This is a genomic window from Stenotrophomonas maltophilia, assembly GCF_002799155.1.
GTDB classification, from domain to species: Bacteria; Pseudomonadota; Gammaproteobacteria; order Xanthomonadales; family Xanthomonadaceae; genus Stenotrophomonas; species Stenotrophomonas maltophilia_R.
Genome location: NZ_NERD01000002.1, coordinates 2,319,571 through 2,431,462, shown reverse-complemented (window position 1 = coordinate 2,431,462; position 111,892 = coordinate 2,319,571). Strand labels below are relative to the sequence as shown.

Annotated in this window: 104 protein-coding genes and 2 tRNA genes (2 of these 106 running past the window's edge); 48 read left to right on the top strand and 58 right to left on the bottom strand. The window is 66.8% G+C overall.

The window, feature by feature from the left end:
• The 9 genes from pgaC to B9Y82_RS11865 all read right to left on the bottom strand — a co-directional run.
• On the bottom strand, window positions 1–567 hold the start of the coding sequence (pgaC, locus tag B9Y82_RS11905) for a poly-beta-1,6-N-acetyl-D-glucosamine synthase (RefSeq protein ID WP_100473387.1). It extends 690 nt beyond the left edge of the window; 567 of the gene's 1,257 nt are visible here — the first part of the coding sequence; it begins with the start codon at window positions 565–567; the stop codon falls past the left edge of the window.
• Between the two features lies 1 nt (window position 568).
• A complete protein-coding gene (gene pgaB / locus B9Y82_RS11900; protein WP_100473386.1) occupies window positions 569–2,455 on the bottom strand; it encodes a poly-beta-1,6-N-acetyl-D-glucosamine N-deacetylase PgaB in 1,887 nt (628 codons plus the stop codon).
• 1 nt (window position 2,456) lies between these two features.
• Complete coding sequence (gene pgaA, locus B9Y82_RS11895; RefSeq protein WP_100473385.1) at window positions 2,457–4,484, bottom strand: poly-beta-1,6 N-acetyl-D-glucosamine export porin PgaA; 2,028 nt, start codon at window positions 4,482–4,484, stop codon at window positions 2,457–2,459.
• A gap of 341 nt (window positions 4,485–4,825) precedes the next feature.
• A complete protein-coding gene (locus B9Y82_RS11890) occupies window positions 4,826–6,031 on the bottom strand; it encodes a CynX/NimT family MFS transporter (protein WP_100473384.1) in 1,206 nt (401 codons plus the stop codon).
• 222 nt (window positions 6,032–6,253) lie between these two features.
• Window positions 6,254–6,330, bottom strand: a tRNA-Pro gene (locus tag B9Y82_RS11885).
• Window positions 6,331–6,469: 139 nt separating this feature from the next.
• Window positions 6,470–6,546: transfer RNA gene (locus B9Y82_RS11880), tRNA-Pro, on the bottom strand.
• A 55-nt stretch (window positions 6,547–6,601) separates the two neighbouring features.
• Window positions 6,602–6,718 carry a cytochrome bd-I oxidase subunit CydX gene (gene cydX, locus B9Y82_RS11875; RefSeq protein ID WP_005410354.1) on the bottom strand — a complete coding sequence of 39 codons (117 nt, stop codon included), beginning with the start codon at window positions 6,716–6,718 and terminating at the stop codon, window positions 6,602–6,604.
• A gap of 58 nt (window positions 6,719–6,776) precedes the next feature.
• Window positions 6,777–7,928 (bottom strand): cytochrome d ubiquinol oxidase subunit II, encoded by a 1,152-nt coding sequence (cydB, locus tag B9Y82_RS11870; protein ID WP_100473383.1) that lies wholly within the window; start codon window positions 7,926–7,928, stop codon window positions 6,777–6,779.
• A gap of 15 nt (window positions 7,929–7,943) precedes the next feature.
• A complete protein-coding gene (locus tag B9Y82_RS11865; protein WP_049423960.1) occupies window positions 7,944–9,533 on the bottom strand; it encodes a cytochrome ubiquinol oxidase subunit I in 1,590 nt (529 codons plus the stop codon).
• A 227-nt stretch (window positions 9,534–9,760) separates the two neighbouring features.
• On the opposite strand from B9Y82_RS11865, the gene cydD reads away from it, so the two are divergent.
• Both cydD and cydC read left to right on the top strand, forming a co-directional pair.
• Window positions 9,761–11,506: a thiol reductant ABC exporter subunit CydD gene (cydD, locus tag B9Y82_RS11860; RefSeq protein WP_100473382.1), complete on the top strand. Its 1,746-nt coding sequence runs from the start codon at window positions 9,761–9,763 to the stop codon at window positions 11,504–11,506.
• Window positions 11,503–13,182 (top strand): thiol reductant ABC exporter subunit CydC, encoded by a 1,680-nt coding sequence (gene cydC, locus B9Y82_RS11855; protein WP_100473381.1) that lies wholly within the window; start codon window positions 11,503–11,505, stop codon window positions 13,180–13,182. The genes cydD and cydC overlap by 4 nt, the downstream gene beginning before the upstream one ends.
• A gap of 55 nt (window positions 13,183–13,237) precedes the next feature.
• Here cydC and B9Y82_RS11850 read toward each other — a convergent pair whose 3' ends face one another.
• From B9Y82_RS11850 to ccmA, 11 genes are all read right to left on the bottom strand, one after another.
• Window positions 13,238–13,582, bottom strand: coding sequence for a DUF1294 domain-containing protein (locus tag B9Y82_RS11850; protein WP_100473380.1), 345 nt, complete (start codon window positions 13,580–13,582; stop codon window positions 13,238–13,240).
• Window positions 13,583–14,695 (bottom strand): homoserine O-acetyltransferase MetX, encoded by a 1,113-nt coding sequence (gene metX / locus B9Y82_RS11845; RefSeq protein ID WP_100473379.1) that lies wholly within the window; start codon window positions 14,693–14,695, stop codon window positions 13,583–13,585.
• An 84-nt stretch (window positions 14,696–14,779) separates the two neighbouring features.
• Window positions 14,780–15,769, bottom strand: coding sequence for a tetratricopeptide repeat protein (locus tag B9Y82_RS11840; protein WP_100473378.1), 990 nt, complete (start codon window positions 15,767–15,769; stop codon window positions 14,780–14,782).
• Window positions 15,763–16,212 (bottom strand): cytochrome c-type biogenesis protein, encoded by a 450-nt coding sequence (locus B9Y82_RS11835; protein WP_100473377.1) that lies wholly within the window; start codon window positions 16,210–16,212, stop codon window positions 15,763–15,765. Before B9Y82_RS11835 ends, B9Y82_RS11840 begins: the two co-directional genes overlap by 7 nt.
• A 4-nt stretch (window positions 16,213–16,216) precedes the next feature.
• A complete protein-coding gene (locus B9Y82_RS11830; RefSeq protein ID WP_100473376.1) occupies window positions 16,217–16,834 on the bottom strand; it encodes a DsbE family thiol:disulfide interchange protein in 618 nt (205 codons plus the stop codon).
• An 8-nt stretch (window positions 16,835–16,842) separates the two neighbouring features.
• Window positions 16,843–18,762, bottom strand: coding sequence for a heme lyase CcmF/NrfE family subunit (locus tag B9Y82_RS11825; protein WP_100473375.1), 1,920 nt, complete (start codon window positions 18,760–18,762; stop codon window positions 16,843–16,845).
• On the bottom strand, window positions 18,763–19,224 hold the full coding sequence (gene ccmE / locus B9Y82_RS11820; protein ID WP_100473374.1) for a cytochrome c maturation protein CcmE: 462 nt from the start codon (window positions 19,222–19,224) through the stop codon (window positions 18,763–18,765).
• On the bottom strand, window positions 19,221–19,409 hold the full coding sequence (ccmD, locus tag B9Y82_RS11815; protein WP_005410342.1) for a heme exporter protein CcmD: 189 nt from the start codon (window positions 19,407–19,409) through the stop codon (window positions 19,221–19,223). Before ccmD ends, ccmE begins: the two co-directional genes overlap by 4 nt.
• On the bottom strand, window positions 19,406–20,176 hold the full coding sequence (gene ccmC, locus B9Y82_RS11810; RefSeq protein ID WP_100473373.1) for a heme ABC transporter permease CcmC: 771 nt from the start codon (window positions 20,174–20,176) through the stop codon (window positions 19,406–19,408). Before ccmC ends, ccmD begins: the two co-directional genes overlap by 4 nt.
• 43 nt (window positions 20,177–20,219) lie before the next feature.
• Window positions 20,220–20,915, bottom strand: coding sequence for a heme exporter protein CcmB (ccmB, locus tag B9Y82_RS11805; protein ID WP_006456616.1), 696 nt, complete (start codon window positions 20,913–20,915; stop codon window positions 20,220–20,222).
• Window positions 20,912–21,769, bottom strand: coding sequence for a heme ABC exporter ATP-binding protein CcmA (gene ccmA / locus B9Y82_RS11800; RefSeq protein ID WP_428993185.1), 858 nt, complete (start codon window positions 21,767–21,769; stop codon window positions 20,912–20,914). The genes ccmB and ccmA overlap by 4 nt, the downstream gene beginning before the upstream one ends.
• Between ccmA and B9Y82_RS11795 the strand changes: the two genes are divergently transcribed.
• The 3 genes from B9Y82_RS11795 to B9Y82_RS11785 all read left to right on the top strand — a co-directional run bounded on the left by B9Y82_RS11795 (window position 21,729) and on the right by B9Y82_RS11785 (window position 24,236).
• Window positions 21,729–22,877 carry a pyridoxal phosphate-dependent aminotransferase gene (locus B9Y82_RS11795; RefSeq protein WP_100473372.1) on the top strand — a complete coding sequence of 383 codons (1,149 nt, stop codon included), beginning with the start codon at window positions 21,729–21,731 and terminating at the stop codon, window positions 22,875–22,877. The genes ccmA and B9Y82_RS11795 overlap by 41 nt on opposite strands.
• Window positions 22,878–22,891: 14 nt before the next feature.
• Entirely contained in the window at window positions 22,892–23,698 is an 807-nt protein-coding gene (locus B9Y82_RS11790; protein WP_100475220.1) for an amidohydrolase, read from the top strand.
• Window positions 23,699–23,801: 103 nt separating this feature from the next.
• On the top strand, window positions 23,802–24,236 hold the full coding sequence (locus B9Y82_RS11785) for a hypothetical protein (protein ID WP_100473371.1): 435 nt from the start codon (window positions 23,802–23,804) through the stop codon (window positions 24,234–24,236).
• Here the strand turns inward: B9Y82_RS11785 and B9Y82_RS11780 are convergent.
• On the bottom strand, window positions 24,223–25,353 hold the full coding sequence (locus B9Y82_RS11780; protein WP_100473370.1) for an MFS transporter: 1,131 nt from the start codon (window positions 25,351–25,353) through the stop codon (window positions 24,223–24,225). The two genes, B9Y82_RS11785 and B9Y82_RS11780, sit on opposite strands and share 14 nt — an antisense overlap.
• A 90-nt stretch (window positions 25,354–25,443) precedes the next feature.
• Between B9Y82_RS11780 and B9Y82_RS11775 the strand changes: the two genes are divergently transcribed.
• Complete coding sequence (locus B9Y82_RS11775; protein ID WP_100473369.1) at window positions 25,444–26,232, top strand: AraC family transcriptional regulator; 789 nt, start codon at window positions 25,444–25,446, stop codon at window positions 26,230–26,232.
• A gap of 116 nt (window positions 26,233–26,348) precedes the next feature.
• Here the strand turns inward: B9Y82_RS11775 and B9Y82_RS11770 are convergent, their stop codons facing one another.
• From B9Y82_RS11770 to B9Y82_RS11760, 3 genes are read right to left on the bottom strand one after another with little or no spacing between them, the layout of a single operon-like run.
• Entirely contained in the window at window positions 26,349–27,980 is a 1,632-nt protein-coding gene (locus B9Y82_RS11770) for a pseudouridine synthase (RefSeq protein ID WP_100473368.1), read from the bottom strand.
• A complete protein-coding gene (gene scpB, locus B9Y82_RS11765) occupies window positions 27,973–28,848 on the bottom strand; it encodes an SMC-Scp complex subunit ScpB (RefSeq protein ID WP_100473367.1) in 876 nt (291 codons plus the stop codon). The genes B9Y82_RS11770 and scpB overlap by 8 nt, the downstream gene beginning before the upstream one ends.
• Before the next feature lie 13 nt (window positions 28,849–28,861).
• On the bottom strand, window positions 28,862–29,770 hold the full coding sequence (locus tag B9Y82_RS11760) for a segregation and condensation protein A (RefSeq protein WP_100473366.1): 909 nt from the start codon (window positions 29,768–29,770) through the stop codon (window positions 28,862–28,864).
• A gap of 375 nt (window positions 29,771–30,145) precedes the next feature.
• On the opposite strand from B9Y82_RS11760, the gene B9Y82_RS11755 reads away from it, so the two are divergent.
• The 10 genes from B9Y82_RS11755 (at window position 30,146) to B9Y82_RS11710 (ending at window position 43,999) form a co-directional block, all read left to right on the top strand.
• Window positions 30,146–30,445: a YciI family protein gene (locus B9Y82_RS11755; protein WP_032129789.1), complete on the top strand. Its 300-nt coding sequence runs from the start codon at window positions 30,146–30,148 to the stop codon at window positions 30,443–30,445.
• Window positions 30,442–30,717: a BolA family protein gene (locus B9Y82_RS11750; RefSeq protein WP_100473365.1), complete on the top strand. Its 276-nt coding sequence runs from the start codon at window positions 30,442–30,444 to the stop codon at window positions 30,715–30,717. The genes B9Y82_RS11755 and B9Y82_RS11750 overlap by 4 nt, the downstream gene beginning before the upstream one ends.
• 149 nt (window positions 30,718–30,866) lie before the next feature.
• Entirely contained in the window at window positions 30,867–31,904 is a 1,038-nt protein-coding gene (locus B9Y82_RS11745) for a LacI family DNA-binding transcriptional regulator (RefSeq protein WP_042358849.1), read from the top strand.
• A gap of 76 nt (window positions 31,905–31,980) precedes the next feature.
• On the top strand, window positions 31,981–35,037 hold the full coding sequence (locus B9Y82_RS11740) for a TonB-dependent receptor (RefSeq protein ID WP_100473364.1): 3,057 nt from the start codon (window positions 31,981–31,983) through the stop codon (window positions 35,035–35,037).
• 250 nt (window positions 35,038–35,287) lie between these two features.
• Window positions 35,288–36,892 (top strand): glucoamylase family protein, encoded by a 1,605-nt coding sequence (locus B9Y82_RS11735; protein WP_100473363.1) that lies wholly within the window; start codon window positions 35,288–35,290, stop codon window positions 36,890–36,892.
• 4 nt (window positions 36,893–36,896) lie between these two features.
• Window positions 36,897–38,234: a sugar ABC transporter substrate-binding protein gene (locus B9Y82_RS11730; protein ID WP_100473362.1), complete on the top strand. Its 1,338-nt coding sequence runs from the start codon at window positions 36,897–36,899 to the stop codon at window positions 38,232–38,234.
• Window positions 38,231–39,112, top strand: a complete 882-nt coding sequence (locus tag B9Y82_RS11725; RefSeq protein ID WP_005410323.1) for a carbohydrate ABC transporter permease — start codon at window positions 38,231–38,233, stop codon at window positions 39,110–39,112. Before B9Y82_RS11730 ends, B9Y82_RS11725 begins: the two co-directional genes overlap by 4 nt.
• The gene (locus tag B9Y82_RS11720) at window positions 39,109–39,945 is read left to right on the top strand and encodes a carbohydrate ABC transporter permease (protein ID WP_006456347.1); all 837 of its coding nucleotides are present in this window, start codon (window positions 39,109–39,111) and stop codon (window positions 39,943–39,945) included. Before B9Y82_RS11725 ends, B9Y82_RS11720 begins: the two co-directional genes overlap by 4 nt.
• Window positions 39,942–43,109 (top strand): discoidin domain-containing protein, encoded by a 3,168-nt coding sequence (locus B9Y82_RS11715; RefSeq protein WP_100473361.1) that lies wholly within the window; start codon window positions 39,942–39,944, stop codon window positions 43,107–43,109. The genes B9Y82_RS11720 and B9Y82_RS11715 overlap by 4 nt, the downstream gene beginning before the upstream one ends.
• Window positions 43,110–43,111: 2 nt before the next feature.
• On the top strand, window positions 43,112–43,999 hold the full coding sequence (locus B9Y82_RS11710) for an endonuclease/exonuclease/phosphatase family protein (RefSeq protein ID WP_100473360.1): 888 nt from the start codon (window positions 43,112–43,114) through the stop codon (window positions 43,997–43,999).
• A 171-nt stretch (window positions 44,000–44,170) separates the two neighbouring features.
• On the opposite strand, the gene B9Y82_RS11705 is transcribed toward B9Y82_RS11710, so the two are convergent.
• Window positions 44,171–47,428 carry an Rne/Rng family ribonuclease gene (locus B9Y82_RS11705; RefSeq protein WP_100473359.1) on the bottom strand — a complete coding sequence of 1,086 codons (3,258 nt, stop codon included), beginning with the start codon at window positions 47,426–47,428 and terminating at the stop codon, window positions 44,171–44,173.
• 407 nt (window positions 47,429–47,835) lie between these two features.
• Here B9Y82_RS11705 and B9Y82_RS11700 point away from each other — a divergent pair, with 407 nt between their 5' ends.
• A complete protein-coding gene (locus B9Y82_RS11700; RefSeq protein ID WP_049401092.1) occupies window positions 47,836–48,810 on the top strand; it encodes an RluA family pseudouridine synthase in 975 nt (324 codons plus the stop codon).
• Between the two features lie 54 nt (window positions 48,811–48,864).
• On the opposite strand, the gene zupT is transcribed toward B9Y82_RS11700, so the two are convergent.
• From zupT to B9Y82_RS11685, 3 genes are all read right to left on the bottom strand, one after another.
• Window positions 48,865–49,674, bottom strand: a complete 810-nt coding sequence (gene zupT / locus B9Y82_RS11695; RefSeq protein WP_100473358.1) for a zinc transporter ZupT — start codon at window positions 49,672–49,674, stop codon at window positions 48,865–48,867.
• 99 nt (window positions 49,675–49,773) lie between these two features.
• Window positions 49,774–50,190 carry an energy transducer TonB gene (locus B9Y82_RS11690; protein ID WP_100473357.1) on the bottom strand — a complete coding sequence of 139 codons (417 nt, stop codon included), beginning with the start codon at window positions 50,188–50,190 and terminating at the stop codon, window positions 49,774–49,776.
• Window positions 50,187–50,537, bottom strand: coding sequence for a 4a-hydroxytetrahydrobiopterin dehydratase (locus B9Y82_RS11685; RefSeq protein ID WP_100473356.1), 351 nt, complete (start codon window positions 50,535–50,537; stop codon window positions 50,187–50,189). The genes B9Y82_RS11690 and B9Y82_RS11685 overlap by 4 nt, the downstream gene beginning before the upstream one ends.
• A 90-nt stretch (window positions 50,538–50,627) precedes the next feature.
• On the opposite strand from B9Y82_RS11685, the gene B9Y82_RS11680 reads away from it, so the two are divergent.
• Window positions 50,628–51,227, top strand: coding sequence for an NfuA family Fe-S biogenesis protein (locus B9Y82_RS11680; protein ID WP_100473355.1), 600 nt, complete (start codon window positions 50,628–50,630; stop codon window positions 51,225–51,227).
• A gap of 10 nt (window positions 51,228–51,237) precedes the next feature.
• Window positions 51,238–52,998 (top strand): hypothetical protein, encoded by a 1,761-nt coding sequence (locus B9Y82_RS11675; protein WP_100473354.1) that lies wholly within the window; start codon window positions 51,238–51,240, stop codon window positions 52,996–52,998.
• Between the two features lie 184 nt (window positions 52,999–53,182).
• Here B9Y82_RS11675 and B9Y82_RS11670 read toward each other — a convergent pair whose 3' ends face one another.
• On the bottom strand, window positions 53,183–53,596 hold the full coding sequence (locus B9Y82_RS11670; protein ID WP_100473353.1) for a barstar family protein: 414 nt from the start codon (window positions 53,594–53,596) through the stop codon (window positions 53,183–53,185).
• Entirely contained in the window at window positions 53,593–54,054 is a 462-nt protein-coding gene (locus B9Y82_RS11665; protein WP_100473352.1) for a ribonuclease domain-containing protein, read from the bottom strand. Before B9Y82_RS11665 ends, B9Y82_RS11670 begins: the two co-directional genes overlap by 4 nt.
• A 218-nt stretch (window positions 54,055–54,272) precedes the next feature.
• Here B9Y82_RS11665 and B9Y82_RS11660 point away from each other — a divergent pair, with 218 nt between their 5' ends.
• Window positions 54,273–54,884 (top strand): superoxide dismutase, encoded by a 612-nt coding sequence (locus tag B9Y82_RS11660; RefSeq protein WP_005410310.1) that lies wholly within the window; start codon window positions 54,273–54,275, stop codon window positions 54,882–54,884.
• Window positions 54,885–55,054: 170 nt separating this feature from the next.
• On the opposite strand, the gene B9Y82_RS11655 is transcribed toward B9Y82_RS11660, so the two are convergent.
• Window positions 55,055–55,903: an endonuclease/exonuclease/phosphatase family protein gene (locus tag B9Y82_RS11655; RefSeq protein ID WP_100473351.1), complete on the bottom strand. Its 849-nt coding sequence runs from the start codon at window positions 55,901–55,903 to the stop codon at window positions 55,055–55,057.
• 161 nt (window positions 55,904–56,064) lie between these two features.
• Here B9Y82_RS11655 and B9Y82_RS11650 point away from each other — a divergent pair, with 161 nt between their 5' ends.
• Entirely contained in the window at window positions 56,065–57,630 is a 1,566-nt protein-coding gene (locus tag B9Y82_RS11650) for an oligopeptide:H+ symporter (protein WP_100473350.1), read from the top strand.
• A 7-nt stretch (window positions 57,631–57,637) separates the two neighbouring features.
• On the top strand, window positions 57,638–58,264 hold the full coding sequence (locus B9Y82_RS11645) for a rhomboid family intramembrane serine protease (protein WP_014037807.1): 627 nt from the start codon (window positions 57,638–57,640) through the stop codon (window positions 58,262–58,264).
• A gap of 43 nt (window positions 58,265–58,307) precedes the next feature.
• On the opposite strand, the gene B9Y82_RS20760 is transcribed toward B9Y82_RS11645, so the two are convergent.
• On the bottom strand, window positions 58,308–58,469 hold the full coding sequence (locus tag B9Y82_RS20760) for a hypothetical protein (protein ID WP_014037806.1): 162 nt from the start codon (window positions 58,467–58,469) through the stop codon (window positions 58,308–58,310).
• Between the two features lie 209 nt (window positions 58,470–58,678).
• Here B9Y82_RS20760 and B9Y82_RS11635 point away from each other — a divergent pair, with 209 nt between their 5' ends.
• The 4 genes from B9Y82_RS11635 to B9Y82_RS11620 all read left to right on the top strand — a co-directional run bounded on the left by B9Y82_RS11635 (window position 58,679) and on the right by B9Y82_RS11620 (window position 61,766).
• Window positions 58,679–58,981, top strand: coding sequence for a GNAT family N-acetyltransferase (locus B9Y82_RS11635; RefSeq protein WP_006455911.1), 303 nt, complete (start codon window positions 58,679–58,681; stop codon window positions 58,979–58,981).
• 37 nt (window positions 58,982–59,018) lie between these two features.
• A complete protein-coding gene (locus tag B9Y82_RS11630) occupies window positions 59,019–59,900 on the top strand; it encodes a DUF3298 and DUF4163 domain-containing protein (RefSeq protein WP_100473349.1) in 882 nt (293 codons plus the stop codon).
• Window positions 59,901–59,919: 19 nt separating this feature from the next.
• Window positions 59,920–61,035, top strand: a complete 1,116-nt coding sequence (gene cfa, locus B9Y82_RS11625) for a cyclopropane fatty acyl phospholipid synthase (protein ID WP_100473348.1) — start codon at window positions 59,920–59,922, stop codon at window positions 61,033–61,035.
• A gap of 179 nt (window positions 61,036–61,214) precedes the next feature.
• Window positions 61,215–61,766: a hypothetical protein gene (locus tag B9Y82_RS11620; protein ID WP_100473347.1), complete on the top strand. Its 552-nt coding sequence runs from the start codon at window positions 61,215–61,217 to the stop codon at window positions 61,764–61,766.
• A 115-nt stretch (window positions 61,767–61,881) separates the two neighbouring features.
• On the opposite strand, the gene B9Y82_RS11615 is transcribed toward B9Y82_RS11620, so the two are convergent.
• Complete coding sequence (locus B9Y82_RS11615) at window positions 61,882–64,050, bottom strand: M3 family metallopeptidase (RefSeq protein ID WP_100473346.1); 2,169 nt, start codon at window positions 64,048–64,050, stop codon at window positions 61,882–61,884.
• Between the two features lie 130 nt (window positions 64,051–64,180).
• Here B9Y82_RS11615 and B9Y82_RS11610 point away from each other — a divergent pair, with 130 nt between their 5' ends.
• Window positions 64,181–64,660 (top strand): glutathione peroxidase, encoded by a 480-nt coding sequence (locus B9Y82_RS11610; protein ID WP_100473345.1) that lies wholly within the window; start codon window positions 64,181–64,183, stop codon window positions 64,658–64,660.
• A 77-nt stretch (window positions 64,661–64,737) separates the two neighbouring features.
• Here the strand turns inward: B9Y82_RS11610 and B9Y82_RS11605 are convergent, their stop codons facing one another.
• The 4 genes from B9Y82_RS11605 to B9Y82_RS11590 all read right to left on the bottom strand — a co-directional run bounded on the left by B9Y82_RS11605 (window position 64,738) and on the right by B9Y82_RS11590 (window position 69,091).
• Window positions 64,738–65,517: a ferredoxin--NADP reductase gene (locus B9Y82_RS11605; RefSeq protein WP_100473344.1), complete on the bottom strand. Its 780-nt coding sequence runs from the start codon at window positions 65,515–65,517 to the stop codon at window positions 64,738–64,740.
• 79 nt (window positions 65,518–65,596) lie between these two features.
• The gene (locus B9Y82_RS11600) at window positions 65,597–67,468 is read right to left on the bottom strand and encodes an ABC transporter ATP-binding protein (protein WP_100473343.1); all 1,872 of its coding nucleotides are present in this window, start codon (window positions 67,466–67,468) and stop codon (window positions 65,597–65,599) included.
• Between the two features lie 240 nt (window positions 67,469–67,708).
• Entirely contained in the window at window positions 67,709–68,158 is a 450-nt protein-coding gene (locus tag B9Y82_RS11595) for a carboxymuconolactone decarboxylase family protein (protein WP_053509636.1), read from the bottom strand.
• Between the two features lie 36 nt (window positions 68,159–68,194).
• Window positions 68,195–69,091: an RNA polymerase sigma-70 factor gene (locus B9Y82_RS11590; RefSeq protein ID WP_100473342.1), complete on the bottom strand. Its 897-nt coding sequence runs from the start codon at window positions 69,089–69,091 to the stop codon at window positions 68,195–68,197.
• 170 nt (window positions 69,092–69,261) lie between these two features.
• On the opposite strand from B9Y82_RS11590, the gene B9Y82_RS11585 reads away from it, so the two are divergent.
• The 3 genes from B9Y82_RS11585 (at window position 69,262) to B9Y82_RS11575 (ending at window position 71,929) form a co-directional block, all read left to right on the top strand.
• A complete protein-coding gene (locus tag B9Y82_RS11585; RefSeq protein ID WP_049429429.1) occupies window positions 69,262–70,779 on the top strand; it encodes a fumarate hydratase in 1,518 nt (505 codons plus the stop codon).
• 121 nt (window positions 70,780–70,900) lie between these two features.
• A complete protein-coding gene (locus B9Y82_RS11580; RefSeq protein WP_100473341.1) occupies window positions 70,901–71,236 on the top strand; it encodes a hypothetical protein in 336 nt (111 codons plus the stop codon).
• A 57-nt stretch (window positions 71,237–71,293) separates the two neighbouring features.
• Window positions 71,294–71,929 (top strand): glutathione S-transferase family protein, encoded by a 636-nt coding sequence (locus tag B9Y82_RS11575; protein ID WP_100473340.1) that lies wholly within the window; start codon window positions 71,294–71,296, stop codon window positions 71,927–71,929.
• Window positions 71,930–71,949: 20 nt separating this feature from the next.
• Here B9Y82_RS11575 and arsC read toward each other — a convergent pair whose 3' ends face one another.
• The 3 genes from arsC to B9Y82_RS11560 form a co-directional block, all read right to left on the bottom strand.
• A complete protein-coding gene (gene arsC / locus B9Y82_RS11570) occupies window positions 71,950–72,291 on the bottom strand; it encodes an arsenate reductase (glutaredoxin) (RefSeq protein WP_100473339.1) in 342 nt (113 codons plus the stop codon).
• Window positions 72,291–73,445: a phospholipase A gene (locus B9Y82_RS11565; protein ID WP_100473338.1), complete on the bottom strand. Its 1,155-nt coding sequence runs from the start codon at window positions 73,443–73,445 to the stop codon at window positions 72,291–72,293. Before B9Y82_RS11565 ends, arsC begins: the two co-directional genes overlap by 1 nt.
• 118 nt (window positions 73,446–73,563) lie before the next feature.
• Complete coding sequence (locus tag B9Y82_RS11560; protein WP_100473337.1) at window positions 73,564–74,049, bottom strand: DUF456 domain-containing protein; 486 nt, start codon at window positions 74,047–74,049, stop codon at window positions 73,564–73,566.
• Window positions 74,050–74,284: 235 nt separating this feature from the next.
• Here B9Y82_RS11560 and B9Y82_RS11555 point away from each other — a divergent pair, with 235 nt between their 5' ends.
• On the top strand, window positions 74,285–74,494 hold the full coding sequence (locus B9Y82_RS11555) for a cold-shock protein (protein WP_100473336.1): 210 nt from the start codon (window positions 74,285–74,287) through the stop codon (window positions 74,492–74,494).
• Between the two features lie 72 nt (window positions 74,495–74,566).
• Here B9Y82_RS11555 and B9Y82_RS11550 read toward each other — a convergent pair whose 3' ends face one another.
• Together B9Y82_RS11550 and B9Y82_RS11545 are read right to left on the bottom strand one after the other, a co-directional pair.
• Window positions 74,567–75,061: a glycine zipper 2TM domain-containing protein gene (locus B9Y82_RS11550; RefSeq protein ID WP_100473335.1), complete on the bottom strand. Its 495-nt coding sequence runs from the start codon at window positions 75,059–75,061 to the stop codon at window positions 74,567–74,569.
• Between the two features lie 137 nt (window positions 75,062–75,198).
• On the bottom strand, window positions 75,199–75,633 hold the full coding sequence (locus B9Y82_RS11545) for a cytochrome c (RefSeq protein WP_100473334.1): 435 nt from the start codon (window positions 75,631–75,633) through the stop codon (window positions 75,199–75,201).
• A 79-nt stretch (window positions 75,634–75,712) separates the two neighbouring features.
• Here B9Y82_RS11545 and B9Y82_RS11540 point away from each other — a divergent pair, with 79 nt between their 5' ends.
• Window positions 75,713–76,540, top strand: coding sequence for a tRNA threonylcarbamoyladenosine dehydratase (locus B9Y82_RS11540; RefSeq protein ID WP_100473333.1), 828 nt, complete (start codon window positions 75,713–75,715; stop codon window positions 76,538–76,540).
• 71 nt (window positions 76,541–76,611) lie between these two features.
• Here B9Y82_RS11540 and B9Y82_RS11535 read toward each other — a convergent pair whose 3' ends face one another.
• Both B9Y82_RS11535 and B9Y82_RS11530 read right to left on the bottom strand, forming a co-directional pair.
• Complete coding sequence (locus tag B9Y82_RS11535) at window positions 76,612–77,391, bottom strand: TatD family hydrolase (protein WP_100473332.1); 780 nt, start codon at window positions 77,389–77,391, stop codon at window positions 76,612–76,614.
• Window positions 77,388–77,603 carry a DUF6116 family protein gene (locus tag B9Y82_RS11530; protein WP_100473331.1) on the bottom strand — a complete coding sequence of 72 codons (216 nt, stop codon included), beginning with the start codon at window positions 77,601–77,603 and terminating at the stop codon, window positions 77,388–77,390. The genes B9Y82_RS11535 and B9Y82_RS11530 overlap by 4 nt, the downstream gene beginning before the upstream one ends.
• A 163-nt stretch (window positions 77,604–77,766) precedes the next feature.
• On the opposite strand from B9Y82_RS11530, the gene B9Y82_RS11525 reads away from it, so the two are divergent.
• From B9Y82_RS11525 to B9Y82_RS20900, 9 genes are all read left to right on the top strand, one after another.
• Window positions 77,767–78,612, top strand: a complete 846-nt coding sequence (locus tag B9Y82_RS11525) for a glycine zipper 2TM domain-containing protein (RefSeq protein WP_100475219.1) — start codon at window positions 77,767–77,769, stop codon at window positions 78,610–78,612.
• A 125-nt stretch (window positions 78,613–78,737) separates the two neighbouring features.
• Window positions 78,738–79,280: a GNAT family N-acetyltransferase gene (locus B9Y82_RS11520; RefSeq protein WP_100473330.1), complete on the top strand. Its 543-nt coding sequence runs from the start codon at window positions 78,738–78,740 to the stop codon at window positions 79,278–79,280.
• 130 nt (window positions 79,281–79,410) lie between these two features.
• Window positions 79,411–80,067, top strand: coding sequence for a glutathione S-transferase family protein (locus B9Y82_RS11515; RefSeq protein WP_100475218.1), 657 nt, complete (start codon window positions 79,411–79,413; stop codon window positions 80,065–80,067).
• 78 nt (window positions 80,068–80,145) lie between these two features.
• Window positions 80,146–82,425 (top strand): thiamine pyrophosphate-dependent enzyme, encoded by a 2,280-nt coding sequence (locus B9Y82_RS11510; RefSeq protein WP_100473329.1) that lies wholly within the window; start codon window positions 80,146–80,148, stop codon window positions 82,423–82,425.
• 3 nt (window positions 82,426–82,428) lie between these two features.
• Window positions 82,429–84,372 carry an asparagine synthase (glutamine-hydrolyzing) gene (asnB, locus tag B9Y82_RS11505; protein ID WP_100473328.1) on the top strand — a complete coding sequence of 648 codons (1,944 nt, stop codon included), beginning with the start codon at window positions 82,429–82,431 and terminating at the stop codon, window positions 84,370–84,372.
• 66 nt (window positions 84,373–84,438) lie between these two features.
• Window positions 84,439–84,999 carry an NADPH-dependent FMN reductase gene (locus tag B9Y82_RS11500; protein WP_100473327.1) on the top strand — a complete coding sequence of 187 codons (561 nt, stop codon included), beginning with the start codon at window positions 84,439–84,441 and terminating at the stop codon, window positions 84,997–84,999.
• 298 nt (window positions 85,000–85,297) lie between these two features.
• Window positions 85,298–86,728 (top strand): replicative DNA helicase, encoded by a 1,431-nt coding sequence (locus tag B9Y82_RS11495; protein ID WP_075677331.1) that lies wholly within the window; start codon window positions 85,298–85,300, stop codon window positions 86,726–86,728.
• A 156-nt stretch (window positions 86,729–86,884) separates the two neighbouring features.
• The gene (locus B9Y82_RS11490) at window positions 86,885–87,097 is read left to right on the top strand and encodes a hypothetical protein (protein ID WP_010486834.1); all 213 of its coding nucleotides are present in this window, start codon (window positions 86,885–86,887) and stop codon (window positions 87,095–87,097) included.
• Complete coding sequence (locus B9Y82_RS20900; RefSeq protein ID WP_100473326.1) at window positions 87,094–87,339, top strand: hypothetical protein; 246 nt, start codon at window positions 87,094–87,096, stop codon at window positions 87,337–87,339. The genes B9Y82_RS11490 and B9Y82_RS20900 overlap by 4 nt, the downstream gene beginning before the upstream one ends.
• Window positions 87,340–87,427: 88 nt before the next feature.
• Here the strand turns inward: B9Y82_RS20900 and lpdA are convergent, their stop codons facing one another.
• The 6 genes from lpdA to purB all read right to left on the bottom strand — a co-directional run bounded on the left by lpdA (window position 87,428) and on the right by purB (window position 97,580).
• Complete coding sequence (lpdA, locus tag B9Y82_RS11480) at window positions 87,428–88,864, bottom strand: dihydrolipoyl dehydrogenase (protein WP_100473325.1); 1,437 nt, start codon at window positions 88,862–88,864, stop codon at window positions 87,428–87,430.
• Between the two features lie 63 nt (window positions 88,865–88,927).
• Window positions 88,928–90,130, bottom strand: coding sequence for a dihydrolipoyllysine-residue succinyltransferase (gene sucB / locus B9Y82_RS11475; protein WP_049420906.1), 1,203 nt, complete (start codon window positions 90,128–90,130; stop codon window positions 88,928–88,930).
• Between the two features lie 40 nt (window positions 90,131–90,170).
• On the bottom strand, window positions 90,171–93,002 hold the full coding sequence (locus tag B9Y82_RS11470; protein WP_100473324.1) for a 2-oxoglutarate dehydrogenase E1 component: 2,832 nt from the start codon (window positions 93,000–93,002) through the stop codon (window positions 90,171–90,173).
• Between the two features lie 186 nt (window positions 93,003–93,188).
• Window positions 93,189–94,085, bottom strand: coding sequence for a GNAT family N-acetyltransferase (locus B9Y82_RS11465; RefSeq protein ID WP_100473323.1), 897 nt, complete (start codon window positions 94,083–94,085; stop codon window positions 93,189–93,191).
• Between the two features lie 9 nt (window positions 94,086–94,094).
• Complete coding sequence (locus B9Y82_RS11460) at window positions 94,095–95,510, bottom strand: cupin domain-containing protein (RefSeq protein ID WP_100473322.1); 1,416 nt, start codon at window positions 95,508–95,510, stop codon at window positions 94,095–94,097.
• 702 nt (window positions 95,511–96,212) lie between these two features.
• Window positions 96,213–97,580, bottom strand: a complete 1,368-nt coding sequence (gene purB / locus B9Y82_RS11455; RefSeq protein ID WP_100473321.1) for an adenylosuccinate lyase — start codon at window positions 97,578–97,580, stop codon at window positions 96,213–96,215.
• A gap of 247 nt (window positions 97,581–97,827) precedes the next feature.
• Here purB and B9Y82_RS11450 point away from each other — a divergent pair, with 247 nt between their 5' ends.
• Window positions 97,828–99,255: a class II fumarate hydratase gene (locus tag B9Y82_RS11450; protein ID WP_100473320.1), complete on the top strand. Its 1,428-nt coding sequence runs from the start codon at window positions 97,828–97,830 to the stop codon at window positions 99,253–99,255.
• 70 nt (window positions 99,256–99,325) lie between these two features.
• Here B9Y82_RS11450 and B9Y82_RS11445 read toward each other — a convergent pair whose 3' ends face one another.
• The 6 genes from B9Y82_RS11445 to B9Y82_RS11420 form a co-directional block, all read right to left on the bottom strand.
• Window positions 99,326–99,751 (bottom strand): hypothetical protein, encoded by a 426-nt coding sequence (locus B9Y82_RS11445; RefSeq protein WP_100473319.1) that lies wholly within the window; start codon window positions 99,749–99,751, stop codon window positions 99,326–99,328.
• A 106-nt stretch (window positions 99,752–99,857) separates the two neighbouring features.
• Window positions 99,858–100,463 (bottom strand): hypothetical protein, encoded by a 606-nt coding sequence (locus tag B9Y82_RS11440; protein WP_100473318.1) that lies wholly within the window; start codon window positions 100,461–100,463, stop codon window positions 99,858–99,860.
• Between the two features lie 30 nt (window positions 100,464–100,493).
• Window positions 100,494–101,381: a GIN domain-containing protein gene (locus tag B9Y82_RS11435; protein ID WP_100473317.1), complete on the bottom strand. Its 888-nt coding sequence runs from the start codon at window positions 101,379–101,381 to the stop codon at window positions 100,494–100,496.
• 25 nt (window positions 101,382–101,406) lie between these two features.
• Window positions 101,407–102,435 carry an ABC-2 transporter permease gene (locus tag B9Y82_RS11430; RefSeq protein ID WP_100473316.1) on the bottom strand — a complete coding sequence of 343 codons (1,029 nt, stop codon included), beginning with the start codon at window positions 102,433–102,435 and terminating at the stop codon, window positions 101,407–101,409.
• Window positions 102,432–103,307 carry an ABC transporter ATP-binding protein gene (locus B9Y82_RS11425; RefSeq protein ID WP_100473315.1) on the bottom strand — a complete coding sequence of 292 codons (876 nt, stop codon included), beginning with the start codon at window positions 103,305–103,307 and terminating at the stop codon, window positions 102,432–102,434. The genes B9Y82_RS11430 and B9Y82_RS11425 overlap by 4 nt, the downstream gene beginning before the upstream one ends.
• Window positions 103,307–103,666 (bottom strand): GntR family transcriptional regulator, encoded by a 360-nt coding sequence (locus B9Y82_RS11420; RefSeq protein WP_005410261.1) that lies wholly within the window; start codon window positions 103,664–103,666, stop codon window positions 103,307–103,309. Before B9Y82_RS11420 ends, B9Y82_RS11425 begins: the two co-directional genes overlap by 1 nt.
• A gap of 606 nt (window positions 103,667–104,272) precedes the next feature.
• Here B9Y82_RS11420 and B9Y82_RS11410 point away from each other — a divergent pair.
• The 6 genes from B9Y82_RS11410 to B9Y82_RS11385 all read left to right on the top strand — a co-directional run bounded on the left by B9Y82_RS11410 (window position 104,273) and on the right by B9Y82_RS11385 (window position 110,354).
• On the top strand, window positions 104,273–104,860 hold the full coding sequence (locus B9Y82_RS11410) for a glutathione peroxidase (protein WP_100473313.1): 588 nt from the start codon (window positions 104,273–104,275) through the stop codon (window positions 104,858–104,860).
• Between the two features lie 96 nt (window positions 104,861–104,956).
• Complete coding sequence (locus B9Y82_RS11405) at window positions 104,957–105,934, top strand: FKBP-type peptidyl-prolyl cis-trans isomerase N-terminal domain-containing protein (protein ID WP_014037761.1); 978 nt, start codon at window positions 104,957–104,959, stop codon at window positions 105,932–105,934.
• 23 nt (window positions 105,935–105,957) lie between these two features.
• A complete protein-coding gene (locus B9Y82_RS11400) occupies window positions 105,958–107,307 on the top strand; it encodes a UDP-glucose dehydrogenase family protein (RefSeq protein WP_100473312.1) in 1,350 nt (449 codons plus the stop codon).
• Window positions 107,300–107,542, top strand: a complete 243-nt coding sequence (locus B9Y82_RS11395) for a SlyX family protein (RefSeq protein WP_005410256.1) — start codon at window positions 107,300–107,302, stop codon at window positions 107,540–107,542. The genes B9Y82_RS11400 and B9Y82_RS11395 overlap by 8 nt, the downstream gene beginning before the upstream one ends.
• 10 nt (window positions 107,543–107,552) lie before the next feature.
• The gene (locus tag B9Y82_RS11390) at window positions 107,553–108,233 is read left to right on the top strand and encodes a DUF2058 domain-containing protein (RefSeq protein ID WP_100473311.1); all 681 of its coding nucleotides are present in this window, start codon (window positions 107,553–107,555) and stop codon (window positions 108,231–108,233) included.
• A gap of 48 nt (window positions 108,234–108,281) precedes the next feature.
• The gene (locus tag B9Y82_RS11385; protein ID WP_100473310.1) at window positions 108,282–110,354 is read left to right on the top strand and encodes an acyltransferase family protein; all 2,073 of its coding nucleotides are present in this window, start codon (window positions 108,282–108,284) and stop codon (window positions 110,352–110,354) included.
• A gap of 12 nt (window positions 110,355–110,366) precedes the next feature.
• Here B9Y82_RS11385 and B9Y82_RS11380 read toward each other — a convergent pair whose 3' ends face one another.
• A complete protein-coding gene (locus B9Y82_RS11380; RefSeq protein WP_100473309.1) occupies window positions 110,367–111,551 on the bottom strand; it encodes an MFS transporter in 1,185 nt (394 codons plus the stop codon).
• Window positions 111,552–111,636: 85 nt separating this feature from the next.
• Window positions 111,637–111,892, bottom strand: the 3' end of a protein-coding gene (gene metH, locus B9Y82_RS11375) for a methionine synthase (RefSeq protein WP_100473308.1). 2,429 nt of this gene lie beyond the right edge of the window; 256 of the gene's 2,685 nt are visible here — the last part of the coding sequence; the start codon falls outside the window, past its right edge; it ends in the stop codon at window positions 111,637–111,639.

The following is a 111,892-nucleotide window of genomic DNA, read 5'->3' as shown; positions in this document are numbered from 1 at the left end:
GAACTCGGCTACCTGCAGGCGTCCGAGCAGGGTGGAGCGGTTGCGGATGCGCGGGTTGCCGGTGACCGCACCGACCCGGTTGCCACTGACAAGATGCCAGACCATCCAGTGCAGCGCATGTTCTTCCAGCATTGCGTCGCCATCGATGCACACCAGGTATTCCGAGCGTGCGGCCAGCGCGCCCATGCGCAGGGCGTTGGCCTTGCCCAGGTTGCGGTCCAGGTGCAGAACGCGCAGTCGTGGGTGCTTTGCTGCCAGGGCGTCCAGCCGTGCGCCGGTGTCGTCGCTGCTGCCGTCGTCGATGGCGATCACTTCGTAGTCGGCGGGGTAGCGCTGGGCCAGCGCCGCAGTGAGCGTATCGTCCAGGTTTTCTGCTTCGTTGTGGCAGGGTACCAGCAGGCTCGCGAACGGTGGATCGACCATCAACGGCGGGTCGTTGCGCGGGCGCGAATGGCGTTCGCGCCGGAAGTAGTAATACAGGCCGCCCGACATCCAGAAGAACGCCATCACCATCGGATAGTAGAAGGCGAACTGGAACAGGACCTGCAGCAGCGGATGCATGTCCATGTCACTTCTCCGGGTACGGGAAGGTGCCGGCGGACATCGCCGCGCGGGCATCGCGGGTGGAAGGCTGGTCGGCGATGAAATCGTCCGGGTACCAGGCGAAGTGGTGCACGCCCTGCGCCTGCAGCTGGCGGATCTGCGCGCGCAGGCGTTCGGCGGGAATCGGCTGGCGGCTGCGCCAATCGACGGTCTGCAGTTCGAACAGGGTGTGCTGCAGCTGTGGGTCATGTGCACGCGCCGCGGCCAGCAGCTGGTCGAGCCAGCGTTCCGGATGCTTGCTGCCTTCCATCCACGGCATCGCCATCAGCGCGGTCTGGTCGTAGGCCCTGTTGAACATGTCCAGCCGCTGCGCGAACCAGGCCTCGCTCTGCGGACGCAGCACCGGCTCGGCGTACAGGTTGCGTACGGTGGCCAGCTTCGGCCGCCAGCGCTGCGCGCTGTCGCGCAGGGCCAGGGTGAAGTCGATCAGCGCCCGGGTGCGTGCGCTGCCATCGTCGCCGGCCGCCAGCGCCGGCAGTTCCGTGTCGCGCAGGTAGCCATCATCATGGAAGAGCAGGCCTTCGAAGTAGGAATTGATCGCCAGGTCCTCGTAGATGTCGAGCATGATCCGGCGCGCCGTCGGGTTGGTGAAGTCCAGCCGGTACATGCCATCAGGATCGCCGTTGCGGATCGCCAATGCCTTCCGCTGCACCGGATCGGGCAGTTCGAACCCGAGCACCGGCAGCCATGCGTAGACCTTTACGCCGGCCCGGGATTTCAGCTGCCACGCCACGCGGCTGAACAGGTCCGCGCGCATCGGCATGTGGCGGTTGGGGAAGTACAGCGCGTCGGCGGTGTTGTTGCCGTCCGGATCGGCGAACGCCTGCAGGTAGACGTGGGTCGGTGCGATGCGCTTGACCCGCTCGATCAGCGCATCCAGATTGCGCGCCTGCTGCGCGGGGTCGGGGTCGTACACATCATCCAGGTCGATCTGCAGGGCACGGATGCCATCGAGCGCGGCATCGCGGCGCAGCTCGTAGGCCAGCCCTTCCACCGTCGGGTTGTCGCTGACCAGGAAGCGCGCCAGGCCATGCAGGTCGCTGGCCACCGGGGTGCTGCGGCCCTCCAGGTCGAACGAGACCGGCATGCCCAGCTGTTCGGCGATGTCGTTGCTCATCCGGTTGTAGGCCGCGTAGGGCCAGATGATCGCGCGCGGGCGCACGCCCAGGTGTTGCTCGATGCGCTGCGCGCTGCGCGAGAGATCGGCATGCAGGCGCTGTTCGTATTGCGCCTCGCTCTCGTAGCTGTGCGTGGCCGGGCTGTAGACGCGGGTGACCACGGCGGGCGTGAAGTTTCCCTGCGGGTTGGCAAGTACCCCGTGGTGCAGGTCGTCGGTATGGCTGGCCACTTCGACCAGGCCGCTGTCACGCATCTGCTTCAACTGCGCCCAGGTGACGAAGTCATCGCGGCCGAACCGGCGGTAGCCGTAGTCGATGCTGCGGCCAGGCGCCATGTCCACGTAGTCGGTGATCACCGCCACCAGCGCCGGGTAGCGGTAGGCCTGCAGCAACGGGAAGGCTTTGTCGTAAACGCTGCGCAGGCCATCGTCGAAGGTCAGCAGCACCGGTTTCGGTGGCAGCGTGGCGCGCCCCTGGGACGCATCGATCACCTGCGACAGCGACACCGGGTGGTAACCATGTGCCCCCAACCAGTCCAGATGGGCGGCGAAGTTCTGCGTGCTCACCGCATAGGTATCAGCATCTCCCTTGGCCGCGACCTTATCGCGGATGTCGTGGTAGCTGAGGATCAGCAGGCCGTTGTCGTTGGCATCGAGATGCACGGGCTGCTGCGCGAACGCCGATGGCGTGATGGCCAGCAGCAGGAGCACGATCAGTCGCAGGATGCGGGCCATGTCACTCTCCCCAGCGCAGTGCGGCTTCGAAGCCGAGATGACGCTCGCGGTGGCCGTCGTAGACCGGCCGCGACCAGCGCATGCCGTACTCGAACACGCGGCCCTGGCCCAGCTGCCATTCGTGCATGTAGGACACCGAAGGGACCAGCGCGCTGCCGAAGCCGTCCTGCCAGTAGTAACCCAGCGAGACCGTCAGCCGGTGCCGGAAGTGGCGTTCGTAGTGGCGCCACAGCTGCTGGTCGATGCGCAGGCCGATCTCGATCATGCGATCGCGCTTCGGGTTGAAGTAGGGGGCATCGTCGCGGCTGCCACGGCTGGTATAAGCGTTGGCCAAACCATCGATCAGCCACCGTGGGCGGGTCAGCAGGCGCTGTTCGAGGCGGGTGCTGAACAGTTCGCGATGGTTGCCGTCGTCGTAGCGGAAGCGGCTGGCGCCGAACATCCAGTGCGTGCGTTCGCTGCGCCGGTAGTCCACTTGGGCACTGACGCTGTTGGCGGTGATGCCGGCCACGCGCGCCTGCATCGAAGCATCCGGATCATGGCGTGCGGCCACCACGCCTGCGTGCCAGTAATCATTGAACTGCCAGCCGGCGCCGGCGCGCAGGCCGGTATCGCCGATGTGGTCGTTGGCGCGCAGCGCCGCGGCTTCCGCATCCAGCCGACCGAAGCGGTAGCGTACGCCTGCGCCAAGCCACAGTGGATCGATGCGCTGGTCCTGGAAATCAACCGAGCGCCGGTCGGCGAAGGCGAACAGCCGCCAGCGATCGTCAAGTATGGGTGTCTGGACCTCCATGCCATAGCGGCGGTCGTCGTTGCCCAGTGGCGAGCTGCCATCACCACCGGAACTGCGTCCGATGTCGGTCCATGCCTTCAGCTGCCAGCCGCGATGTGCGCGCCAGGCCTGGTCCATGCGTTCCACGGCGGGCTGGGTGGGGTAGCGTGCGACCAGGTCGTCGTGCAGCGGGCGCGCGAGGTCGTCGCGCTGCAGGGCGACATGGGCTTCCTGCATGCCCAGCCGTGGTTCGATGTCGCGCGGGTCCAGTGCGTGTGCCATCTGCTGGCGCTGTAGTGCCCTGCGTGGCCAGCCGCGCATCATGTAGACGCTGCCCAGCGCACTCTGCAGCCCACCGTTGCCCGGTGCGATGTCGACCATAGATTCCAGATCGCGTTGCGCGGTCGGGAGGTCGCCGCTGTAGGCGCGCACCATTGCCAGGTTGAGGTCGGCCTCGTAGCGGGACCAGTTCGCGTACGGCGATTTGCCGTTGCTCCAGCGCCACGCCGGCTCCTTGTCGCGCCATGCCTGCAGCAGGTCGATCGCCTTTTCCTGCTGCTCGCTTTCCAGGTAGGCGTAGGCCAGTTCCGAATGCGAGGCGTCGCGTGTCGGGTCGCCGGCCACCGCGGCCTGCAGCACCGGAATGGCTTCTTCCGGGTGCAGGGAACCCATCAACGAATCGCCCACTGCGGGCAGCACGTAGTCGGGCAGGGTGTGGCCTTCGCCCTGCAGTGCCCGGGCTTCCGCGCGCACCTGCGCATGGCGGCCCAGCCGGTTGAGCAGGATCAGCCGGTCCATGCGGATGCGCAGTGGCGCCTGCACAGGTGGGGTGCCTTCGCTGCCCAGGTAGCGCTGCATGCGCGCCAGGGTCGATTCGGCCTCCTCCAGGCGGCTGTCTTCGCTGCTGCTGTAGGCCAGGCTCCAGACCACCAGCTTGGCCAGGTAGTCGCCTTCGATGCGTTGCTTCTGTGCAGCGTCGAACAGTTGCGGGCGCTGCTGGTACAGCTCCCAGGCGCGCCAGGCATTGCCGATGTCGCCCAGGGTCAGGACGCGCAGCTTGAACAGCAGGTCGTCGTTGGGCTGCTGCTGGCTGGCGCGCTCGATCGCGCCGAGCGCATCCAGCCAACGGGCCTGGTCGCGGTAGCGGCCGATCTCGGCCAGGGCCCCCTCGCGGTCGGGCGGGGCAGCGCTGCTGGCCCAGGCCAGGGCGGTGCAGGCAAGGCCGACGCAGAGCGCCAGCCGGCGGTGGACAACCATTGGGGACCCCCTTGGCTTCCGAACCAGACAACCTGAAAAATGTGACGCACATCACATGCCAGATTTTGAGATGGCCGTGGCCTGCGTCACTCCCCTCGCGAACTCCCATCCAGCAGGGATGGGCGGAACCGGGACAGCAACCTGCAATGTCTTGTCTGAAACGAGAGTCCCCCGCACACCGAGTGGTGGCCTGGGCGGCGCGGCCGCCCCCATGCCCGATGCCGGCACGCGGCAAGGATGGGCATTCGTGGGCACTATCCGCCCGGAATTGTCAGCCCGGCGTCAAAATGCGCGTGAAGACTGATCGGCGATGGTCGGGGCCGGCAGGCCGCCCCGGATGATCACCAGAGATCTTCCAGCTTGCGCGGCTTGCAGGCCACCCACGAAGCGCACAGCATCAGGGTGGCGCAGCCGAACAGGAAGCTGAATGGGAGGGTCCAGCCGTTGCTGACGGTGTGCAGCCAGCCGACCAGGAACGGGCCCAGGCAGCTGAAGCTGTAGCCCACGCCCTGCATGAAGCCGGACAGGGCCGCTGAGCCGGTCGGGGTGCGGGTACGCAGGTTGATCAGGGTCAGCGCCAGCGGGAAGGTGGACGGGCCGACGCCGAGCAGGCAGGCCCACAGCAGTGGCGCCTTCATCGGTGCCAGCAGCAGGCCGCTGAAGGCGATCACGAACGAGAAGAAGCCGATCAGCACCAGCGGGAACGGGTTCTGCATGCGCACCGCCATCGACGGAATGACCAGCGACGGCAGCAGGCCCAGCGCCGAAAACACCGCCACCATCACGCCACCGAAGGCGGGCGTGCCACCGGCCTCGACCACGATGCGCGGCAGCCAGGTGAACATCGAATAGGTCATCAGCGAGGTCATGCCGAACATCAGCGTCATGCTCCAGCCCAGCGACGTGCGCCAGACCTTGCCGTGCGGCTGTGCGGTGGGGTCGGTGGCGTCGGCCTGCGGCTTCGGCGCGCGCCTGGCCAGCACAAGCCATGGCAGCGCGGCGGCCAGCGCCAGCAGCGCCCACATGCCCAGCGATACGCGCCAGCCCGCAGCATTGGCCACCGGCACCGCCAGCAGCGCCGGCAGCATCGTGCCCAGTTGCAGCACGCTGATGTACAGCGTGCTCATGGTGCCGACCTTGTTGGCGAAGTAACGCTTTACCAGCGGCGGTACCACCACATTGCCGATGCCCATGCCGGCCAGCGCCACCACCGAACCCAGCAGCAGCGTGCCGACATTGCCGGCGCTGGAGCGCAGCAGCAGGCCGGCCATTGCCATCACCATCGCCAGCAGCGTGGTGCGCTCCAGGCCCAGGCGCCGCGCCAGTGCCGGCGTCGCCACGCCGAACAGCGCGAACGAGGCGGTCGGCAGCATGCCCAGCACACCGGTCATGGTGGTGCCGAAGCCGAACTGCTGGCCGAGCACGTCGAGCAGCGGCGTGATCGAGGTGACCGCGGTGCGCAGGTTGATCGCTGCCAGCAGGATGGCGGCGAAAGCCAGCACGCGCCCGTGCAGCAGCGACGGCGAATCGGAAGTGGAGGAACTCATCGGTGGTCCTTGCAGGTGTCGCACGCCGAGGCAATGGCATGCAGCGCCGGCATCGGTCTACGCCGAAGCGGCAGGTGGGGGAGGGGGCTGCAGGTGGGCCGGCAGCGCGGCCATTGTACGTGTGCGTTCCAGCAAGGTCCCGTCATGCGGGCGGCCAGGCGCCTGATACAAAAAAACCCGGAGGACAGTGATGTCTTCCAGGCTTCTTGGTGACCACCGAAGTGGTCGGGGAGACAGGATTCGAACCTGCGACCTCTACGTCCCGAACGTAGCGCTCTACCAGACTGAGCTACACCCCGAAGGGAGCCGCCTATTCTAGCGATTTACCCCGATGGCGGCAAGGGGTAAATGCCGTTTCTTCACACTGCCGAAGCAGTGCCACTTCAGGGAACAAAAAAGCCTGGACGACTTCACCAGGCTTCAATGCGACCACGTGAGTGGTCGGGGAGACAGGATTCGAACCTGCGACCTCTACGTCCCGAACGTAGCGCTCTACCAGACTGAGCTACACCCCGAAGGAGCCGCCTAAGATACCGTGTGAAGGCCAAGGCGGCAAGGTTTTTTTACGGCTCAGCGACGATTTTCTTTCTCGATGCGGTTCTGCTCGCGGGCTTCGAACCACATGCCGTTGAGGATGGCCACCGTCGAGGCGAGGCCGGCACCGAGAATCCAGGCGAAATACCACATGATCAGTCTCCTTCATTCCGGGTAGGTGCCGACCGTTGGTCGGCACACGTGCAAGCAATCAATATGCGTTCGGGTTGTTGCCCATCTCATCGGTGGTGGTCTTGCCCTTCAGCACGCGATACACCCAGGTGGTGTAGGCGAGGATGATCGGCAGGAACACCGCCGTGGCCAGCAGCATGATCCACAGGGTCAGGTGGCTGGACGAGGCATCCCACACGGTCAGGCTGGAAGTGGGCTGGCTCGAGGACGGCAGCAGGAACGGGAAGATGGCGAAGCCGACGGTCAGGATGATGCCGGCGATGGCCGCACCGGAGGCGATGAAGGCCAGGCCACCGCGACGGGCCCGCAGCAGCACCGCACTGGCCAGCAGGCCGGCCAGGCCCAGCAGCGGGGCCAGGATCGTGGCCGGCATCGTGCTGTAGTTGCGCATCCAGCCACCGGCGGCACCGAGTTCGGCCGCCTTCAGCAGCGGATTGGTGGCGCCATCGGTGACCACCTGCGAGGTGATCTGGTAACCCGGCAGGCCAAATGCCACCCAGGCGCCACCGACGGCGAACAGCACGAAGGCGATGATCGCCGCGATGCTGCCGAAGCGGGCCGCACGCTCGGCCACCGGGCCGTCGGTCTTGATCACCAGCATGGCGGCACCGTGGGCGACCAGCATCGACACGCTGAGCAGGCCGGCCAGCAGCGCAAAGGGCATCAGCAGGCCGAAGAACGAGCCGGTGTAGAAGATGCGCATGCTGTCATCGAAGTGGAACGGCACGCCCAGCACCACGTTGCCCACCGCCACGCCCATGATCAGCGCCGGGATGAAGCCACCGATGAACAGCGCCCAGTCCCAGGTGTTGCGCCAGCGCTCGCTGGGCATCTTGCTGCGGAACTTGAAGCCGACCGGGCGCAGGATCAGGGCGAACAGGATCACGAACATCGCCAGGTAGAACCCGGAGAAGCTGACCGCATACAGCGGCGGCCAGGCGGCGAAGATCGCACCGCCACCGAGCACCAGCCATACCTGGTTGCCTTCCCAGACCGGGCCGATGGTGTTGATCACCAGCCGGCGCTCGGCATCGTTGCGGGCGACGAAGGGCAGCAGGGTGCCTACGCCGAGGTCGAAACCATCCATCACGGCGAAGCCGATCAGCAGGATGCCGAGCAGCAGCCACCAGATCACGCGCAGCGTGGTGTAGTCCAGAAGAATGAAATCCATCTTGGTTCTCCTGCCTCAGGCCTGGCCGGCGGCCGGCGCCGAGGCATTGTGGGAAGCATGCGGCTGGGGCGACTGCAGCGACGGCAGCACCTCGTCCGGGCCCTTGCGGATCGCCTTGAGCATCAGCTTGATCTCGACCACGATCAGCGCGGTGTAGATCGCGGTGAAGCCGGCCAGGGTCAGCACGATTTCATGCAGGGCCAGGCCCGATGCCGCATAGAAGGTCGGCAGCACGCCATCGACCGCCCACGGCTGGCGACCGTACTCGGCCACGAACCAGCCACATTCGATCGCGATCCACGGTGCCGGCAGCGTCCACAGGGCCAGCTTGAGGAACCAGCGCTTGTCCTGGAAGTTGTTGCGGCAGGAGTAGTAGAAGGCCAGTGCGAAGAAGGCGATCAGGTAGAAGCCCAGGCCGGCCATCACGCGGAAGGTCCAGAACAGCGGCATCACGCGCGGCACGGTGTCCATCGCCGCCTGCGAGATTTCCTGCGGGGTGGCGTTGAGGATGTCATCGCGGTAGCGCTTGAGCAGCAGGCCGTGGCCCAGGTCCTGCCAATGGCGGTCGAACATTTCGCGTGCCTCGACGTCGTTCTTGTTCGCACGCAGGCGCTCCAGCGCACCGTAGGCCAGCTGGCCGCCGCGCACGCGGTGTTCGGCGCGCTCGACCAGTTCCAGGATGCCCGGAATCGGCTGGTTCAACGAGCGGGTGGCGATCAGGCCCATCAGGTACGGGATCTTCACCGCGTAGTCGTTCTGGTGGGTTTCCTGGTTCGGGATGCCGAAGGCGGTGAAGTCGGCCGGCGCACGCTCGGTCTCCCACATCGCTTCGATCGCGGCCAGCTTCATCTTCTGGTGCTCGCTGGCGGCGTAACCGCTCTCGTCACCCAGCACCACCACCGACAGCGAGGACAGCAGGCCGAACGCCGCGGCCACCGCGAACGAACGGCGGGCCAGGTCCTTGTGCTTGTTGCGCAGCAGGAACAGGGCGCTGATCGCCATCACGAACACCGCGCCGGTCACGTAGCCGGCGCTGACGGTGTGCACGAACTTGGCCTGCGCCACCGGGTTGAACACCACGGCCATGAAGTCGACGACTTCCATGCGCATGGTTTCCGGGTTGAACACTGCGCCGGTCGGGTTCTGCATCCAGCCGTTGGCGATCAGGATCCAGATGGCCGACAGGTTGGTGCCCAGCGCCATCAGCCAGGTCACCATCAGGTGCTTGACCTTGGTCAGGCGGTTCCAGCCGAAGAAGAACAGGCCGACGAAGGTGGCTTCCAGGAAGAAGGCCATCAGGCCTTCGATGGCCAGCGGCGCACCGAAGATGTCACCCACGTAGTGGCTGTAGTAGGACCAGTTCATGCCGAACTGGAATTCCATCACGATGCCGGTGGCAACGCCCATGGCGAAGTTGATGCCGAACAGGACGCCCCAGAACAGGGTCATCCTGCGCCAGATCTCCTTGCCGGTCATCACGTACACGCTCTCCATGATGGCCACCATGAAGGACAGGCCGAGGGTGAGCGGTACGAATAGGAAGTGGTACATCGCGGTCAGCGCGAATTGCAGCCGCGACAGTTCTACGACTGTCTGATCAATCATGGCCTGGCTACCTCGTGGATAGTGCCGTTGCAGGTGGCGGGAAGGGTGGTCTACGACGTGAATGATGTGACCGACTACTTCAAACAGCCTTGATCCAGATCAATGTATGAACAGGTGCCCCGGTTGATCGTATGCCAACCTGATGAAGACTGCGACCGCTGGCCGCAGAGGCCGGCTATTGCCTGCGCCTACAATGCCGTGTCTCCCCCGTTGCCCGTGAAGACCCCTTGAGCGCTGCCGAAACGACCCCCGACGGCCTGTCCCCGGAAGCTGAAACCGCCCGCCAGCGGCGTGCCCGCACGGCCTGGCTGGCCGATCTGGCACGCTCCGCCCGGGGCCGCCAGCGTCTGGCAGCCCTGTGCATCAGCCTGTCCGGCGCGCTGTTGATCGGCCAGGCCGCCGCCATCGCCTGGCTGGTGCAGCAGGTACTGGTTGAGCGCGCACCGCTGGCCTCGGGGCTGCCGGTGCTGGGTGGGCTGGCCGTGATCCTGGTGCTGCGCACCTTGCTGGGCAGCGCCACCCAGGCCGCTGCCGGTGACGTGGCCGATGCCGCCCGCCTGGCACTGCGCGAACGCGTGTTCGCGCGCCTGCTGGGCCATGGCCCGCTGTGGCTGCGGCAGCGCCGCACCGGTGAACTGGGCGAACTGATGCTGCACCACGGTGATGCGATCGAGAGCTATTACAGTGGCTTCCTGCCGGTACGCACCGAAGTGGTGGTGGTGCCGCTGCTGATCCTGGCCGCCGTGGCCTGGGTCGACTGGGTGGTGGCACTGATCCTGCTGTTCACCGCGCCGCTGGTGCCGTTCTTCATGATGCTGGTGGGCTGGGGCGCTGAAGCCGCCGGCCGCGCGCAGCTGGGTGAGCTGGCGCGCATGAGCGGTCATTTCGCCGACCGGATCAAGGGCCTGGGCCTGCTGCGCCTGTATGGCCGCGGTGACGCCGAGCTGGAGGGCATCGAGGCTGCCGCCGAAGGCGTGCGCGTGCGCACGCTGAAGGTGCTGCGCATCGCGTTCCTGTCGTCCACGGTGCTGGAATTCTTCGCCTCGGTGAGCGTGGCGATGGTGGCGCTGTACCTGGGCCTGAGCTATCTGGGCATGATGTCGCTGCATGCAGCGGTGCCGACGCTGGGCGCGGGCCTGTTCTGCCTGCTGCTGGCGCCGGAGTTCTATGCGCCGCTGCGACGGCTGGCCGCGCACTACCACGATCGTGCCAATGCACTGGCTGCCGCCGCCGAAGTGGAGCGCCTGCTGCAGTCGCTGCCGGACGAGCAGGGCCTGATCGAAAACGAGGTTGCACCGCTGGCAGTCGAGCCGGCCGAGGCCGCCTTGCCACCACTGCAGGCACAAGGGCTGGTGCTGCGCCCGTTGGGTGCGCCGCAGGATGTGCTGCAGGATCTGGACCTGCTGCTGGAGCCGGGCCAGCGCCTGGCCCTGGTCGGTCCCAGCGGCTCCGGCAAAAGCACGCTGTTGGAGGCGCTGGCCGGCTGGTTGCCACCGCGTGCCGGCAAGCTGCAGTTGCGGCCCGGCGTGCAGGTCGCCTATGCCAGCCAGCGACCGTACCTGTTCCATGGCAGCATCGCCGAGAACCTGCGCCTGGCCGATCCCGGCGCCAGCGATGCGCGGTTGCGCGCGGTGGCCGAGGCTTCGCAGGTCCTGCAGTTCGCGCAGCGCCTGCCGCAGGGATTGGACACGGTGATCGGCGAGCGCGGCTTCGGCCTGTCCGGTGGCGAAGCCCGCCGCATCGGCCTGGCCCGCCTGCTGCTGCGTGACCCGCAGGTGCTGCTGCTGGATGAACCCACGGCCTTCCTCGATGCCGATACCGAAGCGGCCCTGCTGCGCAGCCTGGCCGCGTATGCACGTGGCCGCAGCGTGGTGGTCGCCACCCACAGCCCGGCGGTGATCGCCTGGGCCGACCGTTGCCTGCTGTTGCCGGAAGGCCGCCTGGTCGAGCCGGCACAGGCGGTGCGCGCATGAGCCGTTCGCCCGATTCGTTGCGCGCGGTGTTCCTGCGCCATCGCCCGCGCCTGTTGCTGACCGTGCTGTTGCTGTGGACCACGATGCTGGCAGGCACCGCGTTGCTCGGCCTGTCGGGTGGCTTCCTCACCGCAGCCGCGCTGGCAGGTGCAGCCGGCCTCGGCCAGGGCTTCAATTTCTTCTCACCGTCGGCCGGAATCCGCGGCCTGACCATGGCGCGCATCGTGTCGCGCTACTTCGAAAAGCTGGTTGGCCACGATGCCACGCTGCGCATTGCCCGTGACCTGCGCGTGTGGTTCTTCCGCCGCGCGTTGCCACTTGCCCCGGCACGGTTGGGGGCTACGCGTACCGGCGAGCTGCTGGCGCGGCTGCTGGGGGACATCGGCGAAGTGGATGGGCTGCTGGTGCGCGCGATCGGGCCGCTGGTGGCGCTGGGCGCGCTGTCACTGGTGGCGGTCGCCTCGGCGGCGCTGATCCTGCCCTCGGCAGCGATGCTGCTGGCGGTGCTGGCACTGCTGATCGCCTTCGGTGTGCCGTGGCTGGGCGCGCGTGGCCACGACGATGAAGAGGCGGACCGTGCCGCGCACCGCGCCGCATTGCGCACCGCCGCGTTCGAAGGGCTGGAAGGGGCCGGTGATCTGGCCGCGCTGCATGCCGATGCGGCCTGGCAGCTGAAGGTGCGCGTGGCCGCCAAGCAGCTGGCCTCGCGGGATCGTCGTCGGCGCTGGCGTCTGATCGCGGCCTCGACCCTGCACGGCCTGGTCGCCGGGCTGGGGCTAGTGGCGATGCTGGCGTTGGCCCTGCATGCGGCCGAACAGCAGCGCATCGCGCCGGAAATGGCCGCAGGCCTCGTGTTCCTGACCGTGGCGCTGATCGAACTGTGGGCCGGCATGGGCCTGGCCTGGCAGTCGCTGCAGTCCGGGCGCATTGCTGCCGATCGCCTGCAGGCCATCGTCGAACAACCGCCGACGGTGCAGGATCCGCAGGCGCCGCAGCCGGTGCCGCAGGCGGCGCGCGTGCATTGGGATGACGTGCATTTCCAGTGGCCGGGTGCAGCACGGCCGGTGTTGTCCGGCCTGCAGCTGACCTTGGCGCCGGGCGAACGCATCGCGATTCGCGGCGACAGTGGCAGTGGCAAGACCACGCTGTCCAGCCTGCTGCTGCGGCTATGGGATCCGCAACAGGGGCGAATCACCTATGGTGGCCGTGACCTGCGCGACGTCGCCCAGGCCGAGTGGCACCGCCAGCTCGCCTGGCTGCCGCAGAACGCACCGGTGTTTGGCGGCACGGTGGCCGAGAACCTGCGGCTGGGTGATCCCGATGCCAGCGATGCCGCGTTGTGGTCGGTGCTGCGTCGCGTGCGCCTGGGTGACTGGGCCGAGCGCAACGGTGGCCTGCAGGCCTGGGTCGGCGAGAACGGCGCAACGATGTCGGCAGGCCAGGCGCGACGGCTGGCGCTGGCGCGCGCGCTGCTGCGCACTGCGCCGATCCTGCTGCTGGACGAACCGACCGAAGGCCTCGACGTGGATACCGCACGCGCGCTGCTGCAGGATCTTTCCGGGCTTCTGGACGGGCGCAGCCTGCTGATGATCACCCACGACGAGCTGCCCGACGGCGTGGTCGATGCGCAGTACCGGTTGCGTGATGGAGTATTGGAGCGCGAAGTGCTTCGGTAGATGCCGACCCTGGTCGGCACGTCCACGCATGGCGTGGATCCACCCATTCCAACGGTTACCGCGAGAACTCGCGCAGCATCACCGCGATCGAGGCTACGTTGGCCAGCACGCACAGCCAGAACACCCACTGGAATTCGGCTTTGCGGTGCTTGTGGCGGAACAGCGCCTGGCCCAGCAGCGCGCCGGGCCAACCACCCGCAAAGGCCAGCAGTTGCAGGGTGCGCTCGGGAATGCGCCATCGCTTTCGCTGCGCCGCGCGCTTGTCGTGGCCATACAGCCCGAACGACACCGCGCTGGCCAGCAGGCACCAGCCACCCAGCCACAGCGGCAGCACACCGCTGATCATCAAGGCGGCCAGCGCGCCGAATGCAGCCAGCGCGAGGTTACGCCGCCACGCCACTTACAGCGCGTCGAGGAAGCCGCGCACGGCCGGGCCGAAACGCTCGAAATCGACGAGGAAGGCATCATGGCCCTGCGGCGATTCCAGGCCGATGAAGCGCGCATCGGCACCGCCGGCACGCAGGCCGTCGGCGACCTGTTGCTGCTGCTGCACCGGAAACAGGATGTCGGTGTTGGCACCGATCGCCAGCGCCTTCTCCACCTGGATCTTCGCCAGCCCGGCCAGCACATCGCCGTCGGCGTACTCGGCCAGATCGAACCAGTCCATCGATCGGCTCAGGTACAGGTAGCAGTTCGGATCGAAGAAGCGCACGAAGCGCCGTGCATGGCCTTCCAGGTAGCTTTCCACCTGGAATTCGAGGCCGAACGGATCGTCGTCGGCCTGGTCCGAATCCAGCCGCACGCGGCCGAAGCGGCCATCCCATTCCAGTGCCGAGCGGTAGGTGATCACGCCCAGCTTGCGCGCCATGCGCATGCCGGACTCGGGGTACTCGGCATCGTCGTAGCGACCGCCATTCCAGCGCGGATCAAGGCGGATCGCCTCGCGCTGCAGCGAGCGGATCGCGATCGAGAACGGCAGTGCCTGCGCACTGCCGGAAATGTTGACGTGGCTGCGCGCGATGCCCGGGTGCAGCATCAGTACCGCCAGCGCGGTCATGCCGCCCATTGAATTGCCGACCACGCAGGCCAGCTGTTCGATGCCCAGTGCACGCACGACTTCAATGGCGGCGCGTGCGCCGTCTTCGATCGACAGCTCGGGAAAGTCCAGGCGGTAGGGTTCGCCGTTGGCAGGATTGAGCGAGGCCGGACCGGTCGAGCCCTTGCAGCTGCCCAGCGAGTTCACGCAGACCACGAACCAGCGGCCGGTATCGATCGGCTTGCCCGGGCCAACCATCGCTTCCCACCAGCCTGGTGCCGGGTTGGCCTCGTTGGCCGCCGCATGCGCGTCCGGCGACAGCCCGGTCACGATCAGGATTGCATTGCTGGCGTCGGCAGCCAGTGTTCCCCAGGTTTCGTAGGCCACGCGTGCGCCATGCAGTGCGCCACCGCGCTTGAACGGGAATGGCGAGGGCAGGGCGTGGAAGCGGGTGCCGGGCGGGATGAATTCGGTCATGCAGTCATTCTAGCGGGGCCGCATGTGGAGCTGGCGACACGCTGGTTTCCATCGGCGATGCCCCCGGCAGTGCCGTGCGGAGCGTCAAGGGAACCGCAGTTCCACCACGCCTTGATGTGGCAGGCTCACCTTCACCGGAACGCTCTGCAGGTCGTCCTCGCTGCGGTTGGCGCTGCCGCTGCGCGAGATGCGTGCCAGCACTTCCACTTCGCGATGGGCCGACAGCGGTGCGGTGGGCATCGGGCTGTCACCGTCGCCCAGCCCGACCGTGGCCGGGAAACCTGCCAAGGGCAGCTTGCGCGCGGCCACCGGCATCGGCGGTCCACCCACGGCGCGGGCCAGTACGAACACCTGGGTGCTGGCGGGCCACTCGGCGTTCTCCAGCGCAGGCAACTGCACGCGCACCTGCAGCAGCGCCGGTGGCGCCGCAGCGGCGGCATCGGGCGCCTGGCCGGCGGCCTCGCGGGCGATGGCGATCTGTGCCTGCAGCGCCTGCGCAGCACCCGGTTCAAGCCGTGGCAGCAGGCCGCTCCAGACGTCGGCAGCCTCGGCATTCTTTCCGCGTTGGCGCAGGGCGATGCCCAGCAGCCAGCTGGCGCGCTCGGCGTCCGGGGCCAGCGTGCGCGCCTGCTGCAACCAGGCCATTGCGGTGTCATCGAACTGCTTGCCGGCATCAGCCTGCGCGCGTGCCTGCGCGGCTTCCACCAGCACGCCCGGATCATCCGGTGCCAATGCGGCGGCCCTCGCGAAGGCGTCTGCAGCGGCCGAGACATTGCCCAGTTCGGCCTGCGACCTGCCCAGCAGTGCCCAGCCATCAGCCCGTTGCGGGTCGCGCTTCAGTGCGTCCTGCAGGGCCTGCACGCCATCGCGCAGGGTGGCTGCCGATGGCGTCGGTTGTACCTGTGCCGCACGCGGATCACCGACCAGCAGATACAGGCAGGCACCGGCCACGCCCAGCGCGAGCACGCCCACCACGAAACCGCGGCGACCATGATGGCGCAGTGGCCACAGCACCAGCGCCGCCATCAGCGCGGCCACCAGCCCAGCCAGCATCGGCAGCCAATGACTCACCATCCATCTCCTTCCTCGGCCTTGCTGGCCGGCACGGCGGCGACGGCGCGGCCACGGCGGCGAACGATGCCCAGCACCACCAGTGCGCCGGCGCCGAGCATCAGCAACGGGCCGCCCCACAGCAGCCAGGTACCCGGCTGCAACGGTGGCTGATAGAGCACGAACTCACCGTATCGGGCGACCAGGAACTGCTTGATCTGTGCGTCGTCATGGCCCTGCTGCATCAGCTGCAGCACCTCGCGGCGCAGGTCCTGCGCGATCTGCGCATTGGAATCGGCCAGCGACTGGTTCTGGCACTGCACGCAGCGCAGCTGCGCGGCCAGGTCGTGGAAGCGGCGCTCCTCGGCGCCGTCGCGGAACTGCAGTGGCTGCGGATCATGCAGCGGCTGCTGCGCCAGCGCGGCCAGCGGCAGCATCAGGAGCAGCAGCGCCAGCAGCCAGCGCATGGGCTCAGGGCGCCGTGTGCAGTGTGTTGCCGGCACTGCCCTGGGCCTTCTCGATCTTCTGCAGCGCCGGGATCAGCTTCTCGTCGACCACGCGCTGGGTCATCGCACCGCTGTACTTCCAGCGCACGATGCCACTGCCATCGACCAGGAAAGTTTCCGGTGCGGCGGTCACGCCCCAGTCGATCGCGGTGCGGCCCTCGACGTCGCTGAGCACCACCATGAACGGGTTGCCCAGCTGTTCCAGCCAGTGCAGCGCGTCGGTCGGGTCGTCCTTCCAGTTGTAGCCGATCACGCGCACGCGCTTGCTCTCGGCGAAACGGGTCAGCACCGGGTGTTCCTCGCGGCAGGCCGCGCACCAGCTGCCCCACACGTTCAGCAGGTAGGGCGCGCCGCGCAGTTCGTCGCTGTGCACGATCATCTCAGGGTCGTGCAGCACCGGCAGCGCGAATGCCGGCGCCGGCTTGTCGATCAGCGCCGACGGCAGTACGTCGCGCTGCGGATCACCCGATTTCATCACCCCGTAGATCATCAGCCCGAGCAGGCCGAAGAAGAACAGCACGCCGATCACGATGGCTACCGGCGGCAGCGGGCGGGCGGGGCGCGGGGTGGGGGACTCGGACATGGGAACTCCTACGGACGACGGAAACGGCGGTCGGCGGCGGTGATGAATCCGCCCAGGGCCATCAACAGCGCGCCCAGCCAGATCCAGCGCACGAATGGCTTGATGTGCACCCGGACCGCCCATGCATTGTTGCCCAGTGGCTCGCCCAATGCCACGTAGACATCGCCGTCGAAGCGTGCATCGATGCCGGCCTCGGTCATCACCTGGCCGCCGCTGGCGTACTGGCGCTTCTCCGGATGCAGCAGGGCCAGCTCACGGCCGTCGCGGAATACGCGCAGGTGGCCACGGTCGGCGATGAAGTTGGGGCCTTCGCGATGGTCCACGCCTTCGAAGCGCACTTCGTGGCGACCGACCACCAGCTGCTGGCCCGGTGCCAGCGCCACCTCACGCTGCACGTTCAGCGCTTCCACCAGCAGCGCGCCGGCCAGGAACACGGCGATGCCGGCGTGGGCGACGATCATGCCGAGCATCTCGGCGGTGAACCGGCCATTGCCGCGCAGGCGCTGCCACACGAAGCGCGCGGTACCCAACCCGACCCAGGCCGCAGCGGCCACGCCGATGCCGGCCTTCCAGCCGTTCTGCGGCGCCTGCCACCAGGCCAGCGCGCCCAGCAGCAGCGCCAGGCCCAGCCACGGCGCCAGCAGCGCGAACGCGCGCGAGGGCTGGTCGCGCTGCCACTTCACCAGCGGGCCGAACGGCAGCAGCAGGATCATCGGCGCCATCAGCAGCAGGAACAGGCTGCCGAAGTAGGGCGGACCGACCGAAATCTTGCCCAACGCCAGCGCATCGGCCAGCAGCGGGTACAGCGTGCCGAGCAGCACCATCGCGCAGGCGGTGGCCAGCAGCAGGTTGTTGGCCAGCAGCAGGGTCTCGCGCGAGGTGGCGGTGAAGCCACGGCGCGGATCGTCGGCGTCCACGCTCAGCTGGCTGGCACGCAGCGCGTACAGCAGCAGGCTGCCGCCGACCAGCACCGACAGGAACACCAGGATGAACAGGCCGCGCGAGGGATCGGCAGCGAACGAATGCACGCTGGTCAGCACGCCGGAGCGCACCAGGAACGTACCCAGCAGCGACAGCGCGAAGGCGGCGATCGCCAGCAGCAGCGTCCAGCTGCCGAAGGTGCCACGCTTTTCAGTGACGGCCTGCGAATGGATCAGCGCCGCACCGACCAGCCACGGCATGAAGCTGGCGTTTTCCACCGGGTCCCAGAACCACCAGCCGCCCCAGCCCAGCTCGTAATACGCCCACCAGCTGCCCAGCGCGATGCCCAGGGTCAGGAAACTCCAGGCGACGTTGGTCCACGGCCGCGTCCAGCGCAGCCAGCGGGCGTCGACGCGGCCTTCCAGCAATGCGGCCACCGCGAACGCGAATGGCACAGCGAAGCCGACATACCCGATGTAGAGCATCGGTGGGTGGATGATCAGCCCCGGGTCCTGCAGCAGCGGATTGAGGTCGCGACCTTCCAGCGGTGCCGGGTTCAGGCGCAGGAACGGGTTGGAGGTGAAGATCAGGAAGGCGAGGAAGCCGACACTGACCACGCCCATCACCGCCAGCACGCGTGCCTGCACCGGCGCGGGAAGGTGCCGCGAGAACAGCGCCACCGCGCCGGTCCACAGCGCCAGCACCAGCGCCCACATCAGCAGCGAGCCCTCGTGCGCGCCCCAGACCGCCGAGTAGCGGTAGACCATCGGCAGCAGCGAATTGGAGTTCTCGGCCACGTAGCGCACCGAGAAGTCCTGCTGCACGAACGCGGCGGTCAGCACGGCGAATGCGCCGGCAAGCAGCAGCAGCTGCGCGAACGCGGCAGGTCGTGCCACCGCCATCCACGCCGTGTTGTTGCGCTGCGCGCCGACCAGCGGCAGGCCGGCCTGCAGCAGCGAGGCCAGCAACGCGCACAGCAGCAGGATCTGACCCAGTTCGGGCAGCACTCAGCGCACCTCGGGTGCCGTCACCGGCACATCGTGCTTGCGATGCGCGTCGCCCATCTTGTCGGCCACTTCCTTCGGCACGTACTTCTCATCGTGCTTGGCCAGCACCTCGTCGGCGACGAACACGCCGTCCTGCAGGCGGCCACTGGCGACCACCGCCGTGCCTTCGGCGAACATGTCCGGCAGGATCCGTGACGTGGTCACCGCCAGCTGGGCATCGCCGTCGGTCACTTCGAAGCGTGCCTCCAGCGAGCCGACCGCACGGTTGAAGGAGCCTTTCACCACCATGCCGCCGAGGCGGAAGCGCGACTGCGCATCGACATCGCCGCGCAGGACTTCCGAGGGGGTGTACAGGTAGGCGATGTTGCGCTCCAGCGCCATTGCCACCAGCGCGGTGGCCAGGCCGGAGGCGAGCAGGGCCAGCAGCACCCACACCAGGCGGCGACGCTGTACCGGGGTCATCGCTCGAGCTCCGTCGACAGCGGCGCCGCTGCGTCCTGCCTGCCGGCGCGGGTCTGCTGCCGCTGCTGGCGGGCCAGTGCCAACCGGCGTGCCACGCGCAGGCGCAGCCACGAACCGATGGCATCGGCGCCGAGCACCAGCACGAACACGGCGTAGGCGCCGATCACATAGGGCAGGTGGGTCATGGTTGGGCCTCCCCGGCTGGCCGTTCGGCATCGACGCGGCCGCCGACCCAGGCCTTGCCGGCCTCGCGGTCGAGATTGTCGGCGCGGGCCTTGGCCAGCACCGAGCCGGCGAACCAGAACTTGGTGGCGATCACCATCCACCACAGCGGCGCGATCATCGCGCTGCTGATCGCCGATTCACCGAACACGTTGATCGACTGGCGCTGGTGCAGGCCACCCCACCAGTCCACCGAGTAGCGGATCACCGGCAGCAGGCTGACACCGACGATGGCCAGCAGGCCGGCTGCGCGCGCGGCGCTGCGGCGGTCCTCGATGGCGTGGTACAGGCCGATCACGCCCAGGTACAGGAACAGCAGCACCAGTTCGCTGGTCATGCGCGGGTCCCAGTCCCACCAGGTGCCCCAGGTGCCCTTGCCCCAGATGCTGCCGGTCAACAGGGTGATCAGGGTGAAGCCGGCGCCCATCGGCGCACAGGCCATTGCCAGGATCTCGCAGACCTTGATCCGCCAGATCAGCGCGATGGCCGCATACAACGCCATCAGCGCGAACACGAACAGGCTCATCCAGGCACTGGGCACGTGGATGTAGAGGATGCGGAAGCTGTCCAGCTGCTTGGCTTCCGGCGGCACCACCAGCAGCGCCTGCCACATGCCGACCAGCAGCACCGGCACCGCCGCGAGGTAGAACACCCGCGACCAGCGGGCAGCGAAACGGTCGAACGTGGGGGGCGAGCCGAGTTGGTGGAACCAGCGGACAATCGGATTCATGCGTGGCGGCTATCCAGCAGGGGTGGATTGGCTCTCAGCTCGGTTAACTCAGAGAAATACGTATTGCAGCGGCGGTGGCCAGGGGCGCCAGCACCAGCGCGACCAGCAGGCCAGCGCCCAGCATCAGCAGCGCACCGACCGGATCCTGCCCGCGTCCGGCTGCCGCCAGGCTGCCTGCACCGAATACCAGCACCGGCACGTACAGCGGCAACGACAGCAGCGCCACGAGAATACCAGAGCGTCGGATGCCTACGGTCAGCGCGGCGACCACGCCACCGATCAGGCTCAGCAACGGCGTTCCCAGCAGCAACGATGCCAGCAACATCGGCAGCTGGTCATGCGGCAGATGCAGCATTTCCGCCAGCAGCGGGCTGACCACGATCAACGGCAGCGCAGTGGTGGCCCAATGCAGCAGCACGCGCACCAGCACCAGCCAGGCCAGCGGCACCGGCGCCAGCAGCCATTGTTCCAGCGAGCCATCCTCGGCATCGGAACGGAACAGCGAATCCAGCGACAGCTGTCCCGCCAGCAGCACGGCCAGCCACAGCACCGCACCGGCGGTGGCGGCCAGCAGCTGTGGTTCGCGGCCCTGGGCCAACGCGAACAGCACCACCACCAGCACCGCGAACAGCAGCGGCTGCAGCGCATCGCCGCGGCGGCGCCAGAGCAGGCGCAGGTCGCGCTTGAGCAGGGCGCCCGCGGTCTGCCACAGGCCCGGCTCCGTACCCGGCGCGATCATGCGGCACCGCCGAGGTCGAGCTGGCGGGTACGCACCGGCGGTGCGGCATAGGCGCCGTGGGTGGTGACCAGCGCCGCGCCTCCGGCGCGCAGGTGCGCCGAAATCATCCGGTTGACCAGGGTGATGCCCTCCAGGTCGAGGTTGGCGTAGGGTTCGTCCAGCAGCCACAGCGGCGCCGGCGACAGCCAGATGCGCGCCAGTGCCAGCCGCCGTTTCTGTCCGGCCGACAGATGCCGTACCAGGGTGTCTTCGTAGCCGGCCAGGCCGACGATGGCCAGCGCGTTACCGGGCATCTGCCGCGCACGGCGGCCGTGCAGGCCACACAGGAAATGCAGGTTTTCCAGCGTGCCGAGGTCTGGCTTCAGGGCCGGCAGGTGGCTGAGATAGGCGACATAGCGCGCGCGCTCGGCATTGCTGGCCGGCTTGCCGTCGATCCGTACCTGGCCAGCACCGGGCCGGGCCAGGCCGGCCAGCACGCGCAGCAGGGTGGTCTTGCCGGCGCCATTGCCGCCCTGCACCAGCAGGGCTTCGCCGGCGTCCACATGGAAGTCCAGCGGGCCGAACACCGGCTCGTCATTGCGGGAGAAGCTCAGGCCGCTGGCGGCCAGCAATGCAGGGGTGTTCAAGGGGCAAAGGTCTTCATGCCGGAGTGCGGCGGCAATTGTAGCGGTGAATCCACAGGGGAGTGCCGGCCGCTGCCCGGCAGGTGCGACCCAGCGTCGCAGATCGTCCCGGGTTGCCGGCCGGCGGCCGGCGCTACCGAAGCAGGGATTGCGTAAACTCGGGGGTCTGTCTCCCCATATCCCCAGGCCGATGCAACCCACCACCAAGCTGCCCAAGGTCGGTACCACCATCTTCACCGTGATGTCCCAGCTCGCCGCCGAACACGGCGCGGTCAACCTGGGCCAGGGGTTCCCGGATTTCTCGGCGCCGCAGCGCCTGATCGACGAGACCGCCAGGGCGATGGCCGCCGGGCTGAACCAGTACCCGCCGATGACCGGCGTGGCGCCGCTGCGCCAGGCCATCGCACAGAAGGCGCTGGACTGCTACGGCGCGCAGGTCGATGCGGACAGCGAGATCACCGTCACCAGCGGCGGCACCGAGGCCATCTTCAACGCCATCCACGCCGTGGTGCGTGCCGGCGAGGAAGTGATCGTGCTCGACCCGGCGTATGACTGCTACGAACCGGCGATCGACCTGGCCGGCGCCAGGGCCGTGCATGTGTCGCTCGATCCACAGACCTTCGCGGTCGACTGGGACCGCGTGCGCGTAGCGATCACCCCGCGCACCCGCATGCTGATCGTCAATACCCCGCACAATCCGTCCGGCGCGATGCTGTCGGCGCAGGACATGCAGGCGCTGGCCGAGCTGCTGCGCGGCACGCAGATCTACCTGATCTCCGATGAGGTGTACGAGCACATCATCTACGACGGCCGTCGCCACGAATCGGCGCTGCGCTACCCGGAACTGCGCGAGCGCGCGTTCGTCATCTCCAGCTTCGGCAAGACCTACCACTGCACCGGCTGGAAGATCGGTTACGCGATCGCCCCGCCGGCGCTGACCGCCGAGTTCCGCAAGGTGCACCAGTACAACACCTTCACCAGCTTCGGTCCGGCGCAATATGGCTTCGCCGCGATGATCCGCGACGAGCCCGAACACCACCTGGAGCTGGGCGCGTTCTACCAGGCCAAGCGCGATCGCTTCCGCGAGCAGCTGGCCGGCACCCGCCTGAAAGCACTGCCGGTGCCGGGTGGCTACTTCCAGCTGGTCGACTACTCGGCCATCAGTGACCTGCCGGACCATGAGTTCGTGAAGTGGCTGACCATCGAGAAGGGCGTCACCGCTATTCCGCTGTCGCCGTTCTACGAGAACCCGCCGGCCGGCCAGCGCCTGGTGCGCCTGTGCTTTGCCAAGAATGAAGCGACCATGGACGCGGCGATCGAACGCCTGCGCCTGCTGTGAGCGAAGGTACGGACATGCAGGACCTGCGCATTTCCCTCGTCCAGGGCGACACCCGCTGGCATGACCCGGCGGGCAACCGCGCCTACTACGGCGCGCTGCTGGCACCGCTGGCCGGCACCACCGACCTGGTGATCCTGCCGGAGACCTTCACCAGTGGCTTCTCGAACGAGGCCATCGCCCAGGCCGAAGGCATGGACGGCCCGACCGTGGCCTGGCTGCGCGAACAGTCCAAGGCCTTGAACGCGGCGGTGATCGGCAGCGTGCAGCTGCGCGAGGGCGACGGCGTCTACAACCGCCTGCTGTTCGCCACGCCCGATGGCGACCTTCAGTACTACGACAAGCGCCACCTGTTCCGCTACGGCGGCGAGCACGAACGCTATGCCGCCGGTCGCGAGCGCCTGAGCGTGGAATGGAAGGGCTGGCGGATCAATCCGCAGGTCTGCTACGACCTGCGTTTCCCGGTGTTCTGCCGCAACCGCTACAACGTGGAGCGCCCTGATCAGCTGGACTTCGACCTGCAGATCTTCGTGGCCAACTGGCCGTCGGCGCGCGCCTATGCGTGGAAGACCCTGCTGCGTGCGCGGGCGATCGAGAACCTGTGCTTCGTGGCGGCGGTGAACCGTGTTGGTATCGATGGCAACCAGCTGCATTACGCTGGCGACAGCGCGGTGATCGACTTCCTTGGACAGCCGCAGGTGGAAATCCGCGAACGCGAACAGGTGGTCACCACCACCATCTCGGCCGAGGCGCTGGCCGCGCACCGCGCGCGCTTCCCGGCGATGCTCGATGCCGATGCCTTCCACCTGGACGAACAGGCCTGAGCAATGGCCTGAACGCCGTCGCACCAGCGCGCGCGCCTGCATCAAACGTGCACGCGCGCGCTGCTAGATTCGCCGGCAGTCCGACCGAACTGGAAGTCCTGCCATGAACAAGTCCTTCGCCCTGCTGCTGGCCCTGTCCGCTGCAACGCTGGCCCCGGCCGCGCACGCTGCCGGCAACCTTGATTGCCAGCTGCGCTACAACCTGTCCGGCTGGTCACTGATCTACAAGACCGCCTCCGGCAATGGCACGGTCAGCTGCAGCAACGGCACCAGCCTGCCGGTGCGCATCGAAGTGAAGGGCGGCGGCCTGACCGTGGGCAAGTCGAAGATCACCAATGGCCGTGGCAGCTTCACTGGTGCCGTGAGTGTCAACGAACTGCTGGGCACCTACGCCTCGGTCGGCGCGCATGCGGGCGCAGTGAAGTCCAGCAACGCGCAGGTGATGACCAAGGGCGACATCTCGCTGGCCCTGTCCGGCACCGGCAAGGGCTGGGACCTGGGCGTGGACGGCGCCGCATTCACCATCAGCCGGCGTTGAACCGCACCGGCCGCTGCAGCCACAGGGCCAGCAGGCCACACACGATGAGGGTCGGTGCCAGCAGTTGCAGTGCACCGACCACCGCCATCGCCGCGCCGATCAACAGGTAGTAGAGCAGTCCGAACAGGGCACCGGCACTGCCCAGGCAGTGCGGATATCCGCGCAGGGCCTGGCCGAGCACATTGGGAATGGCCAGGCCGAAAGCGGCCACCACCGGTACCATCGCCGCGACCAGTGCCGGTTGGTCGCGCAGCAGCGCAGCCAACAGGCCACCGGCCAGCAGCAGTCCGGCCGCAAGGCGGATACGCGTGGCAGAAGCAACGCCTGCGCGCAGCAGGCGGCCATTGCCCCATGCACCCAGCGCCGAACCCAACGCCAGCACCGCGCCGCTGGCGCCGAACCAGGCCAGCGGCCAGTGCAGGCGTTCGAACACGAACGGGCCCAGCGCGTACCAGCTGTACATGGCCACGTTGAACGCCATCACCAACAGCGCCTGTGACCAGATCCAGCGATCACGCAGCAGTTGTCGCAGCAGTGGCAGCAGGGGCGTGTGCGCGACTTCGGCAGGGCGGCTCTCCTGCAGGCCGGATGCGCATCCGAGCATCAGCAGGATGACAATCAGCAGCAGGCCGGCCTGCACGCCGGCATAGCCGTGGTTGGCAACCAGCAATGCCCCCAGTGCCAGCCCGATCGCCGGGCTCAGGGCCAACGCCATGCCGATCCACGAGAACGCCTGCGCCAACGCGGGTCCCTTCAGGTGGTCGCGCAGTACGGTCTGGGTGACCACCGAGGCCGTCGCCGCACCCAGCGCGGCCAGTGCCTGGGCCAGCAGGACCTGGCCGAACGTGCTGGCCAGCAGTCCGCCGCAGGCCGCCAGTGCGAACACGGCCAGACCGCAGAGCAGGGCAGGGCGACGGCCGATATGGTCGGCCATCCGCCCCCATAGCAGGACACCGGCGGCGAAACCGAACAGGTACAGGCTCATGGCCTGGCTGGCGGCGCCGGGGGGCAATGCGAAGCGCCCGGCCAGATCGGCCAGGGCAGGGCTGTAAAGGGTCTGCGCAAGCTGGGGGAACATCAGCAGCGCGATGGTGAGCAACAACAGGCGGCGCGACATGCGGGCGCTCCAGGAACAGGGCCGCGCATTGTGGTCGTGTCCGCGATGGCGCACCCTGTCTATCCTGTCATTGAATGGATGAAATCAGACATGGCCTGGTTGCAGCCGGATGCGCACTTCGATGCCGATACCTGGAGCGCGCCGGTGCTGGGCATCGCGGCCTCACTGGCGGATCACGACTCGGGTTGGCACCAGCATGCACGCGCGCAGTTACTGTATACCCGGCAAGGCTGTACGCGCCTGACCTACGGTGACCGCATCAGCCTGCTGCCGCCCGCGCGCGCGGCATGGATTCCGGGCGGGCTGCGCCATCGCGCGCAGATGCGCCAAGCGGTCGACTACCGTTCGTTGTACTTCGAGGCCACCCTGTCGGCCCAGTTGCCACAGCAGCCGGCGATCATCGGCGTGGGTCCGCTGCTGCAGGCATTGCTGGAGCCGATCGCGCAGGCGCCGTTCGACCATGACTGGCGGGCGCCGCGTGCGCACCACCAACTGGCGTTGTGCATGCTGGAGATCGCCGCCGCCCCGGTGGCCCCGATGGACCTGCCGCTGCCACGCGACCCACGGATCGCGCGCTGCCTGCCAGTGGCCGAGCAGTTGCCGCCCGAACTGGGCGAGCTGGCCGCGCGTGCGGGCTTGAGCGTGCGCACCGTTGGCCGGTTGATGCAGCGTGATACCGGCATGGGCTACCAGGCTTGGCGCCAGCAATGGCGACTGATGCGGGCCATGGAGTTGCTGCTGCTGGGCCATCGCGTCGCGCATGTGGCGCAGGACACCGGCTTTTCCGCCGAGAGCCCGTTCATCGCATTCTTCCGCAGCATGACCGGTACCACGCCCGCCGCCTTCCAGCGCCACGCAAAAGGGGACGGAGGGGATTAAGTCGCTTTCTCCCCTTCGACACACAGCGCGGCAAAAGCGACTTAATCCCCTCCGTCCCCTTTTCAAAGAAAAACCCCGGCCGGAGCCGGGGTTTTTCATTTCAGTGGGGCCGGTGATCAGCCACCGCGCGGGCCGCTGCGACGCGGGCCGCCGGGACCGCGGTTGCCGCCGGGGCCGCCCGGGCCACGGTTGCCACCCGGGCCACCGGGACCACGGTTACCGCCCGGGCCACGGTTGTTGCCACCGCCCGGGCCGCGACCGCCCGGACGGGCGCCATGCGCCGGCTTCGGGCTGCCATACGGGTTGAAACCCGGTGTGGCGTGGTCGGACGGGAAGCTCGGGGCATTGCCCGGATGACCGTACGGGTGCTTGTTGCCCTGGCCCTGCGAGCGGTTGCCCGCACCGGCCGGACGACCCTGGCCGCCTGCGCCGCCACGGCCTTCACCGCCGAAACCGCCACGGCCCTGGCCGCCACCGGCGCCCGGGCCCTTCGGCTTGCCGTACGGACGACCCTGGCCGCCTGCACCCGGACCACGGGCACCCGGGCCGCGTGCGCCCGGACCGGCGTTGCGATGGCCGCTCGGGCCGGTGCTCACGCCATCCGGCACGTACCAGGTGCGGAACGCCGCCGGATTGCCTTCCGGCAGCGAACGATCGTTCTTCTGGGTGCGCTGCTTGAACGGCTTCTGCGACTGCTTGGCTGCCGCTTCACCGCTGACCGTCAGGCCGCCCTTGAAGCCGCCACCCTTGCCACCGCGACCACGGCCGCGGTCTTCGCGGACGTTGTCGAAACGACGCAGCTCGCGGCCTTCGTCGGCGGTGTTGTGGCCGTTGACGTAGGCGTTGCCGCGGCCACCTTCGCGCACGCGCACGGTGGTCTTGGCGGCGCGGCGCTGGCCGATCACCGGCTGCAGCGTCAGTGCCGACGGCGCGCCTTCTTCCAGCTTCAGCTGCGCGCGCAGGGCTTCAACCTGTGCGGTGCCCAGTTCCACCGAATGGCCACGGGCCAGTTCGCGCGGCAGGCTCACCTTGCCATAGCGGGTGCGCTTCAGGCGGCTGACCTGGCAGCCCTGCGATTCCCACAGGCGGCGCACTTCGCGGTTGCGGCCTTCCTTCACCACGACGCGGAACCAGTCGTGCGAATCAGTGCCGCCGATGCGTTCGATTTCATCGAACTTGGCCGGGCCGTCTTCCAGCGCGACGCCACGGGTGAGGCGGTCGACGATGGCGTCGGAGACCTTTTCCTCGCCTTCCGGCGCACGCACGCGCACCACGTACTCGCGCTCGACCTCGAACGACGGGTGCATCATGGCGTTGGCCAGCTCACCGTCGGTGGTGGCCAGCAGCAGGCCGGTGGTGTTGATGTCCAGGCGGCCGATGGCGATCCAGCGCGCGCCCTTCAGCGGCGGCAACGACTCGAACACGGTCGGGCGGCCTTCCGGATCATCGCGGGTGGTCACTTCGCCTTCCGGCTTGTTGTAGACCAGCACGCGCGACGGCTCGGCCAGGGCGGTGGCGACGAAGCCACGGCCATCCAGTTCGATCTTGTCGCCGCTCTTGACCGACATGCCGGTCTGCGCGACTTCACCGTTGACCTTGACCAGGCCTTCGGCGATGCGCTGATCCAGCGCGCGGCGCGAGCCGAGGCCGGCCTGGGCCAGCACCTTGTGCAGGCGCTCTTCCAGCTTGAACTGTTCGGAGGTGGCTTCGCGCTTCAGCGAGAGCTTGTTACGGGGGGTGTCACTCATCAGTTTTGCTCCGGCCGACGGTTTCGAGGTCGGCCTCTGGTTCGGAATCGGCTTGGTCAACAGCCACGGTCGTCATCGCGACGGCGTTGTCTTCGCGTTCGTTCACTGGCACCGCGCGCTCGCCCGGCGCGGAATCGGGGTGCCCATCATCGAGGGGCGAAGGTGCTTGCTCATCGGAGGCCGACGCAGCAACTGCCTCGGCGGAATCGGGGGTGTCACTGCCGGCCAGGCCGGCGTCATCGTTCGCGGCGGCGCCATCGGCGCCGGCCGAGATGTCCGGACCCTCGGCGCCGGCGCCGGCCGGTGCATCACGGTCCAGCGCCAGCTGTGGTTCCAGCTCGCCCAGGTCCTTCAGTTCCGACAGCGGCGGCAGTTCGTCCAGCCGCTTCAGCCCGAAGTAGTCCAGGAAGCCCTTGGTGGTGCCGAACAGTGCCGGCTTGCCGGGCACGTCGCGGTGGCCGACCACGCGGATCCATTCGCGTTCTTCCAGTGCCTGGATGATGTTGCTGCTGACCGCCACGCCGCGCACCTGTTCGATCTCGCCGCGGGTGATCGGTTGCCGATAGGCGATCAGCGCCAGGGTTTCCAGGGTGGCACGGGTATAGCGGGTCTTGCGTTCGGTCCACAGCCGGCTGATCCAGCCATGCACTTCGCCGGTGACCTGGTAGCGGAAGCCGGAGGCGACCTCGACCAGTTCCACGCCGCGGCCTTCGCAGGCCTCGCGCAGGCGTTCCAGCGCACGTTCGATGCTGCCCGGCGGCGCCGGTTCCTCTTCCGGGAACAGGTCCTTCAGCTGGGCCAGGGTGAGTGGCTGGCTGGAAGCCAGCAGGGCACCCTCGACAATGCGGTTGATCAGCGATTGATCCATCGGCAGTCAGCGCTCACTCGTTTGCATTGGCGGCGTCGTCGTTGTCGTCGAACTCGCTGCTGAACTGCAGCGGGGCATTGGTGTTGCCGGCCGCCAGCGACTTCACGTAGATCGGCGCCAGCGGTTCTTCCTGGACGATGTCCAGCAGCTGTTCCTTGGCCAGTTCCAGCACCGCCAGGAACGTGACCAGCACGCCCAGCTTGCCTTCTTCCGCCGTGAACAACCCTTCAAAGCGATAGAACTTGCCGTCTTCCAGGCGTCCCAGCACTTCGCCCATGCGTTGCCGCACGCTCAGTGCCTCACGCTTGATGGCGTGGCCGCTGAACAGCTCGGCGCGCTTGAGCACGTCGTGCAGGGCCAGCAGCATTTCCTTCAGGTCCACCGGCGGCGGCAGCTTCACCGTGGCGCGCTCGGGCATGAAGGCGTGTGCCAGGCTGGTATCGCGGTCCTGGCGGGGCAGGGCGTCGATGTCCTCGGCGGCCTGCTTGAAACGTTCGTACTCCTGCAGCCGGCGCACCAGCTCGGCGCGCGGGTCGGCTTCATCGCCTTCGTCGCTGACCGGGCGCGGCAGCAGCATCCGCGACTTCACCTCGGCCAGGATCGCGGCCATCACCAGGTACTCGGCCGCCAGCTCGAAGCGCAGCTCGCGCATCACGGTGATGTATTCCACGTACTGCCGGGTGATCTCGGCGACGGGAATGTCCAGCACGTCCAGGTTCTGGCGGCGGATCAGGTACAGCAGCAGGTCCAGCGGGCCTTCGAAGGCATCCAGGATGACTTCCAGCGCGTCCGGCGGGATGTACAGGTCCTGCGGAATCTGCAGGACAGGTTGCCCATGCACGACGGCCAGCGGCATTTCCTGCTGCTGGGGGGCGGGCGGCCGGGTTGGCGGGTTCGCGTCGAGCGCGAGTTCGGAAGTCATCTAATGGACATCAGGATTGCAACGGACCAGTCGCGGCACCGGGTTCACCGGGCCAGCGCCACGGAGCCCCAGGGCACCAGACACGCCGGGATCGGCGCGATTCCACACATATCAAACAGCAGGACGCGCCGCAGGAGACGGCAGCGACGGAACTACGGGGAGGTCGTCTACGTGGCCCGGCCGGATGGTCCGGTTTGAAGCAGCGGATCGGTCGTCGGGGGCTGCGTTGGCCGCAAAAACCGACGGGCTGCTGCATCCAGCCACGTGCAATGGAGTCTAGGGTAAGCCTTTGTCGCGCCAGTGTCCAGCCGGGCCGGGACGAGGGCCGCATTGGCTAGAATCTGCGGACCCGACAACGCAAGCGAGGAAATGCCGGTGTGGTATGTGATCGAAGGGTATGACGGCCAGGATGTGCTGGCGCAGAGGCTGCAGGCGCGGCCGGAACACCTGGCGCGGCTGCACGCGCTGCGCGACGAGGGACGCCTGCTGCTGGCCGGGCCGTGCCCGGCGGTGGACAGCGAAGACCCGGGCCCGGCCGGTTTCAGTGGTTCGGTGGTGATCGCGCAGTTCGAGTCGCTGCTGCAGGCCCAGGCCTGGGCCGATGCCGACCCATACGTGGCCGCCGGCGTCTACACCCGCGTGCAGGTGCGCCCGTTCCGCAAGGTCCTGCCGTGAACGCGGAGCGGATCGAACGGATCCGTGACGCACTGCAGCAGGCGCTGTCCCCCAGCGTGCTCGAGATCGAGGATGACAGCCATCGCCATGCCGGCCATGCCGGTGCCCGCGACGGGCGCGGCCATTTCAACGTGCATGTGGTCAGTGAACGCTTCGCCGGCCTGGCTCCACTGGCCCGGCATCGGGCGATCTATGCCGCGCTGGGGTCGATGATGGACACCGATATCCACGCGTTGTCCATCCGCGCGCACACCCCGTCAGAACAGGGCTGAGCCCTTGTCCCGCACTGTCCGGGTGGGTCCTTCGTGGGCCGTGCTGCGGACAGATTTTCATGTCCATTTCGGGACATTCGCCTAACGGACTGTTTACAAGCCCAGATGGAAACGCTTACATTCCGCGCCAATGCTGGTAGGTCCAAGCCGTGGAGGGCGGCTTCGTGAACAAGGCAGCTATCACAATCAAAGACGTCGCACGCGAAGCCCGGGTCTCCGTGGCCACGGTTTCCCGCGCGCTCAACGGGCATGAAAATGTCGCCGAACCGGTCCGCCAGCTTGTGCTGGAGGTGGCCGCCCGGCTGCGTTACACCCCGCACGCCGCCGCCCGCAGCCTGAGCAGCCGCCGCACCAATACGGTGGGCGTGGTGCTGCCCGACCTGTACGGCGAATTCTTCTCCGAGCTGATGCGCGGCATCGACGGCGTGGCCCGCAACCGCCGCCAGCACCTGCTGGTGTCCAGCTACCACGGCGACCAGGAACAGCAGGGCGCGGCCCTGCGTGCCATGCGAGGCCGCGTCGACGGCCTGCTGGTGCTCTCGCCGTATGCCGAGAGCCCGGGCTTCCTGACCGACAACCTGCCGCAGTCGTTGCCGACGGTGTTGATCAACACCTATCTGCCCGGGCAGGACCACCCGGTGCTGAGCATCGACGACCACGCCGGTGCGATGGCGATGACCCGCCACCTGCTGGACGCTGGCCACCGCCGCATTGCATTCATTTCTGGCCCGGACCTCAACTTCGACGCGCGCGAGCGCCTGCGCGGCTTCCGTGACGCGCTGGTGGCTTTTGGCAGTGGCGCCGAGGGCATCGAGCTGCCCGGTGATTTCGACGAAGCTTCCGGCCATCGCGCCGGTCAGGAGTTGCTGGCAGCCGGAGCGCTGCCCGATGCCGTGTTCGCCGCCAACGACATGATGGCCCTGGGATGCCTGTATGCATTCACGCAGGCAGGGGTGCGTGTCCCGGCCGATGTGGCCCTGGCGGGTTTCGATGACATTCCTCTGGCGCGTTTCGTCCACCCGTCGCTGACCACCATGCAGGTCAGCATCGCCGAGCTCGGCGACCGGGCCATGACGCGCCTGCTGCAATTGATGGACGGCACCTCCACGGATGGGACAGGGGACAAGCAGACCCTGGTTCCCCGCTTGATAGTTCGCGATTCCACCACTCCGCCATCGGGCCGTTGAAGCCAGAGGCGTTCCTTCTTTTCTGATTGATCGCAGGGACCGCGCAAGCGGTTACCGCCACCCGGAGATTGAGTTGATGATGCATACCACCTTCCGCACGCCGGCGCGCCGGCTGCTGAGCACCGCGCTGGTCAGCTGCCTGATGCTGGCTGCTGCTCCGAACGTCATGGCGCAGTCGGCCAATGCCAGCCTTCGCGGCCAGGTCGCCGGCGCGCAGGCAGGCACCGAAGTCACCGCCACCAACGTGGCCACCGGTACCGTCCGTCGCGGCACCATCCGCGCCGACGGCAGTTATTCGCTGATGGGCCTGGATCCGGGCACCTACGACGTGGTCGCCAACGGCCAGACCCAGAAGGTCACCGTCACCGTGGCCTCGACCGCCACCCTGAACTTCGCCGGCGCTGCCAGCAGCACCCCGGGTTCGACCGCGGCCACCAACCTGGACACCGTCAACGTCGTCGCGCCGACCCTGCTGCAGGAAGTGCGCACTTCGGAAGTCGGCAAGACCGTCAGCCTGCAGCAGATCCAGACCACCCCGCAGGTGTCGCGCAACTTCCTGGAGTTCGCCGACGCGGTGCCGGGCCTGATCTTTACCCGCGATGCCAAGGGCAACACTTCGCTGCGCGGCGGTGCCACCAATGCCGACGGCACCAACGTGTACATCGACGGCGTGGGCCAGAAGAGCTACGTCAAGGGCGGCGGCGTAGCCGGCCAGTCCGGCAGCGCCGGCAACCCGTTCCCGCAGCTGGCCATCGGCGAATACAAGGTCATCAGTGGCAACTACAAGGCCGAGTACGGCCAGGTCTCCAGTGCTGCGGTGACCGCTGCGACCAAGTCCGGTACCAATGAATTCAAGGGTGAGGCGTTCTACCGCTACACCGACGAGGACATGCGCGCCAAGACCCCGGCCGAGCGCCAGGGGGGCAAGGACAAGATGGTCTCGGCCGAGAAGGAATACGGTTTCGCCCTGGGCGGCCCGATCATCCAGGACAAGGCCCACTTCTTCGTGACCTACGAAGCGAAGCGCTTCGACCTGCCGGTCACCATCGCGCCGGATGGCGCCGTCACCGGGGCCGCCGGCCTGCTGCCGCCCGCCGGCGCCGCCGGCCTCGGCCCGGCCAGCCAGCCGTTCAAGCAGGACCTGATCTTCGGCAAGATCGACTTCGAGCCGACCGACAACGATCGCATCGAGCTGACCTTCCAGGACCGCGACGAGACCCAGTCGCAGTTCAGCGGCCAGACCTCGCCGGAAGCGGGCCGCGAAGTGGTCAACACTGACCGTCGTTACGCTCTGCGCTGGAACCACAGCGGCGAGCGCTACTACAACGAGTTGATGCTCACCCACGAAGATTCGTTCAACAACCCCAACCCGCTGACGCTGGCCAACGGCATCACCTACACCGCGCCGGATGGTACCGAAGACCGCACCGTGGTGAAGATCGGCGGTGCCTCGGCGCTGGATTCACAGGTGAAGGGCCAGAAGGGCTGGTCGATCGAGGACAACCTGACCCTGGACGGCATCCAGTGGGCCGGCGACCACACCATCAAGATGGGTGTGAAGTACAAGCAGATCGACCTGTACGCTTCCGATGCGGCACAGATCAACCCGACCTTCACCTACACACTGGGCGACCCGGATTTCGGCTCCGACATTCCGTACAAGGCGCAGTTCGTCAAGCCGGTGACCGGCGTGTCGGGTGTTTCCGGGGAAGTGCGTTCGAAGTCCAAGCAGTACGGTGTGTTCATCCAGGACGACTGGCAGGTCAATGACCACCTGCAGATCAACCTCGGCCTGCGCTGGGACTACGAAAAGACCCCGTCGTACCTGGACTTCGTGACCCCGCAGCAGGTGGTCGACGCCATCTATTCGCAGGATCCGCGCGCGCCTGCCGGGCAGACCTACGCCGATTCGTTGGCACTGGGCGGCCTGGACATCAGCGACTACATCAGTAACGGCCACAACCGCAAGGCGTTCAAGGATGCCTGGCAGCCGCGCCTGGGCTTCTCGTATGACATCAATGCCGACGAGCAGCATGTGATCCACGGCGGTGCCGGCCGTTCCTACGACCGCGATCTGTTCGACAACCTGCAGCTTGAAACCACCAAGCTGGCCCTGCCGCAGCCGACCATCTACTTCCGCAACCCGGCCACCGGCACCTGCATCAACGGCCAGGCCGCCTGCTATGACTGGAATCCGAACCTGCTCAATGGCATCGGCAACCTGCAGGCACTGGTCGGTGCGACCAGCAATGCCGGTCTTGAAGTGGATCTGCTGAACAACAAGCTGAAGGCACCGTACTCGGATCAGTTCAGCCTCGGTATGAGCAACCAGATCGGTGACTGGCTGACCGACGCCACCATCGCACGTACCCTGAGCTACGACGGCTTCGCCTTCACCCTGGGCAACCGTTACCCGACCGGCCAGTTCTTCGATGATCCGCGCCTGTGCGGTGGCACCGACCCGGGCCTGAGCCAGGCGTGGAGCTGCAATGTGCCTGGCTTCGGCAGCCTGATCATCGGCCAGCAGGGCATCAAGACCCGTGCCACCCAGATCCTGTTGTCGGCGCAGAAGCCGTTCACCAAGGAAAGCGGCTGGGGCACGTCGATTGCCTATACCTGGACCACCGCCCGCCACAACCGCGATATCAACGAGAAGTACGCGTTTGACCGCGGCCTGATCGGTGACTACCCGACCATCCGCTCCAACGGTGCGCCGCGCCATCGCCTGGTGGTGACCGGTTCGTACGCCGGCTTCTGGGGCATCACCTTCGGTGGCAAGATCACCCTGGCCACCCCGACCGCCGTCAACGACTGGTACCCGGTGATGCAGGCCAGCGGCTACACGCTGCCGACCCCGCAGGCGGCCGTGCCGAATGCCACCGGCAAGTTCCTGGTGGGTGGCAAGATCTTCGGTTACCGCTCGGTCGACCTGCAGGCGACGAAGACGTTCAAGCTGGCGGGCAACACCGAGCTGTACGCCCGCCTGGACATCATCAATGTGTTCAACTTCGACAACTTCTCCACCTACAACTACGTCAAGACCAACGGCAAGCTGCAGGCCAGCTACAACGAGACCGGTGAAATCATCGGCACCCCGCGCCAGGTCAAGGCCGAAGTGGGCTTCCGCTTCTAAGCGGACACCCTGAAGCAGTACCCCGATGCCGCCGGTCCGCCGGCGGCATCGGCAGGATGAACAATGGCAATGGCCGGCCTCGTGCCGGTCCATTGCCCACGCCGCTGCCGGCCAAGGGGCAGCGGCGTGGGCAATGATCGCGGTGTCAGGCCACGTTTTTCGTGGTTTTTTCAGGGCGCACCTTGTAAACGATTTCAGATCATTGGACGTTATGCTTTCCCATCGATCAGACCACCGGAGAAATCGCGCCATGCAGGCACGCCATCTGTTGTCCGCCGCAGCGTTGAGCCTGGCCGTGGCCGCCTGCCAGCCGGCCCAGCAGGAGCCTGCCAAGCCACGCCCGCCGGTGATCCTGATCGAGGCCGACGCACCGCCGCGACCGATGAAGCCGGAGTTGCCGCCGCTGTTCGATGACATCGAGCGCCGCACCTTCCAGTTCTTCTGGGACACCACCAACGAGATCAACGGGCTGACCCCGGACCGCTACCCGTCGCGGCCGTTCGCCAGCATTGCCTCGGTCGGCTTCGCGCTGACCGCGTACCCGATCGGCATCGAGAACGGCTGGGTCAGCCGCAACCAGGCGATCGACCGCACCCTGACCACGCTGAAGTTCTTCCGCGACGTGCCGATGGGCCCGCAGCGCACCGGCAAGGCCGGTTACAAGGGCTTCTACTACCACTTCCTGGACATGCAGGAAGGCCGTCGCTACGACAGCTGGGTCGAACTGTCCTCGGTGGATACCGCGCTGCTGATGATGGGCGTGCTGTTCGCGCAGTCGTACTACGATGGCGACGATCCGCGCGAGAAGGAAATCCGCCAGATCGCCGATACGCTGTACAAGAAGGTCGACTGGCCGTGGCTGCAGCAGCGTGCGCCGCTGATCTCGATGGGCTGGTTCCCGGAGAGCGGCTTCATCGACCACGACTGGATGGGCTACAACGAGGCGATGATGGTCTACATCCTCGCCCTGGGCTCGCCGACGCACCCGGTCAGCCCGGACGCGTGGACGGTGTGGACGCGCACCTACGACAACGACTGGGGGGTCTACCAGGGCCAGGAATACCTGTCCTTCGGCCCGCTGTTCGGCCACCAGTACAGCCACGTCTGGATCGACTTCCGCGACATCCAGGATGCGTACATGCGCGAGCGTGGCAGCACCTATTTCCTCAACAGCCGCTCGGCCGCCCTGGCCCAGCGCGAATACGCCATCGCCAACCCGATGCAGTGGAAGGACTATGGCGAGAACGTCTGGGGCCTGACCGCCAGCGATGGTCCGCAGAACACCACGCAGGAGTACCGCGGCGAGCAACGCCAGTTCCGCCACTACTCCTCGCGCGGCGCCGGCCTGCGCGAGAACTTCGATGACGGCACCATCGCCCCGACCGCTGCAATTGCATCGGTGGTGTTCGCCCCCGAGCAGGTGATCCCGGCCACGCTGGAAATGCACAAGCGCTACGGCGACTACATCTATTCCAGCTACGGGTTCCTGGATTCGTTCAACCCCAGCTTCAACTACGACATCCCGATCAAGACCGGTCGCCTGGTGCCGGATCGTGGCTGGGTCGCCAGCGACTACATCGCCATCGACCAGGGGCCGATCCTGACCATGATCGCCAACTACCGCGACGACTTCGTCTGGGAAGTGATGAAGAAGAACCCGTATATCCGCAAGGGCCTGGAGCGGGCCGGGTTCAGCGGTGGCTGGCTGGCGCCGGAAGGCTCGTTCCAGCCGCTGGAACTGCAGAAGGACGAAAAGGCCGCGGCAGCACGCGCGGTGGGTATCGCCGAATCACGCGCGGCTGCCGCGCAGGAACAGAAGAACAATGCCAACCGCACCACAGGCCAGGGCAAGTAACCCGATGCCGAACTGGATCGACCGCCTGCGCCGTTGGGCGCTGCCTGCCCTGGCCGTGTTGGCCGTGGCCGGCTGCGCCCGTACCGAACCGGGCACCACCGTGCGTTTCTGGGCGATGGGCCGCGAAGCCGAGGTGGTCAGCGAGCTGATCCACGAATTCGAGGCCGAAAATCCCGGCATCAAGGTGGATGTGCAGAACATCCCGTGGACCGCCGCGCATGAGAAGCTGCTGACCGCGTTCGCCGCCGACGGCCTGCCGGACGTGTGCCAGCTGGGCAACACCTGGGTGCCGGAGTTCGCCGAACTCGACGCGCTGACCCCGCTGCAGCCGTTCGTGCAGCGCTCCACCGTGGTCGACCCGAAGGACTACTTCCAGGGCATCTGGGATACCAACGTGATCCACGGCGAACTGGTCGGCGTGCCGTGGTATGTCGATACGCGCCTGATCTACTACCGCAAGGATCTGCTGGCCAAGGCCGGCTACGACCACCCGCCGCGCACGTGGCAGGAATGGGAGGAGCAGATGGCGGCGATCAAGCGCATGCAGGGCCCGAACCGCTACGCGGTACTGATGCCGATCAACGAATTCGAGCAGCAGCTGTCGCTGGCCTTGCAGCAGCCCGACCCGCTGCTGCGCGACGATGACACCCGCGGCAATTTCGCCAGCCCGGGGTTCCGCCGCACGCTGGCCTTCTACGCCAACATGTTCGAGCAGGGCTGGGCGCCGAAGATGTCCGAGACGCAGATTTCCAACGTCTGGGACGAATTCTTCCGCGGCTTCAACGTGTTCTACATCTCCGGCCCCTGGAACATCCGCGAGTTCAAGAAACTGCAGCCGAAGGAACTGGAAGGGCAGTGGGGCACCGCCGCGCTGCCGGGGCCGGATGGTCCGGGCGCGGGCATCGCCGGTGGCACCAGCCTGGTGATCTTCCGCAAGTCGCAGCAGAAGGAGGCTTCCTGGAAGCTGATCGAATTCCTGTCGCGCCCGGAAATCCAGGCGCGCTTCCATTCGATCATCGGCGACCTGCCACCGCGCCGCAGTGCATGGAATGCACCGTCACTGGCCAACGATCCGCTGGCAGCTGCGTTCCGCGATCAGCTGGAGCGGGTCAGGCCGACGCCGAAGGTGCTCGAATGGGAGCGCATCGTGCAGGAAATGCGCATCGTCACCGAGAAGGTGGTGCGTGGTGGCCTGGCGCAGGACAAGGCCGTGGAAGAGCTGGACCAGCGCGTGGACAAGGTGCTGGCCAAGCGCCGCTGGATGCATGAACAACAACGCCTGCAGGAGCGCGCGCCGTCGCCGCAATCGAGCAGCGCCGTGGCCGCCGGGAGCGCGCAATGAAACGTACTTCGCTGGCCGGCTGGATCTTCGCCGGCCCCTCGCTGATCGTGCTGGGCGTGTTCTTCGGCCTGCCGGTCGCCTCGGCGCTCGCGCTGAGCGTGACCGACTTCGACCTCTATGCGCTGGCCGACAGCAGCAACCTGCGCTTCGTTGGCCTGGGCAACTACATCGACCTGCTGCAGACGCCGATGTTCTGGAAGTCGCTGTGGAACACCACCTACTTCGTGCTGATCGGCGTGCCGTTGTCGATCGGCGTGTCGCTGGGCGCGGCGATGCTGCTCAATGCGCCGGCCGCGCGCTTCAAGGCGCTGTTCCGCACGGCCCTGTTCGCACCGGTGGTGACCACGCTGGTGGCGGTGGCGGTGATCTGGCGCTACCTGTTCCATACCAGCTATGGCCTGGTGAACTACGGCCTGGGCCATCTGGGCATCAGCCCGATCGACTGGCTGGGCGATCCCAACTGGGCGATGCCGACCATCATGCTGTTCGCGGTGTGGAAGAACTTCGGCTACAACATGGTGATCTTCCTGGCCGGCCTGCAGGCGATCCCGCATGACCTGTACGAAGCGGCGCGCATCGACGGCGCCTCACGCTGGAAGCAGTTCCTGCACATCACCCTGCCGATGCTCGGGCCGGTGCTGCTGGTGGTCGGCGTGATCACCGTGTCCGGCTACTTCCAGCTGTTCGCCGAACCGTATGTCATGACCCGCGGCGACCCGCTGCAGAGCACCGTCAGCGTGCTGTATTTCATGTTCGAGGAAGGCTTTAAGTGGTGGAATCTGGGACGCGCCTCCGCCGTGGCGTTCCTGCTGTTCCTGATCATCCTGGCGGTGACCACCGTGATGCTGCGTTTCGGCCGCAAGAGGCAGTTGGTATGAGTCGTGAAATCGGCCAGTCGCGCTGGTACCCGTGGATGATCAATGGTGCGTTGCTGGTGCTGGCCCTGGTCAGCCTGGCACCGCTGCTGTGGATGGTCTCGGTCTCGTTCATGCCGCAGGGCGAGGCCAGTCATTTCCCGCCGCCGCTGCTGCCGTCGAGCATCACCACGCACAACTACCATGAGCTGTTCGCGCGTACCGGCATGGGCGGCAACTTCGCCAACAGCCTGCTGGTGTCGCTGGGCATCACGATCGGTTCGTTGCTGCTCAACACCATGGCCGGATATGCGTTCGCCAAGCTCAATTTCGTCGGCCGCGAGCGCCTGTTCCAGGTACTGATGGCGGCGCTGGTGATTCCGGCGCAGGTGGCGATGCTGCCGCTGTTCCTGCTGATGAAGCAGCTGGGGCTGGTCAACAGCTTTGGCGGCGTGATCGTGCCGGCGCTGGCCAGCGTGTTCGGCATCTTCCTGGTACGCCAGTATGCGCGTTCGATCCCTGACGAACTGCTTGAAGCGGCGCGCATCGATGGGGCAGGGGAGCTGCGCATCTTCTTCCAGATCGTGCTGCCGATGCTCAAGCCGGTGCTGGTGACCCTGGCGATCTTCACCTTCATGGGCGCATGGAACGATTTCATGTGGCCGCTGATCGTGTTGACCGACCAGGAGCACTACACTTTGCCGGTGGCGCTGGCCACCCTCTCGCGCGAGCACATCATGGACGTGGAAATGATGATGGCCGGCGCGGTGGTCACCGTGGTTCCGGTGCTGGCGCTGTTCCTGGTGCTGCAGCGGTACTACATCCAAGGTCTGTTGCTGGGGAGCGTCAAGGGATGAAGCGAGCGATCGCCGTTGGACTGGGACTGTTGTGGACCTCCTTGGCGATCGCCGCACCACCGGCACTGCCGGCGCCGAAGGTGCTGGACGACTTCGACGATATCGGCGCCTGGAAACTGGTGCTGTCCGACCAGGTCAGTGGTTCGCTGCGGCCGGTCAGTGGCGCCGGCGGCGGCCGTGCGCTGTGCCTGGACTACGATTTCCACAAGGTCTCCGGCTATGTCGGCATCCGCCGCGCGCTGAACATCGACTACCCGGTCAACTACCGTTTCGGTTTCCAGCTGCGCGGTGATTCGCCGGCCAACGACCTGCAGTTCAAGCTGATCGACGCCAGCGGCGACAACGTCTGGTGGGTCAATCGCCCGGGCTACAGCTTCCCCAAGGCGTGGACGCCGGTCGAGTACCGCCGTCGCCAGATCGACAAGGCGTGGGGGCCGTCGCCCGGGAAGGAGATGGCACGCAGCGCCGCGGTCGAGTTCACGATCTACAGCAAGGTCGGCGGCCGCGGCACGGTGTGCTTCGACAAGCTGACCCTGCAGGGCCTGCCGCCGCAGGATGATTCGGCGCTGGTGCCATCGGTGATCGCCGATACCGCCACCGCGCTGCAGGACCGCATGATCGATGGCAAGGGCGATACGTTCTGGATCAGTGGCGGGGTCAAGCAGCAGACGGTCAGCCTGGATCTGCACAAGAGCCGCGAGATAGGTGGTGCGGTGATCGACTGGCTGCCGAACCTGGAAGCCAACCGCTACACCGTGCGGATCTCCGAGGATGGCCGGGACTGGCGCACCGTGCGCGAGGTGACCGGCGGTGCCGGTGGCCGCGATTGGCTGGCGCTGCCGGACACCGACGCGCGCTACGTACGCTTCGATCTGCTCGATGGCCCGAACTGGCGCTATGGCATCCGTGACATCACGCTCAAGCCGCTGGCCTTCGCCGCCACGCCAAACGCATTCCTGTCCTCGGTGGCGGCCGACCTGCCGCGCGGCTCGCTGCCGCGCGCGTATGTGGACGAACAGCCGTACTGGACCCTGCTGGGCCTCGATGGCGGCCAGGAACAGGCGTTGATCAGCGAGGACGGTGCGCTGGAGCCGGCCAAGGGCAGCTTCAGCATCGAGCCGTTCGTCCGCCTCGACGGCAAGCTGCTGGACTGGTCGAAGGTCGCCATCACCCAGTCGCTGCAGGATCACTACCTGCCGATCGCCAATGTCGATTGGGTGCACGAGAAGGCCGGCCTGGCGGTGACCGGCTTCGTGCAGGGCACGCCCGAGCGCGCGCAGTTGATCGGTCGCTACCGGCTGAGCAATCCGGACAAGGTGGCGCACGAGTACACCCTGGCGCTGGCGATCCGACCATGGCAGGTCAATCCGCCGACCCAGTTCCTCAATACCGTCGGCGGCTTCAGCCGCATCGATGCACTGGATGTGGGCGAACAGCTGGTGCGCATCAACGGCGAGCCGCGCATCTATCCGCTGCAGGTGCCGGATGCCCGCTTTGCGAGCACGTTCGATGGCAAGCTCGATGCGATGCACCTGGCGTCCGGAAAGTATCCGGCCAGTACGGTGGTGAAGGACAGCACCGGCATGGCGTCTGGCGCGCTGCTGTATACGATCAAGCTGGAACCCGGCCAGAGCCGTGAAGTGGCGGTGGTGCTGCCGCAGACCGGCGGCTGGGCGCCGCAGGCGCTGGACGTGGCCAAGGCGCAGGCGCAGGTGGCCGAGCAGTGGCGGCAGAAGCTGGGCGCGGTCTCGTTGCAGGTACCTGCTGCGGGCCAGGCACTGGTCGACACCCTGCGCACCGCAGTGGCACACATGCTGATCTCGCGGGTTGGCCCGCGCCTGCAGCCGGGCACGCGCTCCTACGCGCGCAGCTGGATCCGCGATGGCGCGATGATTTCCGAGGGCCTGCTGCGCATGGGGCGCAGCGACGCCGTGCGTGACTACATCAACTGGTATGCGCCTTACCAGTTCGAGAACGGCAAGGTGCCGTGCTGTGTCGATGCACGTGGCAGCGACCCGGTGCCGGAGAACGACAGCCACGGCGAGCTGATCTACAGCATCGCCGAATATGGGCGTTATACCGGTGACAGCACCTTCGCCGAGCTGATGTGGCCGCATGTGCAGGGCGCCTACCGCTACATGGAGCAACTGCGCGCCAGCGAGCGCACGGACGAGAACCGTGCGCGCAATCCGGCGTTCTACGGGATGATGCCGGCTTCGATCAGCCACGAAGGCTATTCGGCAAAGCCGATGCACTCGTACTGGGACAACTTCTGGGCGTTGCGCGGCTACAAGGACGCGGCAATGCTGGCGGCCCAGCTGGGCAAGGTCGAGGCGATGCAGATCGCCGGATCGCGTGACCAGTTCCGTGATGACCTGCAGGCCTCGCTACTGTCGGCGATGCAGCAGCACAACATCGACTACCTGCCGGGTTCGGCCGAGCTGGGCGATTTCGACGCGACCTCCACCACCATCGCACTGGCGCCAGGCGGCGAGCAGGGCCGCCTGCCGCAACAGGCACTGGATGCCACCTTCGAGCGTTACTGGAAGGAGTTCGTGGCCCGTCGTGATGGCAAGCGCGAGTGGAAGGACTACACGCCCTACGAGTGGCGCAACGTGGCCGCCTTCGTCCGCCTGGGCTGGCGTGATCGCGCCTGGCAGGCGACCGAATTCTTCTTCAAGGACCGTGCGCCGCAGGCCTGGAACCAGTGGGCCGAAGTGGTTTCGCGCACGCCACGCAAGCCGTTCTTCGTCGGTGACCTGCCGCATGCCTGGGTGGCCTCGGACTTCGTGCGCTCGGCCCTGGACATGTTCGCCTACAGCCGTGACATGGACGATGCGCTGGTGTTGGCCGCCGGCATTCCGACGGCCTGGTTGCAGGGCGAGGGCATCGCGGTGCAGGGCCTGCGCACGCCGCAGGGCCAGCTCAACTACCGCCTGCAGCGCAGCGACAAGCAGCTGGTGCTGGAGGTGCAGCCGGGCCTGGTGCCACCGGTCGGTGGCGTGGTGCTGCCGTGGCCGTACGCCGGTGATCCGGGTGAGGCGACCATCAACGGTGAAGCGGCCGAATGGATCAACAAGGAACTGCACGTGCACCAGCTGCCGGCGCGGGTCGAGATCGATGTACCGAGCGCGGTGCGCCGCGCCGAGCGCAAGGGGCAGTAACGATGAAGCAACAGGGGGCGAGGGGGCGCGCGATGGCGCGCGCCCTGGGGCTGGCGATCGCGTTGGCATTGCCGCCGCTGGCGCTGGCAGCCGTGCCACAGGTCGCGTCGCCAGCGGCGGAGATTGCCAGCGGGCCAGGCATGAGCATGGTCACCTTCAACCTGCACCATGACCGCGAGGACTGGCCCAGCCGTCGCCGCACCATCCTGGCCGAACTCAAGCGCCTGCAGCCCGATGCCATTGCGTTGCAGGAGGTGATCCAGCGCCGCAACGTGCGCAACCAGGCGCAATGGCTGGCCAGTCAGCTCGGTTACAGGTACATCTTCGTCTCCACCGATCCGGTCGGGGCCGCCAAGCGTTACGGCAACGCACTGCTGAGCCGGCGCCCGATCCTGGCCCAGGGTGACCACCTGCTGCAGCCACTGGACGACTACCGCACCGTTGCGCACCTGCGCATCGACGTGGACGGTCACCCGGTGAACGTCTATGCCACGCATCTCAATGAGCGTAGCGACGAACGCGGCCAGCGCATCCGCCGCGTCCAGGTCGAGGATCTGCTGCGCTTTGTCGCCACCACCTCGGCCGGTGCGCCGGTGGTGATTGCCGGCGATTTCAACGCACTGGTGGATGCCGGCGACCTGAGCGAGCTGCGCAGCCATTACGGCGACAGCTACGGCAGCGTCCACGTCAACACCGACCTGGCCGGGGTCAGCACGTTGAACCGGCACTACTACCAGGCGCCCTCGCGGATCGACCACATCTTCTTCCAGCAGGACGGGATGGTCGCGCGCGAGGCGAAGCTCCTGTTCGACCAGCCCGACGACAGCGGCCGGTGGGCCTCGGACCACTACGGTGTGTGGACCCGCCTGCAGTTCGCGCCGGCGCGCTGATGCCCTGGCAGGTGCCAACCTTGGTTGGCACGGACGTGTCCGCGTTCGCTCCAACAACGGCACCAACCAAGGTTGGCCTCTACCAGAGCGCTGCACGCGCCCGGGGCACAAACAAAAACGGCGGGGATCCGTGATCCCCGCCGTTTCGTTTTCTACGCGATCAAGGCGCGATCAGTTCGCCGGCGGCGTGCGCTTGGCGGCGTCTTCGTCTTCTTCCTCGGCCTTGGCTTCGGCGGCCTGCGCGGCGGCGTCGGTGTGACCATCGGCGACCGGATCGATCGACGGCGTCACCACCGCCTCGGCGACGGGGGCAGCGGCTTCCACCGGCGCAGCTTCGACCGCCACCGGAGCGACCGGCTGTTCGGCGACCGGCGCCGTCTCGACGACTGGCTTGGCTTCAACCGCGGGAGTGGCCTCCACCACCGGGGCAACCTCGACCGCCGCCGGCTGGGTTTCAACCACCGGGGCCGCTTCAACAACCTGCGCCTTCGATTCCACGATCGGAGCAGCCTCGGCCACGACCGGCTTCACTTCGACCACCGGAGTGGCCTCAGCGACCGGGGCTACCTCAGCCACCACCGGCTTCGCTTCGACCGCCGGGGCTGACGCTGCCACCGGCTGGGCCGGGGTCGCAGCGTCAATGGCATCGAGCATGCTGGTCTGCACCGGCGAGGACACCGCTTCGGTCTTCGAAGCAGCTTCGACCGGGGTCTCCCCTTCAGCCATGACCGGGGCGGCGGCTTCTACCACGGCGGTGCTCACCACCGCGACCGGCGCGGCCACAACGGCAGCGGCGGCGCGGACCGGCTTCGCGGCGTCTGCGGTCGGCTCGACTTCATCATCGAAGTCAAATTCCGGCTGCGAACGGGCCGGCTGCGCAGCAGCCACCGGAGCCGATCCAGCGGTGTTGTCGACGTTCGGCTCGGCGCCATCGGCGTCATCGTTGTCGTCACCCTCGTCCTGGTCATCGCCCAGGACGTCGCTGCCGGCGGCATTCTCGGCGCCACCGCGACGACGGCGACGGCCGCCGCGACGGCCGCGACGACGGCGGGTCGCGCCTTCGCCGGCCTGGTCACCATTGGCGTCGGTTGCAGCTTCGTCAGTGCTCACAGCAACCGCCTCGGCTTCGTTGCCCGCGTTGGCTGCGGTGTCGACCGGTGCAGCGGCTTCGACCGGCGCGGAGGCGGCCGGTGCCACCGGAGCCACCGGCGCGGTAGCTTCCTGGGCGGTCACCACGTTGGCGGCGACAGCCGTGGCGGCCACGGCAGCCGCGGTCACGACTTCGGCCGGTGCTTCGGCGGCGTTGCGCTGCGGCTTCTCCGCCGGCTTGTCACCGTCCTGCTGCGGGCGTGGCTGCTTGGGCTGCTTCAGCTTTGGCTGCTGCTGGTTCTGGTTCTGGCCCTGCTGCTCGTTGCGCGGCTTGTTCTGCTGCTGCGGCTGCTGCTGGCCATCCTTCTGCTTGCCCTGCTGCTGTGGCTGCTGGGCATTGCCGTTGTTGCCGTTGCGGCCGTCCTTGCGCTGCTCGCCGCGCTCCTTGCGGTTGCCGCCATCTTTCTGCTGCTGTGCATTGCCGTTGCCGCCGGCGTTGCCACGGCTGTCGTCGCGGCGATCCTTGCGGTCCTTGTTGCGATCCTTGTTGCGGTCCTTGCGGCCGCCGTCCTGCTGCGGGCGGGCGACCGGAGCCGCCGGTGCCGGCGCCGGCGCCGGTTCGCCACCGAACACGCGCTTGAGCCAACCGATCACGCCGCCGCTCGAGGCGGGCGCCACCGGCGCTGCCACGACCGGGGCCGGAGCGGCTGCGGCCGGCTCCACTTCCTCGCGCACGGGGGCGGGGGAGGTGTGCTTGACCTGGGTCACCGCCGGCGGCGGGATGTTCAGCTGGCCCTTGGTCAGGGCGTGCACCGGCAGCTTGCGCGGGGTGCCGCGCTGGTAGCTGGGCTTGGTGCTCTCTTCGCCCAGCTCGTTCTCGCGCAGGCGGGTCACGGCGTAGTGCGGGGTGTGCAGCTGCTCGTCGGCGACGATCACGATCGGCGCCTCGTGGCGCTGTTCGATCTCGCGCAGGGCGCTGCGCTTCTCGTTCAGCAGGTAATTGGCGATCTCCACCGGAGCCTGCACCAGCACCTGCCCGGTGTTTTCCTTCATCGCATGCTCTTCGGCGACGCGGATGATCGACAGCGACAGTGACTCGACGCTGCGCATGCGGCCGTGGCCGTCGCAGCGCGGGCAGACGATCTGGCTGGATTCACCCAGGCTCGGGCGCAGGCGCTGGCGGCTCATTTCCAGCAGGCCGAAGCGCGAGATGCGGCCGACCTGCACACGCGCACGGTCGTACTTCAGCGCGTTGGCCAGGCGGTTCTCGACCTCGCGCTGGTGCTTGTTGGAGGCCATGTCGATGAAGTCGATGACCACCAGGCCACCCAGGTCGCGCAGGCGCAGCTGGCGGGCCACTTCCTCGGCCGCTTCCAGGTTGGTCTGGAACGCGGTGTCCTCGATGTCGCTGCCCTTGGTGGCGCGCGAAGAGTTCACGTCGACCGCGGTCAGTGCTTCGGTCTGGTCGACCACGATCGAGCCGCCCGACGGCAGTCGCACGTTGCGCTCGTAGGCACCTTCGATCTGCGACTCGATCTGGAAGCGGTTGAACAGCGGGATATCGTCCTTGTAGTGCTTGAGCTTGCGCAGGGTCTGCGGCATCACCTGCTGCATGAACTCGCGGGCGTGCTCGTACATCTCCTCGGTGTCCACCAGGATCTCGCCGATGTCGGCGCGCAGGTAGTCACGCAGGGCGCGCACGATCAGGCGCGATTCCTGGTAGATCAGGAACGGGGCCGGCTTGCTCAGCGCGGCTTCGGCGATGGCGCGCCAGACGTTGAGCAGGTAGTCCAGATCCCACTGCAGCTCTTCGGCATCGCGGCCGACGCCTGCGGTGCGGATGATCACGCCCATGTCGTCGGGGATGTTCAGCTTGTCCAGGGCGTCCTTGAGGGCGGCCCGGTCTTCGCCTTCGATGCGACGGGAGACACCGCCCGCGCTCGGCGAGTTCGGCATCAGCACCATGTAGCGGCCGGCCAGGGAGATGAACGTGGTCAGGGCGGCGCCCTTGTTGCCGCGCTCTTCCTTGTCCACCTGGACGACGATTTCCTGGCCTTCCTTCAGCAGCTCGCGGATGCCGGCTTTGTTGTGGTCGACACCGGCCTGGAAGTAGTCGCGGGAGATTTCCTTCAGCGGCAGGAAGCCATGGCGGCCACCGCCGTACTCGACGAAGGCGGCTTCCAGCGAGGGCTCGATGCGGAAGATCCGGCCCTTGTAGATGTTCGACTTCTTCTGTTCCTTCGACGGCTGTTCGATGTCGATGTCATACAACGACTGGCCATCCACGATGGCAACACGCAGCTCTTCAGCCTGCGTGGCGTTGATCAGCATTCGCTTCATTGTTGCGTTCCTCGCAAGCGGCTACCGCGCGGAACGCCATGGGGTTTCGCCTCTGGACACGGCTCGCCGCCCATTCGCGCAAGCGCGGGGAGGGCGGCTTGGGTTTCCAGCGCTACGACACCACGGCAGGCCGCGGGAGCGCTTCACTCTTATGGGTTTTGGGTGTTGCAGGGCCGCAGGCAGCTGTCAGCCAGGCTGGAGCGCCACGCGGGACATGTTCAGCACGGTTGCGTGTCAGGCATCCGGCGATGGCCGGGAAGGCCGGTGAGCCGCTAACATGGCCGCCCCGCGGGCGGTGGTCGCGCACTGTGCCGGATTCGTCGGAAGCTGGGCTTCTGGCCCTGAGTAACTTCCAACGAAATCAATCCCTTATCTCGCCCCCCGAGTGTAACAGAATAAACAGCCTGATGACCGCCCAAGACCCGACCAAACCCGCTGGCGACAAGCCTTCCGTGCGCATGATCACCGTTCCCGCCGACCGCGCGGGGCAGCGCCTGGACAACTTCCTGCTCGGCCAGCTGAAGGGCGCCCCGCGCAGCCTGGTCTACAAGCTGGTGCGCAGCGGCCAGGTGAGGGTGAACGGTGGCCGCGCCAAGGCCGAACGCAAGCTGGAGGCCGGTGACGAAGTGCGCGTGCCGCCGGTTCGTCTCACGGAAGAGGGAGACAAGGCCGGTCCGCCGGAGGCGTTCATGCGCCGCCTGGAGCAGGCCATCGTCTTCGAGGATGCCCGCCTGCTGGCCCTGAACAAGCCCACCGGCGTTGCCAGCCACGGCGGCAGCGGCATCAGCTTTGGCGCCATCGAGACCCTGCGCGCCCTGCGCCCGGGCCAGACCCTGGAGCTGGTCCACCGGCTGGATCGCGACACCTCGGGCCTGCTGATCGTGGCCAAGAAGCGCTCGGCGCTGAGCGAATTGCAGGCGCTGCTGCGGGAAGACCACGGCGCCGGCATCCGCAAACGCTACCTGACCCTGCTGGCCGGACGCATGCCCGATGGCGTGATGACGGTCGACGCGCCACTGCACGTGGGCCTGCGCCAGGGCGGCGAGCGCCATGTGCAGGTCAATGCGATCGGCAAGGAGTCGATCAGCCACTTCCGCGTGCTGGAGCGCCGCGGTGGTCATTCCTACTGCGAGGTCCGCATCGAGACCGGGCGTACCCACCAGATCCGCGTGCATGCCCAGCATCTGGGGCACCCGGTGGCCGGTGACGACAAATACGGCGATCCCGCCGTCAACAAGCGGCTTCGTGAGCAGATCGGGCTGAAGCGCCTGTTCCTGCATGCGGCCTCGCTGGAGTTTGCCCTGGACGACGGCAAGAGCCCGTACGTGCTGAACGCACCGCTGGCCGATGAGCTGGTCGAGGCGCTGGACCGGCTCCGCTGAAGCTTGCCCCGGGCCGTGCCCGGCGCTCCCCTGTAAAGGCGAGCCGCAAGCCCCTCACCACTTGAACAGCACCAGGCTGATCGCCAGCGTGCCCATGCCTGCGACCAGTCCATAAACCGTCTCGTGGCCCTTGGCATAGCGCTTGGCCGCTGGCAGCAGTTCATCCAGTGCCAGGAACACCATTACGCCGGCGATCAGCCCGAACACCCAGCCGAAAGTGGCGTGCGACAGTGATCCGGACAGCAGCACGTAACCGATCGCCGCGCCCACTGGCTCGGCAAGGCCGGACAGCAGGCTGGCGGTGAATGCGTAGAGCTTGTTCTGGGTGGCGAAATACACCGGCACCGCGATCGCGATGCCCTCGGGGATGTTGTGGATGGCAATGGCGAAGGCCAGCGGCATGCCCACCGACGGGCTCTCCAGTGTCGCGAAGAAGGTCGCCAGGCCTTCCGGGAAGTTGTGCGCGGTGATCGCGACCGAGGTCAGCAGGGCGACGCGCTTCAGGTACTCGCGGCTGTTCTCGCGGAATGCGGGATCCTGCTTGTCCAGGCTTTCATGCGGGTTGGGGATGAAATGGTCGATCAGCACGATGACGATCACGCCCAGCAGGAAGGCCAGGGTGCCGTAGGTGAAGCCGGTGCGCTCGCCATAGGCCATGGCGAACGAGGCAATGGACTTGTTGAGGATTTCCGACAGCGACACATAGACCATCGCGCCACCGGCAAAGGCCAGGCCGAAGGCCAGCAGGCGCGGGTTGGGGCGGCGCGAGAACAGCACCAGCAGGCTGCCGATGGCGGTGGCCAGGCCGGCTGCGAGGGTGACCGCCAGTGCGATCCAGACATTTTCGGGGGGAATCTGCAGCATGTACCGACGCGGTCCTGGTCAACAGACAACCGCCCCGGATGAAGCCGGGGCGGGGGAGGGCGAGGCGGGCGTCGGCTGGCCTCGTCGGGGCGCGCGGGATCAGCCGCCGCGGCGCAGGCGCTCTTCGATGGCGAAGCACTGGTCCGGCTTCGGCTGCGGCGGGTTGAAGCTGACCGGCACCTGGATGGTGGCCGGTACCGCAGCGCCGTTGCGGGTAGCCGCCTTGAACTGCCAGCCCTGCACGGCGGTCCTGGCCAGTTCGTCCAGCTGCGGGTTGCCGGCACCGCTCAACAGCGCGATCTCGCTCGGCTTGCCGTCGGTACCGATGGTCACCTTGTAGGTGCTGGTGCCGCCTACGCCCATGCAGGCCAGTTCAAGCGGATACTGCGGCGGCGGCGTCTTCACTGCGGCCACTTCGGTCGGCGGCGGCGGTGGCGGTGCCGGCGGTTCGGACGCGCCACAACCGGCCACGCCGGCCGCAGCAATCAGGGACAGGCTCAGCAAACGTACGTTCATGGCAGTTGCTCCGTCAGGGCCGAAGTCTTCGCCGCGCAGATGAAATCGTTCTCGCTCAGGCCACCCACATCGTGGGTGGAGAAGCGCACGACCGCACGGTCGTAGTGCACGCCCAGGTCCGGATGATGGTCTTCGCGGTGGGCAACCCAGGCCAACGCATTCACGAAGGCCATGGTGGCGTAGTAATCCTTGAAGCGGAACGTGCGCGACAGGGCCTGGCCACCCTCGCTCAGCTCCCAGCCGGGAATCTGCGGCAGCAGTTCGGCCAGGCGGGCTTCGCCAAGCTTGTGGTCGCTGCCTTTGCGTGGCACGCAACGGGCCTGGGCCAGTGGAATCAGGTCGGCCATGGGAATCTCCACCTCGTGTTGACTGAACAATGCGCCGGACGGTGTATAAACCGAATGAGCGGCTGACGCTTACTTGGCTAGAATAGCCTGATGATCCAGATCTCCGACACTGCCCAGACCCATTTCCGCAAGCTGATCGAACGCGAGGCCGTGCCCGGCATGGGCGTGCGCCTGAGTGCGGTCGACCCCGGCACCCCGCGCGCCGATGCCAGGCTGGAATTCGCCGAACCGACCGATCTGCTCGGCGATGAGTGGGCGGTGGACTGCGATGGTTTCACGCTCTATGTCGATGCCGGCAGCGTCGGCTGGCTCGATGGCGCCGAGATCGACATCGTTGCCGGCACCGCCGGTGCCCAGCAGCTGACCATCAAGGCGCCGCGCATCAAGGGGGAGGCGCCCGGTGATGCCGCCTCGCTGGTCGAGCGCGTACACTGGGTGGTGGAGAACGAAGTCAATCCGCAGCTGGCCTCGCATGGCGGCAAGGTGGCCGTGCAGGAAGTCTCGTCCGATGGCGTGGTGCTGCTGCGCTTCGGCGGTGGCTGCCAGGGCTGCGGCATGGCCGACGTGACGCTCAAGCAGGGCATCGAAAAGACCCTGATGGGACGCGTGCCGGGCGTGACTGCCGTGCGCGACGCGACCGACCACGACAGCGGCCACGCGCCGTACATCCCGCGCGGCAACGTCGCCTGACCGCTGACGCGTGCCTCTGACCCGGGCCGAGCAACTCATCGATCTGCTGCTGGCGCGCCAGCAGCCCCGCGCCGTCCTCGAGAAGACTACGCGCCTGCCGTATGGCTGGGCGCTGTGGCTGCGCTCGATGGGGCCGTTGCCGTGCCCGTTCCATGCCCGCGACGTGATCGCCATCCTGCTGCCCCGCCCATTGCCCGGCCCGCCCGGACAGCTGCCGCAGCTGTCACCGTGGCAGGCACTGCGCCGTTTGTTCTGGCAGGACTGGGACGCTGCGCCGCGCGACCAGCGCTGGATGCGCTGGACCTCGGCACTGGCCAGTGCACTGCTGCACCTGCTGTTCTTCGTGTTGTTGCTTTGGGTGGCGGTGATCCGTACCACTGCGCCGGAAGAAGAGGGCGCCGAGGGCGAGCGGGTGCAGGTGGAGTTCGTCGGCCGCGCCACGCGGGAAGGCGGTGGCGATCAGCCGGGCGCCGAAGCGGCTACGACCGCGGCGGCGGGTCGCGTTGCGCCGGGCCAGGAGGCGGGCGCTGCCACGGTCCCTGCGCCGCGTCCGGTGGCTGCCGAAGCCGCCGCCTCATCCCCGGCATCCGCGCCGACCGCCAGCGTTCCACCACCACCCGCCGAAGCCGAGCCGGCGCCGGTTGCCGCGCCGCCGCCTTCGCCCGTCCAGGCCACCGAAGTGGCGCAGGCCAGCACGGATTTCGTGGTGCCGCCGGTCAGTGTGCCGCGTACCGAAGTCAGCGTCGTACCGCGGGACAGCACACCCGCTGTGCGCGAGCGCAGCGTGCAGCCGGTGCAGGCGCCGCCGGCACCAAGCCAGGTGCGCATCCCGGAACTGGCCGTGCGCACGCCGCAGGTGCGTGACATCCAGGTGCGCGAACGCGAAGTCAGTACGGTCGATGCGCCGGTCGCGCCACAACCGTTGCGTAGCGCGGAAATGCAGGTGCGCGTGCCGCAGCAGGACGTGCAGGTGCGCGAACGTGAAGTGCAGGCCGTGGTCGATCCGCAGGTGCGGATGGCGGCGGTGGCCGGGCGTGAGCCTGCCGTACGCACGCCCATCGGACGCGACGTGCAGGTGCGGGAACGTCAAGTGGCCTCCGCTCCGGCAGTGGCACCCGCATCCTCCAGTGGCAGTGCCACGGCGACGCCTTCAGCTGTGGCCCAGGGCAGCGCGGCGCAGGCGAGCAGCAGTACGCGTCCGTCAGCGTCCAGCAGTGCACCGGCGAACGCAGGAGCGCGCCCAGCCCCCAATCCCGGCAACTGGGCGACGCCTGCCAAGGGCGATGACTGGGGGGCTTCCAGCCGCAACCGCGATGGCAGCAGCGACGGTGCCCGCCAGGCCAGCGCCGCTGGCAGGGGCAATGGCCTGTTCAATGCCGATGGCAGCGTGAGGGTGCCCGGCCAGGAAGGCGATGGCCATGCCGAGCGCGGTGCGCCCGGTGGCGCCAACGACAGCTGGAGCAAGGAGCGCATCGCGCAGTCCGGCACCTGGTTGAAGCGCCCGCCGTACGACTACACGCCGACCTCGTTCGACAAATACTGGGTGCCGCAGGAATCGTTGCTGGCCGAATGGGTCCGCAAGGGCGTCAAGGCGATGGAAATCCCATTGCCGGGCACCAACACGAAGATCTCCTGCGTCATTTCGATCCTGCAGGCCGGTGGCGGCTGTGGCCTGACCAACCCCAACATGCAGGACCAGCCGGCGGTGGCACGACCGCCGCCGGACATCCCGTTCAAGAAAGAGCTGCAGGAAGACAACGGGAGCCGCTAAGGGCTCCCGTTGTCCACGCATGTTTCCTTATCCCCGCGCCGTTGGCGCGCCCCCTTGAACAACAAGGGGGCTTTTCGATGGACCCATCGCGGGATGTGACGGCCATGCTGGCGCGCTTTGGCAGGTGCCAACCTTGGTTGGCACAGAAGCGCCGACCAAGGTCGGCCTCCACCAGGACGTGCGCCTACGCGCTCTGCGACAGGAACACCCAGAACGGTACGTTGCGGCCGAGCCAGTCGCGGCTGGCCTCGTCCATCACGTCCAGCAGGGTATCGAAGTCCTTCTGTGCACCGGCGCGCAGCGCATCCACGTCGGCCAGGAACAGCGCGTAGCCCTTGGCCTGCAGCCATTGCAGATCGCGCAGGTTGTCCGACAGCGCATCCCAGTTGCCGCCGAAGCCGGCCGGGAAATCCAGCTGCGCGGCCAGCCGGGCGAGCAGGGTGCGCTTGTCCGCCACGTTCTCCAGGTCGATGCGGATCACCTTCAAGCCGGCATCGCGCATCGCCGCGGCCAGTGCACTGATGTCGCCGCTGTCGATGGCGTAGACGCCGGCGTTGTTGATGTCATGCAGGCCGAGGCCGAAATCATCGTGACTCATTGCTGCGCTCCCTGGGCCGGTACGGTGAAGCTGCGGAACGATGCGTAGTGGTCGTCGGTGTAGTACCACGCCTCCGGCGGATCGCCACCGGTGACGATGCGGCGCGTGCCGCGGGTGCGCGCACCGGGGGTGTCGACGGTGTATTCGCGGTAGTAGCCACGCGCGCGCTGCGGCAGTTGCTGCTCGCGATTGCCAAAGGTGCTGCCGTCCTGGCGATGCGGGAACGGGCCGCCGCGCTGGATCAGGGCGATGGTCGCGCGCGCTTCGGCAGGCAGGAACGCGGGAAGCCCGCTGTCCTTGCCGGGCGTTGCGGTGGCCGTGGCGGGTGCCGGCGCGGCCGGTGCTCCCTGCAGGCCGGGCGCGAACTGCGGTGCCGGCGGCCGCTGCAGGAAATGGTTGGCGACCAGGCCGAGCAGCAGCAGGGCGATGGCGGTGATCAGCAGCCGGGGGTTGCGCATGGGCAGGGCGGGCAAGGGCGATGCACGCACTGTAGCGCCTGCGTGCTGCACCGTGCATGAGGAGAGCATTGCGTCACTGCTGCGTAACAATTGCCGTCGTGCTCACTGGCAGGACGCAATTTCCTTTACATCCCCCTTGGTAATCTGGTGGTCTGTCCCCATCATTCACCGCGCACCGCCCGACACCGTCGGGTGCCCTCGCACTCAGGAGATGCATCATGGCCTACACCCTGCCCAAGCTGTCCTACGCCTACGACGCGCTGGAACCGCATATCGATGCGGCGACGATGGAGATCCATCACACCAAGCATCACCAGACCTACATCAACAACGTCAACGCGGCGCTGGAAGGCACCGAGTACGCTGACCTGCCGGTCGAAGAGCTGGTGAAGAAGCTCAAGTCGCTGCCGGAGAACCTGCAGGGTCCGGTGCGCAACAACGGTGGTGGCCACGCCAACCACTCGCTGTTCTGGACCGTGATGGCCCCGAATGCCGGCGGCAACCCGGTGGGCGACGTGGCCAAGGCCATCGACAAGGACCTGGGCGGCTTTGACAAGTTCAAGGACGCCTTCACCAAGGCAGCACTGACCCGTTTCGGCAGCGGCTGGGCGTGGCTGAGCGTGACCCCGGACAAGAAGGTCGTGGTCGAGAGCACCGGTAACCAGGACAGCCCACTGATGGAAGGCAACACCCCCATCCTGGGCCTGGACGTGTGGGAACACGCGTACTACCTGAAGTACCAGAACCGCCGCCCGGAATACATCGGCGCGTTCTTCAACGTCATCGACTGGAACGAAGTCGAGCGCCGCTACCAGGAAGCGATCGCCTGATCGCGGTGACTGGATGAACGGAAAAGGCCGGGGGAGACCCCGGCCTTTTTTTTGCCAGCTTCCGGATGTCGGGCAGGACCTGGTGGGTGCCGACCTTGGTCGGCACGGGAGAGGGTGCGAGCGCAGTGGGAATGCGCCGACCAAGGTCGGCACCTGGGCCGAAGGCGGGGCTATTCGGCCGTGGGCGCATCGCCCTGCAGGCGCACCGTCGCCATCACGCCCAGGCGCAGGCCAGGCAGGTCGCCGTCGGCCGGCAGCAGGATGGGTTGCTGGCGGATGCCGCCGAAGTGCTTGACCTGGAACAGCACGTCCAGGCCATGGCCGCTGCTGCCACCACCACTGGCTGCAGGCGCTTCGGCGCGGCCGCCGGGATTACGCCGGGCCGGCTGGAAACCGGGGGTGCTGCGCACCAGTTCCACCGTGTTGGCCGAAAAATCGCCAGCAATCAGGCTGGGCATGCCTTCGGCGGTGGCGCCGATCCAGGTCATCAGGTCACTGGTCTGGTGCTGGCGGGCGGTGGCCTCGTCCGGGTCCGGGCGCAGCCGCGCCACATAGATGTTGACCAGCGCCTCGCCCAGCTTCAGCCGCATCATGCCGGCCGCGCTGAAGGTGCTGGGAGGATGCAGCAGGGTGACGCCATCCTCGCTGACCGGCAACCGGGTCAGCATGGCATTGCCATGCCGCAGCGGCTGGCTGGGCGGGTCGGCGGTAACGAAGTCGCAGCTGTAGCGCAGCCGGCTGGCCAGCCAGCAGGCCGGGTTGCGGCCTTGCTGCTGCAGCACCTGCTGCACCGAGATCACGTCCGGCTGCAGGTCGGTCAGCAGCTGCGCCACCTGCTCGCGGCGCTGCTTCCATTGCGTGTCATCGCGGCTGGGCAGTTCCAGCGCGGCCACGGTCAGTTGCCGGGGGGCGCCTTCACTGGCAGCGGCGCCCGGCGCCTGCGGCCGCGCCTGCGCCTGCAACGCCAGCAGCAGCACGAAACAGCTGAGCAGGAGACGGGCGTGGGCGAGGGGGCGCATAACGATAAGTTTACGCTTTTGTCGTGCAGGTGCCGTGACTTCCGGCGGGCCAGCACTGCCTGCCATGGATTGGCACCGTTGTCATGCAGCCCTGCAGCGTGCTTCGCAAGCCCCGCTTCCGGTAACCTTGCGGCTTTCGCTTTGCAGGAATGCCTTACAGGATGAGCCACGACGCAGTCGCCCCCATCGCCGGCCAAGGAAGGATGCCGCGCCAGATTCCCTACATCATCGGCAATGAGGCCTGCGAACGGTTCAGTTTCTACGGGATGCGCAACATCCTGGTGCAGTTCCTGATCACCTCGCTGCTGCTGCAGGAAATCACGGCGGAAGGCCGTGCCGGTGAAGCCAAGGACATCATGCACAGCTTCATGATCGGCGTGTATTTCTTCCCGCTGCTCGGTGGCTGGCTGGCCGACAGGTTCTTCGGCAAGTACCACACCATCCTCTGGTTCAGCCTGGTCTACTGCGCCGGCCACCTGTGCCTGGCGCTGTTCGAGAACAGCCGCGAGGGCTTCTTCCTCGGCCTGGGCCTGATCGCGCTCGGTGCCGGTGGCATCAAGCCGCTGGTGGCCTCGTTCATGGGTGACCAGTTCGACCAGAGCAACAAGCACCTGGCCAAGATCGTCTTCGACGCCTTCTACTGGATCATCAATTTCGGCTCGCTGTTCGCCTCGCTGCTGATCCCGCTGGTGCTGAAGAACTGGGGCCCGCAGTGGGCGTTCGGCATCCCGGGCATCCTGATGTTCATCGCCACCTTCGTGTTCTGGCTGGGCCGCAAGCGCTACGTGCTGGTGCCGCTGCCGCCGAAGGATCCGCATTCGTTCGCCAACGTGGTGCGCACGGCCTTGACCGCGCGCGTGGCCGGCCAGGGCCGTCCGGGCCTGGTGATCGCCGTGCTCGGGCTGGTGCTGGCGGCGGCCTCGTTCGGCCTGGTCGGTTCGCTGGGCATCGTGATCTGCCTGTGCCTGGCGCTGGTGGCCATCCTCGCCGGCATCGGCGGGGGCACCTGGCTGCAGCTGGACCGCGCGCGTGGCCAGCATCCGGCCGAAGCCGTGGAAGGCGTGCGCTCGGTGCTGCGCGTGCTGGTGATCTTCGCGCTGACCACGCCGTTCTTCTCGCTGTTCGACCAGAAGGCCTCGACCTGGGTCCTGCAGGGCCAGCAGATGCAGATGCCGAGCTGGTTCACCGCCTCGCAGATGCAGGCATTGAACCCGCTGCTGGTGATGATCCTGATTCCGTTCAACAACCTGGTGCTGTACCCGGCCCTGCGCCGTTTCGGCTTCGAGCCGACCGCGCTGCGCCGCATGACCGCCGGTATCGCCTTCAGCGGCTTGGCCTGGATCGTCATCGGCGGCATCCAGGTGGTGATGGACGGTGGCAACGCCATGTCGATCTTCTGGCAGATCCTGCCGTATGCGCTGCTGACCTTCGGTGAGGTGCTGGTCTCGGCCACCGGCCTGGAGTTCGCCTACAGCCAGGCGCCGCAGGCGATGAAGGGCGTGGTGATGAGCTTCTGGAACCTGACCACCACCATCGGCAACCTGTGGGTGCTGCTGTCCAACGCGGCGGTGCGCAACGACAAGGTGACCCACCAGATCGCCGGCACGGGCCTGAGCGAGGCGGCGTTCCTGATGTTCTTCTTCGCCGGCTTCGCCTTCGTCGCGGCGTTGGCTTTCGGTTGGTATGCGAAACGCTATCGTATGGTCGACAACTACCGTAGCGCCTGAGCCTGACATGACCCCCGTCAATCTGCTGTTGATCGCCATCACCGCCATCCTGTCGTGGATGGCGTTCAACAACCGCAAGCTGGCCGACCGCCTGATCCTGTGGCCGCCGGCCATCGACCGTCACCGCCAGTACGACCGGCTGGTGACCTATGGCTTCATCCACGCCGACTGGTCGCACCTGATCTTCAACATGATCACCCTGTTCTTCTTCGGGGGATTCATCGAAAGCGTGATGGTGCAGCTGACCGGCAGCTACCTGACCTACCCGGCGTTCTACATCGGCGCGCTGCTGGTCTCGATCCTGCCCAGCTACCTGAAGAACCAGAAGAACCCGAACTACCTTAGCCTCGGCGCGTCCGGGGCGGTGTCGGCGGTGCTGTTCGCCTTCATCCTGATCAAGCCGTGGTCGATCATCCTGGTGTTCTTCATCCCGGCACCGGCAATCATCTATGCCGCGTTCTACGTCGGCTACAGCATCTGGATGGACAAGCGCGGCGGCGACCGCATCAACCACAGCGCACACCTGGCAGGTGCGGCGTTCGGTGTGATCTTCATGCTGGCCATGCAGCCGAGCATCTTCAACCACTTCCTGCGCGAACTCTCCAACCCGACCTTCCGCCTCGGCGGCGGCTGATGCGGGGATCGGGGCGGATCGGGTGCGATCCGCCCCGGCCGGGTCAGGCCGCGGTCTGCTGGCCGTAGGTATCCAGCAGGCGGGCGAACACTTCCTCGCCGATGCGCTGGAAATCCTGATCCTCGGTCTGCCCTTCCACCGCCAGTTGCAGCAGGCCCTCCAGCAGGGCGCGGTCGGTATCGGAATGGGAATTGCTGGCGTGCATGGGAGCCTCCACGGTGGTGCGCATGGTCAACGATCGCAAGGGTCGTGCCAGCCTGGCCGTACCCCTCCATAGGCGATAGCGGCCGGCCCGCCTCCAGCTTGAGGGGCGAAAACTGACGTGAATGGACTGGACTTGCCCCTGTTCAGGCTTCACGCGATCATGGCGCCCGGCTGCGCACCATCCACGCAGTCGCCGCAGGAGAACGTTCCATGGCTTCGGTCACGCCCCCCGGTCTGGCCTATGAGGTCGAACACGACCTGGCCAACCACCGCTTCACCGCCCGTGTGCGAGGACAGCTGGCGGTGCTGGACTACCAGATCAAACGCAGGCGCATGGTCATCACCCACACCGAGGTGCCCGAGCCGATTGCCGGCCGTGGCATTGCCGGTGAGCTGACCCGCGTGGCACTGCGTTTCGCCCGCGAACAGAAGTACAAGGTGGTGCCGGCATGTTCCTATGCGGAGGCCTTCCTGCAGCGGCACGAGGAGTACCACGACCTGCTCGTTGGCTGAATGCCAGCGGGCCACGCTTCAGCCATGGCAGGCGATGATGTACAAACATGAACAGGGGATCCCGATGAAGACTGGAAACAACCGGCCACTGCACGGCAGCGTGTTGGCCGGCGTGGTGGGCGTGCTGTTGCTGGCCGGTTGCCAGCGTGAAAGCGAGCCGGCGCCGGCGACTGACGCGGCGCCCGCCGCCGAGGCGACGGCGGCAGGCGAAACGCCGGCCACGGAAGCGCCGCTGGACCTGCGCGACGTGATCGAGAACAACGAGCGCGAAGTGGTGGGCATCAGCTACCCGGCCGGCATTGACCGTTATCCGGGCCTGGCCCGCGCGCTGCAGAGCTATGCCTCGAGTGCGCGCAGTGACCTGCAGCAGGCGCTGGACGGGCTTGGCAACGACAAGCCGACCATGCCCTACGAGCTGTCGCTGAGCTTCGAGAAGCTGCTGGAAACGCCGCAGCTGGTGGTGGTCAGTGCCGATGGCAGCCGCTACACCGGTGGCGCCCACGGCGAACCGCTGGTGGCCCGCTTCGTCTGGCTGCCGCAGCATCAGCAGATGCTCAGCGCCGACAAGCTGGTGGCCGACGCCAAGGGCTGGAAGGCGATCAGCGATTTCGTCGCCGACCAGCTGCGCGAACGCGTGGCCACGCGGCTCAGCGGCGAGGACATGGACCCGGCCCAGCTGCAGGAATCGCTGCGCAATGCATCGCGCATGATCGCCGACGGTACCGGCCCGCAGGCCGACAATTTCAGCCAGTTCCAGCCGTTGACCGACGACAAGGGGCAGATCACCGCGCTGCGCTTTGTTTTCCCGCCGTACCAGGTGGGTCCATACTCGGACGGTACCCAGACCGCCGATGTTCCGGCGGCGGTGCTGTTGCCGCACGTGGCCAAGGACTACGTGGAGCTGTTCGCACGCGGTTGACCGCAGTCGAGGAGGTGGCGTGGATACAGGGTTGCAGGAGCGGGTCGCCGGCCTGCTCCACGAAGCCGGGGTCCGCATCGGCGGCACCCAGCCACAGGACATCCAGGTGCATGACCCGCGCTTCTTCGCGCGGGTCATGGGCCATGGCTCGCTCGGCCTCGGCGAGAGCTACATGGAAGGTTGGTGGGATGCCAACGTCCTGGATGAATTCCTCGTCCACCTGATGCAGGCGCACCTGGATGAGCGGGTGCACGGCTGGCGCGAAGTGGCCGATGCGCTGAAGGCGCGTCTGTTCAACCTGCAGGCTGGGCAGGGGAGTTACGAGGTCGGCCGCCGCCACTACGACCTCGGCAACGATCTCTACCAGGCCATGCTCGGCCAGCGCCTGGTCTACAGCTGCGGCTATTGGCGCAATGCCGATGACCTCGATGCCGCACAGGAAGCCAAGCTCGACCTTGTCTGCCGCAAGGTGGGCCTGCGCCCGGGCCAGCGTGTGCTGGACATCGGTTGCGGTTGGGGCGAGGCCTTGAAGTTCGCCGCCGAGCGCTACGGCGTCAGCGGCGTCGGTGTGACGATTTCACAGGAGCAGGCCGAGTTCGCGCGCGAACTGTGCGCCGGCCTGCCGATCGAGATCCGCCTTCAGGACTACCGTGAACTGGACGAACCGTTCGATGCGATCTTCTCGATCGGCATGTTCGAGCACGTCGGCGACAAGAACTACGCCAGCTTCTTCGAGGTGGCCAGACGCTGCCTTTCGCCGCGTGGCCTGCTGCTGTTGCACAGCATCGGCACCAACATCTCCCGGCATCGCACCGATCCGTGGATCGCGCGCTACATCTTCCCCAACTCGATGCTGCCGTCGGCGGTGCAGATCACCCGAGCGTTCGAAGGCCGTTTCGTGCTGGAGGACTGGCACAACTTCGGCACCGATTACGACCTGACCCTGCAGGCCTGGCGACGCAACGTGGAAGCGGCATGGCCACGGCTGGATGCGCACTACGACGAGCATTTCCGCCGCATGTGGCGCTTCTACCTGGCCGGGTCGATGGCAACCTTCCGCTGCCGCCATGCGCAGTTGTGGCAGCTGGTGCTGTCGCCGGAGGGCGTGCCGGGCGGGTACGTGGCGCCGCGTTGAAGCTGTCGCTGAGACCAAGATGGCGTCTCCACATGAAGATTCCAGGCTCGACGTATTTTCGATGTTGAGCGGGAAGTCGCAGTTCTCGGTCGCCGATGCGCCTTACTCTGAAGACGGAGTCAGCTCAGCCTCAAGATGGCTGAACTTGTAACTACTTTACAGTCCGCAAGGAGAGAAGGATGTATCGGAAAGGGATCTTGCTTGCCGTTATTCTCGGCCTGATCGCAGGTGGTACGGCACAAGCGGGTACTGTGACGAAGTACCAAGGTGAGCATATTCGTGACACGGGCTACAACTGGGGATGGAGTAAGGTGAGGTCTCCCCTGTTTGACACATTCGACGAAGCGCTTGAATGGACGCATGCGCAAGCAGCGATAAAGCATAACGGGGAGAACTATCTCTCGAAATACGATGACTTTCGGTTCTATTTCAGCCGACTGGAAAACGGTAAACTGGCAAGTTACTACGGCGACAAAGTATGGTTCACTCAGGATCTGGATCCGTCAGACGACGAGCCCAGGTACTGCTACGACTGGTCCACGGGAATGACGGGGACTACTATCAACGGGAACGGACACTTTATCTTCGCGAATTCCGCTGACCTTTTGCCGTTGGCTGCGAGCGGCAGATGGCTGGCATGGCTCAATAATTGTCCTGAAAATTTTGGTTTCGCAATCGTTTCGCTGCCGCTCGTGGCGGTTCGCGAAGTTGATGTCGACACGGCCGACTGATCTGTGGCAGGTGATCTTAGGGATCACCTTGCATGGTCTTTGGCATGAGTGAACCAACAAAAAAAAACCGCCCGGTCGCCCGGGCGGTTTTCGTTTCACGCTACCGCGCTGGCGATCAGTTGCCGGCGCCGGTCAGGCCACGCTTTTCCAGCAGCGGTTCGATCTGCGGCTCGTGGCCGGCGAAATCGCGGAACAGCTGCATCGCGTCGACGCTGCCGCCCTTGGACAGCAGGGTGGCGCGGAAGTGGTCGCCGTTCTTGCGGCTCAGGCCGCCGTTGTCCTTGAACCACTTCTGGGTGTTGGCGTCGAGTACTTCCGACCAGATGTAGGCGTAATAGCCGGCCGAGTAGCCGCCCATGATGTGGCTGAAGTACGGGGTCTTGTAGCGCGGCGGGACCGGCGCGTAGTAGATGCCGTCCTTTTCCAGCGCGGCGCGCTCGAAGGCCATCACGTCCTTGGCTGCCGGCACCTGGTCGGCGCCGATCTGGTGCCAGCGCTGGTCCAGCATCGCCGCACCCAGGTACTCGGTAGTGGCAAAGCCCTGGTTGAACTTGGCCGCGGCCAGCACCTTGTCCAGCAGCGCCTGCGGCATCGCCGAACCATTCTGGTAGTGCTTGGCGTAGTTCTTCAGGATGACCGGGTTGTCCGCCCACATCTCGTTGACCTGCGAGGGGAACTCGACGAAGTCACGCGGCACCGAGGTGCCCGAGAAGTACGGGTACTTCACGTTGGAGAACATGCCGTGCAGGGCATGGCCGAACTCGTGGAAGGTGGTGTTCACCTCATCCCAGGTCAGCAGGGTCGGCTGGCCGGCCGGCGGCTTCGGGATGTTCAGGTGGTTGGCGACCACCGGCTTGAAGCCGGTCAGCTTGGACTGCGAGACGTAGGAGTTCATCCACGCACCGCCGCGCTTGGAGGCGCGTGCATACGGGTCGAAGATGAAGATCGCCAGCTGGCTGCCGTCGGCGTCGAACACGTCGTAGACGGTGACGTCATCGTGGTAGACCGGCAGGTCGGTGCGCTGCTTGAAGGTCAGGCCGAATTCCTGGCCGGCGGCGTAGAACACGCCGTTCTCCAGCACGTTCTTCATCTCGAAGTACGGCTTCAGCTGCGACTCGTCGAAGTTGTACTTGGCCTGGCGCACCTTCTCGCTGTAGAAGGCCCAGTCCCACGGTTCCAGCTTGAACGTCGGCTTGCCAGCGGCCTTCTGTTCCTGGTCGATCATCGCCTGCAGGTCGGCGGCTTCGCGCTTGGCGTTGGCCACCGCGGCCGGAGCCAGCTTGCCCAGCATCGCGTTGACTGCTTCGGGGGTCTTGGCGGTCTGGTTGGTCAGGTTGTAGGCGGCGAAGTTCGGGAAGCCCATCAGCTTGGCCTTGTCGGCACGCAGCTTCATGATGCGCGAGACCAGCGCGGTGTTGTCGAACTCACCGCCGCGGCTGCCGCGGGTGGTCGAGGCTTCGTAGATCTTCTGGCGCAGGGCGCGGTTGGCCAGGTTGGTCAGCGGCGGCTGGCCGGTGGTGTTGAGCAGGGTGATCACGTACTTGCCTTCCAGGCCACGGGCCTTGGCGGCTTCGGCGGCGGCAGCGATCTGCTCCCTGGACAGGCCGTCCAGCTCCTTGACGTCGTCGACGGTGATCGCCGAAGCGTTCACTTCCGACTGTACGTTCTGGCTGAACTTGGTGCCCAGGTTGGCCAGCTCGGCATTCATGGCCTTCAGCGTGGCCTTGTCGGCCTCGGACAGCTTGGCGCCGGCGCGCACGTAGTTGTCGTAGTACTTCTCGACCAGGCGCACGCCTTCGGCGTCCAGGCCCAGCTGGCTGCGGGTGTCGTACAGCGCCTGGATGCGGGCGAACAGCTTGCCGTTCAGCGCGATCGCATCGCTGTGCGCGGCAAACTTCGCCGAGTAATCGGCCTGCAGCTTCTTGCGGGTGTCGTTGGTGTCGGCGCCGACCAGGCTGAAGAACACGGTGGTCGCACGGTCGAGGATGTCACCGCTCTTTTCCAGGGCGATGATGGTGTTGTCGAAGGTCGGCTTGGCCTTGTTGTTGGCGATGGCCTCCACTTCCTTCAGCTGCTGCGCCATGCCGGCGTCGAAGGCCGGGGCGAAGTCGCTGTCCTTGATCTTGTCGAACTGCGGGAAGTGCAGCGGTAGCGGGCTTTCGGCGAAGAACGGGTTGGCCTGCTGGGCGGTAGTGCTGGCGGCCGGGGTGGCGGCGCCGGCCGAGTAGGCGGGCAGGGCAAGGCCGAGGGTCATGGCCACGGCAAAGGCAAGGCGAGTGGTCAAGGTAGAAGCTCCGGTAAGGCAAACAAGGGCCCGAGGGTAACCCGGCCGGCGTCGCCTGCACTTGTGTCAAAAGGCATGTTGCCGGGGCCGGGCCCGGATACCATGCATTCACCGCCCACGGCCCGCTGCCATGACCACCGCCTACGATTTCAGCTTCCGAGACCTTGACGGCCAGCCTCAGGCGCTGGCCCGGTACCAGGGCCAGCCGTTGCTGCTGGTGAACGTCGCCAGCCGTTGTGGCTTCACCCCGCAATACACCGGTCTGGAGCAGCTGTGGCAGGAGTACCGCGAACGCGGCCTGGTGGTGATCGGCTTCCCGTGCAACCAGTTCGGTGCGCAGGAGCCCGGCGACGCCGCGCAGATCCGTCAGTTCTGTTCGCTGGACTATCCGGTCAGCTTCCCGTTGTCGGAGAAGATCGAGGTCAACGGCGAAGGTGCCGACCCGCTGTGGGCGTGGCTCGCGCGCGAGAAGCGTGGCCTGCTCGGCAGTGCCCGCATCAAATGGAACTTCAGCAAATTCCTGGTTGACCGCCAGGGGCGGGTGGTGTCGCGTCATGCGCCGACCACCAGGCCGGAGCAGCTGCGCGGCGAGATCGAAGCGCTGCTGTGAGATGAACCCAAAAAGGGGACGGAGGGGATTAAGTCGTTTGTGCACAAACGACTTAATCCCCTCCGTCCCCTTTTTGCTTATTTCTCGACGAACGCGCGCTCGAACACGTAGTGGCCCGGCTGGCCGATGCGCGGCGAGACCTGGAAACCACGGGCATCGAGCACGCTGCGCAGGTCGGCCAGCATCTGCGGGCTGCCGCAGATCATCGCGCGGTCATTCTCCGGGCTCAGTTCCGGCAGGCCGAGCGTGCGCTGCATCTCGCCGCTTTCCATCAGCGAGGTCAGGCGGCCCTGGTTGGCGAACGGTTCGCGGGTAACGGCCGGGTAGTACAGCAGCTTGTCGCCGATCATCTCGCCGAGGAACTCGTGCTCGCGCAGTTCCTTCTCGAAGTAGTCGCGGTAGGCCAGGTCCTTTTCGTAGCGCACGCCGTGGCAGAGGATCACCTTCTCGAAGCGCTCGTAGGTTTCCGGGTCCTTGATCACCGACAGCCACGGCGCCAGGCCGGTACCGGTGCCCAGCAGGTACAGGTTCCTGCCGGGGTGCAGGTCGCTGATCAGCAGGGTACCGGTGGGCTTCTTGCCGACCAGTACCTTGTCACCCGGCTTGATGTGCTGCAGGCGCGAGGTCAGCGGGCCGTCCTGCACCTTGATGCTGAAGAACTCCAGCTGTTCTTCCCAATTGGCGCTGGCGATCGAATAGGCGCGCAACAGCGGCCGCGCCTCGGTTTCCAGGCCGATCATCACGAACTGGCCGTTCTCGAAGCGGAAACCGCTGTCGCGGGTAAGGGTGAAGCTGAAGTAGGCATCGGTCCAGTGATGGACCTCGAGCACCGTTTCGGCGCCAAAAGCGGAGGACATGGGCGTATCTATCGTAAGTCGTCGGGGGAATTCTATCTCAAATGAGACAAGTTCTCATTGGGCGGAACGAGAGGCGTTCTCAGCGGTAACCCGCCGCCTGCAGCTCGAACAGCTCGGCATAGCGGCCGCCCTGTGCCATCAGCTGTGCGTGGGTGCCGCTGGCCTCGATCCGGCCATCGGCCAGCACCAGGATGCGGTCGGCCATGCGTACCGAGGAAAAGCGGTGGGAAATCAGCACTGCGGTGCGATTATCCGCCAGTTCCCTGAACCGCTGGAACACCTCGAACTCGCTGCGCGCATCCAGCGCTGCAGTTGGCTCATCCAGGATCATCACCTGCGCATTGCGCATCCATGCGCGGGCGATGGCGATCTTCTGCCATTGGCCACCGGACAGGTCCACGCCCTGCTTGAAGCGGCGGCCGATCAGCTGGTCGTAGCCGCCGGGCAGGTCGTCGATCACCTCCTCGGCCATGCCCCGGCGCGCGGCGTCGGCGATGCGTGCCTGGTCGTCCATCGCCTCGACCTGGCCAACGCCGATGTTCTCGCCGGCGCTGAGGTTGTAGCGCACGAAGTCCTGGAAGATCACCCCGAGGTTGGCGCGCAGGTCGTCCAGGTCGTAGTCGCGCAGGTCGCGGCCATCGAGCAGGATGCGGCCCTCGTCCGGCTCGTACAGCCGCGCCAGCAGCTTCACCAGCGTGGTCTTGCCGGCGCCGTTCTCCCCGACCAGCGCCAGCACTTCGCCGGCCCGCAGCTGGAAATCGAGGTGGCGCACGGCCCATTGCTCGGCATCCGGGTAGCGGAAGCCGACGTTCTCGAACACGAAGCCCTGGCGGATTGGCTGGGGTACGCGCACGGCGCCTTCGCGCGAGTGGATTTCCGGTTGGATCTGGAAGAACGAGAACAGGTCATCCAGGTACAGCGCTTGGCTGGCCACCTGCGAGAACCCGATCAGCAGGCCCTCCAGCAGCTGGCGCAGGCGCAGGAAACTGCCGGCGAGAAAGGTCAGGTCGCCGATCGAGAAGTCGCCGCGCACCGTGCGCCACGCGATATAGGCGTAGGCGGTGTAGTAACCCAGCGTACCGAGTGCGGCCAGCAGCGTGCCCCAGAACGCGCGGCGCCGGGCCAGGGCACGGTTGGCCTGGAACAGAGCCACCGACAAGCGTCGGTAGCGTTCCACCAGGAAACGGTGCAGGTTGTAGATCTTCACTTCCTTGGCCGTTTCCACGCTGGCACCAAGCTGGCGCAGGTAATCGAGCTGGCGTCGCTCGGGCGTCCACTGGAAGTTGAGGCTGTAACCGGCCGCGTTGAAGTGCGATTCGCCGATGAAGGCCGGCACCAGGGCCAGCGCCAGCAGCAGGATCAGCCACGGTGCGTAGACCAGCAGGCCGATGGCGAGGCTGGCCACGGTGATCGCGTCCTGCACCTGGCCGAACAGCTGGCTCATCAGGTTCATCCGGCCCATGGTCTGGCGCCGCGCACGGTCCAGCTTGTCCTGCAGGTCCGGGTCTTCGAAATCCTCCAGGTCCAGCGTGGCGGCATGTTCCATCAGCCGGATGCTGGTGGCATTGGCGAACAGCTCCGAGAGCAGGGCATCGGCATAGCTGACCAGCCGGCCAAGCAGGTCCGAGGCGATGGCCAGGCCGAACTCCAGCGCCAGCAGGCCCAGCAGCGGATTGAGCAGGCCGCTGGCCAGCGCCTCGCCCAGCGGCGGGAAGCCAGCATCGTGCTGGCTCAGGTGCAGAGCGCTGTCGATGATCAGCTTGCCGACGTACAGCATCGCCACCGGCAGCAGTGCGCGGATCAGGCGCAGCCCGAGGCTGGCCAGGGTCAGGACAGGACTGGTCTGCCACACCATGCGCAGGAACGGTGGCAGGTTGCGCATCGCCCTGAAGCGCTGGCGCAGGCTCGGTTTCTTTGCGGCGGCAGCGCCAGCGGTGGAGGGAGCAGGCATGCGCGTATTGTGCGCGCCCGATGCGTGCAGGTGGGGTCAGTGCAGCCGTGTGGCCGCCGGGGTCGGATCCCTTTGCTGTGCAAAGGGCTCTGACCCCATCGGCCCGAATCGGGTCAGAGCCCTTCGCAATGCGAAGGGCTCCGACCCAACCACATCCACGCATGGCGTGGATCTACCGTGCCGACCAAGGTCGACACCTACCAGCAGCTGCAGGAACCTGACCCACCGGGCTGGCCTCTTTTACGGCAGCGGCGGCAGCAGCCCGGCGCCCAGCCGGTTCCAGGCATTGATCACCGCAATGCCCATGCTCAGGTCACTGATGCCCTTCTCATCGAAGTGCGGCGCCAGTGCATCGAACGCCGCCTGCGACGGTGCGCCGTCGGTCAGCCGGGTCAGTGCCTCGGCCCAGCCCAGCGCCGCACGCTCGCGGGCATCGAAGAAGCGGCTCTCGTGCCAGGCAGGCAGGGTGTCCAGCTTGCGCGGCTCGATGCCGCCCTTGCGCAGCGCGGTGCCATGCATGTCCATGCAGTAGCCGCAGCCGTTGAGCTGCGATACGCGCAGGAACAGCAGTTCCATCAGGGTCGGATCAATCGAGCTGTCATGCACGGCCTTGCTGGTGGCCAGCAAGCCCTTGAAGGCTTCGGCGGCGAGGCGGGTATAGGGAACGCGGGGAGAGGCGTGGTCGGACATTTTCGGCTCCACGGCGGCCACGATGGCCGCCTTTCACTACCAGGACGCCGCACCGCTTGCGTTCGTGACAACGCCCGGCAGCTTTTCCGGATTCAACACGCTGTACACATTGGCAATGCGGCCATCGACCACCTCGATGGTGGTGATCGAATGCAGGCGATCGCCGATGAAGCGCAGGATCGCCGGTTCGCCGTTGGCGTAGCCCAGCCGCGCCGGATGCACCGCACCGCGGCGGGCGATGGCCCAGAACAGGCGGCCGATGCGTTCGGCGCCCAGCAGGGGCCGCACAGCCGCAGTGACCACGCCGCCGCCGTCGGAAACCAGTACCGCGTTGGCGTGCAGCAGGGCCTGGATCGCCTCGCTGTCGCCGCGCTGGGAGGCGTCCATGAAGCGCGCCAGCAGATGCCGGTGCTGGCTGGCATCGGCATTGAAGCGTGGCCGCCCGGCCTGCAGGCGCTGCCGGGCGCGGTGCACCAGTTGCCGGCAGTTGGCCTCGCTGTGGCCGATCAGTTCGGCGATCTCGCGGTAATCGTGGTCAAAGGCTTCCTTCAGCAGGAAGGCGGCGCGTTCCTCGGGCCCGAGCTGTTCGAGCAGGGTCAGGAAGGCGACCGAGACGTCGTCGACCAGCGCGTGCAGCTGGGCCGGGCCGAGCGCCGGGTCGGGCTCCAGGGTGACCTCCAGCGGCTCGGCCAGCCACGGGCCCACGTAGTGCACGCGTTCGCGCTTGGCCGCGCGCAGCCGGTCCAGGCCGAGCCGGGTGGTGGTGGTGACCAGCCAGGCCTCGGCGTCGCGGACGCTGTCCGGGTCGGCCCCGGACCAGCGCAGCCAGGCATCCTGGACCACGTCTTCGGCGTCGGCGCGGCTGCCGAGCAGGCGGTAGGCCAGGGCCATCAGGCGCGGGCGGTGGGTCTGGAAAGCGGTTTCGGCGTTCATGTGGGCAAGGACGCCGCAGTGGCGCGTGGCGTGACAGGGGAGGCGGGGTCAGATCCCTTTCCCTGGGAAAGGGATCTGACCCCTGACTCTACCCCCGACTCTACCTGCGGCCGGGGGAGGGGGTAAAATGGGCGGATTACCCCCGCCAGCCTCGAGCAAGCGAGCAAGCCGTGACATCGATCAAGCAGGAAGACCTCATCCAGTCCATCGCCGACGCGCTGCAGTACATCTCGTACTACCACCCGGTCGACTACATCAAGAACCTTGCCGCCGCCTACGAGCGCGAGGAGTCGCCGGCTGCGAAGGAGGCGATGGCCCAGATCCTGATCAATTCGCGGATGTGCGCCGAAGGCCACCGTCCGATCTGCCAGGACACCGGCATCGTCACCGTGTTCCTGGAAATCGGCATGGACGTGCGCTGGGACGACGCCACCATGGGCGTGGAAGACATGGCCAATGAAGGCGTGCGCCGCGCCTACATGCACCCGGACAACAAGCTGCGCGCCTCGGTGCTGGCGGATCCGGCCGGCAAGCGCATCAACACCAGGGACAACACCCCAGGCGTGGTCAACGTGAAGGTGGTCCCGGGCAACACGGTCGATGTGATCGTGGCCGCCAAGGGCGGTGGTTCGGAAGCCAAGACCAAGTTCGCCATGCTCAACCCGTCCGATTCCATCGTCGACTGGGTGCTGAAGACCGTGCCGACCATGGGCGCCGGCTGGTGCCCGCCGGGCATGCTCGGCATCGGCATCGGCGGCACTGCTGAAAAGGCGATGCTGCTGGCCAAGGAAGCGCTGATGGAGCCGATCGACATCACCGAGCTGCAGGCCCGTGGTGCGTCCAACCGCATTGAAGAGCTGCGCCTGGAGCTGTACGAGAAGGTCAATGCGCTGGGCATCGGTGCACAGGGCCTGGGTGGCCTGACCACCGTGCTCGACATCAAGATCAACGACTACCCGACCCATGCGGCCAACCTGCCGGTGGCGATGATCCCGAACTGTGCGGCCACCCGCCATGCGCACTTCACCCTGGACGGCAGTGGCCCGGTGATGCTGGATCCGCCGTCGCTGGAAGACTGGCCGAAGCTGACCTACGACGCGTCCAAGGGCACCCGCGTGGACCTGGACACGATCACGCCGGAAGACGTGGCCAGCTGGAAGCCGGGCCAGACCCTGCTGCTCAACGGCAAGCTGCTGACCGGCCGCGACGCTGCGCACAAGCGCATGGTCGACATGCTCAACAAGGGTGAGGAACTGCCGGTCGACCTGAAGGGCCGCTTCATCTACTACGTCGGCCCGGTCGATCCGGTGCGTGACGAAGTGGTGGGCCCGGCCGGCCCGACCACCGCGACCCGCATGGACAAGTTCACCCGCCAGGTGCTGGAGCAGACCGGCCTGCTGGGCATGGTCGGCAAGGCCGAGCGTGGCCCGGCGGCGATCGAAGCGATTCGTGACAACAAGTCGGCCTACCTGATGGCGGTTGGCGGTTCGGCCTACCTGGTGTCCAAGGCGATCAAGGCGGCCAAGGTGGTGGGCTTCGCCGACCTGGGCATGGAAGCGATCTACGAGTTCACCGTGCAGGACATGCCGGTGACCGTGGCGGTCGACTCCACCGGCGAGTCGGTGCACAAGACCGGCCCGCGTGAGTGGCAGGCCCGCATCGGAAAGATTCCGGTGGTCGTGGAGTAATTCCGGTCGCTTCGATCCAGGCAATGGCGCCCGCGTGGCGCCGTTGTCGTAAGGGAATGGGGTTGACGATCGCGCAGCATCGCTCTGCTAGGCTTGGCACCACCTCGCACAGGATGTGTCCATGGCCCTGCATCGAACCCTCGCGCTCGCGTCCCTGCTGAGCCTGGCTGGCTGCAGCACGACCTCTTCCTGGGAGGGTGCGGATTTCTCCGCATCCGCGCAGTGTCGCATGCAGTGCCAGGCCAGCCACCGCAGTTGCATGGCGCAGGGTAGTACCGGCAACAGCGCCTTCAGTTGCGAGCAGCAGGTGGTGCCAGCGCCGGACAAGCGCTGCAAGGACGTCGCCAACCCTGAGCTGCGCCGCGCCTGCGAACTCAAGGCGCATGACTGCACGCTGCGCGCGCCGATGATGTCCTGTGGCGAACGCCGCGATACCTGCATGAGCAGCTGCGGCTGAGCGGCTGCCATCGGCGAGGCGCATAATCGGCCGGTCCACCCGCACAGGATCCGCCGCATGAGTACCACGCTGTATGGTTCGACCAGCACTGCCGCCCTGGTGGTGCACTGGCTGCTGATCGAGCTCGGCATCGAGCACGAACTGGTGCTGCTGGATTTCGACGCGCGCGAGCACAAGTCGGCGGAGTACCTGGCGCTGAATCCCGCCGGCGTGGTGCCGACGCTGATGATCGATGGGGTGGTACTGACCGAAGCGGCGGCGATCGCACTGTACCTGGCCGACCGCCATCCGGAGGCCGGTCTGTTGCCGGCCCTGGGTTCGCCGCAGCGGGGTGACGCCTACCGCTGGATGTTCTGGTGTGCCAATACGCTGCAGCCGGCCTATCGTGCCTGGTTCTATCCGCACGAAGTGGCGGGCGAGGCAAACGTCGAGGCCAGTCGCGGGATGGCACGCCAGCGCCTGGAAAACGCATGGCAGCGGCTGGCCATGCACCTGCAGGCGCACGGGCCGTATCTGCTGGGTGCAACCCCCTGCGTGGTCGATTACATGCTGGTGATGCTGATGCGCTGGTCGCGCAACATGCCCAAGCCCAGCGACACCTGGCCGGCGCTCGAGGCGCACGCGTCAACGATGAAGGCGCGCCCCGCATTCGCCGAGGTATGCCGCCGCGAAGGCATCACCGACTGGCTGTAGCCAAGAAGGGGACGGAGGGGTTACAGGATCTCCAGCACCGTTTCCGGTGGGCGGCACAGCCGCGTGCCTTTGGCCGTGCGTACGACGGGGCGGTTGATCAGGCGCGGGTGTTCGGCCATGGCTGCCAGCAGCGTGGCCTCGTCCGCATCTTCCAGGCCCAGTTCGGTGAACTGGGCTTCCTTGCTGCGCACCAGCGCCTGCGCGTCCAGCCCGGATTCGGCCAGCACCTGGCGCAGCGCGGCCAGGTCGGGTGGGTTGCCCAGGTACTCGATCACCACCGGATCGAAGCCCGCATCGCGGATCAGCTTCAGTGCGCCTCGCGAGTTGCTGCAGGCCGGGTTGTGCCAGATCGTCACGTCCATCAGAACCACTCCAGCAGCGACACGCCCACGCCCACATAGGTGGCCTTGTGGTTGTAGTCGATCAGGCTCTCGCCATAGCCGTCGAAGACCTGCACATGGCCACGCAGCAGGTTGCTGATCGGGAAGCCGTAGTCCAGTTGCAGTGCACCGTGGGAGCGGCTGCCGGTGCGCAGCGAATGGCGCGCCATCAGCGAGACCTCATGCCCATTGCGGTTCCAGATCAGGGTCGCGTCACCACGGCCCATGTAATCCTCGATGTCCGGATTGTTGTCTTCGCTGCGGCTTTCGGGGATGCGGTACCACGGGCGCAGGACAAGCGCCCAGTTCTCGCGGTCCAGGCCGATGTTGAGCATGACCCGGTTCCAGCTACGCGAGAGCGGATCGGCCCGTCCATTGGACTGATGGTTGAGGCTGATGCCGGTCATGCGCCCGCGCCAGCCACCGATCGAGTAGCCGTTGCGGAACACCATCATCACTTCCGGCTCGTAATTGGTTTCGCGGAACGGGCGCGAATCCTCGCTGTTGTAGGCCTGCCAGCGCGAGCTCTGGGTATAACCGGCCCAGATGTCGCCGTTGTCGCCGAACAGGTTCTCGGCGATCTTGGTCTTGAAGCTGATCTGGAACTTCAGCTCTGCACTGTCCAGCACCTGCGGCGTGGTGACCGTGTTGGCCGGGTTCGGCGAATGCGGCGTGGTGTTGCGGTCGCTGGTCCAGAACGCGGGCAGCAGGTACACCGGCTTGTAGGCGCGCAGCTGGAACGGCCCCAGCTTGGAGTCCTCGGCCAGCTCCCAGCGGCTGTCCAGCAGCGAACCGCGGCCGGCGTTGGCCAGCGCGCTGTCCGGCGTCGCCGGGCGGAACAGGTCGCTGACCCGCTCGCGCAGTTTTTCCTCGCCCTGGCTCACGCGCGCGGTCTGTCGCTCTTCGCGGCGGGCCTGCGCCGCCGCTTCGGCAGCGGCATCGGCGGCGGCGGTAGCCTCCGGGGTGCGCCCGAACAAGCGGTCATAGCAGGCCAGGCGGGCTGCGTCGGTGGTGATCGCCGCGCAGGCGGCCGGCGATGTGTCGGCGCTGGGCGCGAACTCCTGCGCAGCCAGCGGTGCACTGGCCAGGGCAAGCGCCAGCGGCGCCAGGCGGGGAAACAGCGTGGGGAGGGTCATTGCAGCAGGCCCTTCGGTGGGTACGGGAATCGCACAGTGTGGCGGCTGTACCGGGTCGCGGCCAGCCCCATGGTTTATGCACGGCCACAGCGTGCGCGTGGTGTGAAGGCCCGGTAGCTCAGAAGAACCAGGCGAACGCGAACAGGCCCAGCATCGCGATCACCACCGCCAGTTTCAGTGCCAGGCCCAGCAGGATGCCGAGCCAGGTGGCCAGGCCGACCTTGGTCGAGCGGCCGAGTTCGCGGGTATGCCAGTACTCACCGAGCAGCGCGCCGATCAGTGGTCCCGCAAACAGGCCGATGGGCATGAAGAACAGGCCGACGATGCTGCCGGCAAAGGTGCCCCACAGGGCCTTGCGGCTGGCGCCGACGCGCTGCGCTCCGACCACGGTCGCCAGCACGTCGGCCAGCAGTGAAAGCAGGGTCAGTACGCCAAGTGCGACGAGGGTGGGCCAGCCGACATGGGCGAAGCCGTCGGCCCAGGCGGCCAGCAGCAGTCCGATGAACACCAGCGGGATGCCCGGAAGGGCCGGCAGGACGATGCCGGCGATGCCGATCAGGACAAAAATGACCGCTAGCAGATATAAGATGAATGAGAGGCCCATGCTGTCCCGTATGGTGTCCGTTTTGGGGTTGACAGTGAAAGATTTTGCCAGTTGCTTTTTCGTTTTGGGCGGGTTAAGTTGCAGTCGCTGAGCTTGGCAAGGTCACCGTGGATCGTGGCCTGATGAAGCAAGATCTTCCCGATCCGCTGCATCGATGCACCTCGCTTCCCCCTTGCTTGTCAGCCGCCCAAACAGGCGTATCCAACACAAGAGAGAGTCAAAGGGAGTTAGTGAGATGGCTGATCGCGAGAACGGTACCGTGAAGTGGTTCAACGATGCGAAGGGCTTCGGCTTCATCAGCCGTGCCAATGGCGAGGATGTGTTCGTTCACTTCCGTGCCATCGAGACCCAGGGCTTCAAGAGCCTCAAGGAAGGCCAGTCTGTCAGCTTTGAAGTCGTGCAGGGCCAGAAGGGCCTGCAGGCTGACAAGGTGCAGCCGGTGTAATACCCGCCGCCCGACGGCACGAAAAAGGCCCGCGCAAGCGGGCCTTTTTCTTTGCCGTTGGCCCGGTGCAGGTCAGCGCAGGATGACCTTGCCGTTGACTACGCGCACGTAGGTGTTCTCGCGGATACCGCCGAGATCGCGCTGGTTGACCACGATGGTGCGGCCATCATCCATGCGCACGCTGATGTCGTAGGTATCGCTGGTGACATTCTTCTGGATCTGGTTGCCAGCCAGGGCGCCACCGACCGCGCCCGCAGCGGCGGCGATGTTCTTGTTGCCACGGCTGCCACCGGTGTGGTCGGAGATTTCATGGCCGGCCACGGCACCGACGATGCCGCCGAGGATCGCGCCGGTTGCGCTGGGCGCGGTGCGGCCCGAGGGCACGGTATTGATGCGGGTGACGATGCCGCAGTCGGCGCAGCGGCCCTGGTTGTACCCGCCATTGTTGCCGTAGCCGCCGTTGTTGTAGCCGTTGTTGTAACCGCCGCCACCGTAACCGGGCGAGGTGGCACAGCCGGCCAGCGCGAGGGTAGTGATGGCGCTGGCGGCGATGAGCTGGATCTTCATGGGGCGTCTCCTGGCCGTGAAGGCGGGTGTGTTGGGTGGTACTGCGTCATGCAGCAGGGTGGAGGAATCCTCTCCTTTCGAACGTGAACAACGCGCCAACCGTGCGCGCGGTGCCCGGCTGCAGGATGAATGCGCCCTCAGCGGAAATCCTGGTGGCAGGCGCGGCAGTCCGCCTGCAGTGTTTCCCCCACCTGGGCCAGGGCCTTGCAGTCGCCTGGCGGTGAGGCCAGTGCCGCGTTGAGGTTGCCGCGCAGCTGGCTGGCGTGCTGCTGGAACCGTGCACTGTCCTTCAGCCCCGGAAAGGCCTGGTCCAGGTCGTTGGACAGCAGGCGCAGCGCCTGCAGCCGCGGCACGCTGTCGGCCAGGCTGCAGCGGTTCTGCTGCTGCGCCTGCAGCAGCAGTTGCGACTGCCGCTGCATCACCTGCATCAGGCTGGCCGGGAACGGGTCGCGACGCGCCTGCAGGGCGCGACCGACCATCACGGTGGCGATCAAACCGATCAACAGGCCCAGGCACAGTACGAACAGGTAGCGCTGGGCGGTGGACAGGCGGCGGGGCGGGCTGTCGTTCATGCGGGCTCTCCGGGCGTGCAACGGTGGGTTCGATGCAGGCGCACTGCAGGTGCCGGCACCTGCACGTTAAAATAGCCCGATGAACGAACAGGTCAAACAACGCTTCGCCGGCATCGAACGGCTGTATGGCGTGGGTGCACTCGAGCGCCTGCAGGGCAGCCGCGTGGCGGTGGTTGGCATGGGCGGCGTCGGCTCGTGGGTGGTGGAGGCGCTGGCCCGTTCGGCCGTCGGTCACCTGACCCTGATCGATGCCGACGATATCTGCGTGTCCAACACCAACCGGCAGCTGCCGGCGCTGGAAGGCAACTACGGCCGCAACAAGTCCGAAGCGATGGCCGAGCGCTGCCGTGCGATCAACCCGGACATCGAGGTCGACGCCGTGCAGGCGTTCCTGACCGTGTCCAACATGGCCGAGCTGCTGGACCGCGGATTCGATCTGGTGATCGATGCGTGCGACAGCTTCCGGGTCAAGGTCGAGACGATCGCCTGGTGCCGCCGCCGCAAGCTGCCGCTGCTGACCGTTGGCGCCGCCGGTGGCCGTACCGACCCGACCCTGGTGCGTATCCGCGATGTCTCGCGCACCGAGCACGACGCCATGCTGGCGCTGATCCGCAAGAAGCTGCGCAGCGAATTCAACTTCCCGAAGAATGCCAAGCGCTATTTCGGCGTGCCAGCGGTGTATTCGCTGGAGAATGTGAAGTACCCGCAGGCCGATGGCAGCGTCTGCGGCATCCGTCCGAACCTGGGCGCTGATGCGGCGTTGAAGCTGGACTGTGGCGCCGGCCTGGGCGCGGCAACCCACATTACCGGCGCGTTCGCCTTCGCGGCGGTCGGCAAGGCGCTGGAGATGCTGCTGGAGCCGAAGAAGGTCAAGGCGGAAGTGGTCGAGGATCACGCCGACGCGTGACGGTAGTGCCGGCCGCTGGCCGGCAACTTCGGAATGATTGAATCAGTGCAGATGCCGGCCAGAGGCCGGCACTACCGTTGAATGGCGGGCAAGTTGAACAACCGCCGCGCATTCTCCGTCGTCGCATGTGCCACCGCGTCCAGCTCCATCCCGCGCAGCGCGGCCACGTGCCGGGCAATGGTCGCCAGACGTTCCGGTTCGTTGCGTTGGCCGCGGATGCCGGCGTCGGGCTGGTCGGGGGCGTCGGTCTCCAGCAGCAGTTGTTCCAGCGGCATCTCGCGCACCAGCCGCTGCAGGCGCTGCGCGCGTTCGTAGGTCAACGGGCCGCCGAGCCCGAGCAGGAAGCCCTGCCGGTGCAGTTGCGCTGCCTGTTCCGGACTGCCGGAAAAGCTGTGCACCACACCGCGCAGGCCGCCGACGCGACGGATCGCGGCAATCACCGCATCCACTGCGCGCCGTGCATGCACGATCACCGGCAGCTCGAATTCACGGGCCAGCTCCAGCTGACCGATGAAATATGCCTGTTGCGCCTCGGCATCCAGGCCTTCAACGAAGAAGTCCAGACCACATTCGCCGATCGCGCAGGGGCGTTCGCGTTCGATCCATTCGCGCAGCAGCGGCAGGTGCCCAGGCTGGTGCTCGGCCAGGAACATCGGATGCAGGCCGTAGGCCGGATACAGCCCCGGGGCCTGCTGGCAGACCTCGCGCAGCTTCGGCCAGCTGGCCGCGGTCACTGCCGGCACCACCTGCAGGCGCACGCCGGCCGCCTGCGCACGCTCGACCACGGCAGCGCGGTCACGGTCGAACTCGCTGGCGTCAAGGTGGCAGTGGCTGTCGACCAGCACGCTCAACGCTGTTCCAGCGGTGGCGGCGTTGGGGCGTTGCGGCTCTTCCAGTTGGCCAGCAGCAGCGTACCGAAGCCCAGCACCAGCTCATCGACGAACGGGATCGGGTCCGGGATGAACAGCGTCAGCACGAACAGGCCGGCGGTAAGCTTGAACAGGGTCGGGTAGCGCAGCCGGCGGGCCCATTGCAGTAGCGGCAGCAGCATCGGGTTGGCCATGGCGGGAATCCTGGTGGGGAACATGCAAACGCTACCACGGGCCCAGCATTTCCCGATGCTGAATGGGTTACAGGGATGAGCAGGAAATGTGGAGATTCCGTTCAGGCGGCGCATGCTGCAATCTGGCTCGAGAACGTTGCGGATGGTCCGCAAGGAGCAGGTCATGAAAAGCACAACTACAACTGTCCTGGTCGCAGCGGGCGCGCTGCTGGTCGGTGGCATCGCCACCGCCGCCTTCATGAAGAGTGGCGACAAGTCGCCCGATTCCATCAGCGCCGCAACCCCCAACGGCGAGTCGCGCCTGGTCGATGGCAGCGCCACCGACGATGGCGCGCGTGGTGACCAGCTCGACCCGTCCGCGCCGCGTGGGCTGGAGTATGCCGATGTGCTGAAGGTCGATCCGATCACTGAAAAGCAGAAGGCGTATGCCACCGTGATCGGCACCGATGCGGTGCGTGAGACCTCCACCACCCAGACCCCGCATGAGGTCTGCCAGGACGTGACGGTCCAGGAGCGCCTGCCGGAACGTGACGGCAACGTCGGCGGCACCGTGGTCGGTGCTGTGGTCGGTGGCCTGCTCGGCAACCAGGTCGGCGGCGGCAACGGCAAGAAGGCTGCGACCGCAGCCGGTGCAGTGGCCGGCGGTTTCATCGGCAACCAGGTCGACAAGCGCCATGTGGGTGGCCGCGTGGTCAACCGCACCGAGCGCCAGTGCCACACCGAGACCGCGACCTCCCAGTCGAGCCGCGTCACCGGCTACAACGTGACCTACCGCAACGAAGACGGCACCACCGGCACCATGCGCATGGCCAGCAAGCCGGGTAACCGCATCGCCATGGGTACCAATGATGTGGTGAAGGGGTACAACGTGACCTATCGCTATGACGGCGCCGAGAAGACCGTGCGCATGGACAACAAGCCGGCCAGCGATCGCCTGCCGGTGGTCGATGGCCAGCTGGTCACGCAGACCGCTGCCGCCGGTGGCACCGCCGCGGCCACGCGCCAGTAATCCAGGCGCTGCACGCAACACCCGACGGGCCGGCCCATGCCGGCCCGTTTCGTTGCAGCCGGCGATGTTCATCCGCGCAGGGAGGCAATCCTTCATCATGGACGCCCCCTCGACATGGAGTCGGCATGAGCATCTTCGACCTGCGCATCGAAACCGAGCGGCTGATCCTGCGCCCGCTGCTGCGTGAGGACTATGAACCGTATCTGGCCTTCTGCGCCGACGAGGACGCGATGCGTACCCTGGGTGGCGTACAGCCGCCGTCGGTGGCCTGGCGTGGTTTCTGCAGCCTGGCCGGCGCCTGGCAGCTGTTCGGCTTCTCGATGTTCAGCGTGATCGAGAAATCCAGCGGCGACTGGATCGGGCGGACGGGACCGTGGCAGCCGCAGGACTGGCCGGGTACCGAGGTCGGTTGGGGCATCCGCCACGCCAGCTGGGGCAGGGGCTATGCGCCGGAGGCGGCGGTTGCAGCGATCGACTGGGCCTTCGACACGCTGGGCTGGGAGGAGGTGATCCACACCATCGCCGAGAACAACGACAACTCGCGGGCGGTCGCGCGCAAGCTGGGCAGCACCCTGCTGCGCATGGGGGAGTTGCCAGCGCCGTACAACGACAAGCCCATGCAGATCTGGGGCCAGTCGCGCGAGCAGTGGCGGCAGCGCGCGCGCTGAGCGTTGCCCGGTAGTGCCGGCCAGCGGCCGGCACTGCCGCGTCGCCATGTTGCACCCGCGCTTGGCATTCACCGGCGTGCTTGCCAGACTGCACCCAGCCGGCCGCTGGCCGGATCCGATGGAGCAGGCCATGGTGGAAGAGCGCGTCCCGTTGACGGTGCACGGCATGTCGGTGTCAGGCAATTGCCACAAGGTCCGTCTGCTGCTGGAGCAGCTCGGCAGCCGCTACCGCTGGGTGGAAGTGGACAGTGCCCATGGCCAGACCCACACCCCCGAGTTCCTCGCGCTCAATCCGAATGCCAAGGTGCCGTTGATCGTCCGCGACGATGGCCGCGTGCTGACCGAATCCAATGCGATCCTGTTCTGGCTGGCCGAAGGCACCCCCTACCTGCCCACCGATGGCTGGGAGCGCGCGCAGGCGTTGAGCTGGATGTTCTTCGAGCAGTACACGCACGAGCCGTGCGTGGCGGTGGCGCGCTTCATCCGTGGCTGGACGCCGCCTGAGTCGGCGCGCCGTGCCGAACTGCCACGCCTGCATGAACGTGCTGCTACTGCACTGGCGGTGATGGAGCAGCACCTGCGCCAGGCGCCGTGGTTCACCGGAAGTGGGTACGGCATCGCCGACATCGCGCTGTTCGCCTACACCGATGTGGCAGGCGAAGGCGGTATCAGCCTGCAGCCGTTCCCCGAGGTGCGTGCCTGGCTGCAACGCGTGCGTGGGCAACCGCGCTTCCTGCCGATGCCGGCGGTAACCGCCGAGGTGCGGGCACGCTTCGAGGCCGCGTGACGCTCACCAGGGTGACCCCCGCAGGGCAGCGCCTGGCCAGCGCCGGGCGGAATGCAACAACGACACGGAGGGTGTTCGATGTTCGCTGTGGTTCCAGATCCGATTCCCGCGCGCATGCGCGTGCTCAACCGCGCCGACGTGTGCGACGCCAATTTCCTCGACGCGGTGCGAGGCTGGCGCGGTGCGCCGCATCCGCGCCCGGCACCGGATGCGCCGATCCTGCCCGGCAGCACGCTCACTGCCGCAGCGTTCGGCGAGCTGTTCGATTCGCAGCTGGCCAGCCGCCAGCTGGACCTGATGGCGCGCGTGCTGCGCGTGCAGAACAAGGTCTTCTACACCATCGGTTCCTCCGGCCACGAAGGCAACGCGCTGTTGGCGCGGGCCTGCCGGCATACGGATCCAGCGTTCCTGCACTACCGCTCCGGTGCCTTCATGGCCGAGCGTTCGCGCCAGGTGCCGGGGATCGATCCGCTGCGCGATGCCGCGCTGTCCTTCGCTGCCAGCGCCGATGACCCGGCCAGCGGCGGGCGCCACAAGGTGTGGGGCAGCAAACCGCTGTGGGTACTGCCGCAGACCTCGACCATTGCGTCGCATCTGCCGAAAGCGCTGGGCACTGCGCTGGCCATTGAAAGTGGCAAGCGACTGGGCCATGAACTGCCGATTCCGGCCGACAGCATCGTGCTGTGCTCGTTCGGCGATGCTTCGGCCAACCATGCCACCGCGCAGACTGCGTTCAACACCGCGATGTGGTCTGCTTACCAGAAGCTGCCGGCACCTGTCCTTTTCGTCTGCGAGGACAATGGCCTTGGCATCTCGGTGAAAACGCCTGAAGGCTGGATCGCCGAGCGCTTCAGTCGCCAGCCCGGGCTGGACTATTTCCATGCCGATGGCCTCGACCTGGCCACGGGCCATGCCCAGGTGCAGGCGGCGGTGGAGCACTGCCGGCGCACGCGGCGGCCGACCTTCCTGCACCTGCGCACCACGCGCCTGATGGGGCACGCCGGCACCGACTTCGAGGTGGAATGGCGCGCGTTGCCGGAGTTGTGCGCGGCGGAGGCGCAGGATCCGCTGCTGCGCTCGGCACAGATCGCGATGGAATCGGGCTGGATGGATGCGGCAGCCATCGAGGTGGCCTACGAGACGATGCGCGCGCGCTGCATGGCGGCAGCGGCCGAGGCCGAAGGCAGTCGGAAGCTGCAGTCGTTGCAGGAAGTGATGGCACCGCTGGCACCGTACACGCCGGCAGCGGTGCAGGCCGAAGCGCGGCGCGAGGTGACCGCCGGGACGCGTGAAGCGCTGTACGGCGGTGCGCAGGCACTGCCCGAGCGGCAGGCGCCACGCCACCTCGCGATCCAGATCAACCATGGCCTGCAGGAACTGCTGGCGAAGTATCCGCAGAGCCTGCTGTTCGGTGAGGACGTCGCGCAGAAGGGCGGTGTCTACACCGTCACCAAGGACCTGCTGCGTCGCTTCGGCCCACGCCGGGTGTTCAACACGCTGCTGGACGAGACCATGATCCTGGGCATGGCGCAGGGCCTGGCCAACCTGGGCATGCTGCCGGTTCCGGAGATCCAGTACCTAGCGTACCTGCACAACGCCATCGACCAGGTGCGCGGCGAAGCGTGTTCGCTGCAGTTCTTCTCCAATGACCAGTACCGCAACCCGATGCTGGTACGGGTGGCCGGGCTGGGTTACCAGAAAGGCTTTGGTGGGCACTTCCACAACGACAACTCGATCACCGCGCTGCGCGACATTCCCGGACTGGTGGTGGGCTGCCCGTCGCGCGGCGACGATGCGGTGATGATGCTGCGCACGCTGGCCGCACTGGCGCGGGTGGATGGCCGTGTGGCGGTGTTCCTGGAGCCGATCGCGCTGTACATGAGCAAGGACCTGCATGAAGCGGGGGATGGCCAATGGCTGTTCGACTACCCCGCACAGGGCCAGGCGCTGGTGCCGGGCGAGGGCCGGGTCTATGCGCCGGAGGCCGGGGACCTGGTGATCTATACCTATGGCAACGGCGTGCCAATGGCATTGCGCGCATCACGGGCAATCGAGCAGCAGCTGGGCTGGCAGGTACGGGTGGTCGACCTGCGCTGGCTGGTACCGCTGGACGCCGGCTTCATTGCCGCCCAGGCTGCCAGTGCACAGCGGGTGCTGGTGCTGGACGAGGGGCGCCACAGTGGCGGGGTGGGGGAGGGCGTGGTCACGGCGCTGGTCGAGGCCGGGTTCGGCCACCTGCCGTTGCGCCGGGTCTGTGGTGCCGATACCTACACCCCACTGGCGGGGGCAGCAATGTTCGGGCTTCCAAGCGACAATGGGGTGATTGGCGCCGCCCTCGACCTGGCGCAGGAACCCTGATGCATGTGTGGATTGGCGGGAATGTTGTTGCCGGCGCCGCTGGCGTCGGGCGAGGCGCTGCAGGCGCAGGCCCTGGCGATGGGCCTGGCGCTGCACCATCGCGGGCCGGATGACGGCGGCAGCTGGGTCGATGCCGAGGCGGGCATCGCGCTGGCGCATCGCCGCCTGAGCATCCTCGACCTGTCCCCGCTGGGCCACCAGCCGATGGCCTCGGCCGATGGCCGCTACGTGATGGCCTACAACGGCGAGGTCTACAACTTCGCCGCCCTGCGTGAGGCACTGGAGCCGCTGGGGCATGCCTTCCGCGGCCATTCCGACACTGAAGTGCTGCTGGCGGCAATCCTGCAATGGGGTGTGGAAGACACCCTGCAGCGCTGCAACGGCATGTTCGCCATCGCGCTGTGGGACCGTCAGGAGCGTTGCCTGTGGCTGGCCCGCGACCGCGTTGGCAAGAAGCCGCTGTACTACGGCTGGGCCGGTGACACGCTGGTGTTCGGTTCGGAACTGAAGGCGCTCTGGCAGCACCCGTCGTTCGACAACGACATCGATCGCGATGCGCTCACATTGCTGCTGCGGCTTGACTACATCCCGGCGCCGCACAGCATCCACCAGCGCTGCTACAAGCTGATGCCCGGCCGCGTGCTGCGCCTGGATGCAGCGATGGTCGCCGCCGGTGCATCCGCACATCGCCCGGAACAGGCACAACGCCCGTACTGGGATGCGCGTGCACGCATGCAGGCGGCGCTGGCCGCTCCGTTCCAGGGCCGTATCGAGGAGGCCGAGGAACAGCTGGACACGCTGCTGCGCGACGCGGTGGCGCTGCGCATGGTGGCCGACGTGCCGGTCGGTGTGTTCCTGTCCGGCGGCACCGACTCATCGCTGGTGGCGGCGCTGATGCAGGCGCAGAGCGGGCAGCCGGTGCACAGTTTCAGCATCGGGTTCACCGACTCGGGGCATGACGAAGCACCACTGGCCAAGGAGCTGGCGACTCACCTGGGCTGTGATCACACCGAGCTGTACGTCAGCGGCGCCGACGCGTTGGCGGTGGTGCCGCAGTTGCCGGCGATGTTCGATGAGCCTTTTGCCGATGCTTCGCAGGTGCCGACCGCACTGGTGGCCCGGCTGGCGCGGCAGGGGGTGACCGTGGCGTTGTCCGGCGACGGCGGCGATGAGCTGTTCTTTGGCTACACCCGGTATGTACGCGCGCTGCGCAACTGGCAGATGCTCGGCCGCGTGCCTGGGCCGTTGCGGCGTTGGATGGGCGCGCGCTCGCAGCAGCAGGGCGAGGCCTCGCGGACCGGTGGCCTGGCGGCGCTGCTGGCGGAAACCGGCGCACGTGGCATCGGCGACGTCTACCGCAACCGCATCTCGCGCTGGCGCGACCCGGCCGCGGCGGTGCCCGGCGCGCAGGCCGCCGGCAGCTTCTACGATCTGGCTGATCCGCTGCACGGCGCGGGTACGCCGGCCGACGCGATGATGCTGGCCGATTTCGTGACCTACCTGCCGGACGACCTGTTGTGCAAGGTCGACCGGACCTCGATGGCGGTCAGCCTGGAGGCGCGCGCGCCGCTGCTGGACTGGCGCGTGGCCGAGTTCGCGTGGTCGTTGCCGTTGGGCTTCAAGCGCAGCGAGACCACCAGCAAAGTGCTGCTCAAGCGCGTGCTTGGCCGTTACGTGCCGCATTCGATGGTGCACCGGCCCAAGCGCGGCTTCGGCGCACCGGTCAGTGACTGGCTGAAGGGCGACCTGCGCCCCTGGGCCGAGGACCTGCTGCAGCCGGCGCGGCTGGAGCGTGAGGGCGTGCTGTCGGCGGCCGCGGTGCAGCCGTTGTGGCAGCAGTTCCTGGGAGGGCAGCGCAAGTGGCATACCCATCTGTGGAACGTGCTGATGTTCCAGGCCTGGCAGGCGCATTGGCGCCAGGTGCGCGCGGGCGTTGCCGGCGGCTGATTTTCACCGGCCTGCACGGGCCCGGCGACTAGGCTGGGCCTCCCGCACCGTGAGGAGTATGTCCCGATGTCCGTCCCCACCATCGCCGTGTTCGTCGGCAGCCTGCGCAAGGACTCCTGCAACCGCAAGCTGGCCCATGCGCTGGAAAAGATCGCTGGCGGCCGCGCGCGCTTCCAGTACGTGCAGATCGGCGACCTGCCGCTGTACGACCAGGACTTCGACGCGCAGTACCCACCGCAGGGTACCCGGCTGAAGGACCAGGTGCGCGCCGCCGACGCGTTGCTGTTTGTGACCCCCGAGTACAACCGGTCAGTGCCGGGCGTACTCAAGAACGCCATTGATATCGGTTCGCGCCCCTACGGTGACAGTGCGTTTGCGGGCAAGCCGGCGGCGGTGATCGGTGCCTCCATCGGCCAGATCGGCACCGCCGTGGCCCAGCAGCACCTGCGCAACAGCCTGGCCTTCCTGGACATGCACGTGCTGGGCCAGCCCGAGGCATTCATTCACTTCAAGGACGGCCTGATCGATGCCGACGGCTCGATCCACAATGAGGGCACGCAGAAGTTCCTGCAGGGCTACGTGGACCGGTTCCTGGCGCTGATCGCGGTGCACGTCAAGGGCGATTGAGGCCGGCGGGGTCAGAGCCCTCTGCGTTGCAGAGGGATCCGACCCCACGTCCAGCTGAGCGGGCCAGAGCCCGTGCATCGCACGGGATCCGACCCTGGTCGCCTGATCTGCGATAATGCCCTGCTCGGGTGCCGCAATGGCGCCCGTCGCAGGCAGTGCGACGTCCCCACGCCAGTCTGGCCAGGTGCCGGCGGATATCCCCCGTTTCTCCACGGCTTATCCACAGGCTTGTCCATGGCCGCCGGGGTCGGCGCATGCCTACACTCGTCTGGCCCACTTTTGCAGGAAACACCGCAGCATGTCCGCTCGTCCCGGCTTCCGTTCCAACCGCAGAGAGCGCGGTGATGGCTTCGATCGCGATCGCGACGAGTCGCGCATCGACCAGTTGCGGGTACCGCCCCATTCGGTGGAAGCCGAGCAGGCGGTGCTGGGTGGCCTGATGCTGGCGCCAGAAGCGTATGACCGGGTCAACGACCAGCTGACCGAAGGCGACTTCTACCGTCGCGATCACCAGATGATCTACCGGGCGATCCGCGAACTGTCCGAGCGCGAACGGCCGTTCGATGCGGTGACGCTGGGTGAGTGGTTTGAATCGCAGGGCAAGATGGAACTGGTGGGCGACGGCGCCTACCTGATCGAACTGGCCAGTACCACGCCGTCGGCTGCCAACATCGTGGCCTACGCCGAGATCGTGCGTGACAAGGCGGTGCTGCGGCAGCTGATCCAGGTCGGCACCGACATCGTCAACGACGGTTTCCAGCCCGAAGGGCGTGACAGCAGCGAGCTGCTGGCCTCGGCGGAGAAGAGCGTGTTCGCCATCGCCGAACAGGGTGCGCGCGGTCGCACCGATTTCGTGGCCATGCCCGGCGCGCTGAAGGATGCCTTCGAGGAGCTGCGCAACCGCTTCGAGAACGGCGGCAACATCACCGGCCTGCCGACTGGTTACAACGATTTCGATGCGATGACCGCCGGCCTGCAGCCGACCGACCTGATCATCCTTGCCGCCCGCCCGGCAATGGGCAAGACCACCTTTGCGCTGAACATTGCCGAGTACGCGGCGATCAAGTCGAAGAAGGGCGTGGCGGTGTTCTCGATGGAAATGTCGGCATCGCAGCTGGCGATGCGCCTGATTTCCTCCAATGGCCGCATCAATGCGCAGCGCCTGCGTACCGGCCAGCTGGAAGACGAGGACTGGAGCCGCGTCACCAGCGCGATCAAGATGCTGAAGGAAACCAAGATCTTCATCGACGATACGCCGGGCGTGTCGCCGGAAGTGCTGCGCTCCAAGTGCCGTCGACTCAAGCGCGAGCATGATCTTGGCCTGATCGTGATCGACTACCTGCAGCTGATGAGCGTGCCGGGCAACAGCGAAAACCGCGCGACCGAAATCTCGGAGATCTCGCGTTCGCTGAAGGGGCTGGCCAAGGAACTGAATGTACCGGTGATCGCACTGTCACAGCTCAACCGCTCGCTGGAAACGCGTACCGACAAGCGCCCGGTGATGGCCGATCTTCGCGAGTCGGGCGCAATCGAGCAGGACGCGGACATGATCGTGTTCATCTACCGCGATGACTACTACAACAAGGAAAACTCGCCGGACAAGGGCCTGGCCGAGATCATCATCGGCAAGCACCGTGGTGGCCCGACCGGTTCGTGCAAGCTGAAGTTCTTCGGTGAATACACCCGCTTCGACAACCTGGCCCACGATTCGGTCGGTTCGTTCGAATAACGCCTTCGACGTTGCCCCAGCGCCGGGCCATGCCCGGCCGATGCCCACCGGCTTTCATCGCCGCCAGCCCGGTTTCGTCGCAAACCCTTTGCGGCCAGGTGGGGCAGGGCGCCAAGGTGTCCGCAGGCGGCAGGGTGCCGCCCCAAGGAGACCGTGATGAAGACCCTGTTCGCGCTCGGTGTGTGGTGCCTGCTGTTCGTGCTGTGCTGGCCGCTGGCGATCCTCGCCCTGATCGCCTGGCCGTTCGTGTGGCTGCTGAGCCTGCCGTTCCGCCTGGTCGGCATCACCTTCTCGGCTCTGTTCGCCTTCCTGCGCGCGCTGTTCATGCTGCCGGCACGCCTGCTCGGTGGCCGGGCGGTGGCTGCATGAGGACGGGGCTGCTGGCGGGGCTGGCCCTGTTGGCGCCTCCGGTGCTGGCCGCACCTCCAGCGCCGCCCTCGGTGTGGCTGGAGCGCCATCAGACGGCTGCGGCTGACGAGGCGAACGCTGCGGCCTCGGTGCCTAAAGCCAAGGAGCGCTGCAGGGTGGTGAAGGAATGGAAGGTCGGTGAGGCCGTGGTGCAGCATCGCATCTGTGACGACCCGCCACGAAAGCCAGCGGGGAAGGTATAGCGCCGAGCCCATGCTCGGCCCTCCAGGACTATTGGCCAACAAAAAACCCCGCCAAGGCGGGGTTTTTTGTTGCAGCATCCGTGAAGGCTTAGTTCGCCTTGTGGATGGCGCGCTTGCTGACCGCCATCGCCGCGTCGTGGATCACTTCCGACAGCGACGGGTGAGCGTGGCAGATGCGGGCCAGGTCATCGGCCGAGCCGCTGAACTCCATGGTCAGCACACCTTCGTGCACCAGCTCGGAGACGTTGGCGCCGACCAGGTGCATGCCGAGGATGCGATCGGTTTCGGCATGGGCCAGGATCTTCACGAAGCCTGCCGGCTCGATCATCGCCACGGCACGGCCGTTGGCGGCGAACGGGAAGCTGCCGGCCTTGTACGGAATGCCTTCGGCCTTCAGCTGCGCCTCGGTCTTGCCGACCCACGCCAGTTCCGGCTCGGTGTAGATGACCCACGGGATGGTGTCGAAGTTGACGTGGCCCGGCAGGCCGGCGATCAGCTCAGCCACCGCGATGCCTTCCTCGAAGCCCTTGTGCGCCAGCATCGGGCCGCGCACGCAGTCGCCGACTGCCCACACGCCGTCGACGCCGGTGTGGCAGTGCGCGTCGACTTCGATCTGGCCGCGCTCGTTGATCTTGACGCCGGTGCCTTCGGCCAGCAGGCCCTTGGTGGCGGCGCGACGGCCAACGGCCACCAGCAGCTTGTCCACGGTCAGGGTCTTTTCGCCTTCGCTGTCGGTGTAGGTGACAACGACTTCCTTCTTCTTGCCCTTGCCGATGATCTCGGTCTTGGAGACCTTGGCGCCGAGGCGGATATCCAGGCCCTGCTTCTTGAATTCCTTGGCAGCGGTCTTGGCCACTTCGGCGTCGGCCACGGCCAGGAACTCCGGCAGTGCTTCCAGGATGGTGACTTCAGCGCCCAGGCGCTTCCACACGCTGCCCAGCTCCAGGCCGATCACACCGGCGCCGATCACCGCCAGGCGGTTCGGCACTTCGGTGAAGTCCAGGCCGCCGACGTTGTCGACGATGGTCTCGCCGTCGAACTTGGCGAACGGCAGTTCGATCGAATCGGAACCGGCCGCGATGATGACGTTGGTGCCCTTCAGCTCGACGATGGAACCGTCATGCTGGGTGACCTTGACCACGTTGCCCGGCTGCAGCTCGCCAAAACCATAATAGGCGGCCACTTTGTTGGCCTTGAACAGCATGCCGATGCCGCCGGTGAACTGCTTGACGATCTTGTCCTTGCGGCCAATCATCGCCTCGACGTCGATCTTGGCATCCTTGAAGCTGATGCCGTGGTCGCCAAAGATGTGGCCCATGTTCCAGAACTGGCGCGAGGAATCCAGCAGCGCCTTGGACGGGATGCAGCCCACGCGCAGGCAGGTGCCGCCCAGTGCCGGCTTGCCGTCCTTGCCCAGCGCTGCGTCGATGCAGGCGGTCTTCAGGCCCAGCTGGGCCGCGCGGATGGCAGCGTGGTAACCGGCCGGGCCGGCACCGATGACGACGACGTCGAATTGTTCAGCCATTGAATTATTCCTTGATGCATTACCAGAACCCCTCCGCGCAGGCGCGGAGGGGCGGGAGGTTTCTTACAGGCCGAACAGCATGCGGCCCGGGTTTTCCAGCTGGTTCTTGATGTCCACCAGGAACTGCACCGAATCCTTGCCGTCGATGATGCGGTGGTCGTACGACAGCGCCAGGTACATCATCGGCGCGATCACGACCTGGCCGTTCTGGGCGATCGGACGTTCCTTGATGGCATGCATGCCCAGGATGGCGCTCTGCGGCGGGTTGATGATCGGGGTCGACAGCAGCGAACCGAAGGTGCCGCCGTTGGTCACGGTGAAGGTGCCGCCCTGCAGTTCTTCCAGGCCCAGCTTGCCGTCACGGGCCTTCTTGGCGTAGTCGGCGATGGTCTTCTCGATGTCGGCGAACGACATGCGCTCGACGTTGCGCAGGACCGGCGTGACCAGGCCCTTTTCGGTCGACACCGCGATCGAGATGTCCGAGTAGCCGTGGTAGATGATGTCGTCGCCGTCGATCGAGGCGTTGACCAGCGGGAAGCGCTGCAGCGCGTTGGCAGCGGCCTTCACGAAGAAGCTCATGAAGCCCAGCTTGATGCCGTGTGCCTTGACGAACTCGTCCTGCAGTTCCTTGCGCGCCGCCGACACCTTGGACAGGTCGACTTCGTTGAAGGTGGTCAGCATGGCGGTGGAGTTCTTCGACTCCATCAGGCGCTCGGCGATGCGCTTGCGGATGCGGGTCATCGGCACGCGCTCTTCCGGACGTGCGCCACCGGCCTTGCCGGCGCCGCCGTTGCGCGCGAAGTTGACGATGTCTTCCTTGGTCACCGCGCCGCGACGACCGGTGCCGTCGACGTCGGCCGGGTTCACGCCTTCGGTGATGGCGGTGAAGCGGGCGCCCGGCGGCAGCGCGTCGGCAGCCGACTTGGCAGCCGGGGCCGGGGCAGCGGCTGCGGCCGGCGCAGCGGCGGCCGGGGCCGCAGCGGCAGCCGGAGCGGCTTCAGCGGCCGGGGCCGGGGCAGCTGCGACGGCGCCTTCCTCGATGATCGCCACGACCTGGCTGGAGGTCACGGTCGAACCTTCGGCAAACTTGATTTCCTTGAGCACGCCGTCGACCGGCGACGGCACTTCCAGGACGACCTTGTCGGTTTCCAGGTCAAGCAGGTTTTCGTCGCGCTTGACGGCGTCGCCCACCTTCTTGTGCCAGGTGGCGATGGTGCCGTCGGCGACGGATTCGGGCAGTACCGGGGCTTTGACTTCGGTGGCCATTGCGGGAGCTTCCTGGTTTGTCTTCTAAATAGGGGGAGGATTATTCAGCGAACGTGTCGTTGAACGGGTTGACCAGTGCATCGGCGACCAGCTGCTGCTGTTCGCGGACGTGGTCAGCCATGTGACCGGCAGCCGGCGAAGCCGAACGTGCGCGACCGGCGTAGTGCAGGTTCTGGCCATCGGCCAGGCAGAACTGCAGGTGGTGGCGGATCTGGTACCACGCACCCTGGTTCTGCGGTTCTTCCTGCGTCCACACCACGTCGGTGGCCTTGCCGTACTTCTTCAGTTCGGCAGCCAGCAGCGCACGCGGGAACGGGTACAGCTGCTCCACGCGGATGATCGCCACATCGTCCTGGCCACGCTTGGTCTGGTCTTCCAGCAGGTCGTAGTAGACCTTGCCCGAGCACAGCACCACGCGCTTGACCTTCTTGGCGTCCGCATTGGCGTCGCCGATCAGGTGCTGGAACTCGCCGTTGGCCAGTTCGTCCAGGGTCGACACGGCCAGCTTGTGGCGCAGCAGCGACTTCGGCGACATCACCACCAGCGGCTTGCGGGTGGTCAGGTGCAGCTGGCGGCGCAGCATGTGGAAGGCCTGTGCCGGGGTCGACGGCACGACCACCAGCATGTTCTCCAGCGCGCACAGCTGCAGGAAGCGCTCCAGGCGCGCCGAGCTGTGTTCCGGGCCTTGACCTTCATAGCCATGCGGCAACAGCAGGGTCAGGCCGGAAATGCGGCCCCACTTGGCCTCACCGGCGGCGATGAACTGGTCGATCACCACCTGGGCGCCGTTGGCGAAGTCGCCGAACTGGCCTTCCCAGATGCACAGCGTGTTCGGATCGGTGGTCGAGAAGCCGTACTCGTAGGCCATCACCGCTTCTTCGCTCAGCAGCGAATCGATGACGGTGGCCTTCTCCGGCGAATCCACCAGCTGCCGCAGCGGCATGTAGTAGTTGTCGGTCTTCTGGTCGTGCAGGATCGCGTGGCGGTGCGTGAACGTACCGCGGCCCACGTCCTGGCCGACCAGGCGCAGTGCATGGCCTTCGTCGAGCAGGGTGGCGTAGGCCAGGTTCTCGGCAAAGCCCCAGTCGCCCGGGATCTCGCCGGCGGCCATCTTGCGGCGGTCATCGTAGACCTTGGCCACGCGCGAGTGCAGCTGCACTTCGTCCGGAATGGTGTTGATCAGCTTGGCCAGCTCGACCAGCTTGTTCTTCTCGACCTTGGTCGAGACCGGGTCGGACAGCTTGCCTTCCAGCAGCTTCGGCCAGTCGACGAACAGCGGGCTGGTCGGCGGGGTCTTCTCGACCTTGGCCAGCTCGGTGGTCACTTCACCGGCATCCAGCTTCTCGCGGTAGGCATCGACCATCGCCTTGCCGGCGCCGGCGGCGATCACGCCCGCCTTTTCCAGCTGTTCGGCGTACATCTCGCGGGTGGTGGCGTGCTTGCGGATCACCTGGTACATCAGCGGCTGGGTGATCGCCGGTTCGTCGGCCTCGTTGTGGCCCCAACGGCGGTAGCACATCAGGTCGATGACCACGTCCTTGGCGAACTTCTGGCGGAACTCGAAGGCCAGCTGTGCGGCGAACACCACCGCTTCCGGATCATCGCCGTTCACGTGCAGCACCGGGGCGGCGATCATCTTCGCCACGTCGGTGGCATAGCGCGTGGAGCGCGTATCCAGCGGGTTGGAAGTGGTGAAGCCGACCTGGTTGTTGACCACGATGTGCACGGTGCCGCCGACGGCGAAGCCGCGCGCCTGCGACATCTGGAACAGTTCCATGACCACGCCCTGGCCGGAGAAGGCCGCGTCGCCGTGGATCAGGATCGGCATGACCTGCTTGCGCGCGGTGTCCTTGCGGCGCTCCTGGCGCGAGCGCACGGAGCCGGCGACGACCGGGTCGGCGATTTCCAGGTGCGACGGGTTGAACGCCAGCGCCAGGTGCACCGGGCCGCCGTCGGTGGCGACGTCGGCCGAGAAGCCCATGTGGTACTTCACGTCGCCGGCCGACGCGTGCTCGTCGTGCTCGAACTTGCCTTCGAACTCGTCGAACAGCTTGCGCGGGTTCTTGCCCAGGGTGTTGACCAGCACGTTCAGGCGGCCGCGGTGGGCCATGCCGATCACCACGTCCTTGACGCCATCCTTGCCGGCGCTGCGGATGATGGTGTCCATCATCGGGATCAGCGAGTCGCCGCCTTCCAGCGAGAAGCGCTTCTGGCCGACGTACTTGGTGTGCAGGTAGCGCTCCAGGCCTTCGGCCGCGGTCAGGCGCTCCAGGGTGCGGCGCTGGGTATCAGCGTCCAGCTGGTAGTTGCCACCGGCCAGTTCCAGCTTCTTGTAGATCCACTGGCGCTGCTCGACTTCGGAGATGTGCATGAACTCCGCACCGATCGAGCCGGTGTAGGTCGCTTTCAGGCGTGCCAGCAGGTCGCGCAGCTTCATGCGCGGCTGGCCGCCGACGCCGCCGGTGCTGAACTCGCTGTTGAGGTCGCCATCGGACAGGCTGTGGAACGGCAGGCCCAGGTCCGGGGTGTTGACCGGCGCGGCCAGGCCCAGCGGATCGAGGCGGGCATCCAGGTGGCCGCGCGAGCGGTAGGCGGTGATCAGACGACCGACATTGCGCTCACGCTCGTCGCCCGCACCGCTACCGGTGCCGGCCTTCAACGCATCCTTGGCCGCGTCCGCGATGTGGGAGATGACGGCCGAGTGCGGAATGTCACCTGCTTCACGGCCCTTGAAGCCGTCGAAGTAGGTTTTCCATTTGGGATCGACACTATCCGGGGAGACCAGGTACTGCTCGTACAGGTCCTCGACATAGGAGGCGTTGCCGCCGGCGAGTTGCGAAGATTGCGCAAACTGCTTCAGTTGATTGTCCACGATGGAGGGTGTTGATTCGCTTTGTGGGGTATGGCTTCAGAAGGACCCGGCAGGAAGATGAATAGCCCTGCGCGGGCGCGTTCAAACAGCCAAATTGTACCCCCAACCGGACACGAAGGGGCACCACCGCAGGTATCCCGCGTGCGCCGGTGCCGGTTCCAGACAGGTTGGGTCAGCTGCGCCGGCTCAGATGCCGAGCGCGCGCAGTTCGCCGCAATCGCGCGAACGGTCCCAGACACGCTGCAATTGCTGCCCGAACGGCTGCGAACGTGCCGGCAGCGCGATGCCGGCCTCGCCGTCGAGGCGATGGCCGATCAGACGAAAGTAGAAGTCGCCCGCATCGTTGAGCAGGCAGGCCGAGGCCAGCGCGCGGTCGACCGGATCGCTGACCTCGCGGAACTGGATCACGCTTGGCAGGCGCTGGGCCAGTGCCAGCAGCGGCGCGCCGGCAGCGGCGATCGCAGCGGCATCGTGCACGATCACCCGCAGCTGCTTGTCGTGGCGGGCGGTGACGAAGCGGCGCAGGGCGGCCTGTACCGGGGGCGCGTCGAGCAGGCCCGGGTCCAGCTGGCGGCTGTGCAGCCACAGCTGGCGACGGGCGCGGTGGATGATGGCCGTGGTGATCGCCACCGCCTCGGCGCGGCTGTCGATGGCGCTGGCCGCGCCCAACCGGCGGCGCATCTGCTGGTGGCCGATGCCGGCCTCCTCGAACACCTCGCCTTCGGGCAGGAAGCCCTGGCGTGCATAGAAATCGCGGGCGGGCAGCTGCGCATGCAGGTGCAGCTCGGCCAGGCCGAGCCGGCGCCCGGCCTCGACCAGTGCCTCCAGCACGGCCTCGCCGACGCCGTGGCTGCGATGGCTGGCCAGCACGGCCATGCGGCCGATGCGGCCGTCCGGGGCCAGCCGGCCGGTGCCGACCGGCTGGTCGTCACTGTCCAGCGCCAGCACATGGGCGCTGACCGGGTCCAGCGCATCGCGTTCCAGCTCGGCGGCGATGCCCTGTTCCTGCACGAATACGCGTTGGCGCACCTGATGGATGGCAACGTGGGCGTCGGCGTGGCTGACCTGCTGGACCCGGATCATGGCGAAGGCTCAGGTGCGGCCGGGGGCGCTGTCGTCTTCCTCATCATCCTCGAAGTTGACGATGACCTCGATACCGTCGTCGTGCACGGTGACGGAGTGGACATCGTCGGACACCGCATCGGCGTCGATCGCATCCACGCGGTCGCGGCCTTCGACGACCTCGCCGAGCACCACGGCATCCTCGCCATCTTCCTCGTCTTCGGCCTCGTATACCTCATTCGGGTCGATCAGCTGGAACACACCGCCGACCAGCAGCTGCTGGACCACGGCACGACCCTTGTCGGACAGGCCGCGATAGGCGGCGGCGTCGAGTTGCTCGGCGCCGGCCAGGCGTTGCGCGTCCTTCACCGGCAGCGCGAAGTCCTGGCCGCTGACGTACAGGCTGGCGCCACGCTTGGCCCGGCGCCAGGCCAGGCGGGCCCATGGGTGGCGCTGCAGCAGCAGGCCAGAGGCCAGCGCATCGACCACCTCCTCCATGGGCGGTGCGGCCTGGTGGGCCATCACTTCGCCGGCGGCGCGGTAGGTGGTGATGAAGCGGCCGAACCAGTCGCCCAGCTTGTCCGGGTCGTTCATGCGGATGGCATTGAGCGCGGTGATCACCCGTGCCATCGCCACCGTGTCGATTTCGTTCGGGTCGGCCGGCACCTTCAGGTCGGCATCCTGGTAGCGGATGTTCTCGTCGGCATCGGCGATCAGGGTGTCCAGGTAGTCGCTGATCAGCTCGGCCGACGCCGGTGCGCGCATGCCGAACGAGAAGGTCAGGCAGGGATCTTCGGCGACACCGTGGTGCGGCACGTTTGGCGGCAGGTACAGCATGTCGCCCGGCGCCAGCACCCAGTCGTGGGTGGGCTTGAACACCTTCAGCAGCTTCAGCTCCACGTCCGGGCGGAAGCCCAGCGGCGGCTGCTTGCCCTTGATCGATTCGCTGGCGTCGATCTGCCAGCGGCGGTGGCCGTGGGCCTGCAGCAGGAACACGTCGTACTGGTCGACGTGGGCGCCGACCGAGCCGCCGGTGGCGGCAAAGCTGATCATCACGTCATCCATGCGCCAGCGCGGCAGGAAGCTGAAGTGCTCGATCAGGGCGCGCACGTCCGGGTCCCACTTGTCCACGTCCTGCACCAGCAGGGTCCAGTCATGGTCGGGCAGGGCGGGGAACACGTCTTCCTGGAACGGGCCGGTACGCACGCGCCAGCCGTCCTGGGCCTTGTCGTGCTCGATCAGGCGTGCCAGCACGCCATCCTCGCAGGCCAGCCCGGCCAGGTCTTCCGGCTGCACCGGGGTCTGGAAGTCCGGGAAGGCATTGCGGATCAGCAGCGGGCGTTTCTGCCAGAAGTCGCGCAGGAAGGTGGCCGGCGCCATGCCCAGCGGCTGGCCGGGGCGGGCGGTGACTTCGATGAGGGGGGCGGAGGACTTGCGGGCGGCCATGGGGGAATCCTTGCAGCGGAAAGCGGGAGAGGCGGCACGGCGGGCCGCCTGAGGCCTCCATTGTCCGTCGTTCGCCGGGAATGCGCACGTGTGGTGGTTTGTCGCGGGGGTTCCGGCCAACGGCGGAGCCCCTCGTGGCGGGGGCTGGTCGCGTAAAGCGCTGGCTTCATGGGCTGGGCCGGGCGGGATGGGTTCGCGGGACACGCCGTGAACCCATCCATGGGGACTCGATGGCGCCATCCATGGCGCCAACGGTCCCGCGAACCCACCCCGCCCGGCCCCTGACGGTTTCCTGCGTGGCCCGCCACGGAATGGAAAGAAGAAAATCAAAGGCAACAGCGGGTCGCGCGCTGCGCTTGCTCGGCTTTACAAAAGACCCTCAAACAAAGAGGGACGCGGCGAAGCCGCGTCCCTCTTTGTTGATTCCCTCCCGATAACCCAATGCTCTTCGATCCGTCACCGGGAATCTGTCAGAGGCGGGGCGGGTTGGGTTCGCGGGGGTATCCGCGCCATGGATGGCGCGGCCAAGCCTCCACGGACGGATTCACGGCGTCCCCCGCGAACCCAACCCGCCCCGCCAAGCACGGCATAACCCAGAGCCGCCTTTGACGTTGCAGTTGCTGTTGCTGTTGCAGTTGCTGTTGCCGTTGCAGTAAGGCCTGCCGCAGGCAGCGCCCGCGGCCGCCGCCGCAAAGAAAACCCTTAAATCTTCTTCGCCAGCGACTCGGCCAGGCCGGTGTAGCTGCCCGGGGTCATCTCCAGCAGACGCTGCTTCGCATCCGCCGGCAGCTCCAGCCCCTGCACGAACGCGCGCATCGACTCGGCGGTGATGCCCTGGCCACGGGTCAGCGCCTTCAGCTGCTCGTACGGGTTCGGCAAGCCATGGCGGCGCATCACCGTCTGCACGGCTTCGGCCAGTACTTCCCAGGCCGCGTCCAGATCGGCGTCCAGGCGCTGCGGGTTCACTTCCAGCTTGCCCAGCCCCTTGGCCAGCGAATCCAGAGCCACCTGGCTGTGGCCGAACGCGGTGCCCAGCGCACGCAGTACGGTGGAATCGGTCAGGTCACGCTGCCAGCGGCTGATCGGCAGCTTCGCGCTGAAGTGCTCGAACAGCGCATTGGCGATGCCGAAGTTGCCTTCCGCATTCTCGAAATCGATCGGATTGACCTTGTGCGGCATCGTCGACGAACCGACTTCGCCTTCCTTCAGGCGCTGCTTGAAGTAGCCCAGCGAGATGTAGCCCCAGATGTCGCGGGCCAGGTCGATCAGAATGATGTTGGCGCGGCGTGCGGCATCGCCGATCTCGGCGAGGTTGTCGTGCGGTTCGATCTGCGTGGTGTACGGGTTGAACACCAGGCCCAGGCCGGTCACGAAGCGCTCGGCGAAGGCCGGCCAGTCCACGTCCGGGTAGCTGGCCACGTGGGCGTTGTAGTTGCCGACCGCGCCGTTGATCTTGCCGGTCAGTTCGACAGCGGCGATCTGCCTGCGCTGGCGCTCCAGGCGGGCGACCACGTTGGCCAGTTCCTTGCCCAGGGTGGTCGGCGAGGCGGTCTGGCCGTGGGTGCGCGACAGCATCGGCTGGCTGGCCTGGGCGTGGGCCAGGGTGCGCAGGGTGGTGGCGATGCCGTCCAGGGTCGGCAGCAGCACCTCGCGGCGCGCCTGTTCCAGCATCAGGCCGTAGCTGAGGTTGTTGATGTCTTCGCTGGTGCAGGCGAAATGCACGAATTCCAGCGCCGGCGCCAGTTCGGCGTCGTCCTTCAGCTGTTCCTTGATGAAGTACTCCACCGCCTTGACGTCATGGTTGGTGGTGCGCTCGATCTCCTTCACACGCGCGGCCTGGGCCGGGCTGAAGCTTTCGGCCAGCGCACGCAGGCGGGCGATGGCGGCGCCGGAGAACGGGGCCAGCTCGACGATGCCCGGCTCGGCCGCCAGGGCCAGCAGCCATTCCACCTCGACCGTGATGCGGGCCTTGATCAGGCCGTACTCGGAGAAGATCGGGCGCAGGGCGTCGACCTTGCCGGCATAGCGGCCATCGAGCGGGGACAGGGCGAGCAGGGCGGAATCGGACATGTCGGCAGGGCTGGGACGAGCGGCGGGGCCGATATTCTACGACGTGCCGGCGAGGTAGTGCCGGCCAGCGGCCGGCACTACCCCTTGAGCGTGCAGAACGGCCCTGCGGACGGAACGATCTGGCCCGTCCTCGTCATCCCACGCTACGGGCGAGGGAGTATCGTTGGCGCAGCCGCCAGCCCGGGAAGCGACACCCTGCCAGCCGCCGCTTCCCTTTCCCCAACTGAAGTAGTGCGGAGTTGATGCAATGAGCAAAGCTGCAAGCAAGGGTTTCAGAATCGAACACGACAGCATGGGCGAGCTGCAGGTACCTGCCGACGCCCTGTGGGGCGCGCAGACCCAGCGTGCCGTGCAGAACTTCCCGGTGTCGGGCCAGCGCATGCCGCGCGGTTTCATTCGTGCTCTGGGCCTGGTCAAGGGCACCGCTGCCGGCGTCAACGCCGAGCTCGGCCACCTGCCCAAGAATGTGGCCAAGGCCATCCAGTCAGCCGCTGCCGAAGTGGCTGCAGGCGAATGGGACGCGCACTTCCCGATCGACGTCTACCAGACCGGTTCGGGTACCTCCTCGAACATGAACGCCAACGAGGTGATCGCCACCCTGGCCAACCGTGCCGGCAAGGCGGGCAAGACCGCGGTGCACCCCAATGACCACGTCAACCAGGGGCAGAGCTCCAATGACGTGATCCCGACCGCGTTGCGCGTGTCGGCGGTACTGGCGGCACATGAGCAGCTGCTGCCGGCGCTGGTGCACCTGCGCAAGACCCTCGACAAGAAGGGCCGCAGCCTGCGCAAGGTGGTCAAGACCGGCCGCACGCATCTGATGGATGCGATGCCGCTGACCTTCGAGCAGGAATTCGGCGCGTGGTCGGCACAGCTGGCCTCGGCACAGGAACGCATCGAAGACAGCCTCAAGCGCGTGCGCCGGCTGCCGCTGGGCGGCACCGCCATCGGCACCGGCATCAATGCCGACCCGCGCTTCGGCGCGCAGGTGGCCAAGGCGCTGAAGCAGCAGACCGGTTTCAAGTTCGACAGCGCCGAGAACAAGTTCGAAGGCCTGGCCGCGCAGGATGATGCAGTGGAACTGTCGGGCCAGCTCAATGCACTGGCCGTCGCGCTGATCAAGATCGCCAATGATCTTCGCTGGATGAACGCCGGTCCGCTGGCCGGGCTGGGGGAGATCGAACTGCCTGCGCTGCAGCCGGGCAGCTCGATCATGCCGGGCAAGGTCAACCCGGTGATTCCGGAAGCGACCGTGATGGCCTGCGCGCAGGTGATCGGCCACCATGCCGCGATCACTGTGGCCGGCCAGACCGGCAACTTCCAGCTCAACGTCACCCTGCCGTTGATCGCGGTGAACCTGCTCGATGGCATCGGCCTGCTGGCCAATGTGTCCCGGCTGCTGGCCGACAGCGCGATTGCCGGGCTGAAGGTACGCGAAGACCGCGTGGCCGAGGCGCTGGCGCGCAATCCGATCCTGGTGACCGCGCTGAACCCGATCATCGGCTACGAGAAGGCCGCGGCCATCGCCAAGCGTGCCTACAAGGAACAGCGCCCGGTGCTGGACGTCGCGCTGGAGGACAGTGGCCTGGATGAAGCCGAGCTGCGCCGCCTGCTGGACCCGGCCGCGCTGACTGCCGGCGGCATCCAGGCGGGGGGCGGTGGCGCCGGCGGTTGATCGAACGGCGTGCGGACCAAGGTCCGCACCCACCACACGCAGAAACGCCGCCCTGGGGCGGCGTTTTTCTTCAGCGACGGTCGGCGACGATGTTGCCGAAGGTGTCGGTGTAATCCTTGAATTCCGGGATGCGCTGGATCAGGTCGGCCGGGATCACCTCCATGCCCTCCGGCGGCTGGATCTTCACCGGCTGCATGTTCGGATCGGCCGGAGCGGCGACCAGGGTATTCTGGCGCAGCACCTGCAGCTTGCCGAACATGGTCTGCAGCATCTGCTTCTGTGCCTCGTCCAGCGGAATCTGGATCTCGTCCACTTTCATCGAGCCATCGCCGAGGATGATGATGTTCGGTGCCGGCGGGCGACGCACGGTGACCATGCCGTCGCTGACGGAAATCTTGGGCTTGCCGCGCTCGGCGCGGTGGTTGCGGTAATCCTTGTCACAGCCGGCCAGGCCCAGGCAGAGCAGGGCGGCCAGCAGCAGGAACAACTTCTTCATGGCATTCGGTTCGGGGGCCTCCGGGGCCGCCATTGTAAGCCGGCTGGCGCACTGCGGCCGGCAGCGGGGTGCCGCTGCCGGCCGGGTGCGCTGATCTGTCACAGGCCTAGGGCAGGACCACGGTGTCCTTGCCGCAGTCGTCGACGTCACTCTGGTCCATCGTGGCGTAGGGCTTGAACGCCGGCAGCTCGCGCGCAAGTGCCTGTTGGCTGGCCAGCATCGCCGGCAGGCGGTTGCAGATGCGCTTGGCCTGGGCCTCGATCTTCTCGGCTTCGGCGTTGATCCGCTTCTCGATACCTTCGCTGTCGCCACTGAAAATGCCCTTGAGTGCCTCGCCGGCGGCGTTGACGCCGAGCTTGGCGCCGGCCAGGCCGACATCCATGCCGTCCATCGCAATGGCGACGACGTGGCCGCGATACTCCAGCAATCGACGGCGCTGGGCCTCGTCGGCCGGTACGTCCTTGCCGTCGATCAACAGGTGGCCGTCCGGTGTGATCTCTGCGCGCGGCTGCTTGTCGGCGGAGATCTTGATGTTGCCCTGGGTGAGGTCCTTGCGGGCATCGACCATGGCGTCCTTGACGGTCTGGCCGACACCGCTGGTGGCCTCGGCGACGCTCTTGCCGACGGTCTTGTCGGGCGCGGAAGATGTGCCGCCGCAGGCGATCAGCGGCAGGCACAGCAGGGTGGCAGGCAGCACGCGCAGCAGGTTCATGGCAATGTCCTCGAATCGGTCCGGTGGCGGTTACTTGTTGCGGGGCAGGGTGACCGTGCCGCTGACGTTGCGGTGCCCGACATCGCCGCTGCCACTGTGGTCGACGGTCAGGCTGCCACGCACACCATCGACCTGGATGTCACCCGAACCATGGCTGCGCACATGCACGTTGCCGCCGATGTCGGACAGATCAACATCGCCCGAGCCGACCACGCCGACCTCGACGTTGCCCTGCACGCGCTTGAAGCCGATGTCGCCGGAACCGGCGGTGTCCAGCCGTGCGTTGCCGCGGACATCGCTGATCTTCAGGTCACCCGAACCGACGGTGCCGGTGACCGCATCGCCGCCGATGTTGCGCGCCTTGACGTCGCCGGAACCCAGCGACAACAGGTTCAGCGAGCCGCCACCGTCGATGTCCAGGTCACCCGAACCTACCGCCGCGTGGATGCTGCCGCGGGTACCGCGAACGATCGCGTCGCCTGAGCCGACGTCCACGCTCAGCGACTGGGCGTTGTCGATGCTGGCATCGCCGGAGCCGACCTTCAGCTGCAGTGGCAGGTTGTCCGGCACGCTGCCGCGGATGTCCAGCCAGGCATAGCTGTTGCCCAGGCTGATGCCGCTGTGACGGCCGTCGCGGCGAAGGCTGACGACCAGCTTGTCGCCTTCCCTGCGCTGGTCCAGTACCAGCTGGTCCAGCCATTCCTGGCTGGAGGCACAGGCGCGGCCATCAAGCTGGCCACCGCCCTTGCTGGCGATGACCTTCAGGTCGTGCTGGTTCACCTCCAGCACCACCGCCCTGGCGCCGGACACATCCAGCTTCAGCGAGCGGGCGGCAGTGAACTTGCAGTTCGGAGCATCGGCGGCCAGCGCCGACAGCGGCAGCAGCAACAACGCAGAACAAGCGAGCAGGGAACGCATGGGCGGTGCCTCCGGGTGGATGGAATCAGATCTCGCCGGCGCGCTTGCGCAGGCGGATGGCAAGGACGATGAAGACGACACCGACGGCGGCGCCGATCCACAGTTCCGGCATCGCCAGCGATTTCAGCTGCGAGGCCGGCGACATCAGGCTGACCACCGATTCGAGATCGCGGCGCGAGCCTTCCCCGTCGCTGAGGCGATACACCAGGTCGGTGCCCGGCACGCCGCCCAGCAACAGGCGGCCGACGATGTTCTGCCAGAACCAGCCGGTGGTCAGGCCGATCAGCGGCATCACCTTGGTGGTGCTGACAATGACGCCGGCGAACAGCGGCAGCATCACTGCCCACAGGAACGGCTTGCTACGGGCCCAGGCCGAGCACAGCAACAGCCAGCCGGCGGTGGGCAGCGCCCACAGGGCGTAGACCGGAATCCAGGCCAGGTGACCAGCGGCCAGGGTCAGCGGGCTGGCCGGGCCCCAGATCAGGGTCATCGGGCTGCCGCCGTGCATCAGCGCGACGATGCTGATCACCAGCATGAAGCCGAACATGGTGATGATGCCGGCGATCACCGCGATCAGCGGGGCCACGACCAGTGCGCTGATCACCTTGGACAGCACGGTCTGGGTGTCCGACAGCGGCAGCGACTTCCAGAACAGGATGCTGCGGTCGCGACGGTCGTCGTACAGGGCGCCCAGGCAGTAGAAGAACACCACGAAGGCCAATACCAGGAACGGCCAGGCCGAGCTGAGCACCAGGGTCAGGTCCAGGCCGTTGCCGAGGTCGGTCAGGTCCTTGGCACTGATGTCGCGGGTCAGCAGGGCCAGGTCCAGGCCGTTGATGTTCACGTCCTCGCCGTCGATATGCAGGCCGCCATCACGCGCAGCACGGTGCAGGGCGAACAGGCCGAAGGCGATGCCGACGGTGCTCATCACCAGCGAGATCAGGCCGGCGATCAGCGGCGCATACAGGAAACCGCCACGGTTCTCCCAGTACTCGCGCTTGAGCAGCCAGCGCAGGGTGCCCATCGGGCTGACAGGATGATTGACGGCATTCATGCGTAGGTCCCCTTCATGATCGCGACGAACAGATCGGCAAGGCCCGGGCTGCGGGTCTCGCCAAGGGTGGAAAGCTGGGTGCGCGGCACGCCGTCGAACAGCATCACGGTCTTGCCGAACGCCAGGCTGCGCTCGTCGATCGGCTTCAGCGCGCGCGCAGTCTCCAGCTGGTCGGCATTGACCAGCAGCTCGGTGTAGCGCTGGCCGACGTCGTCCATTTCCGCGTCCAGCACGATGCGGCCATCACGGATGAACATGACGTCGCTGAGGATGTGCTCGATCTCCTCCACCTGGTGGGTGGTGACGATGATGGTCTTCTGCTCGTCGAAATAGTCTTCCAGCAGGCGCTGGTAGAACTCCTTGCGGTACAGGATGTCCAGGCCCAGGGTGGGCTCGTCCAGCACCAGGACGCGGGCATCGATGGCCATCACCAGCGCCAGGTGCAGCTGCACGATCATGCCCTTGGACAGTTCGCGCACGCGCTGCTTCGGCTGCAGCTTGGTGTTGGCCAGGAAACGCTCGCAGCGGGCACGGTCGAAGCGCGGGTGGACACCGGCCACGAAATCGATCGCCTCGCGGACCTTCAGCCAGCGCGGCAGCACGGCGACGTCGGCAATGAAGCAGATGTCGTTCATCAGCTCGTCGCGGTGCAGCCGCGGGTCGCGGCCGAGCACGCTCAGTTCACCTTCCACCGAGGTGAGCCCGAGGATGGCCTTCAGCGCGGTGGTCTTGCCGGCGCCGTTGGGCCCGATCAGGCCGACGATGCGCCCGCTCGGAATGCTGAAGCTGGCATTGTCGAGGGCCACGGTGGTCTTGTAGGCCTTGCGCAGGCCTCGGGCGGTGATGACGGGTTCGCTTGCAGTGCTATTCATCAGACTTTCCCCTGGGGCAGCAATTCGTCGAGGCTCAGGCCCAGGCGCTGGATGCGCTCCAGCACGGCCGGCCATTCTTCATTGAGGAAGCGCTCGCGCTCGCTGCTGCGAAGCTGCGTGGCCGCCTGCTCGGTCATGAACATGCCCAGGCCGCGGCGCTTTTCGACCAGGCCTTCATCGGCCAGCTCCTGGTAAGCGCGCGAAACGGTGATGGGGTTGAGCTGGTAGTCGGCGGCCACCTGGCGCACCGAAGGCAGGGCATCGCCCGGCTTGAGGATTCCGTCGAGCATCATGGCGATCACGCGCTCCTTCAACTGACGGTAGATGGGAGCGCCGTCGCTCCACTGGATGTCGCTCATATTCAGCTCCGTGGGGTCAGCGGCTGTGCGAACGAGAAATACGGCATGGACAGGGAGCTGTGCAGCCGACGCGGGGGAGGGGGGGAGGGAGCGGCGTTCCCGGCCGGTGAAGCGATTGCGTCCTGCGCACTGTCGGCGGAGTCAGGGGAGGTTGGCATGGCCAGCCAGGCCAACACGATCAGGGTCGAAACAACAGCGGCCGCAGGTGCGGTGAGGTTGCGACGGATCCGGGCGTTCATGGCTTCCCCCCTGTCTCAGGTGACTGGTGTTGTATGCAACTATAACACCGGCACGCCTACGTGCAACCCCTTGCCGTCCCCAACTGATGGCAGGGGTGGTCAAATCGCTGAAATATCACCTTATCTCTTTGATTGGAAAGGGAAATAAAATTGTCGTGCGGGCCGATCAAACCCTGCCTTCCATTCAGCGTTGTCCATGCTATGTCATCACTGCGCCCTTGCTGGTGTGTCCTGCTGGGAAGCGCCACGCTGCGCAAAGCCGCCAGCGCCCGTCGCAACAGGAGGGACTGGGCCCCGGTGCTATAGTTCGGCCGATTCCCGGCCGCTACCGGCCGGCCCTGTGAATGGCTACCGCGGACTGCTCTCGATGCCCCTGCCGACCGTTGTTCCGCGCCCCCTGCGCGGCCTGTCCCTGCTGACCCTGCTGGTGGCCGGCCTGGCCGCTTCCACCCATGTGCTGGCGGCCGATCTGCTGGACCTGGATTACCGCCCGCTGGCCAGCAAGCAGCAGGTCAATCTTCAGCAGCGCTACCACGGGCAGGTGCTGCTGGTGGTCAATACTGCAAGCAAGTGTGGCTATACCCCTCAGTACGAAGGGCTGGAGGCGCTGCAGAAGCGTTATGCCGGGCGCGGCTTTGCCGTGCTCGGTTTCCCGTCCAACGATTTCAAGGGCCAGGAGCCCGGTGACGAGAAGCAGATCCAGGATTTCTGCACGCTCACCTATGGCGTCAAATTCCCGATGTTCGAGAAGGTGCACGTGGTCGGTGCAGAGGCGACGCCGCTGTACCAGCGGCTGGCCGCAGCCACTGGCGTGGCGCCGGGCTGGAACTTCCACAAGTACCTGGTCGGCCGCGATGGCAAGGTCATCGCCCAGTTCGCCAGCAAGGTAACGCCGGACGATCCGCAGCTGACCGCGGCCATCGACAAGGCGCTGGCCGCAGCCGCTACACATTGATATCCGGCACGGATGCCTCGACATCGACGGCATGCGTGCGACAATGCTTCTTTTCGCGCCGACGTCGGCGCCCAGACACTTCCAGGAATGCAGCGAATGAAGATGGGAATGCGCGGCGCCGCGGCGTCGGTTCTGATTCTGGCGATGGGCACTTCGGGTGTCGCTCTGTCGCAACAACCGGCTGCCCCCGCAGCCGCCAAGGAGACCGCAACCTTGAATTCCCCCAAGCAGAAGCTCGGCTACGCCATCGGCCTTGATGTCGCCAAGTCGTTCACCCCGATCGCCGATGAGATCGATGTGGCCGCGCTGCGCACCGCCGTGGAGCGTTCGTTCGAAGGCCTGCAGCCGCAGATCACCCAGGAACAGGCCAAGGCCACCGATGCCGCGCTGCGCCAGGTCGTGATGGCCCGCAGTGGCCAGCAGGTGCCGGGCATGGCCCCCGGTTCGCAGCCGCCGAAGGTCGATCGCGTCAAGGTGTCGCAGATGATCGGTTCGTACTCGGTCGGCCCGTCGCTGGCACAGCTGAAGGACGACATCGACGTCGCCTCGCTGTTTGACGCGATCAGCACCGGCCTGAGCAAGGGTCAGCCGAAGATGACGGAGGCTGACGCAACCGCCACCATCCAGGCCTTCATGGGCAGCAAGCAGGCCGAAATGCAGGCCAAGGCTGCCGCCGCCGCGCAGACCAACCGCGAGGAAGGCAACGCGTTCCTGGCCAAGAACAAGACCCAGCCGGGCGTGGTGACCACGCCGTCGGGCCTGCAGTACCAGATCATCCGCCCAGGTAGCGGCGAGCGTCCGCTGCCGAGCAGCAAGGTGCGCGTGAACTACGAAGGCAAGCTGCTCAACGGCACCGTGTTCGACAGCTCCTACGGTCGCCAGCCGGCCGAGTTCGGCCTGGACCAGGTGATCAAGGGCTGGACCGAAGGCGTCGCGCTGATGCCGGTCGGTTCGAAGTACCGCTTCTGGATCCCGGGCGAGCTTGCCTACGGTGAGAACGGTACCCCGGGTGGCCCGATCGGCCCGAACGCGACTCTGACGTTCGACGTCGAGCTGCTGGGCGTCCTGCCCTAAGCGACCACGGAGCCTGCACGGACATGCGCGTTGCGATTTTCGGTACCGGCTACGTGGGACTGGTGACCGGTACCTGCCTGGCCGACGTCGGCCACCAGGTGGTCTGCGTCGATATCGACCAGGCCAAGGTCGATGGCCTCAACCAGGGCATCATCCCGATCTATGAGCCGGGCCTGGAACCGATGGTGAAGGCCAACCACGCCGCGTCGCGGCTGGCCTTCACCACCGATGCCGCGACCGCGATCGGCCACGGCCAGGTCGTGTTCATCGCCGTCGGCACGCCGCCGGACGAGGATGGCAGCGCCGATCTGCAGTACGTGCTGGCTGTGGCCCGCACCATCGGCCAGCACATGAGCGTGCCGACTGTGGTGGTCAACAAGTCGACGGTGCCGGTGGGCACCGCCGACAAGGTACGTGCCGCCATTGCCGCGGAGCTGGCTGCACGTGGCGCGGACATCGCTTTCGATGTGGTGTCCAACCCGGAATTCCTGAAGGAAGGCGACGCCGTTGCCGACTGCATGCGCCCGGATCGCATCATCGTCGGTGCGACCAGTGCCGAGTCGGTGGCGGTGATGCGGCGCCTGTATGCACCGTTCAACCGCAACCACGACCGGGTGGTGGAAATGGACGTGCGTTCGGCCGAGCTGACCAAGTACGCAGCCAACGCGATGCTGGCGACCAAGATCTCGTTCATGAACGAGATCGCCAACATTGCCGAACGTGTCGGTGCCGATGTCGAGCAGGTCCGCCAGGGCATCGGCTCGGATCCACGCATCGGCTGGCATTTCATCTATCCGGGCGCCGGTTACGGCGGCTCGTGCTTCCCCAAGGACGTGCAGGCGCTGGCCCGCACCGCCCAGCAGGCCGGCCTGGAGCCGAAGCTGCTCAACGCCGTGGAAGCAGTCAACGATGCGCAGAAGGGCCATCTGTTCGCCCTGATCCAGCGCCATTACGACAAGGGCGAGGACGAAGGCGTGCGTGGCAAGACCTTTGCCGTGTGGGGCCTGGCGTTCAAGCCGAACACCGACGACATGCGCGAAGCCTCCAGTCGCCGCCTGCTGGCACAGTTGTGGGAAGGTGGCGCGACGGTGCGTGCCTACGATCCGGAAGCGATGCACGAGTCGCAGCGCATCTTCGGCGAACGCGATGACCTGGTGTTCTGCAGCAATGCCAACGAGGCGCTGCAGGGCGCCGATGCACTGGTCGTGGTGACCGAGTGGAAGCAGTTCCGCAGCCCCGATTTCCAGAAGCTGCGCGAGCAGTTGAGGGACGCGGTGGTGTTCGACGGCCGCAACCTGTACGAGCCGGCGGATGTGGAAGCGGCGGGCCTGGCTTACTACGGCATCGGCCGGGGGCGCTCGCTGCATGTCTGATCTGCTGCCAACCGAACGCGAGCAGGCGCTGGAAGCGCGCCTGGTCGAGCTGGAAATGCGCGTATCCTTCCAGGAACAGGCGCTGGCCGAACTGAGCGATGCGCTGGCCGATGCCCGCATGCAGGGCATGCGCAACGCTGACGTGCTGCGCGTGCTGCTGGAAGACCTGGGCAAGGTCCGCAACGCACTGAATTCTTCCGATCCGGCGAGCGAACCGCCGCCGCCGCACTATTGATCTGAACTCTATGAGCGATACCCTCCGCGACCAGCTGCTGGGCCTGGGCTTCAAGCCTGCGCCCAAGCCCGAGCGCAAGAATGACGCCCCCCGCCGTGACGGCCGCCCGCAGGGCAAGGGTGGCAACGGCAATGGAAAGCCGCAGGGCGCTGGCAAGGGCGAGCACAAGCCCGGCGAGCGCCGTGGGCATGGCCACGGTGGCCCGGGCAAGCCTGGCCAGTCGCGGGGTCCGGGCCAGCAGGGCCCGCGCAAGCCGCGCAGCGCCGAAGAGATGGACCTGGCCAAGGCCTACGCCATCCGGGCTCAGAAGGAAAAGGAAGAGCGCATCGAGACCGAGCGCCTGAAGCAGGAAGAAGCGCGCGTGCGCCGCGAGGCCAAGGCCAAGCTGGAAGAACTGCTGAAGGACAAGGGCCTGAATGCCGAAGCGGCGGACATTGCCCGTCACTTCCCGTACGGCGGCAAGATCAAGCGCATCTATGTGACCGCTGAACAGTTGACCGCGCTCAACGCCGGTGAGCTGGGTGTGGTCCAGCTCAATGGCCGCTACCTGCTGGTGACCGCCGAGGTGCTGGCGCAGGCCGAGGCGGTGTTCGCCGCGTCGGTGGCGCTGAAGGTCGATCCGAATGCGCCGGCCGAGGAAGATCCGTACGCGGACCCGCAATACCAGGTGCCGGACGACCTGGTCTGGTAAGCGCGTGACCGCCGCGGGCGCACTGCCGTTGCGGCCGTGGGGGAAGGGATGACCGCTGATCCAAGCCGCGGCTACGTGCCGCACATTGATGGCCTGCGCGCGATCGCCGTGCTGGCCGTCATCGTGTTCCACCTGGACCCGGCCTGGTTGCCGGGCGGGTTCACCGGCGTGGATGTGTTCTTCGTCATCTCCGGTTTCGTGGTCAGCGCGTCGGTACACCGGCTGCCGCCGTTGTCGCTGGGGCAGTCGATGCTCCGCTTCTATGCGCGCCGGATCCGCCGCATCGCGCCGGCACTGCTGGCCTGCCTGTTGCTGACGGCCGTGGCGAGCGTGCTGTTCATTCCCGAGTCCTGGCTCAGCGAAGCCAGTGACAGGACCGGGCTGATGGCGTTGTTCGGCTTCAGCAACTGGGTGCTGGCGGCGATCGGCAACGATTACTTCGCGCCCAAAGCCGAATTCAATCCCTACACCCATACCTGGTCGCTGGGTGTGGAAGAGCAGTTCTACCTGTTGTTCCCGCTGCTGTTCCTGGCCTGGGCACGCGGCGCACGCGGGCGCTGGATCAGCCTGGGCCTGTTCGCCGTGGTCAGCATGGCGTCGCTGCTGCACGCTGCTGTGCTGGGCCTGCGCGAGGTGCCGCCGTCGTGGGCGTTCTACGCCACCAGCACCCGTCTCTGGCAATTGGGAGTGGGCGTGCTGCTGTTCCAGCTGCTGCACGTGCGCGAGTCGCTGGACCCGGCAACCGGCCAGGCACTGAAGCGCGCTGCGCCGGTGTTCTCCCTGCTGGCCATGGGGGCGCTGGCCCTGCTGGGGTGGGCGCTGTGGTCTGCGCGCGCAGGACGTTCACCGTGGCCTGACGGCCTGCTGCCGGCCTTCGCCACCGCGGGCCTGCTGTGGGCGCTGCATCATCATCCGCAGGCGTGGGTGGCGCGCCTGCTGGCCAGCGCTCCGATGCGCCGCATCGGCCTGCTGTCGTACTCGTTGTATCTGTGGCACTGGCCGGTGTTCGTGCTGATGCGCTGGACCGTGGGCCTGCAGACACCGTTGCAGATGATCGCTGCGGTCGCGCTGGTACTGCTGTTGTCCTGGTTGTCATGGCGCTGGGTGGAACAACCGTTCCGCGGGCCATTGGCGCAGCGCTTGCGCCCTGGGCGCTGGGTGTTGGCTGGCGCGGTCGTGCTGCTGTGTGCGGCCGGCATCCAGACATTGCTCTATCAGCAGGCGCCGCGGCTGTCGCTGAGTACGGTCAGCCGGCATCCGGCCGATTGGTACCCCAATGGCAAGAGCGTGGCAGGTGACTATCCCGATTGCACATTGGTGGCCGCGAAGCATCGTTTCGAAGGCGGTAGTGCGCGGACCTTCGCCCGTGGAAACTGCGACCGCCCGCTGCCGGCCGGTACACCGAAGCGGGTGTTCGTTGCCGGTGATTCGCATGCGATGGCCTCTATCGAACTGCTGCAACGGCTGGCGCTGGAAACCGGCTCGGAGGTGTCCCTCTATGGCCGTGGCGGATGCCCGCAGGTGAGCCTGCAGAAGTGGCGCGGCGCCGGTGCCGGGTGCGCTGATTTCGACGCAGCAGTGTTCGCGGACATCGAGCGGCGTGCGCAGCCGGGAGACGCGGTGGTGCTGGTGTCGCTGCGCGTGCCGCGCCTGTCCGATCAGTTCGTGCTGTTCGATGCACAGGCGCAGCTGGCGGGCGAACTGACTGTGGAAGCGGCGGCAGGGCGTGCGGCCGAAGTGGCCGAGGCGATCACGCAGTGGAGGCCACTGGCCGAGCGTGGTGTGCGCATCGTGCTGGAGGCTCCCAAGCCGGTGCTGCCGGCGCCTCCCTATCGCTGCTCGGACCGCTTCAACGCCCGCAACGAGGTCTGCCGCAACGGCCTGGACAGCACGCGCGAGGCGATGGAAACGCTGCGGGCGCCGATGCTGGGCAGCCTGCAGCAGCTGGTCGATGGCCTGCCGGGCGGCGTGCTGTGGGACCCGATGCCGGTGCTGTGCGACGACGCGCTGTGTCCCGCGCAACGCGATGGCCGCCCGCTGTTCTTCGATGGCGATCATCTCAGCGCGCATGGCAATCGCGTGCTGCTGCCGTCGCTGCTGCAGGTGGTGCTGCAGCGCTGAACCGGAATCGGGTCAGTGCGCGCGGTTGTTCCGTCGCGCACGGATCAGCGGCAGGCTCAGCGCGAAGAAGCACAGCAGGGCGCCGATCAGGGCGAAGCCGCTGCCGGCCAGGAATGCGGTGCGACCGTCGTCGATCTTCCACAGTTGGCCGGCAATGAGTGCGCCGAGCACACCGCCGGCACCGGACGAGAATCCGTACAGCAGCCCCTGGCCATGCCCATTGAGGCGACCGGGGAAGTAGGTCGCCAGCATCTGCATCGCCGCAGCGAAGAACGCCGCAAAGCCCAGCGCGTGCGCGCTCTGCGCCAGCAGCATCACCGGCATGTTTTCCGGGAACAATGCGGTCACGGCCCAGCGCAGGCAGGAACTGACCAGCGCGATCAGCAGCATCCAGCTGGCGTCATAGCGGCGGAAGAAGCGGCCGATGGTGAAGAACACACCCACTTCGAAGACCACACCGATGGTCCACAACAGGCCCAGGGTGGAGGTGCGGTAGCCGTGATGGTCCATGTAGACCGAAAAGAACGTGTAGTACGGGCCGAAAGACAGTTGCTCCATGAAGGCGGCCAGGAAGAATGCCAGCACCGGCGGGCGGCGCACGATCTGCCAGAAGCCGCTGGCGTCGCCGTCGGTCTTGCCGATGCCGCGTGCGTAGTGGTTGCCGAAGGCCGAGGCGACCAGCAGCGCGAACAGTGGCAGCATCATCCACGGCAGCAGCCCGGCGCGGCTGGCCGTGCCGTCCCCTTCGATCAGCCAGCCGAACAGGGTCACGACGGCGATGAAGCCGAGCGAACCCCAGACCCGGATCAACCCGTAGCGATGGCTGTCGTTGCCCAGGTGGGTGAGGGTGATCGACTCGAACTGCGGCATCACCGCGTTGTAGAAGAAGCAGAACACCACCATGGCCGGGTACATCCACGGCTGCGGCAGCGGCAGCAGGAATACCGCGAAGCTGAGCAGGGTCAGCACGCAGCCGATGCGCAGCAGGCGGATCGGTCGCGGTGATGCGGCCGCCAGCGAGGTCCAGGTGCTGGGCGCGATCACGCGGGTGGCATACCACAGGCCCATCATCACGCTGATGGCGGTCACGCTCATGCCGCGCGCGGTCAGGAACAGGCTCCAGTACGGGGTGAACGCGCCCAGCGCCGCGTAGTAGAACAGGTAGAAGCTGGAGAGGCGGGCAACGGGAACGGTCATCGCGGAATGATGAGGCAAAAAGGGGACGGAGGGGATTTAGTCGTTTGTGCATAAGCGACTTAATCCCCTCCGTCCCCTTTTTGTGTCACTCGGGGTCGTAGTCGAGGTTGGAGGCCAGCCAGCGTTCGGCTTGGGCACGGTCCACGCCCTTGCGGCGGGCGTAGTCGCTGACCTGCTCGCGGCTGAGCCGGCCGACCACGAAGTACTGGCTCTGCGGATGGCTGAAGTAGTAGCCCGAAACAGCGGCCGTGGGCAGCATCGCGAAGCTCTCGGTCAACGCCATGCCGGCGTTGGCTTCGGCCTGCAGCAGGTCGAACAGGCAGCGTTTCTCGCTGTGCTCC

Bases quoted from the DNA above. Each gene is read 5' to 3' on its own strand.
- pgaB (WP_100473386.1), bottom strand. From the start codon at position 2,455: ATGGCCCGCATCCTGCGACTGATCGTGCTCCTGCTGCTGGCCATCACG.
- pgaA (WP_100473385.1), bottom strand. From the start codon at position 4,484: ATGGTTGTCCACCGCCGGCTGGCGCTCTGCGTCGGCCTTGCCTGCACC.
- B9Y82_RS11890 (WP_100473384.1), bottom strand. From the start codon at position 6,031: ATGAGTTCCTCCACTTCCGATTCGCCGTCGCTGCTGCACGGGCGCGTG.
- cydX (WP_005410354.1), bottom strand. From the start codon at position 6,718: ATGTGGTATTTCGCCTGGATTCTCGGTGCCGGCCTCGCCTCGACGGTG.
- cydB (WP_100473383.1), bottom strand. From the start codon at position 7,928: ATGGATTTCATTCTTCTGGACTACACCACGCTGCGCGTGATCTGGTGG.
- B9Y82_RS11865 (WP_049423960.1), bottom strand. From the start codon at position 9,533: ATGATTGATCAGACAGTCGTAGAACTGTCGCGGCTGCAATTCGCGCTG.
- cydC (WP_100473381.1), top strand. From the start codon at position 11,503: ATGAGCCGTTCGCCCGATTCGTTGCGCGCGGTGTTCCTGCGCCATCGC.
- metX (WP_100473379.1), bottom strand. From the start codon at position 14,695: ATGACCGAATTCATCCCGCCCGGCACCCGCTTCCACGCCCTGCCCTCG.
- B9Y82_RS11840 (WP_100473378.1), bottom strand. From the start codon at position 15,769: ATGGTGAGTCATTGGCTGCCGATGCTGGCTGGGCTGGTGGCCGCGCTG.
- B9Y82_RS11835 (WP_100473377.1), bottom strand. From the start codon at position 16,212: ATGCGCTGGCTGCTGGCGCTGCTGCTCCTGATGCTGCCGCTGGCCGCG.
- B9Y82_RS11830 (WP_100473376.1), bottom strand. From the start codon at position 16,834: ATGTCCGAGTCCCCCACCCCGCGCCCCGCCCGCCCGCTGCCGCCGGTA.
- ccmE (WP_100473374.1), bottom strand. From the start codon at position 19,224: ATGACCCCGGTACAGCGTCGCCGCCTGGTGTGGGTGCTGCTGGCCCTG.
- ccmD (WP_005410342.1), bottom strand. From the start codon at position 19,409: ATGACCCACCTGCCCTATGTGATCGGCGCCTACGCCGTGTTCGTGCTG.
- ccmC (WP_100473373.1), bottom strand. From the start codon at position 20,176: ATGAATCCGATTGTCCGCTGGTTCCACCAACTCGGCTCGCCCCCCACG.
- ccmB (WP_006456616.1), bottom strand. From the start codon at position 20,915: ATGATCGCGCCGGGTACGGAGCCGGGCCTGTGGCAGACCGCGGGCGCC.
- B9Y82_RS11795 (WP_100473372.1), top strand. From the start codon at position 21,729: ATGCAACCCACCACCAAGCTGCCCAAGGTCGGTACCACCATCTTCACC.
- ccmA (WP_428993185.1), bottom strand. From the start codon at position 21,769: ATGGTGGTACCGACCTTGGGCAGCTTGGTGGTGGGTTGCATCGGCCTG.
- B9Y82_RS11790 (WP_100475220.1), top strand. From the start codon at position 22,892: ATGCAGGACCTGCGCATTTCCCTCGTCCAGGGCGACACCCGCTGGCAT.
- B9Y82_RS11785 (WP_100473371.1), top strand. From the start codon at position 23,802: ATGAACAAGTCCTTCGCCCTGCTGCTGGCCCTGTCCGCTGCAACGCTG.
- B9Y82_RS11780 (WP_100473370.1), bottom strand. From the start codon at position 25,353: ATGTCGCGCCGCCTGTTGTTGCTCACCATCGCGCTGCTGATGTTCCCC.
- B9Y82_RS11775 (WP_100473369.1), top strand. From the start codon at position 25,444: ATGGCCTGGTTGCAGCCGGATGCGCACTTCGATGCCGATACCTGGAGC.
- B9Y82_RS11770 (WP_100473368.1), bottom strand. From the start codon at position 27,980: ATGAGTGACACCCCCCGTAACAAGCTCTCGCTGAAGCGCGAAGCCACC.
- scpB (WP_100473367.1), bottom strand. From the start codon at position 28,848: ATGGATCAATCGCTGATCAACCGCATTGTCGAGGGTGCCCTGCTGGCT.
- B9Y82_RS11760 (WP_100473366.1), bottom strand. From the start codon at position 29,770: ATGACTTCCGAACTCGCGCTCGACGCGAACCCGCCAACCCGGCCGCCC.
- B9Y82_RS11740 (WP_100473364.1), top strand. From the start codon at position 31,981: ATGATGCATACCACCTTCCGCACGCCGGCGCGCCGGCTGCTGAGCACC.
- B9Y82_RS11735 (WP_100473363.1), top strand. From the start codon at position 35,288: ATGCAGGCACGCCATCTGTTGTCCGCCGCAGCGTTGAGCCTGGCCGTG.
- B9Y82_RS11730 (WP_100473362.1), top strand. From the start codon at position 36,897: ATGCCGAACTGGATCGACCGCCTGCGCCGTTGGGCGCTGCCTGCCCTG.
- B9Y82_RS11725 (WP_005410323.1), top strand. From the start codon at position 38,231: ATGAAACGTACTTCGCTGGCCGGCTGGATCTTCGCCGGCCCCTCGCTG.
- B9Y82_RS11720 (WP_006456347.1), top strand. From the start codon at position 39,109: ATGAGTCGTGAAATCGGCCAGTCGCGCTGGTACCCGTGGATGATCAAT.
- B9Y82_RS11715 (WP_100473361.1), top strand. From the start codon at position 39,942: ATGAAGCGAGCGATCGCCGTTGGACTGGGACTGTTGTGGACCTCCTTG.
- B9Y82_RS11710 (WP_100473360.1), top strand. From the start codon at position 43,112: ATGAAGCAACAGGGGGCGAGGGGGCGCGCGATGGCGCGCGCCCTGGGG.
- B9Y82_RS11705 (WP_100473359.1), bottom strand. From the start codon at position 47,428: ATGAAGCGAATGCTGATCAACGCCACGCAGGCTGAAGAGCTGCGTGTT.
- B9Y82_RS11700 (WP_049401092.1), top strand. From the start codon at position 47,836: ATGACCGCCCAAGACCCGACCAAACCCGCTGGCGACAAGCCTTCCGTG.
- zupT (WP_100473358.1), bottom strand. From the start codon at position 49,674: ATGCTGCAGATTCCCCCCGAAAATGTCTGGATCGCACTGGCGGTCACC.
- B9Y82_RS11690 (WP_100473357.1), bottom strand. From the start codon at position 50,190: ATGAACGTACGTTTGCTGAGCCTGTCCCTGATTGCTGCGGCCGGCGTG.
- B9Y82_RS11685 (WP_100473356.1), bottom strand. From the start codon at position 50,537: ATGGCCGACCTGATTCCACTGGCCCAGGCCCGTTGCGTGCCACGCAAA.
- B9Y82_RS11680 (WP_100473355.1), top strand. From the start codon at position 50,628: ATGATCCAGATCTCCGACACTGCCCAGACCCATTTCCGCAAGCTGATC.
- B9Y82_RS11670 (WP_100473353.1), bottom strand. From the start codon at position 53,596: ATGAGTCACGATGATTTCGGCCTCGGCCTGCATGACATCAACAACGCC.
- B9Y82_RS11665 (WP_100473352.1), bottom strand. From the start codon at position 54,054: ATGCGCAACCCCCGGCTGCTGATCACCGCCATCGCCCTGCTGCTGCTC.
- B9Y82_RS11660 (WP_005410310.1), top strand. From the start codon at position 54,273: ATGGCCTACACCCTGCCCAAGCTGTCCTACGCCTACGACGCGCTGGAA.
- B9Y82_RS11655 (WP_100473351.1), bottom strand. From the start codon at position 55,903: ATGCGCCCCCTCGCCCACGCCCGTCTCCTGCTCAGCTGTTTCGTGCTG.
- B9Y82_RS11650 (WP_100473350.1), top strand. From the start codon at position 56,065: ATGAGCCACGACGCAGTCGCCCCCATCGCCGGCCAAGGAAGGATGCCG.
- B9Y82_RS11645 (WP_014037807.1), top strand. From the start codon at position 57,638: ATGACCCCCGTCAATCTGCTGTTGATCGCCATCACCGCCATCCTGTCG.
- B9Y82_RS20760 (WP_014037806.1), bottom strand. From the start codon at position 58,469: ATGCACGCCAGCAATTCCCATTCCGATACCGACCGCGCCCTGCTGGAG.
- B9Y82_RS11635 (WP_006455911.1), top strand. From the start codon at position 58,679: ATGGCTTCGGTCACGCCCCCCGGTCTGGCCTATGAGGTCGAACACGAC.
- B9Y82_RS11630 (WP_100473349.1), top strand. From the start codon at position 59,019: ATGTACAAACATGAACAGGGGATCCCGATGAAGACTGGAAACAACCGG.
- B9Y82_RS11620 (WP_100473347.1), top strand. From the start codon at position 61,215: ATGTATCGGAAAGGGATCTTGCTTGCCGTTATTCTCGGCCTGATCGCA.
- B9Y82_RS11610 (WP_100473345.1), top strand. From the start codon at position 64,181: ATGACCACCGCCTACGATTTCAGCTTCCGAGACCTTGACGGCCAGCCT.
- B9Y82_RS11605 (WP_100473344.1), bottom strand. From the start codon at position 65,517: ATGTCCTCCGCTTTTGGCGCCGAAACGGTGCTCGAGGTCCATCACTGG.
- B9Y82_RS11600 (WP_100473343.1), bottom strand. From the start codon at position 67,468: ATGCCTGCTCCCTCCACCGCTGGCGCTGCCGCCGCAAAGAAACCGAGC.
- B9Y82_RS11595 (WP_053509636.1), bottom strand. From the start codon at position 68,158: ATGTCCGACCACGCCTCTCCCCGCGTTCCCTATACCCGCCTCGCCGCC.
- B9Y82_RS11590 (WP_100473342.1), bottom strand. From the start codon at position 69,091: ATGAACGCCGAAACCGCTTTCCAGACCCACCGCCCGCGCCTGATGGCC.
- B9Y82_RS11580 (WP_100473341.1), top strand. From the start codon at position 70,901: ATGGCCCTGCATCGAACCCTCGCGCTCGCGTCCCTGCTGAGCCTGGCT.
- B9Y82_RS11575 (WP_100473340.1), top strand. From the start codon at position 71,294: ATGAGTACCACGCTGTATGGTTCGACCAGCACTGCCGCCCTGGTGGTG.
- arsC (WP_100473339.1), bottom strand. From the start codon at position 72,291: ATGGACGTGACGATCTGGCACAACCCGGCCTGCAGCAACTCGCGAGGC.
- B9Y82_RS11565 (WP_100473338.1), bottom strand. From the start codon at position 73,445: ATGACCCTCCCCACGCTGTTTCCCCGCCTGGCGCCGCTGGCGCTTGCC.
- B9Y82_RS11560 (WP_100473337.1), bottom strand. From the start codon at position 74,049: ATGGGCCTCTCATTCATCTTATATCTGCTAGCGGTCATTTTTGTCCTG.
- B9Y82_RS11555 (WP_100473336.1), top strand. From the start codon at position 74,285: ATGGCTGATCGCGAGAACGGTACCGTGAAGTGGTTCAACGATGCGAAG.
- B9Y82_RS11550 (WP_100473335.1), bottom strand. From the start codon at position 75,061: ATGAAGATCCAGCTCATCGCCGCCAGCGCCATCACTACCCTCGCGCTG.
- B9Y82_RS11545 (WP_100473334.1), bottom strand. From the start codon at position 75,633: ATGAACGACAGCCCGCCCCGCCGCCTGTCCACCGCCCAGCGCTACCTG.
- B9Y82_RS11540 (WP_100473333.1), top strand. From the start codon at position 75,713: ATGAACGAACAGGTCAAACAACGCTTCGCCGGCATCGAACGGCTGTAT.
- B9Y82_RS11530 (WP_100473331.1), bottom strand. From the start codon at position 77,603: ATGGCCAACCCGATGCTGCTGCCGCTACTGCAATGGGCCCGCCGGCTG.
- B9Y82_RS11525 (WP_100475219.1), top strand. From the start codon at position 77,767: ATGAAAAGCACAACTACAACTGTCCTGGTCGCAGCGGGCGCGCTGCTG.
- B9Y82_RS11520 (WP_100473330.1), top strand. From the start codon at position 78,738: ATGAGCATCTTCGACCTGCGCATCGAAACCGAGCGGCTGATCCTGCGC.
- B9Y82_RS11515 (WP_100475218.1), top strand. From the start codon at position 79,411: ATGGTGGAAGAGCGCGTCCCGTTGACGGTGCACGGCATGTCGGTGTCA.
- B9Y82_RS11510 (WP_100473329.1), top strand. From the start codon at position 80,146: ATGTTCGCTGTGGTTCCAGATCCGATTCCCGCGCGCATGCGCGTGCTC.
- asnB (WP_100473328.1), top strand. From the start codon at position 82,429: ATGTGTGGATTGGCGGGAATGTTGTTGCCGGCGCCGCTGGCGTCGGGC.
- B9Y82_RS11500 (WP_100473327.1), top strand. From the start codon at position 84,439: ATGTCCGTCCCCACCATCGCCGTGTTCGTCGGCAGCCTGCGCAAGGAC.
- B9Y82_RS11495 (WP_075677331.1), top strand. From the start codon at position 85,298: ATGTCCGCTCGTCCCGGCTTCCGTTCCAACCGCAGAGAGCGCGGTGAT.
- B9Y82_RS11490 (WP_010486834.1), top strand. From the start codon at position 86,885: ATGAAGACCCTGTTCGCGCTCGGTGTGTGGTGCCTGCTGTTCGTGCTG.
- B9Y82_RS20900 (WP_100473326.1), top strand. From the start codon at position 87,094: ATGAGGACGGGGCTGCTGGCGGGGCTGGCCCTGTTGGCGCCTCCGGTG.
- lpdA (WP_100473325.1), bottom strand. From the start codon at position 88,864: ATGGCTGAACAATTCGACGTCGTCGTCATCGGTGCCGGCCCGGCCGGT.
- sucB (WP_049420906.1), bottom strand. From the start codon at position 90,130: ATGGCCACCGAAGTCAAAGCCCCGGTACTGCCCGAATCCGTCGCCGAC.
- B9Y82_RS11465 (WP_100473323.1), bottom strand. From the start codon at position 94,085: ATGATCCGGGTCCAGCAGGTCAGCCACGCCGACGCCCACGTTGCCATC.
- B9Y82_RS11460 (WP_100473322.1), bottom strand. From the start codon at position 95,510: ATGGCCGCCCGCAAGTCCTCCGCCCCCCTCATCGAAGTCACCGCCCGC.
- purB (WP_100473321.1), bottom strand. From the start codon at position 97,580: ATGTCCGATTCCGCCCTGCTCGCCCTGTCCCCGCTCGATGGCCGCTAT.
- B9Y82_RS11450 (WP_100473320.1), top strand. From the start codon at position 97,828: ATGAGCAAAGCTGCAAGCAAGGGTTTCAGAATCGAACACGACAGCATG.
- B9Y82_RS11445 (WP_100473319.1), bottom strand. From the start codon at position 99,751: ATGAAGAAGTTGTTCCTGCTGCTGGCCGCCCTGCTCTGCCTGGGCCTG.
- B9Y82_RS11440 (WP_100473318.1), bottom strand. From the start codon at position 100,463: ATGAACCTGCTGCGCGTGCTGCCTGCCACCCTGCTGTGCCTGCCGCTG.
- B9Y82_RS11435 (WP_100473317.1), bottom strand. From the start codon at position 101,381: ATGCGTTCCCTGCTCGCTTGTTCTGCGTTGTTGCTGCTGCCGCTGTCG.
- B9Y82_RS11430 (WP_100473316.1), bottom strand. From the start codon at position 102,435: ATGAATGCCGTCAATCATCCTGTCAGCCCGATGGGCACCCTGCGCTGG.
- B9Y82_RS11425 (WP_100473315.1), bottom strand. From the start codon at position 103,307: ATGAATAGCACTGCAAGCGAACCCGTCATCACCGCCCGAGGCCTGCGC.
- B9Y82_RS11420 (WP_005410261.1), bottom strand. From the start codon at position 103,666: ATGAGCGACATCCAGTGGAGCGACGGCGCTCCCATCTACCGTCAGTTG.
- B9Y82_RS11410 (WP_100473313.1), top strand. From the start codon at position 104,273: ATGCCCCTGCCGACCGTTGTTCCGCGCCCCCTGCGCGGCCTGTCCCTG.
- B9Y82_RS11405 (WP_014037761.1), top strand. From the start codon at position 104,957: ATGAAGATGGGAATGCGCGGCGCCGCGGCGTCGGTTCTGATTCTGGCG.
- B9Y82_RS11400 (WP_100473312.1), top strand. From the start codon at position 105,958: ATGCGCGTTGCGATTTTCGGTACCGGCTACGTGGGACTGGTGACCGGT.
- B9Y82_RS11395 (WP_005410256.1), top strand. From the start codon at position 107,300: ATGTCTGATCTGCTGCCAACCGAACGCGAGCAGGCGCTGGAAGCGCGC.
- B9Y82_RS11390 (WP_100473311.1), top strand. From the start codon at position 107,553: ATGAGCGATACCCTCCGCGACCAGCTGCTGGGCCTGGGCTTCAAGCCT.
- B9Y82_RS11385 (WP_100473310.1), top strand. From the start codon at position 108,282: ATGACCGCTGATCCAAGCCGCGGCTACGTGCCGCACATTGATGGCCTG.
- B9Y82_RS11380 (WP_100473309.1), bottom strand. From the start codon at position 111,551: ATGACCGTTCCCGTTGCCCGCCTCTCCAGCTTCTACCTGTTCTACTAC.